General features: G+C 68.3%; 100 protein-coding genes, 2 tRNA genes and 4 pseudogenes (1 of these 106 cut by a window edge). 67 read left to right on the forward strand and 39 right to left on the reverse strand.

The genetic code is table 11. The features are described from left to right. The first annotated feature begins 44 nt into the window (after positions 1 to 44). Both ACVW19_RS16465 and ACVW19_RS16470 read left to right on the forward strand, forming a co-directional pair. Entirely contained in the window at positions 45 to 623 is a 579-nt protein-coding gene (locus ACVW19_RS16465; RefSeq protein WP_457460124.1) for a DinB family protein, read from the forward strand. Between the two features lie 472 nt (positions 624 to 1,095). Continuing rightward, positions 1,096 to 2,364, forward strand: coding sequence for a VanZ family protein (locus tag ACVW19_RS16470; RefSeq protein WP_457460125.1), 1,269 nt, complete (start codon positions 1,096 to 1,098; stop codon positions 2,362 to 2,364). 516 nt (positions 2,365 to 2,880) lie between these two features. Here ACVW19_RS16470 and ACVW19_RS16475 read toward each other — a convergent pair. After that, on the reverse strand, positions 2,881 to 4,086 hold the full coding sequence (locus ACVW19_RS16475) for an IS110 family RNA-guided transposase (RefSeq protein WP_457464638.1): 1,206 nt from the start codon (positions 4,084 to 4,086) through the stop codon (positions 2,881 to 2,883). A gap of 639 nt (positions 4,087 to 4,725) precedes the next feature. Continuing rightward, positions 4,726 to 5,160 carry a hypothetical protein gene (locus tag ACVW19_RS16480; protein ID WP_457460126.1) on the reverse strand — a complete coding sequence of 145 codons (435 nt, stop codon included), beginning with the start codon at positions 5,158 to 5,160 and terminating at the stop codon, positions 4,726 to 4,728. 542 nt (positions 5,161 to 5,702) lie between these two features. On the opposite strand from ACVW19_RS16480, the gene ACVW19_RS16485 reads away from it, so the two are divergent. Next, complete coding sequence (locus ACVW19_RS16485; RefSeq protein ID WP_457460127.1) at positions 5,703 to 6,632, forward strand: ice-binding family protein; 930 nt, start codon at positions 5,703 to 5,705, stop codon at positions 6,630 to 6,632. 365 nt (positions 6,633 to 6,997) lie between these two features. Here the strand turns inward: ACVW19_RS16485 and ACVW19_RS16490 are convergent. Both ACVW19_RS16490 and ACVW19_RS16495 read right to left on the reverse strand, forming a co-directional pair. Then, positions 6,998 to 7,423: pseudogene (locus tag ACVW19_RS16490) on the reverse strand (tyrosine-type recombinase/integrase); the annotation flags it as partial. Positions 7,424 to 7,459: 36 nt separating this feature from the next. Continuing rightward, positions 7,460 to 7,636 (reverse strand): annotated as a pseudogene (locus ACVW19_RS16495) (IS256 family transposase); the annotation flags it as partial. An 11-nt stretch (positions 7,637 to 7,647) separates the two neighbouring features. Between ACVW19_RS16495 and ACVW19_RS16500 the strand changes: the two are divergent. Next, positions 7,648 to 7,812, forward strand: a pseudogene (locus ACVW19_RS16500) (alpha/beta fold hydrolase); the annotation flags it as partial. On the opposite strand, the gene ACVW19_RS16505 reads toward ACVW19_RS16500, so the two are convergent. Continuing rightward, positions 7,788 to 7,919, reverse strand: a complete 132-nt coding sequence (locus ACVW19_RS16505) for a hypothetical protein (RefSeq protein ID WP_457460128.1) — start codon at positions 7,917 to 7,919, stop codon at positions 7,788 to 7,790. The pseudogene ACVW19_RS16500 and the gene ACVW19_RS16505 sit on opposite strands and share 25 nt — an antisense overlap. A gap of 485 nt (positions 7,920 to 8,404) precedes the next feature. Between ACVW19_RS16505 and ACVW19_RS16510 the strand changes: the two genes are divergently transcribed. The 4 genes from ACVW19_RS16510 (at position 8,405) to ACVW19_RS16525 (ending at position 14,217) form a co-directional block, all read left to right on the forward strand. Next, complete coding sequence (locus tag ACVW19_RS16510) at positions 8,405 to 8,923, forward strand: hypothetical protein (RefSeq protein WP_457460129.1); 519 nt, start codon at positions 8,405 to 8,407, stop codon at positions 8,921 to 8,923. Between the two features lie 33 nt (positions 8,924 to 8,956). Then, the gene (locus ACVW19_RS16515; RefSeq protein WP_457460130.1) at positions 8,957 to 9,322 is read left to right on the forward strand and encodes a hypothetical protein; all 366 of its coding nucleotides are present in this window, start codon (positions 8,957 to 8,959) and stop codon (positions 9,320 to 9,322) included. A gap of 810 nt (positions 9,323 to 10,132) precedes the next feature. Further along, complete coding sequence (locus ACVW19_RS16520; protein WP_457460131.1) at positions 10,133 to 12,427, forward strand: nSTAND3 domain-containing NTPase; 2,295 nt, start codon at positions 10,133 to 10,135, stop codon at positions 12,425 to 12,427. A gap of 392 nt (positions 12,428 to 12,819) precedes the next feature. Beyond that, positions 12,820 to 14,217: an ApeA N-terminal domain 1-containing protein gene (locus ACVW19_RS16525; RefSeq protein ID WP_457460132.1), complete on the forward strand. Its 1,398-nt coding sequence runs from the start codon at positions 12,820 to 12,822 to the stop codon at positions 14,215 to 14,217. Between the two features lie 5 nt (positions 14,218 to 14,222). On the opposite strand, the gene ACVW19_RS16530 is transcribed toward ACVW19_RS16525, so the two are convergent. Together ACVW19_RS16530 and ACVW19_RS16535 are read right to left on the reverse strand one after the other, a co-directional pair. Continuing rightward, positions 14,223 to 14,753 carry a GNAT family N-acetyltransferase gene (locus ACVW19_RS16530; protein WP_457460133.1) on the reverse strand — a complete coding sequence of 177 codons (531 nt, stop codon included), beginning with the start codon at positions 14,751 to 14,753 and terminating at the stop codon, positions 14,223 to 14,225. Continuing rightward, positions 14,750 to 15,532, reverse strand: a complete 783-nt coding sequence (locus ACVW19_RS16535; RefSeq protein WP_457460134.1) for a GntR family transcriptional regulator — start codon at positions 15,530 to 15,532, stop codon at positions 14,750 to 14,752. The genes ACVW19_RS16530 and ACVW19_RS16535 overlap by 4 nt, the downstream gene beginning before the upstream one ends. Before the next feature lie 596 nt (positions 15,533 to 16,128). On the opposite strand from ACVW19_RS16535, the gene ACVW19_RS16540 reads away from it, so the two are divergent. From ACVW19_RS16540 to ACVW19_RS16570, 7 genes are all read left to right on the forward strand, one after another. Further along, entirely contained in the window at positions 16,129 to 16,398 is a 270-nt protein-coding gene (locus ACVW19_RS16540) for a DUF6284 family protein (RefSeq protein ID WP_457460135.1), read from the forward strand. Next, positions 16,395 to 16,676, forward strand: coding sequence for a DUF6303 family protein (locus ACVW19_RS16545; protein WP_457460136.1), 282 nt, complete (start codon positions 16,395 to 16,397; stop codon positions 16,674 to 16,676). Before ACVW19_RS16540 ends, ACVW19_RS16545 begins: the two co-directional genes overlap by 4 nt. Beyond that, entirely contained in the window at positions 16,673 to 17,533 is an 861-nt protein-coding gene (locus ACVW19_RS16550) for a protein spdB (protein WP_457460137.1), read from the forward strand. The genes ACVW19_RS16545 and ACVW19_RS16550 overlap by 4 nt, the downstream gene beginning before the upstream one ends. Next, positions 17,533 to 17,892, forward strand: a complete 360-nt coding sequence (locus ACVW19_RS16555; RefSeq protein WP_457460138.1) for an RRQRL motif-containing zinc-binding protein — start codon at positions 17,533 to 17,535, stop codon at positions 17,890 to 17,892. Before ACVW19_RS16550 ends, ACVW19_RS16555 begins: the two co-directional genes overlap by 1 nt. Beyond that, positions 17,879 to 18,196, forward strand: coding sequence for a hypothetical protein (locus tag ACVW19_RS16560; protein WP_457460139.1), 318 nt, complete (start codon positions 17,879 to 17,881; stop codon positions 18,194 to 18,196). The genes ACVW19_RS16555 and ACVW19_RS16560 overlap by 14 nt, the downstream gene beginning before the upstream one ends. Positions 18,197 to 18,298: 102 nt before the next feature. Beyond that, a complete protein-coding gene (locus tag ACVW19_RS16565; RefSeq protein ID WP_457460140.1) occupies positions 18,299 to 20,413 on the forward strand; it encodes an ATP-binding protein in 2,115 nt (704 codons plus the stop codon). A gap of 206 nt (positions 20,414 to 20,619) precedes the next feature. Further along, a complete protein-coding gene (locus ACVW19_RS16570) occupies positions 20,620 to 21,087 on the forward strand; it encodes a hypothetical protein (RefSeq protein WP_457460141.1) in 468 nt (155 codons plus the stop codon). Here the strand turns inward: ACVW19_RS16570 and ACVW19_RS16575 are convergent. Then, positions 21,084 to 21,395 (reverse strand): hypothetical protein, encoded by a 312-nt coding sequence (locus ACVW19_RS16575; protein WP_457460142.1) that lies wholly within the window; start codon positions 21,393 to 21,395, stop codon positions 21,084 to 21,086. The two genes, ACVW19_RS16570 and ACVW19_RS16575, sit on opposite strands and share 4 nt — an antisense overlap. 205 nt (positions 21,396 to 21,600) lie before the next feature. Between ACVW19_RS16575 and ACVW19_RS16580 the strand changes: the two genes are divergently transcribed. The 5 genes from ACVW19_RS16580 (at position 21,601) to ACVW19_RS16600 (ending at position 26,729) form a co-directional block, all read left to right on the forward strand. After that, positions 21,601 to 22,335 (forward strand): DNA methylase, encoded by a 735-nt coding sequence (locus ACVW19_RS16580; protein ID WP_457460143.1) that lies wholly within the window; start codon positions 21,601 to 21,603, stop codon positions 22,333 to 22,335. Beyond that, the gene (locus ACVW19_RS16585) at positions 22,332 to 23,186 is read left to right on the forward strand and encodes a bifunctional DNA primase/polymerase (RefSeq protein ID WP_457460144.1); all 855 of its coding nucleotides are present in this window, start codon (positions 22,332 to 22,334) and stop codon (positions 23,184 to 23,186) included. Before ACVW19_RS16580 ends, ACVW19_RS16585 begins: the two co-directional genes overlap by 4 nt. A 2-nt stretch (positions 23,187 to 23,188) precedes the next feature. Then, positions 23,189 to 24,667, forward strand: a complete 1,479-nt coding sequence (locus ACVW19_RS16590) for an ATP-binding protein (protein ID WP_457460145.1) — start codon at positions 23,189 to 23,191, stop codon at positions 24,665 to 24,667. A gap of 447 nt (positions 24,668 to 25,114) precedes the next feature. After that, on the forward strand, positions 25,115 to 25,300 hold the full coding sequence (locus tag ACVW19_RS16595; RefSeq protein ID WP_366813641.1) for a helix-turn-helix transcriptional regulator: 186 nt from the start codon (positions 25,115 to 25,117) through the stop codon (positions 25,298 to 25,300). 61 nt (positions 25,301 to 25,361) lie between these two features. After that, complete coding sequence (locus ACVW19_RS16600; protein ID WP_457460146.1) at positions 25,362 to 26,729, forward strand: tyrosine-type recombinase/integrase; 1,368 nt, start codon at positions 25,362 to 25,364, stop codon at positions 26,727 to 26,729. Between the two features lie 135 nt (positions 26,730 to 26,864). Here the strand turns inward: ACVW19_RS16600 and ACVW19_RS16605 are convergent. Beyond that, positions 26,865 to 26,951 (reverse strand) — tRNA-Ser (locus ACVW19_RS16605). A 64-nt stretch (positions 26,952 to 27,015) separates the two neighbouring features. Further along, positions 27,016 to 28,548: a S1C family serine protease gene (locus ACVW19_RS16610; RefSeq protein WP_457460147.1), complete on the reverse strand. Its 1,533-nt coding sequence runs from the start codon at positions 28,546 to 28,548 to the stop codon at positions 27,016 to 27,018. A 319-nt stretch (positions 28,549 to 28,867) separates the two neighbouring features. Here ACVW19_RS16610 and ACVW19_RS16615 point away from each other — a divergent pair, with 319 nt between their 5' ends. From ACVW19_RS16615 to ACVW19_RS16625, 3 genes are all read left to right on the forward strand, one after another. Then, positions 28,868 to 29,695, forward strand: coding sequence for a glycerophosphodiester phosphodiesterase (locus ACVW19_RS16615; protein WP_457460148.1), 828 nt, complete (start codon positions 28,868 to 28,870; stop codon positions 29,693 to 29,695). Between the two features lie 187 nt (positions 29,696 to 29,882). Beyond that, positions 29,883 to 30,521 (forward strand): ATP-binding protein, encoded by a 639-nt coding sequence (locus ACVW19_RS16620; RefSeq protein ID WP_457460149.1) that lies wholly within the window; start codon positions 29,883 to 29,885, stop codon positions 30,519 to 30,521. Positions 30,522 to 30,724: 203 nt separating this feature from the next. Then, a complete protein-coding gene (locus ACVW19_RS16625; protein WP_457460150.1) occupies positions 30,725 to 31,690 on the forward strand; it encodes a DUF5926 family protein in 966 nt (321 codons plus the stop codon). A 480-nt stretch (positions 31,691 to 32,170) separates the two neighbouring features. On the opposite strand, the gene ACVW19_RS16630 is transcribed toward ACVW19_RS16625, so the two are convergent. After that, positions 32,171 to 32,836 carry a bifunctional DNA primase/polymerase gene (locus tag ACVW19_RS16630; protein ID WP_457460151.1) on the reverse strand — a complete coding sequence of 222 codons (666 nt, stop codon included), beginning with the start codon at positions 32,834 to 32,836 and terminating at the stop codon, positions 32,171 to 32,173. A gap of 638 nt (positions 32,837 to 33,474) precedes the next feature. On the opposite strand from ACVW19_RS16630, the gene ACVW19_RS16635 reads away from it, so the two are divergent. Together ACVW19_RS16635 and ACVW19_RS16640 are read left to right on the forward strand one after the other, a co-directional pair. Further along, the gene (locus ACVW19_RS16635; protein WP_457460152.1) at positions 33,475 to 34,953 is read left to right on the forward strand and encodes a PP2C family protein-serine/threonine phosphatase; all 1,479 of its coding nucleotides are present in this window, start codon (positions 33,475 to 33,477) and stop codon (positions 34,951 to 34,953) included. A 168-nt stretch (positions 34,954 to 35,121) separates the two neighbouring features. After that, a complete protein-coding gene (locus ACVW19_RS16640) occupies positions 35,122 to 36,633 on the forward strand; it encodes an aminopeptidase P family protein (RefSeq protein ID WP_457460153.1) in 1,512 nt (503 codons plus the stop codon). Positions 36,634 to 36,720: 87 nt separating this feature from the next. On the opposite strand, the gene ACVW19_RS16645 is transcribed toward ACVW19_RS16640, so the two are convergent. Beyond that, positions 36,721 to 37,185 (reverse strand): ATP-binding protein, encoded by a 465-nt coding sequence (locus tag ACVW19_RS16645; RefSeq protein ID WP_457460154.1) that lies wholly within the window; start codon positions 37,183 to 37,185, stop codon positions 36,721 to 36,723. A gap of 220 nt (positions 37,186 to 37,405) precedes the next feature. Here ACVW19_RS16645 and ACVW19_RS16650 point away from each other — a divergent pair, with 220 nt between their 5' ends. The 9 genes from ACVW19_RS16650 (at position 37,406) to ACVW19_RS16690 (ending at position 47,627) form a co-directional block, all read left to right on the forward strand. Continuing rightward, positions 37,406 to 38,233: a hypothetical protein gene (locus ACVW19_RS16650; RefSeq protein WP_457460155.1), complete on the forward strand. Its 828-nt coding sequence runs from the start codon at positions 37,406 to 37,408 to the stop codon at positions 38,231 to 38,233. A gap of 309 nt (positions 38,234 to 38,542) precedes the next feature. Next, on the forward strand, positions 38,543 to 39,301 hold the full coding sequence (locus tag ACVW19_RS16655; protein WP_457460156.1) for a YcnI family copper-binding membrane protein: 759 nt from the start codon (positions 38,543 to 38,545) through the stop codon (positions 39,299 to 39,301). 90 nt (positions 39,302 to 39,391) lie between these two features. Further along, the gene (locus ACVW19_RS16660) at positions 39,392 to 40,048 is read left to right on the forward strand and encodes an SCO family protein (RefSeq protein WP_457460157.1); all 657 of its coding nucleotides are present in this window, start codon (positions 39,392 to 39,394) and stop codon (positions 40,046 to 40,048) included. Continuing rightward, positions 40,045 to 40,503: a copper chaperone PCu(A)C gene (locus ACVW19_RS16665; protein ID WP_457460158.1), complete on the forward strand. Its 459-nt coding sequence runs from the start codon at positions 40,045 to 40,047 to the stop codon at positions 40,501 to 40,503. Before ACVW19_RS16660 ends, ACVW19_RS16665 begins: the two co-directional genes overlap by 4 nt. Positions 40,504 to 40,516: 13 nt before the next feature. Next, positions 40,517 to 42,634, forward strand: a complete 2,118-nt coding sequence (locus ACVW19_RS16670; protein WP_457460159.1) for a copper resistance CopC/CopD family protein — start codon at positions 40,517 to 40,519, stop codon at positions 42,632 to 42,634. Positions 42,635 to 42,640: 6 nt separating this feature from the next. Beyond that, complete coding sequence (efeB, locus tag ACVW19_RS16675) at positions 42,641 to 43,933, forward strand: iron uptake transporter deferrochelatase/peroxidase subunit (RefSeq protein ID WP_457460160.1); 1,293 nt, start codon at positions 42,641 to 42,643, stop codon at positions 43,931 to 43,933. A gap of 70 nt (positions 43,934 to 44,003) precedes the next feature. Next, complete coding sequence (pheA, locus tag ACVW19_RS16680; protein WP_457460161.1) at positions 44,004 to 44,936, forward strand: prephenate dehydratase; 933 nt, start codon at positions 44,004 to 44,006, stop codon at positions 44,934 to 44,936. A 613-nt stretch (positions 44,937 to 45,549) separates the two neighbouring features. Beyond that, positions 45,550 to 46,827, forward strand: coding sequence for a serine--tRNA ligase (serS, locus tag ACVW19_RS16685; protein ID WP_457460162.1), 1,278 nt, complete (start codon positions 45,550 to 45,552; stop codon positions 46,825 to 46,827). Further along, on the forward strand, positions 46,824 to 47,627 hold the full coding sequence (locus ACVW19_RS16690) for an HAD family hydrolase (protein ID WP_457460163.1): 804 nt from the start codon (positions 46,824 to 46,826) through the stop codon (positions 47,625 to 47,627). Before serS ends, ACVW19_RS16690 begins: the two co-directional genes overlap by 4 nt. A 56-nt stretch (positions 47,628 to 47,683) precedes the next feature. Here ACVW19_RS16690 and ACVW19_RS16695 read toward each other — a convergent pair. The 5 genes from ACVW19_RS16695 to ACVW19_RS16715 form a co-directional block, all read right to left on the reverse strand. Beyond that, positions 47,684 to 47,773: transfer RNA gene (locus ACVW19_RS16695), tRNA-OTHER, on the reverse strand. Positions 47,774 to 48,077: 304 nt separating this feature from the next. Continuing rightward, positions 48,078 to 48,797: an ABC transporter permease subunit gene (locus ACVW19_RS16700; protein WP_457460164.1), complete on the reverse strand. Its 720-nt coding sequence runs from the start codon at positions 48,795 to 48,797 to the stop codon at positions 48,078 to 48,080. A gap of 13 nt (positions 48,798 to 48,810) precedes the next feature. Then, positions 48,811 to 49,722, reverse strand: coding sequence for an ABC transporter ATP-binding protein (locus ACVW19_RS16705; protein WP_279335041.1), 912 nt, complete (start codon positions 49,720 to 49,722; stop codon positions 48,811 to 48,813). Further along, positions 49,719 to 50,636 carry an ABC transporter permease gene (locus ACVW19_RS16710; protein ID WP_457460165.1) on the reverse strand — a complete coding sequence of 306 codons (918 nt, stop codon included), beginning with the start codon at positions 50,634 to 50,636 and terminating at the stop codon, positions 49,719 to 49,721. The genes ACVW19_RS16705 and ACVW19_RS16710 overlap by 4 nt, the downstream gene beginning before the upstream one ends. Beyond that, positions 50,626 to 51,621, reverse strand: a complete 996-nt coding sequence (locus ACVW19_RS16715; protein ID WP_457464640.1) for an ABC transporter ATP-binding protein — start codon at positions 51,619 to 51,621, stop codon at positions 50,626 to 50,628. The genes ACVW19_RS16710 and ACVW19_RS16715 overlap by 11 nt, the downstream gene beginning before the upstream one ends. A gap of 301 nt (positions 51,622 to 51,922) precedes the next feature. Between ACVW19_RS16715 and ACVW19_RS16720 the strand changes: the two genes are divergently transcribed. The 5 genes from ACVW19_RS16720 (at position 51,923) to ACVW19_RS16740 (ending at position 56,193) form a co-directional block, all read left to right on the forward strand. Further along, positions 51,923 to 52,471 (forward strand): RNA 2'-phosphotransferase, encoded by a 549-nt coding sequence (locus ACVW19_RS16720; RefSeq protein WP_457460166.1) that lies wholly within the window; start codon positions 51,923 to 51,925, stop codon positions 52,469 to 52,471. Positions 52,472 to 52,554: 83 nt separating this feature from the next. Beyond that, complete coding sequence (locus ACVW19_RS16725) at positions 52,555 to 53,025, forward strand: hypothetical protein (protein WP_457460167.1); 471 nt, start codon at positions 52,555 to 52,557, stop codon at positions 53,023 to 53,025. A gap of 335 nt (positions 53,026 to 53,360) precedes the next feature. Continuing rightward, entirely contained in the window at positions 53,361 to 54,233 is an 873-nt protein-coding gene (locus tag ACVW19_RS16730) for a DUF72 domain-containing protein (protein WP_457460168.1), read from the forward strand. 10 nt (positions 54,234 to 54,243) lie between these two features. After that, positions 54,244 to 55,140, forward strand: a complete 897-nt coding sequence (locus ACVW19_RS16735) for an LLM class flavin-dependent oxidoreductase (protein ID WP_457460169.1) — start codon at positions 54,244 to 54,246, stop codon at positions 55,138 to 55,140. 144 nt (positions 55,141 to 55,284) lie between these two features. Beyond that, positions 55,285 to 56,193, forward strand: a complete 909-nt coding sequence (locus ACVW19_RS16740) for an HAD family hydrolase (RefSeq protein WP_457460170.1) — start codon at positions 55,285 to 55,287, stop codon at positions 56,191 to 56,193. A gap of 14 nt (positions 56,194 to 56,207) precedes the next feature. Here the strand turns inward: ACVW19_RS16740 and ACVW19_RS16745 are convergent, their stop codons facing one another. From ACVW19_RS16745 to hisC, 5 genes are all read right to left on the reverse strand, one after another. Further along, entirely contained in the window at positions 56,208 to 57,266 is a 1,059-nt protein-coding gene (locus ACVW19_RS16745) for a peptidoglycan DD-metalloendopeptidase family protein (RefSeq protein WP_457460171.1), read from the reverse strand. A gap of 179 nt (positions 57,267 to 57,445) precedes the next feature. After that, positions 57,446 to 60,988: a thiol reductant ABC exporter subunit CydD gene (gene cydD / locus ACVW19_RS16750; protein WP_457460172.1), complete on the reverse strand. Its 3,543-nt coding sequence runs from the start codon at positions 60,986 to 60,988 to the stop codon at positions 57,446 to 57,448. A gap of 12 nt (positions 60,989 to 61,000) precedes the next feature. Next, positions 61,001 to 62,005 carry a cytochrome d ubiquinol oxidase subunit II gene (gene cydB / locus ACVW19_RS16755; RefSeq protein ID WP_457460173.1) on the reverse strand — a complete coding sequence of 335 codons (1,005 nt, stop codon included), beginning with the start codon at positions 62,003 to 62,005 and terminating at the stop codon, positions 61,001 to 61,003. An 18-nt stretch (positions 62,006 to 62,023) separates the two neighbouring features. After that, positions 62,024 to 63,529 (reverse strand): cytochrome ubiquinol oxidase subunit I, encoded by a 1,506-nt coding sequence (locus tag ACVW19_RS16760; protein WP_457460174.1) that lies wholly within the window; start codon positions 63,527 to 63,529, stop codon positions 62,024 to 62,026. Positions 63,530 to 63,846: 317 nt separating this feature from the next. Further along, positions 63,847 to 64,926, reverse strand: a complete 1,080-nt coding sequence (gene hisC / locus ACVW19_RS16765; protein WP_457460175.1) for a histidinol-phosphate transaminase — start codon at positions 64,924 to 64,926, stop codon at positions 63,847 to 63,849. 474 nt (positions 64,927 to 65,400) lie between these two features. Between hisC and ACVW19_RS16770 the strand changes: the two genes are divergently transcribed. From ACVW19_RS16770 to ACVW19_RS16780, 3 genes are all read left to right on the forward strand, one after another. Continuing rightward, entirely contained in the window at positions 65,401 to 66,507 is a 1,107-nt protein-coding gene (locus tag ACVW19_RS16770) for a LacI family DNA-binding transcriptional regulator (protein WP_279335030.1), read from the forward strand. A 449-nt stretch (positions 66,508 to 66,956) separates the two neighbouring features. After that, positions 66,957 to 68,051 carry a metallophosphoesterase gene (locus tag ACVW19_RS16775; protein ID WP_457464641.1) on the forward strand — a complete coding sequence of 365 codons (1,095 nt, stop codon included), beginning with the start codon at positions 66,957 to 66,959 and terminating at the stop codon, positions 68,049 to 68,051. A 183-nt stretch (positions 68,052 to 68,234) separates the two neighbouring features. Beyond that, positions 68,235 to 69,104, forward strand: a complete 870-nt coding sequence (locus ACVW19_RS16780; protein ID WP_457460176.1) for a hypothetical protein — start codon at positions 68,235 to 68,237, stop codon at positions 69,102 to 69,104. A gap of 161 nt (positions 69,105 to 69,265) precedes the next feature. Here the strand turns inward: ACVW19_RS16780 and ACVW19_RS16785 are convergent, their stop codons facing one another. Further along, a complete protein-coding gene (locus ACVW19_RS16785; protein ID WP_457460177.1) occupies positions 69,266 to 70,741 on the reverse strand; it encodes a VWA domain-containing protein in 1,476 nt (491 codons plus the stop codon). Positions 70,742 to 70,824: 83 nt separating this feature from the next. Continuing rightward, positions 70,825 to 72,640: pseudogene (gene thiC, locus ACVW19_RS16790) on the reverse strand (phosphomethylpyrimidine synthase ThiC). Positions 72,641 to 72,895: 255 nt separating this feature from the next. Here thiC and ACVW19_RS16795 point away from each other — a divergent pair. Beyond that, positions 72,896 to 74,557: a YibE/F family protein gene (locus ACVW19_RS16795; RefSeq protein WP_457460178.1), complete on the forward strand. Its 1,662-nt coding sequence runs from the start codon at positions 72,896 to 72,898 to the stop codon at positions 74,555 to 74,557. A gap of 176 nt (positions 74,558 to 74,733) precedes the next feature. On the opposite strand, the gene ACVW19_RS16800 is transcribed toward ACVW19_RS16795, so the two are convergent. The 4 genes from ACVW19_RS16800 to ACVW19_RS16815 all read right to left on the reverse strand — a co-directional run bounded on the left by ACVW19_RS16800 (position 74,734) and on the right by ACVW19_RS16815 (position 76,974). Continuing rightward, positions 74,734 to 75,168 (reverse strand): SsgA family sporulation/cell division regulator, encoded by a 435-nt coding sequence (locus ACVW19_RS16800; RefSeq protein ID WP_406726579.1) that lies wholly within the window; start codon positions 75,166 to 75,168, stop codon positions 74,734 to 74,736. 98 nt (positions 75,169 to 75,266) lie between these two features. After that, complete coding sequence (locus tag ACVW19_RS16805; protein ID WP_457464643.1) at positions 75,267 to 75,992, reverse strand: IclR family transcriptional regulator domain-containing protein; 726 nt, start codon at positions 75,990 to 75,992, stop codon at positions 75,267 to 75,269. A 302-nt stretch (positions 75,993 to 76,294) separates the two neighbouring features. Beyond that, a complete protein-coding gene (locus ACVW19_RS16810; protein WP_279335024.1) occupies positions 76,295 to 76,507 on the reverse strand; it encodes a DUF5326 family protein in 213 nt (70 codons plus the stop codon). Positions 76,508 to 76,656: 149 nt separating this feature from the next. After that, positions 76,657 to 76,974, reverse strand: coding sequence for a cupin domain-containing protein (locus ACVW19_RS16815; RefSeq protein WP_363038994.1), 318 nt, complete (start codon positions 76,972 to 76,974; stop codon positions 76,657 to 76,659). Positions 76,975 to 77,032: 58 nt separating this feature from the next. On the opposite strand from ACVW19_RS16815, the gene ACVW19_RS16820 reads away from it, so the two are divergent. The 6 genes from ACVW19_RS16820 to ACVW19_RS16845 all read left to right on the forward strand — a co-directional run bounded on the left by ACVW19_RS16820 (position 77,033) and on the right by ACVW19_RS16845 (position 81,741). Further along, positions 77,033 to 77,410: a phage holin family protein gene (locus ACVW19_RS16820; RefSeq protein WP_457460179.1), complete on the forward strand. Its 378-nt coding sequence runs from the start codon at positions 77,033 to 77,035 to the stop codon at positions 77,408 to 77,410. Positions 77,411 to 77,415: 5 nt separating this feature from the next. Continuing rightward, positions 77,416 to 77,907 carry a low molecular weight protein-tyrosine-phosphatase gene (locus tag ACVW19_RS16825; protein ID WP_457460180.1) on the forward strand — a complete coding sequence of 164 codons (492 nt, stop codon included), beginning with the start codon at positions 77,416 to 77,418 and terminating at the stop codon, positions 77,905 to 77,907. After that, the gene (locus tag ACVW19_RS16830; RefSeq protein ID WP_457460181.1) at positions 77,904 to 79,076 is read left to right on the forward strand and encodes a cystathionine gamma-lyase; all 1,173 of its coding nucleotides are present in this window, start codon (positions 77,904 to 77,906) and stop codon (positions 79,074 to 79,076) included. Before ACVW19_RS16825 ends, ACVW19_RS16830 begins: the two co-directional genes overlap by 4 nt. A gap of 223 nt (positions 79,077 to 79,299) precedes the next feature. Beyond that, positions 79,300 to 80,205, forward strand: coding sequence for a LysR family transcriptional regulator (locus ACVW19_RS16835; protein WP_457460182.1), 906 nt, complete (start codon positions 79,300 to 79,302; stop codon positions 80,203 to 80,205). An 87-nt stretch (positions 80,206 to 80,292) separates the two neighbouring features. Then, positions 80,293 to 80,775 (forward strand): NUDIX domain-containing protein, encoded by a 483-nt coding sequence (locus tag ACVW19_RS16840; protein WP_109376553.1) that lies wholly within the window; start codon positions 80,293 to 80,295, stop codon positions 80,773 to 80,775. Between the two features lie 96 nt (positions 80,776 to 80,871). Then, positions 80,872 to 81,741, forward strand: coding sequence for a GNAT family N-acetyltransferase (locus tag ACVW19_RS16845; RefSeq protein WP_457460183.1), 870 nt, complete (start codon positions 80,872 to 80,874; stop codon positions 81,739 to 81,741). Positions 81,742 to 81,810: 69 nt separating this feature from the next. Here the strand turns inward: ACVW19_RS16845 and ACVW19_RS16850 are convergent, their stop codons facing one another. After that, positions 81,811 to 82,233: a GlcG/HbpS family heme-binding protein gene (locus ACVW19_RS16850; RefSeq protein ID WP_457460184.1), complete on the reverse strand. Its 423-nt coding sequence runs from the start codon at positions 82,231 to 82,233 to the stop codon at positions 81,811 to 81,813. Between the two features lie 150 nt (positions 82,234 to 82,383). Beyond that, entirely contained in the window at positions 82,384 to 83,595 is a 1,212-nt protein-coding gene (locus tag ACVW19_RS16855; protein ID WP_457460185.1) for an MFS transporter, read from the reverse strand. A gap of 142 nt (positions 83,596 to 83,737) precedes the next feature. Between ACVW19_RS16855 and ACVW19_RS16860 the strand changes: the two genes are divergently transcribed. Both ACVW19_RS16860 and ACVW19_RS16865 read left to right on the forward strand, forming a co-directional pair. Then, positions 83,738 to 84,208 (forward strand): MarR family winged helix-turn-helix transcriptional regulator, encoded by a 471-nt coding sequence (locus tag ACVW19_RS16860; RefSeq protein ID WP_457460186.1) that lies wholly within the window; start codon positions 83,738 to 83,740, stop codon positions 84,206 to 84,208. A 38-nt stretch (positions 84,209 to 84,246) separates the two neighbouring features. Further along, entirely contained in the window at positions 84,247 to 84,699 is a 453-nt protein-coding gene (locus ACVW19_RS16865) for an N-acetyltransferase family protein (RefSeq protein WP_457460187.1), read from the forward strand. A 64-nt stretch (positions 84,700 to 84,763) separates the two neighbouring features. Here the strand turns inward: ACVW19_RS16865 and ACVW19_RS16870 are convergent, their stop codons facing one another. Next, on the reverse strand, positions 84,764 to 86,149 hold the full coding sequence (locus ACVW19_RS16870; protein WP_457460188.1) for a serine hydrolase domain-containing protein: 1,386 nt from the start codon (positions 86,147 to 86,149) through the stop codon (positions 84,764 to 84,766). Between the two features lie 290 nt (positions 86,150 to 86,439). Between ACVW19_RS16870 and ACVW19_RS16875 the strand changes: the two genes are divergently transcribed. Continuing rightward, entirely contained in the window at positions 86,440 to 87,006 is a 567-nt protein-coding gene (locus ACVW19_RS16875; RefSeq protein ID WP_457460189.1) for a dihydrofolate reductase family protein, read from the forward strand. A 268-nt stretch (positions 87,007 to 87,274) separates the two neighbouring features. Here ACVW19_RS16875 and dnaB read toward each other — a convergent pair whose 3' ends face one another. After that, on the reverse strand, positions 87,275 to 88,753 hold the full coding sequence (gene dnaB, locus ACVW19_RS16880) for a replicative DNA helicase (protein ID WP_457460190.1): 1,479 nt from the start codon (positions 88,751 to 88,753) through the stop codon (positions 87,275 to 87,277). Between the two features lie 458 nt (positions 88,754 to 89,211). Between dnaB and ACVW19_RS16885 the strand changes: the two genes are divergently transcribed. Next, positions 89,212 to 90,549 carry an MATE family efflux transporter gene (locus tag ACVW19_RS16885; RefSeq protein ID WP_457460191.1) on the forward strand — a complete coding sequence of 446 codons (1,338 nt, stop codon included), beginning with the start codon at positions 89,212 to 89,214 and terminating at the stop codon, positions 90,547 to 90,549. A gap of 97 nt (positions 90,550 to 90,646) precedes the next feature. Here the strand turns inward: ACVW19_RS16885 and rplI are convergent, their stop codons facing one another. The 4 genes from rplI to rpsF all read right to left on the reverse strand — a co-directional run bounded on the left by rplI (position 90,647) and on the right by rpsF (position 92,346). Next, a complete protein-coding gene (rplI, locus tag ACVW19_RS16890; protein ID WP_457460192.1) occupies positions 90,647 to 91,093 on the reverse strand; it encodes a 50S ribosomal protein L9 in 447 nt (148 codons plus the stop codon). Between the two features lie 18 nt (positions 91,094 to 91,111). Next, a complete protein-coding gene (rpsR, locus tag ACVW19_RS16895) occupies positions 91,112 to 91,348 on the reverse strand; it encodes a 30S ribosomal protein S18 (RefSeq protein WP_003949403.1) in 237 nt (78 codons plus the stop codon). 42 nt (positions 91,349 to 91,390) lie between these two features. After that, positions 91,391 to 91,978, reverse strand: coding sequence for a single-stranded DNA-binding protein (locus tag ACVW19_RS16900; RefSeq protein WP_457460193.1), 588 nt, complete (start codon positions 91,976 to 91,978; stop codon positions 91,391 to 91,393). A 77-nt stretch (positions 91,979 to 92,055) separates the two neighbouring features. Continuing rightward, a complete protein-coding gene (gene rpsF, locus ACVW19_RS16905; protein WP_062188887.1) occupies positions 92,056 to 92,346 on the reverse strand; it encodes a 30S ribosomal protein S6 in 291 nt (96 codons plus the stop codon). Between the two features lie 317 nt (positions 92,347 to 92,663). Between rpsF and ACVW19_RS16910 the strand changes: the two genes are divergently transcribed. The 3 genes from ACVW19_RS16910 to ACVW19_RS16920 all read left to right on the forward strand — a co-directional run bounded on the left by ACVW19_RS16910 (position 92,664) and on the right by ACVW19_RS16920 (position 95,379). After that, the gene (locus ACVW19_RS16910) at positions 92,664 to 92,978 is read left to right on the forward strand and encodes a hypothetical protein (RefSeq protein WP_457460194.1); all 315 of its coding nucleotides are present in this window, start codon (positions 92,664 to 92,666) and stop codon (positions 92,976 to 92,978) included. A 164-nt stretch (positions 92,979 to 93,142) separates the two neighbouring features. Continuing rightward, positions 93,143 to 94,264 carry a lipid II:glycine glycyltransferase FemX gene (locus tag ACVW19_RS16915; protein WP_457460195.1) on the forward strand — a complete coding sequence of 374 codons (1,122 nt, stop codon included), beginning with the start codon at positions 93,143 to 93,145 and terminating at the stop codon, positions 94,262 to 94,264. Positions 94,265 to 94,347: 83 nt separating this feature from the next. Further along, complete coding sequence (locus tag ACVW19_RS16920) at positions 94,348 to 95,379, forward strand: alanine racemase (RefSeq protein ID WP_363039023.1); 1,032 nt, start codon at positions 94,348 to 94,350, stop codon at positions 95,377 to 95,379. Positions 95,380 to 95,517: 138 nt separating this feature from the next. On the opposite strand, the gene ACVW19_RS16925 is transcribed toward ACVW19_RS16920, so the two are convergent. Both ACVW19_RS16925 and ACVW19_RS16930 read right to left on the reverse strand, forming a co-directional pair. Continuing rightward, entirely contained in the window at positions 95,518 to 97,026 is a 1,509-nt protein-coding gene (locus ACVW19_RS16925; RefSeq protein WP_457460196.1) for a glycosyltransferase family 87 protein, read from the reverse strand. Positions 97,027 to 97,123: 97 nt separating this feature from the next. Beyond that, a complete protein-coding gene (locus ACVW19_RS16930) occupies positions 97,124 to 99,832 on the reverse strand; it encodes a transglycosylase domain-containing protein (RefSeq protein WP_457460197.1) in 2,709 nt (902 codons plus the stop codon). Between the two features lie 399 nt (positions 99,833 to 100,231). On the opposite strand from ACVW19_RS16930, the gene ACVW19_RS16935 reads away from it, so the two are divergent. From ACVW19_RS16935 to ACVW19_RS16950, 4 genes are all read left to right on the forward strand, one after another. After that, the gene (locus tag ACVW19_RS16935) at positions 100,232 to 100,915 is read left to right on the forward strand and encodes a helix-turn-helix transcriptional regulator (RefSeq protein ID WP_457460198.1); all 684 of its coding nucleotides are present in this window, start codon (positions 100,232 to 100,234) and stop codon (positions 100,913 to 100,915) included. A 43-nt stretch (positions 100,916 to 100,958) separates the two neighbouring features. Further along, entirely contained in the window at positions 100,959 to 102,041 is a 1,083-nt protein-coding gene (locus tag ACVW19_RS16940) for an inositol-3-phosphate synthase (RefSeq protein WP_457460199.1), read from the forward strand. Between the two features lie 78 nt (positions 102,042 to 102,119). Then, positions 102,120 to 103,382 (forward strand): MFS transporter, encoded by a 1,263-nt coding sequence (locus ACVW19_RS16945; protein ID WP_457460200.1) that lies wholly within the window; start codon positions 102,120 to 102,122, stop codon positions 103,380 to 103,382. Between the two features lie 123 nt (positions 103,383 to 103,505). After that, on the forward strand, positions 103,506 to 103,997 hold the full coding sequence (locus ACVW19_RS16950) for an LppU/SCO3897 family protein (RefSeq protein WP_457460201.1): 492 nt from the start codon (positions 103,506 to 103,508) through the stop codon (positions 103,995 to 103,997). A 112-nt stretch (positions 103,998 to 104,109) separates the two neighbouring features. On the opposite strand, the gene ACVW19_RS16955 is transcribed toward ACVW19_RS16950, so the two are convergent. Further along, the gene (locus ACVW19_RS16955; protein ID WP_457460202.1) at positions 104,110 to 105,576 is read right to left on the reverse strand and encodes a CCA tRNA nucleotidyltransferase; all 1,467 of its coding nucleotides are present in this window, start codon (positions 105,574 to 105,576) and stop codon (positions 104,110 to 104,112) included. A gap of 254 nt (positions 105,577 to 105,830) precedes the next feature. Here ACVW19_RS16955 and ACVW19_RS16960 point away from each other — a divergent pair, with 254 nt between their 5' ends. From ACVW19_RS16960 to trxA, 7 genes are all read left to right on the forward strand, one after another. Beyond that, complete coding sequence (locus ACVW19_RS16960; protein WP_457460203.1) at positions 105,831 to 108,218, forward strand: DUF6049 family protein; 2,388 nt, start codon at positions 105,831 to 105,833, stop codon at positions 108,216 to 108,218. A 45-nt stretch (positions 108,219 to 108,263) separates the two neighbouring features. Beyond that, complete coding sequence (murJ, locus tag ACVW19_RS16965; RefSeq protein ID WP_457460204.1) at positions 108,264 to 110,561, forward strand: murein biosynthesis integral membrane protein MurJ; 2,298 nt, start codon at positions 108,264 to 108,266, stop codon at positions 110,559 to 110,561. 140 nt (positions 110,562 to 110,701) lie between these two features. Then, on the forward strand, positions 110,702 to 112,420 hold the full coding sequence (locus ACVW19_RS16970; RefSeq protein WP_457460205.1) for a protein kinase family protein: 1,719 nt from the start codon (positions 110,702 to 110,704) through the stop codon (positions 112,418 to 112,420). Positions 112,421 to 112,449: 29 nt separating this feature from the next. Further along, on the forward strand, positions 112,450 to 113,175 hold the full coding sequence (sigM, locus tag ACVW19_RS16975; RefSeq protein WP_457460206.1) for an RNA polymerase sigma factor SigM: 726 nt from the start codon (positions 112,450 to 112,452) through the stop codon (positions 113,173 to 113,175). Then, complete coding sequence (locus ACVW19_RS16980) at positions 113,172 to 114,086, forward strand: anti-sigma factor family protein (protein ID WP_457460207.1); 915 nt, start codon at positions 113,172 to 113,174, stop codon at positions 114,084 to 114,086. Before sigM ends, ACVW19_RS16980 begins: the two co-directional genes overlap by 4 nt. 200 nt (positions 114,087 to 114,286) lie before the next feature. After that, positions 114,287 to 115,255 carry a thioredoxin-disulfide reductase gene (trxB, locus tag ACVW19_RS16985; protein WP_457460208.1) on the forward strand — a complete coding sequence of 323 codons (969 nt, stop codon included), beginning with the start codon at positions 114,287 to 114,289 and terminating at the stop codon, positions 115,253 to 115,255. A gap of 41 nt (positions 115,256 to 115,296) precedes the next feature. Beyond that, positions 115,297 to 115,343, forward strand: the beginning of a protein-coding gene (gene trxA / locus ACVW19_RS16990) for a thioredoxin (protein ID WP_109376577.1). The gene runs 286 nt beyond the window's last position; the window shows 47 of its 333 coding nt (coding positions 1-47); the start codon lies at positions 115,297 to 115,299; its stop codon lies beyond the right edge, outside the window.

Raw genomic sequence — 115,343 nt, forward strand, 5'->3', positions numbered from 1 at the left:
AGGAGATCCGACCGTACGCCCCGCACACACCTGGAAAACCCCGAATGAGCGCCCCGACCCCCGACCCGGCCTCCACGCCCCCCGCAACCCCCACTGCCCCCACCCCCCTCTCCCGAACAGAACTCCTGCGCTGGCAGTTCGAACTGACCTGGTCCCTGTTCGCGTACCACCTGGAGCGGCTGGAGCCGGACGACTTCCTGTGGGAGCCCACCGCCCACTGCTGGACGATGCACCGTGCCGCCGACGGCACCTGGACCCCCGACTGGGCGGAGACCGAGCCCGACCCCGTGCCCGTCCCGACCATCGCCTGGGTCAGCTGGCACATCGGCTGGTGGTGGAGCGTGACCCTGGACCATGCGCACGGGCGTCGGCCCCGGGAGCGGACCGAGATCACCTGGCCCGGAGAGGGACCGGCGACCGTCCAGTGGCTGCGCGACCTGCGAACGGAATGGCTCGCGACGCTGGACGGCCTCACCGACGCCGACCTGGACGCCACGGCACCGTTCCCCTGGCCGTCCGACCCGGCGTACACCGTGGCCCACATGGCCGCCTGGGTGAACACCGAACTCCTGAAGAACGCCACGGAAATCGGCCAACTCCGCCTCCTGCGAGCGGCGTCATGACCCCCGGCCTGCCCGGCTGTTCTCACTGCTCAGCGTGCGGAGGAGGTAGGATTTGAACCCACGGCGACATCGCTGCCACGACGGTTTTCAAGAGCCTCAAGGGAACAGTACGAAACCCCTGGTAACGGCGGGCTCCAGAGCCGGAAAGGGGTTGCCCGGCCCACACATGGCCCATGGCGTCACTTCTTACGGGGAGCCATCTGCTCTGGCGTCGCCACGCAGCGGAAGCCGGTGTCGTCGTCATGCATCATGTCCCCGCTCTACTCCCTGTCGTCCGGGCAGACGAAGTCCCATAGCTTCGGCGGAAACCCCTTCCTCAGCTCATGCCGTTCCACCGGAGGTATCGATGTTGCGGGGCAGGGCTACTTCTGGACTCCTTCGCTGGACCCGTGCTGATGCACGTATAAAAAGCCGGGGCACCTAAGATGCCCCGGCTTATTTTTATTTCGCCCGCAGGTGAGGGTAGTACATCATGATTGAAGCATCGATCCGGGCCGTGGCTGACCTCATCCCGGTCTTTGTGGTGGCGTCGGTAATCGTTGCCCTACCCGTGGTGCTGTTGGCGCGGGCCAAGAAATGTCCAGTGACGGCAACCACCTTGTTCTCGGTGTCACTGCTGGGGGTCCTGGCCGTGACGCTCCTTCCAGGCGGGATGGGTGATGCGGGTAACGAAATCGCCTGTTACATCGGCCCCTCCCTGAGAGGCGTTCTGTCCACCACCCCAGGACAACTGAACGTGCTGCTGTTTGTCCCAGTTTGCTTCTTCGGGGTGTGCTCCTTCCGCCGGCCGATCGCCGTACTGACGGGCGGTGTGCTCCTGACGGGAAGCGTCGAGATGCTCCAGGCGCTCCTTCCGCTCGGTCGATCGTGCAGCTATTCCGACCTGTCGGCAAACGCTCTGGGCGCATTTGCTGGTGTGCTGTGCGGCCTGGGTTGGTCGTCGCTCAGGCGGCATCGCCCCCTGTTCACTCGACGTGACGCCTGGAACAGCGCACGCCTGTTCGGAATAGGTGGAGCAGTAATTTCCACTGTCTTCATGTTCGGGATCACACCCGTCCATGGCGGTGCCGAAGCTGTCGGGGCCACGAGCGAACAGGAAAAGTGGGCTCGAAGCGTTGCGAATCAGGTTTACGGTGAACAAACCAAGGTGATCCAGGTACAGCAAAGAGAGCCAATTCCCGGCTTCCCCGGGAAGGTCGACGTCACAACCGACAAGGGCAACCTTTCCCTCCTGTGGCCCGATCGAAAAATTCAAAGCGCATTGTCCGTGGACAACCAGGATGACGGAGGAACCCTGACCCCGGACCAAGCGAAGCAGGCCGCTGAGGAGTTCGCCGACAAGTGGTACCCAGAAGAAATCAAGGGCAGCAGGTCGACCTTTGATCCCCTCGCCAAGGGAAAAGCCCCATACGTCCTCAGCTACCGGCGTTATACAGACGACATCATGATGCCCATGCGTCTCGACGTCACAGTCACCTCGTCGGGTCGGATCATGGGAGTGAACGCTCGACTCGTAGAGGATCCGAAGCTTCCGGAGGCAAAGCTTGACCGGGCCGCCGCAGAGAAGCATGCGGAAGAACTGACTCGTCTCAAGGCAGGCAGTCCCGTGTTCCTCATCGCCCAAGAGGTCTATGACGAGTGGCGGCCTGTCTGGGTCGTCAACATGGTTCGTGACGGCGAGAAAGAGGCTCAGGGCACGGCCATCTACCTTGACGCAGTGTCAGGCAAGCCGGTTCAGTGACAGGACTGACAGGACCCAACAGGTCCGCTTCTGGACCGCTGGCGGTCCACGCCTGGTCCACGCACACTGATCCACACCGCGGCAGCGCCGGATCAAGGTGAGACACCTTCCGTGTAGTTGGGGTGCCCCTCACTGAGGGACACCCCATCTGACCGGCACGTCTCTGACCTGCGGAGGCGGTGGGATTCGAACCCCCGGTGACGTTCTCACGTCACTACGGTTTTCAAGATCTCTCGACGATCATGCGGGGCGATCGCTCCCCCACAGGTCAGACGGGTGCGATCACTTCGGCGGAGCCGTCGTCATCGTCGTCGTGCCCGCTACGTGCCCCTTCGAGGCTCATCGGACGTCGACCGGCGCTACCGGCCCGATCCGGGGAAAGTAGTACGTGGATGCACCAAACCTTCTCCCTTGGTGGACCTCTCCCCCGCGCCCCTCCCGCTGGTTCGGGGGGGGCCTCTGTGGGTTTCGTCAACCCTGCCGTGCCGGGTGTGAGGTGATTGGCCGGTGTGGGGTTCATGCGGCGAGGGCGGTGGTCCTGGGCTCGCGGGGTTCGTAGAGGGTGCCGTCGCGGAGCATGGCGAACAGGACGCTGATGCGCTGGCGGGCGAGGCGCAGGAGGGCCTGGGTGTGGGTCTTGCCGCGGGCTCGCTGGCGGTCGTAGTAGGTGCGCGAGACGGGATCGGCGTTCATGCAGGCGAAGGCGGACAGGAACATGGCCCGTTTGAGCTGCCGGTTTCCGCCTCGGGGTGCGTGTTCGCCGTGGATCGAGGTCCCGGATTGCCTGGTGGTGGGGGCGAGGCCGGCGTAGGAGGCGAGGTGGGCGGCGGTGGGGAAGCCGGTGCCGTCGCCGACGGTGACCAGCAGCACTGCGGCGGTCCTGACGCCGACGCCGGGCATCGACGTCAGGACCGGGGAAAGAGGGTGGGCCTCCAGCAGGGCGTTGATCTGGGCCTCCAGGGCCCGTCGCTGTTCGTGGACGGCTCCCAGCGAGCGGGCCAGGGACGGGATGACGATGTCGAGGGTGCCGGTCCCGGGCACGACGACGGTCTGCTCGTCGCGGGCGGTAAAGACGTCGTCGATCAGCCGCGGGGCCTTGGGCCGGATCACCTCGACCAGCCTGCGGCGGCCGGCTTTGCGCAGCGCGGCCGGGGACCCGTAGCGCTCCAGGAGCCAGGTGACGGCCTGGTGGTCGAGGCGGGGGCCCAGGACCCGCTCCAGGCTGGGGTGGAACTGGGTGAGCAGGCCGCGTATCCGGTTGGACGTGCGGGTGGCCTCGGCCGCGAGGTCCTGGTCGAAGCCGACGAGCACGGTCAGCTCGGCGGTGATCTCGTCGGTCAGTTCCAGCGAGCGCAGGGTGTGCGGCATGGTGCGGGCCGCGTCCGCGATGACCGCGGCGTCCCTCGCGTCGGTCTTGGCCTCGCCCGGGTGGAGGTCGGCGATCCGGCGCATCGCCAGTCCGGGCAGGTAGGCGACCCGGCAGCCGGCGTCCCGGGCGACCGTCAGGGGCAGGACGCCGATGGAGGCGGGCTGGTCCACGATCACCAGCACGGTGCCGAACTTCGCGGTCAGTTTGTCGAAGACCGCTCGCAGTTTCGGCTCACTGTTGGGCATGGCCTTGTCGAAGACCTTCTTGCCGGCCGGGGTGAGCCCGTGCCCGTGGTGGGTGCTCTTGCCGACGTCCATGCCGAGGAAGACGCCCACGTTGCCGGTGTCGAACATCGCGCCCTTCCAAGGGAGTTGACTCTGCCTGGCCTCGGCTTCGGTGTCGTACGCGCGCATCCACGTCATGCAGACCTGCCGCCCGCGAGCTGTCCGGCATTGCGCCGGACCGGACGGTGGCCGGACCTCTCATCAGCGTCTGTGACGGCACCTCCCGGGCCCGGTGACACCACCCCCCCAGGTCATCGGTTCGACAGGGGGACACAGTCATGCCGGGCCCGGAGGCCAGCGGCCCTCTTGCAGGACCGCGAAAAACATAACGGGGGACGCCCGTCCGAGTGATGCGGCCGTGGTCCGGGCGGCCAAATGGCCCCGCACACACCTCCCTCATCACCTTCTGATCCGTAGCTCTAAACAGATCGGCCAGGAGAGGGAACAGAGGCTCCGGTTAATGCGACAACGCGCACAGTCGCGCGCACGCATAGACGCCTCGACATGGCCTCTCGCACGGCCTTACCACCCGCTGCGCGAGCGCGCCTGCAGAGAACCGCACGATGTCGCTCGGAGCATTCGGGTGATAAGCGTAAAAGTATGCGTCGAAAGGGGAAGCATGAGACCGCCAAGCCTTCGTCGAGCCAATCGGCGTCCACCCACGTCAAGGAGACAGAAATGCGTCGAATTGCCAGCGTGCTGATCGCATCAGCGGCTCTTGTCGCTGCCCTCGGCTCCCCGGCCATCGCCGACGACCATAGAGTCCTCGGCCTGATTCCCGTTAAAGCGGACAACGCTTACCTCCTGAACAACACTCACGTTCTGGAGAACGCTAACGTTGAGCTCCTGAACCAGCGTTGACAGGTCGGTGCCCCCGGCTTCGTCGGGGGCACCCCAGCATCGCAGCTTGCCTCCGTCGCGCTTACCGGCGTTCAGGACCACCCCATTGGCCGGGATGCACTGCCCGTTTGGTTCGAGGGCGTGCAGATGACCCAGCGACTGGGCCATCTGCACGGCGGTCCTTTGGCTGGTTGGACGGCTGAAGGACACGACGAACAGTGGCAATGGAGCGCGATCTTCGCCGGGGTCGCCGTCATCGCGGGCCGGGCAGCCCTCTGCCTTCCAGCAGCACGGCTCGGCCATGTCCTGACTGTTGGATCAGCCGCGTTCCGATCACAATCAGATTCTCACCCACCAGGTAAGTGCGGACTGCCGTTAGGCCCTCTTCACGGATTACGAGATCGCGAAGGAGCTTTGCCTCCGCGGCGGCCCGCACTGACGCCCGCCCGGAGTAGACCAGTCAGCGCCATCCGGCCCATTGAGCATTTTTATGCATCGGCGCGACCGGTTAGCCAATTCCAGTGAAGAATCTCGAATTAACCGTAAATCGATCCCTTCCGCGAATAATATGCCGTCGTCAGGACTTTCAGTCAGACACCACCCACTCATAGGAGTTGGCTCCCCCGATGACGCTGAATATCCTTGGTGCATCACGGCGCACCTTGTCGCTTTGGATCGCAGCGGTAGCAACCGCCGTGATCGCCGCTGCCGTGATCGCGCTGTCACCGACACGCGCAAGTGCCGTTGCCACGGCTGTACCTCTGGGCACGGCAGCAGATTTCGGAGTACTGGCTGGTTCAACAGTCACCAACACCGGCCCGACGACGGTCGAGCGTAGCGTCGGGGTGAGTCCGGGTACCGCGGTCGTGGGGTTCCCGCCCGGCGCAGTGCTGCCGCCCGGCACCATCCACGCTGCTGACGCCGTCGCTCTCCAGGCTCAGAACGATCTGACCACGGCGTACAACCAGGCCGCCGGGCAGGCAGCGGACGTCACGTACACCGGAGACCCTGTGGAGCTCGGTGGCCAGACGCTGACTCCGGGTGTCTACAAGGTGCCCGTCAGCGCCCAGATCACCGGCACCCTCACCCTGAACGGCCAGGGCAACCCCAATGCCGTCTGGGTGTTCCAGGTCGGTTCGTCGCTGACGACGGCAAGCGCCAGTCGGGTACTTTTCACCAATGGCGCCAACCCGTGCAATGTGTACTGGCAGATCGGCAGCTCAGCCACTCTCGGTACCAACTCCACGTTCGTGGGCAACATCCTGGCTTTGACCTCGATCACTGCCACCACGGGGACGACCGTCAACGGCCGGCTGCTGGCCCGCAACGGCGCCGTGACGCTGGACTCCAACACGATCTTCCAGGGTGAGTGCGGGACCGCTCCGACCGGCACGGCGACCCCGACCGGCACGGCGACCCCGACCGGCACGGCCACTCCGACCGGCACGGCGACCCCGACCGGCACGGCCACTCCGACCGGCACGGCGACCCCGACCGGCACGGCGACCCCGACCGGCACGGCCACTCCGACCGGCACGGCGACCCCGACCGGCACGGCCACTCCGACCGGCACGGCGACCCCGACCGGCACGGCCACTCCGACCGGCACGGCGACCCCCACGGACGGCGGCGACCACGGCGGCAAGAAGCCCGGTGAGCACGACCACCACGACGGCAAGAAGCCCGGTGAGCACGACCACCACGACGGCAAGAAGCCCGGTGAGCACGACCACCACGAGCACAGCCACGATGACAAGGACAAGTGGCCGTGGTAGTGAGTTCACAGCAGAAAATGGTGTCAGTCCGATGTGTCGGCCCGGTTATTGATCGCTGATGCCACGCGGGACGGGATCGAGCCGCTGATTCCGGCTGATCTGATCCCTGCATTCAGGCTTCTCAGTACCGACCACCATCTGGTCCACGCCTGGTCCACACACACTGATCCACAACGCGACAGAGCCGGATCAGGATGAGACAAGCCTCATGCAGAAGGGGTGCCCCTCAGTGAGGGGCACCCCTTCTGACCAGCACGTCTATGACCTGCGGAGGCGGTGGGATTCGAACCCATGGTGACGCCTTCACGTCACTACGGTCTTCAAGATCTCCCGACGATCATGTGGAGTGATTGCTCCCTCGCAGGTCAGACGGAGGCGAGCACTCCGGCGGAGCCGTCGTCTTCGTCGTCGTGCCCACTACGTGCCCCGGGCTGGTCATCGTGCCCGCTGAGCCACGAGTCGGCCGCTTCGGCCACCTGGTCGTCACGACCAGCGACCGGCCGGGCGTAGTGCCGCGTTGCGACACTCGCGTTCGAGTGGCCAAGGCGGTGAGCGGCGGTCATCACGCCGTACCGATCGGCGACCCACGTCCCGTGCGAAGCGCGGAGATCGTGCGGGGTCACGTCGGTCAGCCCGGCCGCCGACACTGCGGGGTCGAAGTACGCCTTGCGCCACTGGTTGTAGCGCAGCGGCTTGCCGCCAGGCGTGGTGAACAGAAGCGCATCATCCCCGCCGAGCAGGGTCTCCAGGTGCCGGCCGAGTCGCTTCGCGAGCGCAGGGCCGACCGGGTGTGTCAACTTAACGGCTGATCTTGGTTGTTGAGTTGGTCAGTGGCCGGTGGGGGTCAGTCGGCCCTCGAAGGCGACCTGGAAAGCGTTCAAGGGCGCCTTCCAGCGCATGGTCCACCGCCTGCGGCCCTTGCCGGTCGGGTCCAGGCTCGTCAGCGCCATGTAGACGCACTTGAGCGCCGCGGCCTCGTTCGGGAAGTGCCCGCGGGCCGGGACAACCCCTTGGGCTGCTGCACGGCCTGGCCGGTCACACGGGTGAACGGGACGTACTGGCACGGCGTTTGAGTTCCAGATATCGGGGCGTCGCGGTCGACCAGCGCGGGCACGGCGCCAGCGAGCGCCACCCACAGGACGTCTCCCGCGCAGCCTACGTCGCCGACGTCATCGCCGTGTCCAGTATCTGCCGGTGGCAGTACGTCTCCGGTTGCCCGCCGCGGCCGCGCATCCAGCCCGGCACCGGCAGCAACGGGCGGACGACGGCCCCTTCCTCGTCCGTCATATCGGTCGGGTACCGGCGCTCACGCATCGAATTGTCGGCGGCGTTCCCGAACCGGTGAGCCAGGCAGTCACACTCCCGGGTGGCCGCGGTGGGCTGCCCGGGCATCGGCACGGAAGGCTGCGGCACCAGGGCCTCATGCTGCTCGGTGATCAGACACCAACGGGCTGTTCAGGAGGCCCTGCTCGTACGCGCTGAGCACCCGCGACCACCCAGTCGAGACTCCCGTTCGATCGGCAAACCTCAAAATCGGTACGACAACAGCTACTACGACAACATCCACTAAGCCTGCATTTTCGATCAGATGCCCGATCGGGGCGCGAGGTTCCGGCCGACTTCCATGATCCTTTTCATGTGTGGTCTCTCTTCCCCCACCCTCTCTGGGATGTGAGGGTCTGGTGCGTCACCCCCTCCATGACCTGGGGGTGACACACCACAGGATCGCCTCCCTGACCTGGAGGCGAGGTAACGACCACAGGGGATTCAACGTGCGTAAGACCACGCGCCGCATATCGCTGGCCGGAATTGCCGCCGTCACCAGCGCGGCCCTGCTCGCCACCGTGGCTCCCAACGCCATGGCTGCCGACAGCACTCGGGGGGAGGCCACCGCTGTGGCCGTAGCGGCTGAGTCGCAGGCTCCGGCACTCACCCCGGAGCAGCGCCAGTTCATCGAGGACGAGATGGGCCCGGAGGCTCTCGCCGAGATCCAGAAAGCCATGAGCCAAAACCCCTCCGGCGGCGTCCAAACCCGCGCGTTCCCGATCGCCGCGGCTGCCATCGGCGCTGCCGCATGGTGTGCCAAGGGTGCTCTGGCCAGCATCCCGACCTCGGTGCTCAGCGACATCGCGGCGGGCAAGGCATCCAGCAAGAAGACCTATGTCAGGAACGCCGTCATCGGCTGCCTCGGTGGCGAGATCGGCGGCGTCGTCTGGAAGTTCCTCCCGGGCTGGGTCAAGAACAAGGCCATCAACATGGTGATCGCCTTCATCATCAAGTACGTCCGTTAGGATCGCCCGGCACGACGAGCTCATGGGGTAAGCATGGCCTACATGTTCATTTTCGGCTGCTTCCTTCTGCTGGGCGTAGCCAGTGCGCTGGCGGCCCGCGTTGGGTACCGGGGCAATGTCTGCGACAGGTCCATCGGGTACGAGGTCCCTGCAGAAGTGAAGTCCGACCCCGTCCTGCGGAAGCGGGCGAACGGCCTGGTGACGTTCTGGTGCACCGGGGCCGCAGTACTCAGCTTCGCTCCGCTGGTCCCGATCGGGAGCGTCATCTTGAGTGACGGCGGTAAGTCGGTCTCCACCTGGGGGCTTGTGGTCTTCGCGCTTTATGGCCTGGCCGTGGTGATCGTGGGGGCCTACCCATTCGAGAAAATCAAGCAGCTCGGCACATCCGCCGAGCGCTGAACAACGATGCCCCCAAGGCCGGACCCGGTCTTGGGGGCATCCCCCTGCCACGCAAGTTCCGTCGCGACGAGCTCACCCAGCGGCAGCGGGCAGCTCGCTGAGCTGGGCATGAAGCTGACCCGCTCATTCTCTCCGGGTTGTGGTCCACGCCCGGTCCACACGCATTGATCCACAACGCGACAACCCCGGATCAAGGTGAGACAACCTCGATGCGGAAAGGGTGCCCCTTGGTGAGGGACACCCTTTCTGACCAGCACATCTATGACCTGCGCGGAGGCGGTGGGATTTGAACCCACGGTGACATCGCTGCCACGACGGTTTTCAAGACCGGCCGGATCAGCACGGCCCAATGCGGCTTGACCTGCGCAAGCATCCCCTCATTGGGCGCCGCCTACGCCAGGTTGGCCAGAGGTTGGCCGCGCCACCCCTGGGTTGGCGCGTCGAACCCCCGCCAGCAGCCATCCCTGGCAGGGGCACGACCTCTTTGCCCCCACAGCTTTCCAACTGTCCGCATGAGCGTACGGGGGCGTCCGTTGGGGTTCATGGGACAGGTCAGACGGGGGCGTGTACGGAGGTGAACAGTGGCGGCTGTCAGCGCACCAGACAAAGACCAGGACAACGATCGGCTCAGAGCCGAGTCCCTCGATCGCTACACGTGAGGTCGACGCACACGTACGCGCTCCGGATCCTTGGCGGGTTGTCATAGTCGTCCCGGGCAGGCTCCATGGTCATTGCCCGTGATGCGCTGAACGGGAGACGTGCGGATGGTTTCGGGCTGATACTGGAACTCTCGCTGCGAGGGGGGGACCGTTGGAAACGTTCGAGTTGAGCCGGTTGACAGACTTCGACTTCGAAGCGGTCTGTAAAGACGTCTTCCAGGAAGAGTTTGGGGTTCGGCTCGAAATCTTCGCCTCGGGTGCCGACGGTGGCGTAGATCTACGTCATATCTACCCCGACGGCTCGTCGTTAATAATTCAGTGCAAGCATTGGCACAGGTCTACCCGCGCCAAACTAGTGGAGCACGTCACCAAGGTTGAGGCCGCCAAGGTTGCGCGCCTTAACCCTGCGAGGTACATATTGGCCACCTCTCTAACGCTCACCAGGGGTGCCAAAGATAAGCTTTTCACCGCCCTGCAGCCATACGTGAAATCTCCGGACGACATTTACGGAAAGGACGAAATAGATGCTCTACTGCGCAAGCATGAACTTGTTGTACGGAGGCACCTGCGTCTATGGCTAACGAGTGCATCCGTTTTGAACTCACTGCTCGTCAAGAACATCGTCACTCGGTCCCAAGCGCTGGTTGGAGAGCTAGAACAAACGCTTCTCACCTATGCTGATAATCCAAGCTATTCCCGAGCCCTAGAGATTCTAGAGGAAAAGCGAGTCTGCGTGATCGCAGGCATACCAGGGATCGGCAAGACGACCCTCGCTCATATCTTGTGTGCGCAGTATCTCAGCGATGGATATGAGCTAGTCGAAATCTCAGAAGATGTGGAGGAGGCGAATAAAATTTGGGACGATGAGGTAAGGCAAGTCTATTATTATGATGATTTTTTGGGTCAGACAACGCTCGATGAAAAGCTCGGAAAAAACGAGGACAGCCGCCTGCTGTCGTTCATGAAGAGGGTTGCACGCGATCCTCGCAAGAGGTTCATCCTTACCACGCGCGAATACATTCTGGCTCAGGCGAAACAGCGGTATGAGAGGCTTGACAGGCATTCATTTGACGCGCAGATGTGTGTTCTTGATCTAGTGGACTACACTTTTCAGTGCCGCGCATCTATTCTGTACAACCACGTCTATAATTCTCCACTGCCTGCCAGCGTCAAGGCGTCGTTTGCTTCTCCAGCTGTGTACCGGCCCATCATTGAGCATCGCAACTTCAATCCTCGTATCGTGGCGGCAACACTGGCGGAGGCGGAGTTGCTGTCTGACGAGCCCGACCATGCGCCCAGCGATATCCTCGCGAATCTGGAAGATCCCCAACGCCTCTGGGATCACATTGTGACCCACCAGCTCAGCGACACTGACGTAAAGTTACTAAAGGTCGTATTTTCATTCCTCTCCAACGTTCGCTTCAAGGACTTGCAAGGTCTGTGGGGAGAGTATGGGGAGTCGCAACGAGACCTCAAGAAAACGCTGAGCATCCTAGACGGCACCATGTTGAAAACTTTGGAGCTGGATTGGGAAATCTATGTAGGCTTCCATAACCCATCAGTGCGCGACTATTTCGTAAATCTGATTCAATCCGACGTGACAGAGCTGGTCTCGTTGATGGGTCTCGTTAGATATTTTGAGCAATTCGAGACTCTGTGGTTGCAGTTCCCGGCCCGAGGTGGTGGGTCGATGCTGACAACTTTTAAAGAGTGTAGACGCGAGTTGGAAGATGCTGCGACCATCGCGTTTCGCGCCATTCCGTTTGGCCCCCACAGCCGTCGAGGCGGGCCCGTAATCGACTTTGCCCGCAGGGCTTGGTTCTACCTAGAGGCAGGGCGAGATGTTGGCTCTGCAGTAATTCGCGGTATGGGACTTGAGGCGGTCGCTGAAGATAAGGAAAGCATGAATGCAATGAACGGAATAGTGGACTACAATGCATTGCTCCAAATTCTCGCCGAGGATGAAACGCCGGAAGGCCGTAAAGCTTTCGCTGACGCCGTTACCACGGCTATCAAATGGGCTTTGGCAGACGTCAGCAGTTGGTATTTGATCAACGACGCTGAGCGCGTATTGGATATTGCCCGGGAATATGCTCCCGGAGCGGAAGTGGAGGATGCCCTAGAGTCGCTTGCATCAGTGCGCTACGAATACGCTAAAAGTGCGATCAGTGACTGGTCGCAGACGTTCGAGGAACCTACCCTTCCAGCGGATGAGATGAAGGAAATTATCGACTATTACAGCGCCATCGAGGATGCGCCTCATTTCGATGGTTTCGAGACGGCGGAAGAGCGCGTAAATGGGATCGACTGGGATCACCTGTCGGTTTTTAGAGGCAGTCGATCGGAACAGGCGCATAGGCAAACTTCGGTGGCAGTGCGGGAAGTCGAACACATGATGCAAACGCTGCGAGACGTGAGTGGTTCGGACAGGGACATAAGGGGTTGATAGCTGAGTTTCAGGAGCGCCACTACACGACTACCGAGACCTGATGCGTCGAGAGCTGCCCGCGAACGACTGAGGTCGGTGGAGCGGCTTGGGCTGAAGTTCTGAACAGCGACCGGCGCTTTGGGCCGGCTGACGCTCTGGGTAGACGCTATCTGATCCGTAGGCGGGTGCACCGCCCTCCGCTGAGGGCGACCACTGGTGACAAGCTCCCTCACCCACCGATCGGGAGGACGCCCGCATGCGTGGTTGTGCACCACTGTTGATGTCACCCGCTGATGTCAGCTAGGCGGCTGAGGTTCACCTCGTTCGTCCTTCGAACGCGACTTTGCAGGAACTTAGGACAGAAACGGGTCGACGGGACTAGCCTCTCTCCCAAATCCATGGAGGAACCAATGGCCCTAAAGAAGCTTACATTCGGAGATTCTCTCGCGGGACTACTCATCGATCACGTCGACGACACGCCCTATGTTGTGGCCACCCTCACCTACGACACAGAGCGAGGTGTTCGACTCGAGGTTCCCTATATCCACCATTCAGACACCGAGCAATTCAGAAACGCAGAGAGATGGTTTGAAACGGCAACGCCACCCGAGAACCTCACGTTCACGACCAAAGGCGGGGTGATTTCTCTATTCGGCTGCCGATACTCGGGGCACACCATGCACTTCGGCGGGCAGGGGTACGCGGCTGGGTACATCACCCCTCAGGAAGTAGTACTAGACTTCCGTGAAGGAGATCCCGGCTCGAATCTCGCCGTCTCAGAACTTCAATCTGAACTCGACGGCCTCGCAGAATGGACCCGTTTCCGAGCCATTAGGCACGAGATTGAATCAAACGCAGAAGGACGCACTCAGAGGGTATCGGTAATCGCCGAGAGCGTGGAAAGTCTTACCTGGCCTCAGGGCGACGCAGAAATGAACTTGAGCACAAACTGGTCTACCGCGGCAGAAGGGTCTGGGTTTCATCTGTCAGAATGGGTGGCGCTTAAGAGTCAGTTCGCCACCCCTCGACCCGTAGACAAACATCTCACGGAGCAACGGAAGGTGGCAGCGCTCCTCAAACTCAATTTCGGACGTCCTATCCATTTTCGCCGCCACCAAGTCCGAGACGACCTGTTTCCGGATCGCACTATGAACGGGCCTCGCGAAGGGAAATCCTTCCAGGAGTACATCAGTCGACGCACATTTGGAGACTTCCCGCAACCTCTACCGGGCAAGAAGGACCTCAGGCAGCCCATCTTCTATCTCGCCCAGATAGGGAGCGCGGGATTGACCAGGTGGAGCGACATGTATGAGGAATGGAGGCGGTTCATTCATCCCGCCGTAAGCGTGCTCAGCCGTCCTCGCACCGTACTTGAGGACGTCGTGGTGAACGCCTCAATGAGCATCGAGGCGGCTGGCAATCTAATTGGCCGAGTTGACGGGGAAGAGGCCACCTACAAGAGGAACGGACACCCCTCTACAGCCACCCATTCATTCCGTGTCATCGCGAAAGTCGGGCTAGATTTCCAGGGAGTAGCCGAGTCAACTGTAGGCGTAGCCCGCGCAATGGCTAACAACTACAACACAATCAAACACTACGACCGCGGTGAATTTCCAGATCCCGCTGAAACCTATTTCATCAGCAAGGTGGCAATGACTTCGGTGCGTCTTTTGGCGACAACCATCGTAGACCCTAGCGGAAATCTCGTCGATCTATACAAGTCGAGCGGCCGATTCAGCGACGTCAAGGACGACATCAAGCGAACTCGGCTACAAGTTAATGATGATGGAATTTTCGTGAAAGTCTAGGCTAGCTAGTTTAGCTTTCCGCTGTGTGTGGACTCAAATCCGGTAGAGCGCTGAAAGAGCGCTCCAGACCTGCGGTGTGGAAGGTTCACGATACGTATGAGAGTAAAACCCGAATTCTCGTAGTAGCAGTGCAGCCCCACGTTGTCCTTCCAAGCGTCCAAGCGCAACCACCGCTTACCCTGTGAGGCAGCACGACTCACAGCCCAGTCCAGCAGCCGGCCACCTACCCCACCGCCCGCCGAGTCACGGCTGACGGCCATGCGGTGAACGTAAAGAGCCTCGCCCGGATTATCGTCCGGGGTCCAGAACTCAGGGTCAGCGAAGTCGTCCACTTGAATGGTCGCGATAGGCTGCCCGTCCTTGAACGCGATGAAGCACACACCCTGCTCCAAGGCGGCCATAATGCGATCGCGGTGCGGCGGGTACTGCCATTGATCGATACCGCGCGAGGCGAGCCAAGAGGACGCCCCGCGCAGCAACGTTTCCACGGCGCCAAGTTCATCAGGGCGCCCCGGGCGGATGAACATGTCTGTCATGCGTCCTCGTTCGGCACTTCGCGTTGCCGCTCATAGGAGATCACGTGCCGGTCGCCAGGAAGCACGGTGACCGCGACCCGCACAGGCTGACCTTCGGCCGTGTATCCGGTGACGACGTGGACACCGACCGGCGTGCCGGGGCCGAGGTCCAGCCGGTGCACCTGCTCCGGCGTGGGCATCCGAACGTAGAGCTCATCCAGTGCCCGCACCTGCCTGTAACCGAGTTCGGCAAGTACCTCGTTGGCGCCACGGCCGATATCCTCAGGGCGCATGATCTCCGAATCCCGCACGATCGCGAGCGGGAAGTAGCTGTCGTTGATGTTGAACGGCTCGCCGTCGAGATAGCGCACTCGCTTCCGGACGGCGACCAGTTCGCCCGACTCAAGACGAAGCCGTTTGGCTACGTCCTCGGGCGGCTCCACGATGGCCACCTCGATTTCCTGTCGCGGCTCGCGCCCCTCAGCCGAGTACTCGGTCATGAAGGCGTCCATCTCTGGCGAGTGTGGCCGCTTCCGGAACTCCGCTTGAGGACGGAACACCATCGGCCGGCGACGCCGAACGAAATGCCCCTGAGGGCGGGCTGAGACGACTAGCCCCTCGTTCACGAGCTGTGCGAGCGCCTTGCGCACGGTCTCCCGCGACACGCTGTACTGATCGCGCATCTCCGCTTCCGTCGGAAGCTTCGCATCGGGTGCGAGGTCCCCGGACGTGATCTGCTCCCGCAGCTCGTCCGCAATCTGCTGGTACATCGGGTTACGCCCGATTCGGGTCACTGCCATGCCTCCCATAGAAGCCGCAGGCTGACTGCATTGTCCAGTCAATGCGGCCAATGCCCTTGCGATCGGTCGACCGCTCTGTCAACATCCTGACTGTAGCCATTGTACGGACAATGGCTACAGCGCTTCGGGCATTCCTGTGCTTTCTCGCAGGGTGCGCGGAGCGAAGGGGCCCGGGACAGAGCGGGCCGAGGGACCCGGACCCCTGGTCAACCGGAGGGCTCAGACCGAAAGGTCACGTCTCCATATGCCTGAAACGGGAGCCCGTGTTCCCGAAGGAGACCTGTTCGCATCCGCTTCCACCCACCCACGGGGGCCGCGTGCGCAATCAACGAAGAACTTGGGTGCCCCGCCGCAACGGACCGGCCGGCAGGCGCCAGTGCAACAGCCCGGTCCGTCCTCGTTCGCAGCACTGACGCTGCGGCCGACTGCCTCTTCCGTCCGTCCGGCCCAAACAGCGTGGGCGTACGGGCGGGAGCGCGGGGAGTCGGGCCGGTTTGACCGGCCGAGTCCACCGATCCCACCAACGGCGAGCGGCTCCCGGGGTGCCACCCGGGAGCCGCGACGGGCCGTTCCACCGCTGAGAGGAACACGACCCAATGGACCACATCGTCACTGTTCAGGACGCCGTTACCGCGTTCGCCGACTTCATGGAGCCGACGAACGCGGAGCTGGACGCGATCGAGCGGGAGATGCCCGTCATCCTGGCGGACGTCGAGCTGCTGGACGCGCACATCGTCACGCTGGACCGCACGCCGACCGAGCTGGACGCCCGCCGCATCCGCCGGGCCCGCCGCCGCGCGCTCGCCGCACGGGTCGCGCTGCTCAACCGCACCGCCGGCGCGAGCCTGCCCGGGGGTGCGGCGTGAAGACGCTGACCGCGCAGATGGCGAGCGACGGCAGCGCGTGGCGCCTGTACGTCGTGCTGTACGGCGAGAGCCAGTGGCCCACCGTCCGGTGGGAGCGGTCCGGGCCGGTGCCCACCGTGGCGGAGCGCCGGCGCACGCTGGCCGGACTCGGCTACGAGGTGGCGCCGGGCGCTCAGTGGTCCTGGACGGAGGACAGCCGGGACCCCGACGATGACTCCACCCCGGTCCTGCTGATCGCCGCCGTCACGGTGCGCGGTCGGGACGGGAGTGCCTCATGAGTGCCAAGACCGTCCTGCCGGCCGTCGCGATGACGGCCGTGTCCATGGTGCTCACTCTGGCCGTGGTGGTGATGTGGCTGGGCACGGCGATGCCGTGGCCGGTCGCCCTGGTCGTCGGTCTCGGCATCGACGGCGGATGGCTGGCCACCCTCGCCTATGAACGCCGACTCGCCGCGCAGGGCGACCACAACCGCGCGGTGACCGCCGTCGGCTGGTCCTTCGGCATCCTCGCCACCGCCGTCCTGGTCGCGCACGCGCTGACCGCCGAGCACTCCGCCGGCGCGTGGCTGGCCGTGGCCTGGCTGCCCATCGCGGCCAAGGCCCTGTGGCTGGTGCACGGGCTGTGGGAGCGCACCGCGCTCACCCCGGTCGCGCTGGACGCGATCCGCGGGATTCAGCAGGAGGCGCGCGACGAGGCGGCCGTGGCCCGCGCCCGGCTGCGGGCGGAAGCGGCCACCGAGGAGACCCGGTTGACGGCCGTGACGGAGGCCGGGGCGCGCGTCGCCCGCGTCCAGACACGGACCGCGCAGACGCTGTCTTCCGCGTGGTCGGCGCTGGAGACGGCCCGCGCCGGCGAGGAGACCGGCAGGGCGCTGACCAGCGTGACGGCCCGCGTCACGCCCGGGGTCACGCCCCGCTGGGATCTGCCCGTGTGGGGGCCGTCGGAGCCGCTGGCGGCCCGCTCGCTGGAGGCCGCGCCGGCGCTCACCGATGAGGCGCTGGACGTCGTCGTGGACGAGATCCGCACCAGCGAGACCCCGGCTCTTTCGTATCGGGAGATGGCTGCCCGGTTCCGCGCGGCCGGTCACTCCGCCTCCGAGGTCCGGTTGCGGGCCGCGTGGAAGCGGGTCGCGTGATGGGGGCACTGCCGGTGTTCCGGTGGCGTCTGGCCCCGGACGGCTACGCCACCCGCCGACAACTCCGCGCCCAAGGGCTGCGGCCCGGTGGTCAGGAGGTGGCGGCGCAGCTCGAACGCCCCCGCCGTCGGCGGGGGCCGCTGGTCGCCCACCTGTACCGCGTCGACCTGGCCGTGCCGGTCCGGCCGATGACCCCGGCCCGGCGGGCGGCGCTGGCCAAGGCCAGCGCCGCCCGCCGCACGTGTCCCGCCTGCCGGCGTGATGCCGGCTACGTCATCCCCGCCGCGCTGGGCACGTGCGTGCCCTGCGCCGATGCCGACCCGCACGGGTCCGATGGGAGCACCCATGAGCAGTGCTGACCTGCGTCGTCTGGACCGTGAGATCAGGCAGACGGCCAAGAAGCTGGAGGCCGTGCGGCGGGGTGAGTTGTGGCCGCTGAACGGCCGCGAGCGCCGCGCCATGACCCGCGCCGTCGCAGGCGGCGCCTACCGCACCCTGCGGGGCCGCGGCGCCGGCCGCGCCGAGGAGCGGATCGAGTCCACCGGCAACGCCGCCGAGATGCGGCTGACGGCGGAACTGTCCGCCCTGCACGCCGAGCGGCAGCGGCTCCTCACCGAGGCCGCCCGGACCAAGGCCAAGCGGAAGTCGTCCGGCTGGTTCTGACCAGCCATCACGCCGGGGTGGCCGCCTCCCTGCACGGACCCGGCCACCCCGGCTCACTCCCTTACTCCCGCCCCGAACGGGGCAGTCAGGAGCCCTTCCAGCATGTCTGAGAACGTCGTCCACCTCCACAAGCCCACCGACCCCCCGACCCCGGGCACCGCCCCCACCGTCCTCACCGTCGTCCCCGACGCGCCGCCCGCCCGGCCGGTGCCGCTGTGGGTGCGCTCCGGACGCGCGGTGAAGACCGCCGTCACGCACGAGACGACCCGGGCGACCGTCCGCGCCGTGGCCCGGCACAGCCTCTACACCCTCAACGGCGGCCGGATCGTGGCCCGCCGCACCTGGGACGGCCGCACCGGCGCCCGGTACGAGCGGATGATCCGGGCGGCGGAAGCCGCCGGGAACCTGGAAGCGGCCGAGGAGTGGGAAGAGCGGTTGCAGCGCTTCCGCGCCGCCCGCCACCACCGCCGCATGGACCTGCTCCACTCCCCGGTCGACGCGGCCAAGGGCGTGGCCGTCGGCGCCGGCATGAGCATCGGCGTGCTGGTCGCCCTCGGCGTCGTGATGGCCCTCAACACCGGCCACGTCGGCGACGTCATCACCCCGCTGTCGGCGACCGTCGACTTCATCGCCCTGCTGATCCGGATCGTGCAGGTCGTCTGGGGTCCGGCACTCACGATCGGCCCGTTCCTCGCGCTGCTCGCCCTGTGGTCGGTCGGCCGCAAGCAGCACGCCGCCCCCGCCTGGGCCCTCCCGGCGAACGTCCGGTCGGGCGAGGGGGAGCCGATCACGCCGTCCATCGTGGTCAAGGCCCTGCGCGACCTCGGAGTCCCCGCCCTGGCCCGCGCCATCAAGGAGATGGGCGACGCCGGCGCGAGCATGCTCGGCCCGATCACCATCGCCGGATGCGGCGTAGAGGTCGACGTCACCCTGCCCTCCGGGGTGTCGACCAACGAGGTGCAGAACAAGCGCCGCAAGCTCGCCGAGAACCTCACGAGGCACGAACACGAGGTGTTCATCACCATCCCCCAGGCGGCCCGCACGGTGCGGCTGTGGGTGGCCGACTCCGGGGCGCTGGACGAGCCGATCGGCCCGTCCCCGCTGGCCGTCGACGAGTCGCTGACCGCCGACTACGCCAAGGGCAAGGCCCCCTGGGGCCAGGACCTGCGCGGGGATGCCGCCGCGCTGTCCCTGTACCAGCGCCACCTGCTGATCACGGGGTTGTCGAACCAGGGCAAGACGGCCGCGCTGCGCGCGCTCGCCCTGTGGCTCGCCCTCGATCGCTCCGTGGAATTCCGGATCGCGGACCTCAAGGGCGCCGGCGACTGGGCCATGTATGACGGGCTCGCCACCGTCCTGATCCAGGGCCCGACCGATGACCACGTGATCGAGGCGACCGAGATGCTCGAAGGCGGTGTCTCGGAGATGGAACGCCGTCTGACCGCGCCGCCCGGCACGACGTTTCCGCCGCTGATCCTGCTGGTCGATGAGGCGCAGGTGGCGTTCATGTGCCCGCTGGTCGACGCCGACAAGCGGCCCTATGGCGGGTCCAAGGCCACGTCGCGGTACTTCATGGCCGCCCGCAAGATTCACAACCAGGGCCGGGCGGTCAACGTGCTGCTGTGGCAGGGCACCCAGGACCCCACCGACCAGAACCTGCCCAAGCTGGTCCGCGAGGGCGCCCACACCCGCGCCTCCCTCGCGCTGGGCACCGAGTCGCAGGCCCGCATGGCGCTGGGGGACAAGGCCGTCGACGGCGGGGCCGCGCCGAACCTGCTGCGCCCGGGGCTGGACAAGGGCACGGTCGTGGTCGCCTCGGACGGGATCGCCATCCCGGCCAGCCAGGCGTCGATCACGGTGCGCACGCACTACATCGACACCGACACCGCCACCGAGATCGCCGAGCGCGCGAAGCGGCTGCGCGACGGGGTGACCACCCTGCACGTGATCGAGCGGGGCGAGGAGCGCGACCCGCTCGCCGACATCGCCGCCGTGTTCGGCGAAGCGCTGCGCCTGGTCACGCAGGACGTACTCAAGCGGCTCGCCGCGCTCAACGAGGACGCCTACGGCCGGTGGACGTTCACCGACCTGCGCCGCGTGCTGTACGGCACCGGGGCCGAGCCGTACAAGTCCGACGGCCGCATGGTCGTCGCCCGCGACCGCGTCGCCCGCGCCCTCGCCCACCGCGACACCGGCGGTTCCGCTTCCGCCGACTGACGGCAGGGAACCGACCCCGGGGGGACCAGGGAGGCAGGGAGAACTCCCTGACCGCCTCCCTGACCCGCCTCCCTGGCCCTGACCAGCACAAATGATCGTTCAGGGAGTCAGGGAGGCACGCAGGCCAGACCCCCGAACACCCCTCCCCAGCGCCCCCGGCAGGGGGTGTCTCCGCCTCCCTGGCCAACTACCGGAAGGGATTCCGCATGTACCCCGACCACACCCACGGCGTGCCCGCACAGCGGGCCGTGGAAGTCCACCGGCCCACCCCGCTCCCGCCCGCCGTCCCCGTCCCGGCGCCGGTCGTGCCGGTGCAGCCGGGCAGCGTGCCGGCGGTGGCGAGCATCGTCCTGCCGGACGGCCGCGTGGTGACCGGCTACGCCATCGAGTCGGCCCGCCCCGAACCGGTCGCGGCCCCGCCGGCCGTCTCCCGCACCGCGGTGAACGTCGCCCTCGGGGGCGTCGGCTTCCTCGCGGTGTGCGGCGGGCTGCTGCTGCTCACCTCGTTCATCGCCGCGCTCACCGCGTTCGTCACCCAGCTCATCATTCTGGCCGCCGTCGTCTTCGGCGGCTGGATCGCCGCCCAGGTGCTCGGTCCGAGCGGCCACCGCGACGGCGGCACCACGGTGAACATCCGCAAGGCCGTGTTCAAACGCAACCACTTCCACGGCTAGGGCATGCGGCTGCCCTGTCGCTTACCACCCGCGCGCTGGCTCACCCCCATCAGGATGATGCCGGTCAGCAGAAGCCCGTTGCCGAACAGGGCCCACTGTCGGATGCCGATGTCGCTGATCAGCAGCCCGAAGACCATCTGCCAGCACAGGCCGAAGCCAGCCACCAACTGACCCCAGCCGTAGAGGCGAACGCGGTGAACCCGACGCCGGTTCCAGGGGAGCACCCAGCCACGCGTAATCCCCGCTACGCCCGAGGCGGCGAAGAGCAACGCCAGCAGAACACCAGGTATGGCGATGTAGAGATGCATGGTCCCTCCCTGCGCGCCCGACCCACGCCGGACGTCGCCGTGATCATGACACCCGCCGCACGCCGCGTCCACGCGCTTCCGTAGCCCACGGCCCCCCTGATCGGCCGGACAGTCCCAGCTACGCCAAGGGCGGCCCCCACTCCGCCAAGAACCGGGGCCGCCCTTGTCCACCTGCCATCCAACTGACCTGTGGAGGTCTCCCAGCATGACCCAACCCGCCACCATCCGGCGAGTGCGCGGCCACCGGCCCCGCCTACTGGATCTCTTCTGCTGCGCCGGCGGTGCGGCCGTGGGCTACGCCCGCGCCGGCTTCGCCGTCGACGGCTGCGACATCGCCCACCGACCCAACTACCCCTTCCCCCGCCACCGGGGCGACGCCCTCGCCTACCTCGCCCACCTGATCGCCACCGGTGAGATCCGCCGGTACGCGTTCGTGCACGCCTCCCCGCCCTGCCAGCACGGCTGCGCGCTGACCGTGGGCACGAACGCCTCGCAGGGCTGGGGCCGCGCGCACGTCGACCTCGTGGCGCCCACCCGTGAACTGCTGGACGCCACCGGCCTGCCGTACGTCATCGAGCAGCCCAACGGCCGCGCGCAGATCCGCAAGGACCTCACCCTGTGCGGCGAGATGTTCGGCCTCGGAGTCATCCGGCACCGCAACTTCGAGGCCGGCGGCTGGACCATCGAGCAGCCCGCCCACCGCCCGCACCGGGGCCGGGTGCGCGGCTACCGGCACGGCCAGTACTTCGACGGCCCGTACGTGGCCGCCTACGGCAACGGCGGCGGCAAACCGTCGATTCCGGAGCTGCAAGCCGCGATGGGCATCGACTGGACCGACGTGCGCGAGGAACTCACCGAGGCCATCCCCCCGGCCTACACCGAGCACATCGGCCGCGCCTACCTCGCCACCCTCACCCCCACGCTGGAGGTGGCCGCATGAGCACGCTGCCCGAACCCCTGCGGACCGCGCTGGAACTGGCCGCCACCGGTGTACCGGTGCTGCCCCTCCGCGCAGGGAAGGCGCCGTTCGGCAACTGCCACCGGTGCGCGCAGAACGCGTGCGGCGGCCGGCCGAACATGAGGCACGCCGGGCCCTGCCGGTGCCCCGGTGTCTGCCACGCCTGGGCCGCCGCCACCACCGACCCGCACGTCCTCGCCTCCCCGGCCTGGACGGCCGCATGGCGCCGCGCCGTCTGTGTCGCCTACCACCCCGGCGGCGCCGGGCTGACCGTGGTGGACCTGGACGACGCGGCGGCCGTCGCCTGGGCCCGCGCGACCCTGCCCGCCACCCGGGCCGTGGAGACGACGCGCGGTGAGCACTGGATCTACCGGGGCGCCATGACGTCGCACAACGCGGTCCGTCCCGGCGTCGACATCAAGTCGACCATGTCCTACGCCCGGTGGCTGGGTCCCGGCACCGGCACGATGGCCGCCCTGCCCGATGCCGTGCGCGCGCTGGCCGTCAAGGAGCCTGCCACGGTTCGTTCGGCTCCTGCGGGTCCTGCGGGCGTCGTGCCCGCGGGGGTCGGGGACGGGGAGTGCCGGCACCGCACGCCCGCCTACCTGGACCGGGGCATCGCCATGGCGGAGCAGCGCATCACCGAGGCCCGCAGCGCGGTCCACGCAACCGTGTACCGGACGTTCCTGGCCGTGCTGTCCACGCACGGCCGATGCGGCTGCCTCACCGACGTCCACGTCGCCCGGCTGTTCACCGCCGCGCAGAGCAAGGGCGAGACGGTCCGGCACTGCACGGACGCGTGGACCAACGCCCGCACCCGGTTGGGGATGTGACCATGTCCGACGACGACAAGACCCCCGCCCGCGAGGTCATCACCGACTACGCGCAGGCGCACTTCCGGTACTTCCGCACCGCCGACGGCACCGTGTACGCACAGAAGAACGGCCACCCGGTGGCCCGTCCGATCCGCTCCCAGGGCACCACGGGAAGCCACCGGCAGGAACTCATGGTCGGACTGTTCAGGGACGGCATCGGCGTGTTCAACGGCACCGCGATGAAGGAAGCGCTCGACCTGATCGAAGCGTTGGCGCTGACCGAGGACGTGCAGCCCGTGCACATCCGCGTTGCCCCCGGGTACGACGGGGCCACCTGGCTGGACCTGGGACGGGCCGACGGGCAGTCCGTGCGTATCCACCCCACCGGATGGGACATCCGCACCCCCGACCCGCAGGAAGTCTGCTGGCGGCGCACCCAGCTCACGGGGGAGCTGCCCTTGCCGGTCAAGGACACCGACGGCAAGGGCATCGATCTGCTGATGCGGCTGTGCAACTTCGCCACCGCCGAGACCGAGTGCCTGGCCATCGCGTGGCTCATCGGCTGTTTGGGTCCGGCCGTGCCCGTCCCGGCCCCGTTCCTCACCGGACCGCAGGGTGCGGGGAAGTCCACCGGCGGACGGATGCTCGTGCGGATCATCGAGGGCATGAGCGGCGACCTGCGCCGCGCCCCGAAGGACGAGGAGAACCTGATCACGGCGGTGGCGGCCGGTTGGGTCACCGCCCTGGACAACCTCTCCCACATGACCCCGGAGTTGTCCGACGCGATGTGTTGCATCGTCACCGGCGCCGAGAACGTCAAACGCGCGCTGTTCACCGACGGGGACGTCTTCCGCGTCGGCTACCGCCGGCCCCTGCTGCTGACCGGCATCGACGTCGGCGTGATCCGGCCCGACCTGGCGGAACGGCTGCTGCCCCTGCGGCTGGAACGTCCCCGGGTGCGGCGCACCGAGGCGGAACTGTGGTCCGACTTCGCCGAGGTGCTGCCCGTCATCCTCGGCTCGCTCCTGGACCTCACCGTGCAGGTGCGGGCAGCGGAGGCGGACATCCCGACGGACCTGCGCATGGCCGACTTCGCGCACCTGTGCGCGCAGCTCGACGCGGCCACAGGTCTGGGGGCGCTGGCCGCCTACCGGGCCAGCCTGGACGACCTCAACGACGACGTCATCGAGGGCGACCTGTTGGCGCAGACCGTGCTCAAGCATGCCGCCGGCATCGACCCGGGCACCGAGCAGCGGATGACGTCGGCCGAGTGGCTGCACTGCCTCACGGGCCTCTACGCGGGCGAGGACTTTCGTCCCCTGCCCAAGGGGTGGCCGACCACGGGCAAGGTGCTCTCCGACCGGCTCAAGCGTCTACAGCCCACCCTCGCGGCCCGGGGCGTCCTCATCGACTGGGGGCGTACCAAGACATCCCGCTACATCGAGATCGCGCGGCCGGCCGCCGCGCCGTCCCCGCACGAGCAGGAGGCGGCCTTCTGACCGTGCGGCACCACGACCGCACAAGCAAGAGGAGCACCCGGCCACGCGTGCTCCTCTTGCTGTTCGGCGGCGGCGCCGCCCTGCCAGGGTCGCGCCGCGCAGCGGCTCCCTCTTCGCGCTCTGAGCCGCGCACCACAACAGACACCACCCCCTCTTTGTCCGAAGTAGGAAGCGCTGCGTCACCTGCGTCACCCGCACCCCGAAAACGGCCGGTGACCTGCCGAAAGACGGGTGACGCAGACGGCCGATTCCTGCGTCATCCTGCGTCACCTGCGTCACCCGATGACGCAGGTCTGTGTCACCGGTGACGTACCCCCACCGTGCTGCGTCACCGCGAACCCGCAGGTCAGAGCGGCGAATGACGCAGGTGACGCAGGTGACGCAGAAATTCCCACCTCGGACACACGCACCCCGATCCGAGACCAGCCCAAGCGAGGAGTAGCAACGATGGCTCGCCCCAAGATGCTCAAGCTCCCCGAAGTCCTCGAAGAGATCGAGATGAGCCGCGCTGCCTTCTACCGCATGCGCGCCCGTGGCAAGGCACCGAAGCTCATCAAGTTGCCCAACGGGCAGATCCGTTGCCGTCGCAGCGACCTGGACGCGTGGTGGGCCGAGCACGAGATGTGCGCCTGACCCACTACCGACCCAAGGGGGCCCCGCCGCCTGGCGGGGCCCCTTCTCGTGAAGGAGAGCAATGCACAGCTACGACGTGCGCATCCGGAAGCGTCCGAGCAAGGCCGCACCGTTCCAACTGCGGTGGCAGGTGGACGGCAAGGAGTACCAGGAGAAGTTCGCCACCAAAACGCTCGCCGACGCGCGCCGCGCGGAGCTGCTGACGGCGACACGCAAGGGCGAGCCGTTCGACACAGAAACCGGTCTGCCCGTCTCCGAGGTGCGCGAGCGGAACCGCACGAACTGGTATGCCCATGCTCGCGCGCACGCCGCCCGGAAGTGGCCGACGGCAGCAGCAAAGCACCGCGCGAGCATCGCGGAGAGCCTGACCATCGCCACGATGGCGCTCTGCCCCACGGGGAAGGGCCGTCCGGCGGATGACCTCTTGCGCAGGGCGCTCTACCAGTGGGGCTTCAACGCGGGACGCCATGACCAGGAACCACCGGAAGCAGAGGCCAAGGCGTTGGCGTGGGTGGAACGCAACGCGCCGGCCGTGGTCGACCTGGACAGTGCCCAGCGCGTGCGCACGGTGTTGGAGCACCTGGCCAAGCGGCAGGACGGCAAGCCGGCCGCAGCCAACACCTTCCGGCGCCGCCGCGCGGTGCTGAGCAACTGCCTGCGGCTCGCTGTTGAACACGAGCTGTTGCCCGGCAACCCACTGCACCGCGTTCACTGGGAGACGCCCAAGGCGGTGGAAGAGCTGGACGTGCGGAGCGTCGCCACGCCAGCGCAGGCACGGGCCCTGTTGGACGCCGTCCGCGCGCAGGGTTCCCGTGGGGCCCACTTGGTCGCGTTCTTCGCGTGCATCTACTACGCGGCGTTGCGGCCCGAGGAGGTGTCCATGCTCAGCGCCGATCAATGCGACCTCCCACCGGACGGGTGGGGGCGTCTCATGCTCGCCGGCGCACGCCCACAGGTTGGGTCGGCGTGGACGGACGACGGCAAGCCGTACGAGGAACGGCAACTGAAGCACCGGGCCCGCCGTGCGGTCCGCCCGGTGCCCATCCCGCCTGTGCTGGTCGGCATCCTGCGGGATCACCTCGAAGCGTCCGGGACCACGGCCGACGGCCGACTGTTCAGCGCCGTGCGCGGTGGTCCGGTCCGGTCGCAGGAGTACGGCGCCGTCTGGAAGGAGGCCCGCCGGAAGGCGCTCACGCCCGCGCAGGTCGCCTCTCCGCTGGCCGTCATCCCGTACGACCTGCGGCACGCGTGCGTGTCGTTCTGGCTCCGCTCCGGGGTGAGCCTGGCCGAGACGGCCCGCCGCGCGGGACAGAGCGTCGCGGTCCTCCAGCGCTACTACGCCAAGGTGCTGGACGGCGAGGAGGACAGGATGAACGCCCTGATCGAGCAGGGTCTAGCGGAGCACGAGGGTGGGGCCGAGGAGGCCTGATTCCTGGCCGCAGGTTGGCCGCACGCGCTGGTCAGAGGTGGGATACCGGCGATTCAGGGTGAGACAAGGTGCACGCAGAGAGGGTGCCCCGGTGGACGGGACACCCTCTCTGACCTGCAATGTCTATGACCTGCGCGGAGGCGGTGGGATTTGAACCCACGGTGACATCGCTGCCACGACGGTTTTCAAGACCGTTCCCTTAGGCCGCTCGGGCACACCTCCCCGCGCCGGCCGGGTGATCGGCGGCGCGGGACAAGGGTAACGGGTCGGTGCGGGCGGGGTGAGGTCAGCTGTCGCCGATGCGGGAACCCAGGGTGAGTTCCGTGGTCTGCTCCTTGCCGCCGCGTTCGTAGGTGAGCGTGACCTTGTCGCCCGGCTTGTGGGTCCAGATCTCACCGATCAGGGTCGGGCCGGAGTCGATGACGCGGTCGTCGAGCTTGGTGATGACGTCACCGGGGCGCAGGCCGGCCTGGTCGGCGGGGCCGCCGGGGTCGACCGCCTCGGAGCCGCCGGCACCCTGCTCGGTGATCTTCGCGCCGTTCGTCCCCTCCTCCAGGGAGACCGAGGCGCCGATCTTGGCGTACACCGGCTTGCCCGTCTTGATCAGTTCCTGGGCGACGTACTTGGCCTGGTTGATCGGGATGGCGAAGCCCAGGCCGATGGAGCCGGCCTGTCCGGTGCCGAAGCCGCCGTTGCTGGTCGACTGGATCGCGGAGTTGATGCCGATGACGTTGCCCTGCGCGTCCAGCAGCGGCCCGCCGGAGTTGCCCGGGTTGATCGAGGCGTCGGTCTGCAGGGCGCTCATGTACGAGGCCTGGCTGCCGGCGCCGTCGCTGGAGGCCACCGGACGGTTCTTCGCGCTGATGATTCCGGTCGTCACCGTGTTGGACAGGCCGAAGGGCGCGCCGATGGCGATCGTCGAGTCGCCGACGGCGACCTCGTCGGAGTTGCCCAGCGTGAGGGGTTTCAGGTTCGAGGGGGCGTTCTTCAGCTTGATGACCGCGACGTCGTAGCCCTGGGCGTGGCCGACCACCTCGGCGTCGTACTTCTTTCCGTCCGGGAAGGTCGCCGCGACCTTGCCGCCCTCGACGGCTTCCGCCACCACGTGGTTGTTGGTGACGATGTGCCCCTGGGTGTCGAACACGAATCCCGTGCCGGTGCCGCCCTCGCCGCTGCTGCCCTGGGCCTCGATGGTGACCGTGCTCGGCAGCGCCTTGGCGGCCACTGCGGCGACCGTGCCCGGGTCGCGCTTGACGTTCCCGCCGCTGGTGGACGAGGAGACCGTCGTCGAGCCGCCGTCGTTGTTCTTGGCCAGCGTGTATCCGAGACCGCCGCCCAGGCCACCCGCGACCAGCGCGGCCACCAGGACCGCGGCGGCCAGGCGACCGCGCTTGCCGCCGCCGTTCTTCGGCGCGGGCTGCTGGTACGTGCCCCAGCCTCCCGCGCCGTGACCGGCACCGCCGTCGTACGACGGGGTGCCCGGGGGCGGGGGCCAGGACGGGTCGGGAGCGGAAGAGGTGCCCGCCGGGGCTCCCGAAGGGGCTCCGGACGGAGGGCCGACGGGTGCCTGTCCCCGGGCGCCGTGGCCTCCGTATCCGGCGTGATCACCGTATCCGGGGTGTTCCGGCGTGCCGTGGCCCTGTGCCGTCCCCGGAGCGGTCGGCGGGACCGGGGGCATGGGGGTCGTCGGGCCGGCCCCCTCCGGAGCCGGGCGCTCCTGATGCGCCGGAGCTGCGGGAGCATCCACCGGTGTGGGCGGTACGGACGGGGCCGGGGGTACCGATGCGCCCTCGTTTGTGCCCTCGTTCTCGGTGCTCACAGCTCTCTCTCCTCGATCCACGGCTGTTGTTCTCGGTCACACTCGGTCTCGCCCGTTCACGCTCATTCACGCTCGTTCACGCATGTCGACGAGTCCGGCGCGCTTCAGCTGTGCGTGTCTCTTTGTATGACGTCAGCTTTTCCCATGGGCCGTCAGGGCACCATAAGCCGTTCCTGTGGGTGCGAGACCATTCTTCATATAGGGCATTACTCACTAAGGGTGCACCATCGCGATGCCTCCGATCAGACGACCGCAGCGTCCGCGCCATCGACGCCTGGACGACCGCACACGTACCCCCGTGCGGTGGCACCATGACGCGGTGACCCCTGCACGTCAGCGCCCGACCCAAGTCGTCGCCCACCGCGGAGCCTCCGAGGACGCTCCCGAGCACACCCTGGCCGCTTACCGCAAGGCGATCGCGGACGGCGCGGACGCGCTCGAATGCGATGTACGCCTGACCGCCGACGGTCATCTGGTCTGCGTCCACGACCGCCGCGTCAACCGTACGTCCAACGGCCGCGGTGCGGTTTCGGCGCTGGAGCTCTCCGATCTGTCCGCCCTGGACTTCGGCTCCTGGAAGACCCGCCACCCGCTCGGGGGGCGCGTGGAGGAGCCCGACTGGGTGCACCGGCCGGAGGACAGGGAGGCGACCTCCGTCCTCACCCTGGAAAGACTGCTCGAGCTCGTCGTCGACGCCGACCGCCGGGTGGAGCTGGCGATCGAGACCAAGCACCCCACGCGGTGGGCGGGACAGGTGGAGGAGCGGCTGCTGCTCCTGCTGAAGCGGTTCGGCCTGGATGCCCCCGGCGCCGCCGAGGAGTCCCCGGTACGCGTGATGAGCTTCTCCGCGCGGTCGCTGCACCGCGTGCGCGCCGCCTCGCCGACACTGCCGACGGTCTACCTCCAGCAGTTCGTCTCGCCCCGCCTGCGCGACGGACGGCTGCCGGAGGGCGTGGCCATCGCGGGCCCCTCGATCCGGATCGTGCGCAGCCACCCCGCGTACATCGAGCGACTGAAACAGTCCGGCCACCAGGTGCACGTGTGGACCGTGAACGACCCGGAGGACGTGGACGCCTGTGTCGGCCTCGGAGTGAACGCCATCATCACCAACCGTCCCCGCGCGGTGCTCGACCGGCTCGGCCGCTGATCCGTGCAGACCGCCCGGCTCCCGGCTCCCGGAGCCTGCGGGGTTCGTGTGGCTCATGTGGTTCGTGCAGGGCTCTTGACCGGGCGTCCCTCCCGGCGCATCCTCGCATCTCGGCCACATCGACGAGATCCAGCCACCTGGTCACAGGGAGTGCTCCGGCGCATTCGATGCGTGCTCGATCGTTCAAGTGCGTCACCGCACACGGATTGGCCGGTTTCCGGTTCAGGCCCGTGGGGCATTCACACCGTGGCGTGGGGCGAAGGAGGTCTCGGGGGTGGCGTTGGTGGTGGCACAGGAAGTGCCCACGTCGTCGAGCATGGCCGTTCCCCATGGCCCTGCGGGCGTGGGGAAGGCGAGGCGCCGTATGCGCCTGCAATTGCGTGACGGCGGAGTGGCGGACACGGTCATCGACGATGCCGTACTGATCCTTTCCGAATTGCTGAGCAATGCGTGCAGACATGGCCGGCCCCTGGGCGGTGCCCTGGCCGGAGACGGCGCCGTCCGTGCGGCCTGGCATGTGCACCCCTGCGGCCGGCTGGTCGTGGAGGTGACCGACGGCGGCGGCCCGACCCGCCCGGCGCCGGCCACCCCGTCGGTCACGGCGCACGGCGGCCGGGGGCTGAACATCATCACGGCGCTGGCCGACGACTGGGGCGTACGCGACGAGGTACCCGGCGAGGTCACGGTATGGGTCGTCGTCCACGACGACGTGCACGACCCGGACGCCGGGCACCGGCGCGACGACTTCGCCACACGGGTGACGGCCCCCGCGGTGTCCGAGATGGCAGGGCTGGAGTTCGCGGAAGCCTTCGACACCTTCGACTGACCGCGCAGCCGTGCGGTGATCCCGTGGTCTCCCCGGCCACCCGCGCGGTTCTGCGCACGTCGGGCGGCCCCGGCCCCGCACGGCTCACGCATCACGGCCCGCTGTCCGCAGGCGGCACGTCGTCCACAGGGTCCCGTCGGTCGCGTCGTGAACGGCTAGGCTCCCGCCCGTACGAGACGAGCCGTAACCGGGAGACACCCACGATGGCCAAGAAGCGCCCCCAGACGAAGGCCAAGCGCCCCCAGCTCACAGAGGGAGAGATCCCGGTCGTCGGCGCCCGTGAGCCCTGCCCCTGTGGCAGCGGCCGCCGCTACAAGGCCTGCCACGGCCGTGCCGCCGCGCACGCCGTGACCGAGCTGGTACACCGTCCGTTCGAGGGCCTGCCGGGCGAGTGCGACTGGGTGGCACTGCGCGAGCTGGTGCCTGCGGCCACCGTCGAGCTGCCGCTCAAGGGCGGCCTGCCCGAGGGTGTCCCGTCGGTCACCCTGGCCACGGTGCTGCCGATGGCCTGGCCCGCGCTGCGCCGTGACGACGGCTCGGTCCTCCTCGGCCTGCAGAACGACACGTCGTCCGGGGACATCAGCCGCGACCTCGCCGACACCCTCCAGCGCGCGCTCGCCGCCGACCCGGGCACCCCGGTGCAGGCCCGCCGCGCTCCGGCCGAGGGGCCCCGCCTGCAGGATCTGCTGGACCTCGAGGGCGCGTTCGAGCCGGTGGTGCACAGCGGCTTCGAGTTCTGGGTCCCCGACCCGGAGAACGCCACGCCGGACGTGACCGCCTCCCTGGAGCGGGCCAACGCGGCGGCCCTCCCGACCGTCAAGCTCTCGGGCGTGGACGCCGCCTACTGGTGCGAGACGCCGGAGAAGAACCATCTGCGGTGGGTCATGCCACACCCCGAGGAGCAGCTTCTGGACGCCTTGGCGCGACTGCACGCGGCGGGCCGGTCCTCCCTCGGCGAGGGCACCCGTCTCGTGGGCTCCTTCCGTGCTCACGGGCTCACGGTCCCGGTCTGGGACCTGCCCAGCGGGGTCGGCGCCGAGGATGTGGAGAAGCCGGCGGCCGAGTTCGCCGAGCGTCTCGCCGCCGCCCTGGCCACCGAGGCTCCGCTCACCGCCGACGAGCGCCGCGCACGCGGTGGGCTGACCAACCGGCAGGTCACCCTCAGCTGAGGCACGCCGAGAGGCGTGTCGGCACAGGCATGGGCCCCGGTCGTGCCGGCTGACCGGGGCCCATGCCCGTCCCGCAGGAATTACCGGCTTCCTTCACAACTTCCGGCGTGGACAAGCCAGTCAGTGACCGGAAAAGCTGAGTTCGAATTTGCTAACAGCCGATCTCTTGTTACCGTTCCAGTAGCCCGGTTGCTGGTGCATCCCCCGTCGCCAGCAACCGGGTCTTTGCGTGACCGCCGTCACTGACAGAGCGCAGTCACATGTCAACCGGCCGTTTCCGCCGGTGAGTTGCTCTCGGTGGGACGCTTCCGTCGGCGGCAGAGCGACCCCGCGGATGGTCACCGCGTCGACGTGGGCGAGGGCGGGGACGAGGGCGAACGGACTCCTCCAGGGCCCCCGGCGCAGGCCCGATGTGACGATGCGGCCCCGGGAGGCACGCGCTTCAGCGGATGCCGGGCACGGCTCGCGCGCCGACGGCCGCTACAGCTCGGGCGCGCTCACACCCGTACGGGTGAGGGCCTCGACCACGGCGTCCACCACGGCCTCGACATCGGGCACCCACGGCGAGGCGGAGCCGGGCAGTGGCGCACGCTCCCAGCGGACACCACCCCGTCCGGTACCGGACGGGGGCAGGGCGAGGTAGCCACCCTCACCGTGGAAGCGGAGGGAGCCGGGTACGAAGTCCTTGGCGTGGAGCAACTCGCCCAGTTGTTCCAGGGAGTACGGCTTGACCAGGATCGACCAGCGGTCCGGTGCGGCGACGACCGGGCCGAGCCGCATGCCGAGGCGGTCGAGGGCGCCCAGGGCGCGGGCGGCCGGCACCGCGGGCAGGGAGACCGCGCAGGGCGCCCTGCCCCCGGTGGCCAGGATGACGGGCGCCGTGGGCCGGTTGCCCCACCACCAGCGCACCATGCGCGCGTCGGTGGTCGCGGCGAGCAGGCCGGGGTCGAAGGGATGAGCGCCCGGCACTGTGCATTCGGGGTCGGGGCAGCCGCAGCGGGACAGGCCCTGCGGATCCGCCGCCACACCCGGGAGTACCGGCCACCGCCAGTCCGAGGCGAAGGTCAGGGCCGCTTCGATCAGTTCGGGCCCGCTGTCGCCACCCTGGGACAGGAGCCTGCGTCGCCTTCCGAGGATCTCGCGCATGAGCGCTCGTTCCTTTCCGTTGCACGCCTGGCAACACCGTGGTCCACGTCACAACATGAGTCGATCACTGCACTGTGCGTACCTACTGTGCGTACCTGTTGGCGCATCACACCCCCGCACCGGGCAAGGGGAGCCCCTATGGGCCGAAGCCGAGCAAGGGCTGCCTCCACGGCCGTACCACCCATACCGCGTCGAGCAGAAGCACGGGGATGGCGTGGGGTGGCGGAGTCTGGCGTTTACTGTCGCGCTTGTTTCTTTCCGCCTCCGCCACGGGAGGATGGGGCACGGTCGTCGGTGGTTAAGACGCCCGGGTCCGTCACCAGGTTCCGGGTGATTCCCAACCACCCCTGGCCTTCACCGAGTACGTACCCATCACGACCGCTGTGACGCTCCGTCGAGCAAGCCCAGTCGACCGCAATCAGCCTCCCCCTGAAGCAGTTTCAAGCCAAGTTCGCTTTTCGGCAAGATGTCGGGAGTGAGTTCCCTTCAGACCCACGGACACCAGGAATCCCAGCAGGACAATGCTGGACATCTCCTCACGAGTACGTGTACATGTGGAGACACTGCCGGCGACGCAGAATGACATGGGGGTTTGCGATGCTTTTGAGCAGTAGGTACCGGCCGGAAAGCCGGACGCCATGAACGCCCCTCATCCTCCGAAAGTGGCCGGAATCGATTCAACGGTCCCCGCACCCGCGCACACTGTCGCGTCCGTTGCCACGGGTACCTCCCCGGCCGCCCCGGCAAACCCCCAGAGCGCCCCGGGCGCGCTGCTCCAGGACCGTCTCGCGGGATGGGTCTCCGACCTCACCACCCTCCACGAACTGACCGAACGCCTGGCCCGTACGCGCGCCCTCGACGAAGCACTCCAGGAAATGCTGCGCGCCGGCGCCGCCCTGGTGGGCGCCCGGCGCGGTCTCGTCGCCCTGGAACCCGCCGACGGTCTCGGTCCGGACAACATGATCGGCCTCGGCCTGGCCCGCGCGGACCTCGGTCACATCGAGACCGTCCCGCGCAGTTCCCTGCCGTACGGCAGGATCCTGGACGGACTGCCCGGCGCCGACGACGGCATCGCCGAGCCCGACCTGCTCGCCGAGAAGGGGCTCGACCCCAGGCACCGCGAGGTCGCCGCCCGCCTCGGCTACGCCGCCAGCTACACCCTGCCCCTCACGCCGGAGACGCCGGAGACCTCGCAGCTCCCGGACGCCCCGCGTACCGCGGGGCCCGGGCTGCGGCTGGGCGCGGCGGTGTGGCTCTACGACGAACCGGCCGAGCCGTCGGACCGGCAGCGCCACCTCGTCGGTCTGTACGCCCGGTACGCCGCCGAGCATCTCGCCCGCCTGCTGGAACTCGAGCGCACGCGCGCGTCCATGGCCACCATGTCCGAGGAACTGCTCCCCTCGCGCCTGCCCCGGATCCCCGGCGTCCAGCTCGCCGCCCGGCACCGCACCTCCGCGCACGGCGGCGGCGACTGGTACGACGCGCTGCCGCTGCCGGACGCCGCCCTCGGCCTCGCTGTGGGGTCCGTCACCGGGGCGGGACCCAGCGCGGTCGCCGCGATGGGCCGGCTACGGGCGTCCCTGCGCGCGTACGCCGTGATGGAGGGCGAGGATCCGGTTGCCGTCCTGTCCGACCTGGAACTGCTGCTGAGACTCACCGAACCGGCCCGGTCGGCCACCGCCCTGTTCGGCTACTGCGAACCCGCGCTGCGCAAGATCACGCTGGCCGGTGCCGGGCACAGCCCGCCGCTGCTGATCGGCGAGCGCCGCACCGAGTTCGTGGAGACGTCCGTCTCGGCTCCCCTGGGCATGCTCGCCTGCTGGGAGGCACCGAGTGTGGAGGTGCACCCGGAACCGGGCGAGACGGTTCTGCTCTACACCGACGGGCTGCTGCACCGCACCGGCGACCCCACCGACCGTGCCTTCGCACGGCTGCACGCGGCGGCGGCAGGGGTGCCGCAGGCGCTGCGCCGCGACCCCGGTGCGATCGCCGACCACATCCTGCGCACCGTGCTGCCCGAGGGTGCGGCCGCGTCGAAAGCGACGGACCCGACGGCTCCGACGGCCGCTACGGACTTTGCGGAGGACGTCGTCCTGCTGGCCGCGCGGTTCGAATAGCGGTTCCAAAGCGCCCGGCAACCGGTCCGGGACGTCATTCTCCGCATGCCCTCGGTAACGGGCCCTTCCGCTCTGCGACTGTTTCGCCGACGACCGTACGATGGTGGTGGTCCCCCCTGCTCGGACGAAGCCGCAAGCTCGGGGGAGTCCAGAGCCTTACCAAGGAGGATGACCGCTGTGGCAGAAGAGCTCCCGACCGCGTTCGACCAGGCTGCTGACGCGGCAGCCCCGGAAACCGCGGAAGGCCCGGAGACTGCCGAGGAAGCGCCCGTCAAGCAGCGCAAGAACGGCCTCTACCCCGGCGTGTCCGACGAGCTGGCCGAGAACATGAAGAGCGGCTGGGCCGACACCGAGCTGCGCGACCTGGAGCCGATCCCCCAGGCCGCCGAGACGGCCGCCCGCCGCGCCACGCTGTCCGCCCGCTTCCCGGGTGAGCGCCTGGTCGTCCCCGCGGGCAACCTGAAGACGCGGTCCAACGACACCGAGTACGCCTTCCGCGCGTCGGTCGAGTACGCCTACCTCACCGGCAACCAGACCGAGGACGGCGTCCTCGTCATGGAGCCGACGGACGACGGCCACAAGGGGACGATCTACCTTCTGCCGCGCTCGAACCGCGAGAACGGCGAGTTCTGGCTGGACGGCCAGGGTGAACTGTGGGTCGGCCGCCGCCATTCCCTCACCGAGGCCGAGCAGCTGTACGGCCTCCCCGCATCCGACGTCCGCGAGCTGGCCGGCGCGCTGCGCGAGGCCACCGGCCCCGTACGGGTCGTGCGCGGGTACGACGCCGGGATCGAGGCGGCGCTGACCGACAAGGTCACCGCCGAGCGCGACGAGGAGCTGCGCGTCTTCCTCTCCGAGGCACGGCTGGTCAAGGACGCCTTCGAGATCGGTGAGCTGCAGAAGGCCGTCGATTCCACCGCACGCGGCTTCGAGGACGTCGTGAAGGTCCTCGACAAGGCCGAGGCCACCAGCGAGCGCTACATCGAGGGCACGTTCTTCCTGCGTGCGCGGGTGGAGGGCAACGACGTCGGCTACGGCTCCATCTGCGCCGCCGGCCCGCACGCCACCACCCTGCACTGGGTGCGCAACGACGGCCCGGTCCGCTCCGGCGACCTGCTGCTGCTCGACGCGGGCGTGGAGACGCACACCTACTACACCGCCGACGTCACCCGCACGCTGCCGGTCAACGGCCGCTACAGCGAGCTGCAGAAGAAGATCTACGACGCCGTGTACGACGCCCAGGAGGCCGGTATCGCGGCGGTCAAGCCGGGCGCCAAGTACCGGGACTTCCACGACGCCGCGCAGCGGGTGCTGGCCGAGCGGCTCGTCGAGTGGGGTCTGGTCGAGGGGCCGGTCGAGCGGGTGCTGGAGCTGGGTCTGCAGCGCCGCTGGACGCTGCACGGCACCGGGCACATGCTCGGCATGGACGTCCACGACTGCGCGGCCGCGCGCACCGAGACCTACGTCGACGGCACGCTGGAACCGGGCATGGTGCTCACGGTCGAGCCGGGCCTGTACTTCCAGGCCGACGACCTGACCGTGCCCGAGGAGTACCGGGGCATCGGCGTCCGTATCGAGGACGACATCCTGGTCACCGAGGACGGCAACCGGAACCTGTCCGCCGCGCTGCCCAGGCGGTCGGACGATGTCGAGGCATGGATGGCCGCCCTCAAGGGCTGACGCACGCGGGTCGGCCGGGTACCACTCGTGGTACCCGGCCGACCCGCGTTCAGGGGCGCGAGCGTGTTCGGAGGTCCGGTGGTGCGGTCAGACCGCCATCAGCGGCGCGTCCTTCCGCCATTTGAGGATCTTGTCGAAGCTCACCACGGCACCGTCCAGCCCCGGTTTGTTGCCGATGTGGACGTGGTCGGCGAGCTCCTGGATGAGGCAGAGGCCGCGGCCGTGTTCCGCGTCAAACGGCGCGGGGCGGGCCGACGGGCGTGCGCGGCCGCCGGTTCCGGCGGGAAAGCCGGGTCCCGCGTCGGCGACCTCGATGCGGCACTTCTCGCCGTCGAGGTAGGCGGTCACCCGGTACGCCCCCGAGGAACCGCCCCGGACGGCGTCCCCACCGTGCTCGACGGCGTTCGCGCAGGCCTCGCTGAGGGCCACGGAGAGGTCGTAGGAAATGTCGGGGTCGACACCCGCGGTCTCCATGGCGCCGATCAGCAGACGCCGGGCGAGCGGCACGCTCGCAGCGTCGCGCCGCAGATGGAGTGACCACCAGATGCTCATGCTCCAGCCTCCCGGCCGCGGCTCGACATACCGTTACGTATTGCCCTGCGTACTCGGTTGTAAGCGTGCAGCTGACGTGATAACCCCCATATGGCGGGTGCGTCGCGGAGCCGAACGGTGTATGTGGGACGACTGGTGACAGAGGTGATCTTCCGGTTATGCCGCATCTTGCGGACCTGCCGTACGGCGGCGGCGGGGCCAGTGCGATGATGAGCCCGCCATGACTGCCCCCCACCTGCGCACGACGCGCTCCGGACACGGGCTCCGGACCCTGCGGGCCGCGGTGTTCGCCGCGGTCTGTGTCGTGCTGGCCGGGGCAGGTCACACGCTCGCCTCCCACGCCGCCGTTCCCCTGTGGACGCTGGGCGCAGGATTCCTCGGGACGGTCGCGGTCGCGGCGCCACTCGCCGGACGCGTCCGTTCACTGCCGGGGATCGCGGCCATGCTGGCGGCCGGTCAGGCCGTACTGCACATCGTGTTCGGCATCGGCCAGCACGGCGCGGCGGCCCCCGCGGACGCGGCGGCCGCCCTTTCCGACGCCTCGCTGATCGAGCAGGCCGCACGACTGGTGTGCGGCACCACCGCGGCGGCCATCAGTCCCGCGCAGGCGCAGCGCATCCTCATCGACGCGCGGGTCCACCCCGGCTCGACCGGCGGCACCCAGGCGCACGCCCAGGGGGACACGCTGTCCTCGGCCGCGGTGGACTCCTCGGTGCCGGCCCTGCTGCCGACCCTGCCGATGCTGCTCGCGCACGTCCTCGTGGCGCTCGCCACGGGCTGGCTGCTGCGCCGCGGTGACCTGGCGTTGCTGCGGCTGGCCGAACTGTCGGCACACGGCGTCGCCGAAGGTGCCCTCGTACGGTCGCTGCGCGCGGCGCTCACTCTGGTGCTCGCCCTGCGCGCGGGTTTCCCGGGGACTCCGCAGGTCGCCCCGTGTCCGGTGCGCACCGCACCGCCCGCGCCGCCCGTACCCCGTACCGCCGCACTCCAGCACACGGTGATCCGCCGAGGCCCGCCGGCCGGTACCGCACTCGCCCTCGCCGCCTGACGCGACCGGGCCACACTCCGCCACCGCCGGACAACCGGAGGAGGAGAGGGGCGCCGGCGTGCGGCACGCGCGTGTGCGTCCGTTTCCCCGCGATTTCCCGCGTACGACGAGCCGTCGGCGACCGAACCGTCGCGGACAGCGGTCGGTGACCCAGGCGTCACGGCCCCACGGTCCACGACCGGCGGCCTGACGACAGAGCCGTCACCGGCACAGGTGCTCACCGCCACAGGTGCTCACCTGCACAGGTGCTCGCCCGTACGCGTATCCCTCACCGTCAGCGAAACCCAACTGAAGCGGAGTGCTTCTGCCATGAAGGCTTCCCGTATCGCCGCCGCCGGCGCCGTCGCCGGTGTCGCCGTCCTCACCCTGTCCGCCCCCGCCTTCGCGCACGTCAGCGTGCAGCCCGAGGGCGAGGCCGCCAAGGGCGGTTACGCGGTGGTGAACTTCAAGGTCCCCAACGAGCGTGACAACGCGTCGACGACCAAGCTCGAGGTGACCTTCCCGACCGACCACCCGCTGGCCTCCGTGATGCCGCAGCCGGTCGACGGCTGGGACGTCAAGGTCACCAAGTCCAAGCTGGACAAGCCGCTGGAGATGCACGGCAAGAAGATCGACGAGGCCGTCACCAAGGTCACCTGGACCGCCGACGACGACGGCATCGAGCCGGGCTTCTTCCAGAAGTTCCCGGTGTCCGTCGGCACCCTGCCGGAGGACGCCGACGAACTGGTCTTCAAGGCGCTGCAGACGTACTCCAACAAGGAGGTCGTCCGCTGGATCGAGGTGCCTCAGGAGGGCAAGGACGAGCCCGACTACCCGGCTCCCGTCCTCGCCCTGTCCGAGGCCTCCGCCGACGGCCACTCGCACGGTGCGTCGGACGACGACACGAAGTCCGCCGGGGACGCCAAGTCCGCCGGGGACACCGAGAAGGCAGCCGCGGAAACCACCGCGGCCGCCGACTCCGCCGGCACCGACACCACCGCCCGCGTCCTGGGCATCGTCGGCATCGTCGTCGGCGCCGCAGGCGTCGCCTACGGCGTGCTCGCCGGGCGTCGGCGCACCTCCGCCTGACCCCTCCCCGCTGGACGGCGCGCACCGGGGTCACCCACGGCCCCGTGGAGCCCCGGTGCGCGCCGGAGAACTCACATCCTGGAAACCATCATGCGCAAGAAGACCTTCACGGCGGCCGCCCTGCTCGCCGCCGCCACCCTGACTCTCTCCGCCTGCGGCAGCGGCGACGGCGACGGCGGCAAGCCCGTCGCCGTGGTCTCCGAGGAGGCCGGCACGGAGAAGGCGGCCACGGTCCTCGACAAGCCGTTCGAGAAGCCGGACCTCGTCCTCACCGACACACAGGGCAAGGAGTACGACTTCCGCGAGGAGACCGCCGGCAAGCCCACGCTGATCTACTTCGGCTACACGCACTGCCCCGACGTCTGCCCGCTGACCATGAACAACCTCGCGGTGGCCAAGAAGCAGCTGCCCCAGGACCAGCAGGACGAGCTGCGGATCGTGTTCGTCACCACCGACCCCGAGCGGGACACCTCCGCCGCACTCGGCAAGTGGCTCAAGGGCATCGACGACCAGGTCGTCGGCCTGACCGGCGACTTCGACACGATCCAGGCCGGCGCCCGCACCCTCGGCATCTCGATCAACGCACCGCGCAAGGACGACAAGGGCCAGGTCGTCTCCGACCACGGCACCCAGGTCATCGCCTTCTCCCCGAAGACCGACGGCGGCTACCTCCTGTACGGCGAGGACGCCACCGTCGAGGACTACACCAAGGACCTCCCCCGCATCATCGAGGGTGAGAGCCCGTGAGGCGTCGTCTCGCGCTCGCCGCGGTGGCCGTCGCCGGGGCACTGACCCTGGCCGGCTGCGGCGGCTCGGACTCCGGCAGCGACACGGCCGAACTGTCCGTCGGCTCCGCGTACATCCCGCAGCCGGTGTCGGACCTGGCGGCCGGCTTCCTCGTCATCAGCAACAAGGGCGGTGCGGACGACCGGCTGACCTCGGTCAGCAGTGACATCGCCGACCGCGTCACCGTGCACGAGACCGTCGAAGGGTCCATGCGGGAGGTCGACGGACTCGACATCCCGGCCCGCGGCAGCCTCGTGCTCGAGAGCGGCGGCAACCACCTGATGTTCGAACAGCTGAAGCGGAAGCCGAAGCAGGGTCAGAAGGTCTCCGTCGAGCTGCGTTTCGCCCATTCCGACCCCGTCACGGTCGAGATACCGGTGAAGTCGGCCACCTACACCCCGAAGCACGGACACTGAGGGAGACACCCCCGTGACCCAGACCATCGCCCCCCGCGTCCGGATTCTGCTGCTGCTGTTGCTGGCCGTCACCGGCGCGCTCCTCGCCGGGGCCGCTCCCGCGTCCGCGCACGCCGCGCTGACCGGCAGCGATCCCCGGCAGGGGACGGTGGTCGACAAGGCCCCCACCCAGGTCTCGCTCACCTTCTCCGAACCGATCGCGGTGAGCGACGACTCCCTGCGCGTGCTCGACCCCAAGGGCAAGCGGGCCGACAAGGGCGACCCCGCCAACCCGAGCGGCACGACGTACACCGTGCAACTGCTCAGCGGACTGCCCGACGGCACCTACACCGTCACCTACCAGGTGGTGTCCGCGGACAGCCATCCCGTCGCCGGCGCCTTCACCTTCTCCATCGGCGCCCCCTCCGAGACCTCCGTCCAGGCCTCCACCCAGGCGTCCGACGACGGGCTGGTGGGCTGGCTGTACGGCTTCGGGCGGTACATGTCGTACGCCGGGTTCGTGGTCATGACCGGTGGGGCCGCGTTCGTGCTGGCCTGCTGGCGGCCCGGCGCCGGTGTACGGGCTGTGCAGCGACTGGTCGTCTCCGGGTGGCTCACCCTCACCGCGGCCACCCTCGCGCTGCTGCTCCTGCGCGGCTCCTACACGCGCTCCGGCAAGGTCGGCGACATCTTCGACATGTCGCTGCTCGGGGAGGTGCTGCAGACCAAGACCGGCGCGGCACTGGTGTCGCGGCTGCTGCTGCTCGCCGCGGCGGCGCTGTTCATCGCGGTGCTCTTCGGGGCCGCCCAGGACCAGCGGGACGACACGGAGAAGCGGGACCTGACCTTCGGGCTCGCGGTCGGGGGGACGGTCGTGGCGGCCGGGCTCGCCGCCAGCTGGGCCATGTCCGAGCACGCCTCCCAGGGACTCCAGCCCGGCATCGCGATGCCGGTCGACATCGTCCATCTGCTGGCCGTCGCCGCTTGGCTCGGCGGACTCACCGCCCTGCTCGTCGCGCTCTACCGGGCACCCGCCGAGACCGCCGTCGACGCGGCCGCCGTCCAGCGGTTCTCGCGGCTCGCGTTCGGCAGCGTGGTCGCCCTGGTCGTCACCGGGATCTACCAGAGCTGGCGGCAGCTCGGTTCCTGGTCGGCGTTGACCGACACCCGGTACGGGCAGTTGCTGCTCGCCAAGATCGCGCTCGCGGTGGTCATGGTCGGGCTGGCGTACTTCTCACGGCGGTGGACGGCACGACTCGTCGGGACTGGCGGGCCGGCAGTCCGCCGGGAGACGGCCGAGACGGAACCCGTGGCTGCCGTGTCCACTGCGAAGACCGACGCCGGGAAGACCGGTACTGAGACGGCCGGTGCCCGGGAAGCCGGGACCGGGACGGAGAAGGCCGGGACCGAAGTCACGGCCCACACCGACACCGACACCGACACCGACACCGACACCGACACCGACGTGGAACGGGCGACGGCCGCGGTCGGCACGGGACTGGCCGAGGTCCGGACGGCGGAAGCGTCCGGCACCGGGGCGAAGGCCGGTGAGGACTCCGCGCGGGCCGCTCAGCTCGCCCGGCAGCGGGCAGCCGTGGAGACCGCCCGGCAGAAGCGGCTGCGGGACGCCGACCCGAACCGCTTCGGGCTGCGTCGCTCGGTGCTCGCCGAGGCCGGTGTCGCCGTCGTCCTGCTCGCGATCACCACCGTGCTGACGCAGACCGAGCCGGGGCGTACGGAGCAGGAGGCCAGGGCGGCCTCCTCGTCCTCCGCCCCGTCGTCGCCCTCGTCCTCGTCCGCCCAGGGCACCGGCGCGGTGACCCTGAACATGCCGTTCGACACCGGCGGCAAGGAGGGCGAGGGCGTCGTCACGATCGACCTGAACCCCGCGCGCGTGGGCGGCAACGACATGCACATCTATGTGGAGCGAACCGACGGCGAGACCCTCGACGTCCCCGAACTGAAGGTCGCCTTCACCCTCTCCGCCAAGGACATCGGGCCGCTGCCCGTCGTGCCCGACCGCGTCGCCGCCGGGCACTGGTCGGCGAGTGGCGTGCAGATCCCCATGGCGGGCGACTGGACGGTCGAGGTGACCGTGCGGACCTCCGACATCGACCAGGTGACCGTCTCCAAGAACGCGCAGATCGGCTGAACCACCATGACTGACCAGTCCACTCCGGAGGCCCGCATCCCCGCGGCGCCGGAACCCCGGGAAGGAGTCTCCGTACCGGCCGACCGGAAGGGCGTCTCCCGCCGCCGTCTGCTCGGCACCGCCGGGGCCACCGGGCTCGTGCTCGGCACGGCGGGCAGCGCCGTGGGCTACGCCGCCGCGCCCTCCGGGGCGACTCCACTGGCCTCGGTGGGCGAGGGCAAGGCGATGTTTCACGGGAAACATCAGCCCGGCATCACCCAGGGGCTCCCGGCCCGCGGCCATCTCGTCGCCTTCGACCTGGCGCCGGGCGCCGGGCGCAAGGAGGCCGCTGCCCTGCTGCGCCGCTGGTCGGAGACGGCCCGGCGGCTGATGGCGGGCGAGCCGAGTGCCGACGGCGACACCGATGTGGCCCGCGACGCCGGTCCTTCCTCGCTGACCGTCACCTTCGGCTTCGGCCACAGCTTCTTCGAACGCACCGGTATGGAGAAACAGCGTCCGGTGGCCCTGGACCCGCTGCCCGACTTCTCCTCCGACCACCTGGACAAGGCACGCAGCAACGGCGACCTGTGGGTGCAGATCGGCGCCCATGACGCCCTCGTCGCCTTCCACGCACTGCGCGCCGTGCAGAAGGACGCCGGTTCGGCGGCCCGGGTCCGCTGGCAGATGAACGGCTTCAACCGCACACCGGGTGCCACCGCCCGGCCCATGACCGCCCGCAACCTGATGGGCCAGGTCGACGGCACCCGCAATCCGAAGCCGGCCGACCCGGACTTCGACCAGCGGATCTTCGTACCGGAGAACGGCGAGCCCGCATGGATGGCGAACGGCTCCTACGCCGTCGTACGGCGCATCCGCATGCTTCTCGACGACTGGGAGAAACTCGCGGTCAAGGAGCAGGAGGCCGTCATCGGGCGCCGCAAGTCCGACGGGGCACCGTTGTCCGGAGGCACCGAGACGTCCGAGATGGACCTGGAGAAGACGGACTCCGGAGGCAATCTGGTGGTCCCCATCAACGCCCACGCCCGGATCACCCGCCCCGACCAGAACGGCGGCGCGGCAATGCTCCGGCGCCCGCTCTCGTACCACGACGGCATGGACGCGGACGGCGTGCCCGACGCGGGTCTGCTGTTCATCTGCTGGCAGGCCGACCCGCTGCGAGGCTTCGTACCGGTACAGCGCAAGCTGGACCGGGGGGACGCGCTGACGCCGTACCTCCGGCACGAGGCGAGCGGACTGTTCGCGGTGCCGGGCGGCGCGGCGGAGGGTGAGTATGTGGGACAGCGGTTGCTGGAGGGGTGAAAGTCGCCTCGTGCCACTCCTGGAAGCACAGACGAAGGTGCGGTCGGCGTGGGCCCATTAGGGTGAGGCCATGCCAGCGAGCTATGCGTATCTCGGCCCCGAGGGCACCTTCACCGAGGTGGCCCTGCGCACCCTTCCGGAGGCGGCCACCCGGGAGCTGATCCCGTATGTGTCCGTGCAGTCCGCGCTCGACGCGGTACGCGCCGGTGAGGCCGAGGCCGCGTTCGTCCCCATCGAGAACTCCGTCGAGGGCGGCATCACCACCACCCTCGACGAACTGGTCGCGGGCACCCCGCTGATGATCTACCGCGAGGTGCTGCTGTCGATCACCTTCGCGCTGCTCGTCCGCCCCGGCACCAAGCTGTCGGACATCAAGACGGTCACCGCCCACCCTGCCGCCCAGCCGCAGGTGCGCAACTGGCTGAAGCAGCACCTCCCGGACGCCGCCTGGGAATCGGCCGCCTCCAACGCGGACGGGGCCCGTCTGGTGCAGGAGGGCCGGTACGACGCGGCTTTCGCCGGCGAGTTCGCGGCGGCCCGGTACGGGCTGGAGGCCCTGGAGACCGGAATCCATGACGCGGAGAACGCCCAGACCCGCTTCGTGCTGGTCGGACGCCCGGCCCGGCCCGCCGCACGCACTGGTGCGGACAAGACCTCCATCGTGCTGTGGCAGCGCGACGACCACCCCGGCGGCCTGCGCGATCTGCTGGGCGAGTTCGCCACACGGGGCGTCAACCTGATGCTGCTCCAGTCCCGGCCCACCGGTGCCGGTATCGGCAATTACTGTTTCTGCATCGACGCCGAGGGTCATATCTCGGACCGCAGGGTGGCCGAGACGTTGACGGGACTCAAGCGGATCTGTCTTCAGGTGCGCTTCCTCGGTTCGTACCCGCGTGCGGATGTGCAGCCGACGGAGGTACGGGATCCGCTGCCCGGGACATCGGACGCCGAGTTCGTGTCCGCGGCGGACTGGGTGGCGCGATGCCAGGACGGCCGGTTCTGAGGGGCCCCAGCCAGGGTGGGGCCGGTCCTACCTGCTGATTTTCGTTATCCACAGAAGTTATCCACAGGTCCGCTTCTCGACCTGGGGACAAGTCGACAGCATTGCCCCGTTCGGTCGACAAATCTCCCCAGTGTCCATGATTGCATTCACACACCCATGGATCGCCCTTCGTCCACTCTTTCCCTTTCGGCAACCCTTTGAGGCGACCCATCCCTCCTCGAAAGTGGAGGTAAGGGGAGTTCGCACCGGGAATCCCCCCTCCGGTCACGCGTTTCGGAGTGATCGATTCCGATGTCCACAGATTTTCCTCACACCCTGTGGATAACTTTCGAAAGGCTGTGGGCGCCTGTGGACAACCAGGCCTCAGGTCCCGTTTCCCGCAAGGAATTCCAGTCAACGGGCCTCCTGTGCGACGGACTCTTTCCGGGGATCAACCCCCTCGCATTGACCACCCGGGGCACCTTCCGGCGGCCGCCCGTCGATCATCCCGTCGCCCCCGTCGACCACATCGAGTTCGGGGACATATTGCGCACACCCCCCATAACGGAATGTCATCGATCCCCTCGGAATAGTGAGTCGTGGGCTGTCACCGCGCACCGGTAGCCTTGACCGCGTGATTGACCTTCGCCTGCTCCGTGAGGACCCCGACCGTGTGCGCGCTTCGCAGCGCGCCCGTGGAGAGGACGTCGCGCTCGTCGACTCCCTCCTGTCCGCCGACGAACGGCGGAGGTCGTCCGGCGTCCGCTTCGACGAGCTGCGCGCCGAGCAGAAGGCGCTCGGCAAGCTCATCCCCAAGGCGACCGGCGACGAGAAGGCCGAGCTGCTGAAGAAGGCCGGCACACTCGCCGCCGACGTCAAGGCGGCCGACGCCGAGCGGGACGCGGCAGCGGCCGAGACCCAGGAGCTCCTGGGCCGGCTGAGCAATCTCGTCCACCCCGACGTCCCCGTCGGCGGTGAGGAGGACTTCGTCACGCTGGAGACGCACGGCACCGCCCGCGACTTCAGCGCCGAGGGCTTCGAGCCCAAGGACCACCTGGAGCTCGGTCAGCTCCTCGGCGCCATCGACGTCGAGCGCGGCGCCAAGGTCTCCGGCTCGCGCTTCTACTTCCTGACCGGCGTCGGCGCCCTGCTCGAGCTGGCGCTGGTGAACGCCGCGATCGCCCAGGCCACCGCGGCCGGCTTCACACCGATGCTGACCCCGGCCCTGGTCCGTCCCCAGTCCATGGCGGGCACCGGCTTCCTCGGTCAGGCGGCCCAGGACGTCTACCACCTCGAGAAGGACGACCTCTACCTGGTCGGCACGTCCGAGGTACCGCTCGCCGCGTACCACATGGACGAGATCATCGACGCCGACCGGCTGCCGCTGCGCTACGCGGGCTTCTCGCCCTGCTTCCGCCGCGAGGCCGGCTCGCACGGCAAGGACACCCGCGGCATCTTCCGCGTGCACCAGTTCGACAAGGTCGAGATGTTCTCCTACGTCACTCCCGAGGAGTCGCAGGCGGAGCACCAGCGACTGTTGGAGTGGGAGAAGCAGTGGCTGACGTCGCTGGAGCTGCCGTTCCGTGTGATCGACGTCGCCTCGGGCGACCTGGGCTCCTCGGCCTCGCGGAAGTACGACTGCGAGGCGTGGATCCCGACGCAGGGCAAGTACCGCGAGCTGACCTCGACCTCGGACTGCACCGAGTACCAGTCCCGCCGGCTCCAGATCCGGGTGCGTGACGGCAAGACGGTGCGTCCGCTGGCCACGCTCAACGGCACCCTGTGCGCCGTGCCGCGCACCATCGTGGCGATCCTGGAGAACCACCAGCAGGCGGACGGCTCGGTGCGGGTGCCCGAGGTGCTGCGTCCGTACCTGGGTGGTCGGGAACTCCTGGAGCCGGTCGCCAAGTGAGTACGCCGTTCCCCTATCAGCTCATCGCCACAGACCTCGACGGCACGCTGCTGCGGGACGACCACTCGGTCTCCCGCCGCACCCGTGACGCGCTCGCCGCGGCCACCGCGGCGGGCGCCGCCCACATCGTCGTCACCGGGCGCGCGGTCCCCTGGACCCGGCCCATCCTCGACGACCTCGGCTACCAGGGGCTCGCCGTCTGCGGCCAGGGTGCCCAGGTGTACGACGCGGGAGCGCACCGGCTGCTCACCTCGGTGACGCTGGACCGGCAGTTGGCCGCCGTGGCGCTGGCCAAGATCGAGGCGGAGGTCGGCCCGCTGCACCTGGCCGGGAGCCGAGCCGGGCTGGACGGCGAGGTGCTGGTGGGCCCCGGCTACGAAGTGCAGAGCCCGCTGCCCGCGATTCCGTTCACGGACGCGTCGGACCTGTGGGCGGCGCCGCTGAACAAGGTGTACATCCAGCACCCGACCCTCACCGACGACGAACTCGTCGATGCGGCCACCCGCACCGCGGGCGGCTTCGTCACCGTCACCATGGCGGGCGAGGGCATCGTCGAACTGCTCCCTCTCGGCCTGTCCAAGGCCACCGGGCTGTCCCTGGCCGCTCGTCGGCTGGGGGTGAAGGCCACGGGGACGATCGCGTTCGGCGACATGCCGAACGACATCCCGATGTTCGCCTGGGCCACGCAGGGCGTCGCCATGGCCAACGCCCACCAGGATCTGCGGGCGGTGGCCGACGAGGTGACGTCCTCCAACGAGGAGGACGGAATCGCGGTGGTGGTGGAGCGGTTGCTGAACTGAGGCCCGGCGTTCGGCGTTCGGCGTTCGGCGTTCGGCGTTCGGCGTTCGGCGTTCGGCGGAGGATGCACGGATCGAACGTGCGCGGGCTTTCCAGGCCCGACCATGGCTTGAACCAAGCCAGTGCCTTACCACTCGGCCAATCCTCCGGGTGGGCGGCCCACGCGACGATGTGCGCGTGCTCGAAGCGGCCGCCCCGGGCAGGTCCCCGTGCGGGACGGACTCGACGGAGCGGTAGGGACTACTCCGGAATCCGCCGTGGGCTGCCCTGACGGGAGCCGGACGTACTGCCGTGCATGGACATCGCCCCGCTCCTCTCCCAGCAGACGGCGCCGGACCTTCCCGGCGATGCGGCCACCACCACTCTGCCCTCCGGGAGAGTCCGGCGCCACCGAATTCGAACGCGGCGGGCGGCGCCTGCCCGGCCGCCGCCCGCCGCTCTGTCGAAAACCCTCACTCCTCGCCTGCGAGCGTGAGCGTGCGCAGCTTCTGACCGGCGTACCAGGTGGCCAGCACGGTGACGACGACCAGCAGGATCGTCGCGGTCGTCAGGCCGACGTCCGAGGTGACCAGGTCACCGCCGGCGACCTTCTGGGCCACCGCCAGCGACCACTGCTGGACGCTCAGCGTGCGGGCACCGGGCACCAGGGAACCGAACAGGGCCTCCCAGACCAGCGCGTAGACCAGACCGAACACCACCGCGTGCCGGGAGACCGTGCCGAGCAGCAGGAAGAGCGCCGCGTACGCGATGGAGGCGACCAGCGCGGCCACCGTGTAGGCGACGGCGATCTGCTGGCCGTTGCCGTTCAGGATGAAGCCCGCGACCAGGGTGGGCACCGCCGAGAAGACCATCGTCACGGCGATCGCCACGATCAGCTTGGTGTAGATGATCGTGGGCCGCTTGACCGGCTTGGACAGCAGGTAGACCACCGAGCCGTCGTCGATCTCGGGACCGATCGCACCGGTACCCGCGATGACACCGATGATCGGCACCATCGTGGCGAGCGCCAGCCCGCCGAGGATGTCGGCGGCGGTCTGGTCGTCGGCACCGGCGAGGACGCGCACCGCCAGGGAGATCGCGATCAGCAGCAGCGGCAGGGCGCCCAGGATGAGGGCCCGGCGACGGCCGAGCAGGGCCCGGTAGGTGAGCCGGGCGACTGTGGGGTCGTACATGGTGTTCGGCCTCCTACGCCGCGACGAGATACGAGAAGACGGACTCGAGGGACTCGTCGGACGGCGAGACCGTGAGCAGGCGGATGCCGTGTTCCTTCGCGACCCTGGGCAGCAGGGACGTGAAGCGGCCGAAGTCGACGGCCTGGATCCGTAGCACGCCCTCGCCGTGGTCGACCTCGATGCCGGACGTGGACGGGTCCGCGATCAGCGCGGCCGCGAGGGCGCGGTCGTCACTGGAGCGCACCAGGTAACGGTGCGGGCGGTCCGTCATCAGCCGGCGGATCTTGCGGAAGTCACCGCTGGCCGCGTGCCGGCCGGCGACGACGACCTCGATGTGCCAGGCGAGCTGCTCGACCTCCTCGAGGATGTGGGAGGAGAACAGCACGGTGCGGCCCTCGTCGCCCATACGCCGCAGCAGGTCCATCAGCTGCATGCGCTGGCGCGGGTCCATTCCGTTGAACGGCTCGTCCAGCAGGAGCAGGGACGGCTCGTGGACCAGCGCGGAGGCCATCTTCACGCGCTGCCGCATGCCCTTGGAGTACGTGGCGATCTTGCGGTCCTGCGCGTACTCCATCTCGACCGTCGCCAGTGCCCGCTGGGCCTCCTTGGCGCCCAGTCCGTGCAGTTCGGCGTTGGCGAGGACGAACTCGCGGCCGGTGAGGAAGTCGTACATCGCCTCGCGCTCGGGGACGATGCCGATGTGCCGGTAGATCTTCTCGTTGCGCCACACCGCCTGTCCGTCGAGGGTGACGGTGCCGGTGGAGGGGGCGAGGAAGCCGGCCATCATGTTGATGAGGGTGGACTTTCCGGCGCCGTTGGGGCCGAGCAGGCCGGTGACGCCGGGACCGACGGTCATGGTGATGTCGTTGACGGCGACCACGTTGCCGAACCAGCGGGAGACATGGTCGATGGAGAGCGTGGTCACAGGCCCACCTTCCGGTAGCGGCGCGTCAGGAGGCCGTAGCAGGCCGCGATCAGGCCGAGGGTGAAGAGGACGTACACCACGCCCTCGCCGTTCGTCGGTCCCACTCCGCCCGGGAAGGTGGAGCTCGCGCCGAGGAAAGCGGACTGCACCCCGTCGATGAGAGTGACCGGTGAGAACAGCCCGATCCAGGCGATCGCCCCGGAACTGCCCTGGAACTCGGCGATCGCCTGGAGGGTGGAGACCGCCCCGTAGGAAATGGTCAGGACGGCGATCACGGCGGCGATGCCGAAGCCGCGGCGCGGGGTGACCGCGGCGATGACCAGACCGATACCGCCGAAGAGCAGCGAGAGCAGTGCCACGGAGACGAGTCCCTGTGCGAACCCCTTGGTCTGGTCGGCGAAGTCGAGTTCGGCCAGCAGCGCGCCCACATAGAGCACCAGCAGGGGAGCGGCGGTGAGGATGAACAGGGCGGTGGACAGGGCCGCGAACTTGGCGCGCACGTAGTCGGCGGTCTCGATGGGCCGCGAGAAGTACAGCGGCACGGTCTTGAAGCGCAGGTCGCGCGAGACGGACTGGGGCGCCTGCGAGGCGACGTACAGGCTGATGACGGCCTGCATGATGATCGCGTAGCGCGTGTAGTCGACGGGCAGTTCCTTCGCCTTGGTGGCGACCGCGACGGCGACCATGATGGCGGCGGGCACGCACATGACCACGAACAGCAGCATCGGCAGCACCTTGGACTTCACCGAGCGGCCGAGGCCGTAGGAGCCGCGCAGGGACTGCGAGAACAGGGAGAGCCTGGCGTAGGAGCGGCCGAGGCGGGGGCCGTCGTAGGAGCGGTAACCGATGTTGTGGATGCGGGTCTGGTCACCCGATGCCGGTGCGGGTGTCCCCAGGGGCTGCTCAACCGCCATGGCCGACCGCCTCCTTCCGCTGCGTGCCGTTGCCGGTGTCGGGGCCGGCCACGGTGTCGGTGTCGTTCTTGAAGACCTCGGAGATGTGGTGGCGGCGCTGTTCCATACGCACCAGGCCGAGCCCGAGGTCGGCGATCACGTCCCGCACCAGGTCGTAGGTCTCCTCGCCCTGCGCCGTGAGCAGGAGGATGTGGCCGGCGCCCGGCAGTCCGCTGCCGTCCTGGACGGTCACTCCGCGCGCGTGGAGCGCCTCACGCACCGCGCGGGTGCCGTCCGGGTGCTCGTCGGTGTCGGTGACCTCGATCGCGAGGGTCGTCGTGATCTGGGTGAAGTCCGTGGTGGAGCTGGAGCGCAGCAGCTTGCCGCCGTCGACGACGACCACGTGGTCGCAGGTGCGCTCGAGTTCACCCAGCAGGTGGGAGGTGACCAGGACCGAGATGCCGAAGTCGGTGTGGATCCGGCGGATCAGGCCGAGCATCTCGTCGCGTCCGACGGGGTCGAGACCGTTGGTCGGTTCGTCCAGGAAGACCAGTTCCGGGTCGTGCACCAGGGCCTGTGCGAGCTTCACACGCTGCTTCATGCCGGTGGAGTAGCCGCCCATGGGGCGGTAGCGCTCCTCGTACAGGCCGACATGGCGCAGGGTGTCCGCGGTGCGCTCCCGCGCGGCGGTGGGCGGCAGGCCGGACATGCGGGCCATGTGGACGACGAACTCGGTGGCCGAGACGTCCGGCGGCAGGCAGTCGTGCTCCGGCATGTAGCCCACCCGCTCGCGGATGGCGGCGCCCTTGGTCGCGACGTCGAGGCCGAGCACTTCGGCGCGGCCCTCCGTGGCGGGGGACAGACCCAGAAGGATCTTGATCAGTGTGGACTTGCCGGCTCCGTTGGCTCCGACGAGTCCGGTCACACCGGGCCCGACATCCATGGAGAGCCGGTCAAGCGCGGTCACCCTGGGGAACCGCTTGCTCAGGCTTTCGGTCGCGATCACAGTCACGTCCCCGACGTTAGTGGCCCGCGCCACGTGAGTCGTCAGACCGGAGAGCCGTCTTCGAGTCCCCCTGGAGTCGTACGGGCCCGTAGGGGGCCCTCCGCCGGGGAGTGGTGCGGGACACGGGCAGTGCGCCGGGCCGCCCGGGTGAGGCCGCCCTTCTGAACCGGCTGGTGCAACTCCGAAGCGGTTATCCACAGGGAAACCCAATTCCGCTGTGGATAACCACACTTGACTGTGGATCAAACATCCTGGGCAAAATTGATCGCGTGATGCGCATCTCTCCCGGCAGACTGGCTGGGTGGATGAAAGACGCACCGTGAAGGTGTCGAAGTACCTCGCCAGGCATCTGCGCCATACGCCCGAGGAGATCGGGCTCGCCCTCGACGAGGCCGGCTGGGTCGAGATCGACGCGCTGATCGCTGCGGCGACCGCACACGGTTTCCGGTTCACCCGGGCAGAACTGGAACACGTGGTCGCCGCCAACGACAAACAGCGCTTCGCGATCGAGGGCACCCGGATCCGCGCCAGCCAGGGTCACAGCGTCGAGGTCGACCTGGGACTGCCGTCGGTCGTCCCACCGCCTTACCTCTTCCACGGCACCGTCGGCCGCCACCTGGCCGCCATCCGCGCCGAGGGTCTTCTGCCCATGGACCGGCACGACGTGCACCTCTCCGCCGACCGTGCGACGGCGGCCCGCGTCGGCGCCCGCAGGGGCCGCCCGGTGGTCCTCTCCGTGGACTCGGCGGCCATGCACCGCGACGGCCACGTCTTCCGGGTGAGCGCGAACGGCGTATGGCTGACCGCCGCCGTGCCCGCTCGGTATCTGCGGTTCTCCGAAAGCCACTGAAACGGCGGTTCCCCCGGCCCCCCGCCACCGCGAGTTCCGCATGGGCGGCGCTGCCGTGCTCTCCCGACGGCCGGCCACGCCGCATGATCAGCGGTATGGACCATCTGCCCACCACCGAGGCCGCCGTCACCGCCCTTCGGACGCTCGCCGAGAGGTACGAGCGCGAGATCGAGGTCACCCATGACATAGGCGCCGACCAGACGTCACGCCGCACCGCGGCGGGCGTGGGAGTCACCACCGACCCGGACGGCTTCCTCCCTCATGAGGCCTACGTCGAGTTAGGCGGCCTGCCCGGGGTCAGTGTGCGGCTCTGTCCCGAGGACGACGCGCTGATCGACGTGGAGGGCGTGGAGTGCCCCGACATCCCCCGCGACGAGGCCCCGGCCTTCCTCCGCTCCGTCTTCGGCGGCCTCGCCCACGTCAGAGGGCGGCGCTTCCCGCCGGGTCACTTTCTGATGGTGCCGCTGCCCGGGGACCGGACGCACAAGGACTTCATCCCGAGGACCGTTCTCACACCCTGGCTGAGCGCGCGTGCAGTGATCGTTTCGCGCTGATCGTTTCACGTGAAACACCAGGGTGCTCAGAGCCGGGCAGGCTCCGGTCTCGTAGGCATGAGTCTGTGTCTGAGCGCCGTGTCCCTTCCGTGTCACCGCTGGTTCGACCCCAAGGAAATCCCTGCGTGGGGCATGGCGCGGGGCGAGGTCAGGTGTCGTAACGAGCGTGGACGCCGACGGACTCGCCCACGCCCTGGAGGAACGGCAAGGCCCGCCAGCCGGCAGCTCCGGCGGAACCGCCGGAGCCCGTCACGGACCGCCGGGGCCCGCTGCGGCCCGCAACGGGCCCCACGTGCCGGACGAATCCGTCACCGCGTCCGGGGAAGACGGGCGGGATGGGAGAGATCCGGGTCGGAACCTGCTCGTGGACGGACAAGGCTCTGGTGTCCAGCGGCTGGTATCCGGCGGGCCACCGCGACGCGGAGGGCAGACTGCGGCACTACGCCACACAGTTCCGGGTGGCAGAGGTGGACTCCGCCTATTACGGGCTGCCCAGCGCCCGTAACAGCCTTCTGTGGACCGACCGCACCCCTGAGGGCTTTCGGTTCGACGTGAAGGCGTTCTCCCTGCTCACCGGACATCCGACACGGCCCGAAGCACTGCCCGCCGAACTGCGGCCGGCTCTCGCACAGCAGCGGGGGCGGGCGGGCATCGATCCCGGGCTGCTCGACGACGTGTGGGATCGGTACAGCGCGGCCCTCGAACCACTGCGCGCGTCCGGCCGTCTGGGGACGCTGGTTTTCCAGTTCCCGCACCGGCTCGTACCGGGAAGGCCGGCGGTGGAATTCCTGCGCCGGTGCCGTGAGCGTGCTGCGGGATGGCCGATGGCCGTGGAGTTCCGACACCCCGGCTGGTGGCGCGAGGAACAGGTCGATGCGACGACCGCCCTGCTGACGGAGCTGGACACGGCCGCCGTGGCCGTGGACATGGTGCAGACGCTTCCCACTTCCGTACCACCGGTCGTACGGGTCACCACCCCGGAACTCGCCCTGGTGCGCTTCCACGGTCGCAACAGCGCGTGGGGGACCGGAACCAAGGAAGAGAGGTTCCGCCACTCGTACACGCCCGAAGAACTCTCCGAGTGGACACCGCGCGTCCGTGAGATGGCCGAGCAGGCTCGGGAGGTCCACGTCCTGTTCAACAACTGCTGCGGTGACGCCGCAGTCCGTGCCGCGCAGTCGATGCGACACCTGCTCGGTCTCTCGTAGGGTCGTCCCCATGCGACTGAGTACTGTGATCCTGCCGATCGACCGCTGGCACGAGGGGGGCCGCGACAAGTGGCGGCGTGCCGAGGAGCTGGGCTTCCACGCCGCCTACACCTACGACCACCTGTCCTGGCGGACCTTCCGGGACGGCCCCTGGTTCGGCGCGGTCCCCACGCTCACCGCCGCTGCGGCGGCCACCGAACGGCTCCGGCTCGGCACGCTCGTCACCTCGCCGAACTTCCGGCACCCGGTGACCCTCGCCAAGGAGCTGATCTCCCTCGACGACATCTCCGGCGGGCGCGTCACCCTCGGTATCGGCGCGGGCGGAACCGGTTTCGACGCCACCGCGCTCGGCCAGGAGCCGTGGACACCGCGCGAGCGGGCCGACCGCTTCGCGGAGTTCGTTCCACTGCTCGACCGGCTGCTCACCGAGGAGTCCGTGTCGTACCAGGGCGACTTCTACGCGGCGCACGAGGCCCGCGGCATCCCGGGTTGTGTGCAGCGGCCCCGGTTGCCGTTCGCCGTGGCCGCCACCGGACCGCGCGGGCTGCGGCTCGCCGCACGGCACGGGCAGGCGTGGGTGACCACGGGTGACCCGAAGCTGTACGAGAACGGCACGCCCGAACAGTCGGTTCACGCCATTCGCGGTCAGGTGGAGAAGCTGGCCGACGCCTGCGCCGAGCGCGGGCGGGACGTGGCCGAACTGGACAAGATCCTGCTCACGGGATTCACCCCGGACCGGGGCCGTCCGCTGGAGTCCCTGGACGCGTTCGTCGACTTCGCGGGCCGCCACACGGAGCTGGGATTCACCGAGATCGTGCTCCACTGGCCCATCCCGGACTCGGACTTCGCGGCGGACCGGAAGATCTTCGAGCGGATCGCCATGGAGGCGCCGGCGCAGCTGTCCTGAGCAGGAGCCCGACCGGGCGGGACGATGCCCGTGCCCCCACGGCAACCGCTTCATCGAGGGCTCCGGGGAACGTCGAAGAGCGGTAACCACTCACATGTGCGGAGTGCCGCACGGTCGTGCGGGCGCATACGGGACAATGACCGGGTGACCTCAGCGATCCGACAGCCCGCGACCCCGGGCTCTCCCCAGTTCTCGACCTCGCTCGAGCAGGAAGACAGCCCCGTCACCCCACCGCGGCTCATCGCCACCGACCTCGACGGCACCCTGCTGCGCGACGACAAATCGGTGTCCCCCCGCACGGTCGCCGCACTGGCCGCCGCCGAGGAGGCGGGCATCGAGGTTTTCTTCGTCACCGGCCGCCCGGCCCGCTGGATGGACGTCGTCAGCGAACATGTCCACGGCCACGGGCTCGCCATCTGCGGCAACGGAGCCGCCGTCGTCGACCTGCACAGCGGTCCCGGCGCCCACCGTTTCGTGAAGGTGCGGGAGCTCGCCCGGCAGAACGCGCTGGACGCGGTGCGGCTGCTGCGCGACGCCGTACCGGGCACCGTGTACGCCGTCGAGCAGACCTACGGCTTCAACCAGGAGCCGGCGTACCCGAAGCTGCACATGGAGGTCCCGGACCTCCTGGCCCCGGCCGAGGAGCTGCTGGCTCCGGACGCCCCCGCCGGCGGCGAACCGGTGCTCAAGATCCTCGCCCACCATCCCGAACTCGACCCCGACGCCTTCCTCACCCTGGCACGGCTGGCCGTCGGCACCCGTGCAAATGTCACCCGCTCCAGCCCGAGCGCCCTGCTGGAGATCAGCGGTCCCGACGTGTCCAAGGCGAGCACACTCGCCCTGTGCTGCGCCGAGCGCGGAATCTCGCACGAGCAGGTCGTGGCGTTCGGGGACATGCCCAACGACATCGAGATGCTCACCTGGGCGGGTCGTTCCTATGCGATGAGCAATGCCCACCCGGACGTCCTCGCCGCCGCCTCGGGACAGACGGTCGCCAACAACGAGGACGGCGTGGCCGTGGTGATCGAACAGCTGCTTGCGGAACATTCCTGAGCACCGGGGCTCGCTCAGAGAGTCAGGCCTCGTTGTGCGAGCCACGACACCGGGTCCACCGCCGAGCCCATCTCCGGCGTGACCCGCACCTCGAAATGCAGATGCGGTCCGGTGGAGTTGCCGCTGGTCCCGGACTGGCCGATCCACTGCCCGGGCGAGACACGGTCACCCTGGTCGACGGCGACGGCGGCCAGGTGGGCGTACTGCGTGTAGTAGCCGCCCGTGTGCTGGACCACGATCTCGATACCGAAGGCCCCTCCGCAGGACACCTTCACCACCCTGCCCGCGCCCACGGACCGCACCGGCGTGCCGATCGGCACCGCGAAGTCCTGCCCGGTGTGCCGGTTCGCCCAGAGTGTGCCGCCACTCCCGTAGGACGCGGACAGCACATAGGTCTCCACCGGTGACACCCAGGAATCGGTGAACCGGAACTCCGGCTGGTCGAGCCGCACCGCACCTCGGCAGGAGCCGGCCGTGACCGAGGCGTCCGCCTGCCCCTGCAGCTGCCACCGCGCCGTCTCGAGTTTCTGCTCGATGCCGTTCTTCAGGTCGGCGAGTTCCTTGTTCCGCTTTTCCAGCGCTTTCCACGCCCCCGCCGCCTTCGCCTCGTCACGGGCGACCCGTGCCTCGACCCGCGCGTTCTTCTCGATCGCGTGGTCGAGGGCCACATGTGCCTTCCACAGGGCTCGCTGACCTCGCATCATCTCCTCTGGGTCGTCCGCGAGGAGGATGTGCGCGGTCAGCGGCACCCCACCACCGGTGCGGTACTGGGACCGCGCGATCCGGCCCAGAGCCTCGCGCAGGACAGCGGACTCCTCCCGCTCCCGGTCGAGCAGCTTCTCCAGCCGCTGTGCCTCGGCCCGCTGCCGGTCGGCCTCGCGCCTGCCCGCCTCGTACTTCAGGGTCGCCGCGGCCGCTTCCTCGTAAAGCCGCACCACCTGTGTGCTGATGCCGGATTCCAGGCCGTGGCCGGGGGCCTGGGGCACGTCACCGTCGGTGGGCCGGGCGGCGAGCACGGCGAGCGCGCACAGCGGCACGGCGACGAGCAACGGATGACGGCGGGTGAGGCGCATGACAGCGATCCTTGCGCCGCTCGGGCACCCGGTCCTGTTCATGTCGTACGCCTGGGGGAGCGTGCGACCCGGATGGACCAGTGATACCGCCGAAAAGGGGCCCATCCGGTCGGGGTTGACGCGCTGTCACGCGTGTCCCCCGTGGTCACGCTTGTGGCGTCCCGGACTCCGCGTCCCTGTCAGTTCACCACCGCCAGCCGGTCCGACTCGGCTTCCCGCCGCAGCATCCGCCGCAACGGCCCGGCCACAGCTGCCAGTTCCTCGTATGCTCCGCGCTGCACCACGCGTCCCTCATCCAGCACGATCACCTCGTCCACCGCCGCCAGTCCGGCCAGCCGGTGGGTGATGAGCAGTGTCGTGCGGCCCTCGGTGGCGGCCAGCAGATCGGCGGTGAGCGCGTCCGCGGTCGGCAGGTCGAGGTGCTCCGCGGGCTCGTCCAGCACCAGCACGGGGAAGTCCGCGAGCAACGCCCTGGCCAGCGCCAGGCGTTGCCGCTGGCCCCCGGAGAGCCGTGCCCCGTGCTCGCCGACGAAGGTGTCCAGGCCGTCGGGCAGGCTGTCGGCCCACTCCAGCAGCCTGGCACGGGCGAGCGCGTCGCGCAGTTCGCCCTCGGTGGCGTCCCGCTTCGCGAGCAGCAGATTCTCGCGCACCGAGCTGTCGAAGAGGTGGGCGTCCTGCGCACACAGTCCGACCAGCCGCCGCACGTCGTCGCCGTCCAGGGCGTACGCGTCCACACCGGCCAGTGTGTACGAGCCCGCCCCCGGGTCCAGGAACCGCAACAGCACCTGTGCGAGCGTCGTCTTGCCGGAGCCGGACGGGCCGACCACCGCGATCCTGCGGCCCTGCTCCAACATCAGGTCCAGCCCGGCGAGCGCGTCCCGTTCCTGCCCGGCGTGCCGGGCCTCAAGCCCCCTGACCACGAGCGGGAACGGCGACGCGGGCGCCTGCCGAGGCCGTTCTGGCTCCTTTACGGGCACCGGAGCGTCCAGGACCTCGTACACGCGCTCGGCGCTCTTGCTCACTCGCTGACGGTGCTGCATGGCGAGCGGCAGTCCGAGTACGGCCTCGAAGGCCGCCAGCGGGGTGAGGACGACAACGGCCAGCGCCACGCCGTCCAGCCGGCCGGCGGCCACCGCCTGCACGCCGACGAGAGCCGCGGCCGTGACGGTCAGACCCGAGATCAGTGCGGTGAGTCCGTCTCCGAGGGCGGTGGCGGTGGCCGCGCGCGAGACGATCCGGGTGAGCACTCCGTCGGCCCGTCGTGTCTCTGCGGTCCGCGTGGGCAGGGCGCCCGCGACCGTCAGCTCCGCGGTTCCGGTGAGCAGGTCGGTGACGCGGGTCGCGAGCACTCCGCGGGCGGGCGCCAGTCGACGCTCCGCCCGTCGGGCCACGGCGCCCGTGATCGCCGGTACACCGGCTCCCGCCGCGAGCAGTCCGGCCGCGAGCACGGCTCCGGCCTCGGGGAGCAGCCAGGCCGTGAAGCCGACGGACAGAGCCGAGACCACCACCGCCGCACCCGCCGGAAGCAGCCAGCGCAGCCAGTAGTCCTGCAGTTCGTCCACGTCGGCGACCAACCGGGAGAGCAGATCGCCCCGGCGTGCCCCTCGCAGTCCGGCAGGTGCCAGCCGCTCCAGCCGTCGGTACACGGCGACCCTGGTGTCGGCCAGCATCCTCAGCACCGCGTCGTGCGACACGAGTCGCTCGGCGTACCGGAACACGGCCCGTGCGATGCCGAAGGCCCGCGTCGCCGTCACGGCGATCATCAGATAGAGCACGGGCGGCTGCTGCGAGGCCCGGGAGATGAGGTATCCGGACGTCGCCATGAGGCCCACGGCGCTGCCCAGCGCGATGCTGCCGAGCACCAGCGCGAATGTGAGCCGCCCTCGTCGGGCACCGGACAGCGCGCGGACGCGGGCCAGCACTCCGCGCGCGCCGGTCTCCGCGGCAGCCTCTGCCGGGGCACCCTCCGGTCCGGACCGCGCCGAACCTTCGGCGGAGGCGGGAGCGGCACCGGGGGCGCGTTCGGCGAGCGGAGGCTCCCGGTCGACGCCGACGTGGTCCGCCGGCCCGGGCCGTGCACGGTCACCGGGAGCGGGTTCCGTCACGCGCACCACGCGGTCCGCCAACGCCAGCAGGGCCGGCCGGTGTGCCACCAGCAGCACGGTCCGACCGGCCGCCAGCCGCCGTACCGCTGCCACTACCTCGGCCTCGGTGGCCCCGTCCAGCGCGGCCGTCGGCTCGTCGAGCAGCAGCACGGGCCGGTCCGCGAGGAAGGCGCGGGCCAGCGCGAGCCGTTGCCGCTGTCCTGCGGACAGTCCCGCCCCGTCCTCCCCCAGCGCGGTGTCGGCGCCCTCGGGCAGCGCGTCCACGAATTCCAGGGCGCCCGCGTCCCGCAGGGCGCGGCGAACGGCGTCGTCATCCGCGTCGGGCCGGGCCAGACGTACGTTCTCGGCGATCGTCCCGGCGTACAGGTGCGGTCGCTGCGGCACCCAGGCCACCCGGCTGTGCCACTGCGCCGGATCGACACCGGCGAGATCGGCTCCCCCGATCCGCACCCGTCCCTCGGTCGGCCGCACGAAGCCCAGCAACACGTTCAGCAACGTCGACTTGCCGGCCCCGCTCGGCCCGACGAGCGCGACCGTCTCCCCTGGCTCGACGGAGAAGGACACGTTCGACAACGCGTCCGCCGACCGTCCGGGATAGCGGACGGTCACGCTCTCGAAGGACAGGGCATCCGACGGCACCGCACCGGTCCCCGGCGTCGGCACGGGTGTTTCCAGGACCGAGAAGATCTCCTCGGCGGCGGCCAGCCCCTCCGCCGCGGCGTGGTACTGCGTACCGACCTGGCGCAGCGGCAGATACGCCTCGGGCGCGAGGATCAGGATGACCAGGCCGGTGTACAGGTCCATCTCGCCGTACACGAGCCGCATGCCGGTCGTCACGGCGACCAGCGCCACCGAGAGGGTGGCGAGAAGTTCCAGCGCGAAGGAGGAGATGAAGGCGATCCGCAGGGTCCGCATGGTCGCCCGGCGGTATTCGGCGGTGATCCGTCGGATCGACTCCGCCTGTGCCTTGGCCCGCCCGAACACCTTCAGCGTGGGCAGCCCGGCGACGACGTCCAGGAAGTGACCGGACAGCCGGGACAGCAGCTCCCACTGCCGGTCCATCCGGGACTGGGTGACCCAGCCGATCAGCGTCATGAAGACCGGGATGAGCGGCAGTGTGACGACGATGATCGCCGCCGAGACCCAGTCCTCGGTGACGATCCGCGCCAGCACCGCCACCGGAACGACCACAGCGAGCCCCAGCTGGGGCAGATAGCGCGAGAAGTAACCGTCGAGGGCGTCCACCCCGCGGGTCGCCAGGGCCACCAGCGAACCGGTCCGCTGCCCGGTCAGCCATCCCGGGCCGAGCGCCGTGGCCCGCTCCAGCAGTCGGCCCCGCAGCTCCGACTTGACCGCCGCGCTCGCCCGGTGTGCGGCCAGCTCGGTGAGCCAGCCGACCAGGGCGCGGCCGACCGCGACACAGGCCAGGAGCATCACGGGAGTGCCGAGTTCGGCCAGGTCCAGGCCGTGTTGGAAGGCGCCCACCACCACCTCGGCAATGAGCATGGCCTGAGCGATCACCAGCCCCGCGCCGACGGCGCCCAGGGTGACGACCGCCACCAGGAAGAGTCGCGTGGCACGGGCGTAACGGAGCAGTCGCGGGTCGATTGGTTTCACGTGAAACACACCTCAGTGCACGGGATCGGCGATGTGCTGGGTGCCGATCCGCTTGCGGAAGACCCAGTACGTCCAGCCCTGGTAGAGCATGACGAACGGCGTGGCGATCACCGCGAGCCAGGTCATGATCTTCAGGGTGTAGGGGCCGGAGGAGGCGTTGGTGACGGTGAGGCTCCAGTCCGCGTTCAGCGTGGACGGCATGACGTTCGGGAAGAGCGTCAGGAAGAGCATCGCCACGGCGGCCACGATGGTGACGCCGGACAGGGTGAACGACCATCCCTCGCGCCCCGCCCGGTTCGCCACCAGGGCGCCGACCAGTGCGGCGACCGTGACCACCAGCGCGACCAGACTCGCGCCGTCACCACCGTCGGCCTGCGTCCACAGCAGGAAGACCAGTGCCAGTACGGCCGTGACCAGCCCCACGCGCTGCGCCAGCTGCCGAGCCCGGCCCCGGATCTCACCGACGGTCTTGAGCGACGCGAACACCGCACCGTGGAAGGTGAAGAGCGTCAGCGTGACCAGGCCGCCCAGCAGGGCATACGGGTTGAGCAGATCCAAAACGCTGCCCACGTACTCGAACTCGGAGTCGATCTTCACTCCGCGCACGATGTTTCCGAACGCCACGCCCCACAGGAACGCGGGAATGAGCGAGGTCCAGAAGATCGCCGTCTCCCAGTTGCGCTGCCAGTGCTCCTCCGGCCGCTTCGCCCGGTACTCGAAGGCGACACCCCGGACGATCAGGCAGATCAGGATGACCAGCAGCGGCAGGTAGAAACCGGAGAATAGTGTGGCGTACCACTCGGGGAAGGCGGCGAAGGTTGCGCCGCCGGCCGTGAGCAGCCACACCTCGTTGCCGTCCCAGACGGGCCCGATGGTGTTGATCAGCACCCGCTTCTCGGTACGGTCACGGGCGAGCAGCCGGGTGAGGATCCCGATCCCGAAGTCGAAGCCCTCCAGGAAGAAGTAGCCGATCCACAGGACGGCGATCAGTACGAACCAGACGTTGTGCAGTTCCATGACTGTGGCTCCCTCGGCCTAGTACGAGAAGGCCATCGGCTTGTCGGCGTCACGGGGATCGCCGCCGATCTTCGTGGGCGGGTTGAGGTCGGCCTCGGTCAGCTCGGGCGGGCCTGCCTTGACGTACTTGGCGAGCAGCTTGACCTCGATGACGGCCAGGGCGGCGTAGAGCAGGGTGAAGACACTCATCGAGGTGATGACCTCGGCCTGGGACACCCCGGGTGAGACCGCGTGCCGGGTCTGCAGCACGCCGTAGACGACCCAGGGCTGCCGGCCCATCTCGGTGAAGATCCATCCCCAGGCGTTGGCGATCAGCGGGAACGCCATCGTCCAGAGCGCCAGGCGCCAGTACAGCCGGGTGAGCCGCGTCCCAAGCGGCTTCTTCAGCAGCACCAGATGCGGGACCTCGTCCTCACCGGTGCGCAGGGCGGCCGGCAGCAGGAACCTCTTCCGCGTGAGCCAGAGCCCCAGCAGGGCGAGCGAGAAGGACGCCATGCCGAAGCCGATCATCCATCGGAAGCTCCAGTAGGCGACGGGGACGATGGGCCGGTAGTCACCGGGCCCGAACTCCTCCTGCAGGGCCTCATTGGTGTCGTTGATTCCGGGCACATGCGACTCGAAGTCGCCGTGGGCGAGGAAGGACAGCAGCCCGGGGATCTCCAGCGCGACCTTGTTGTGTCCCTTGTCGACGTCTCCGTACGCGAACACGGAGAACGGTGCCGGGCCCTCGCCGTCCCACAGCGCCTCCGCGGCGGCCATCTTCATCGGTTGCTGCTCGTACATGACCTTGCCGAGGGTGTCCCCGCTGACCGCGGTGAGCAGCCCGCCGACCGCCATGGTGACCAGGCCGAGCCGGAGCGACGTCCGCATCACGGGGATGTGCTTCTTGCGCATCAGGTGGAAGGCCGCGATGCCCACCATGAAGGCGCCGCCCGTCAGGAAGGCCGCCGCGAAGCTGTGGAAGACCTGGTTGAGCGTGGTGTTCTGGGTGAGCACCAACCAGAAGTCGGTGAGCTCGGCGCGGCCCTTCTCCTCGTTGATCCGGTAGCCGACCGGGTGCTGCATCCAGGAGTTGGCCGCGAGGATGAACCAGGCGGACAGCAGGGTGCCGAGCGAAACCATCCAGATGCAGGCCAGGTGGATCTTCTTGGGCAGCTTGTCCCAGCCGAAGATCCACAAGCCGATGAAGGTGGACTCGAAGAAGAAGGCGAGCAAGGCCTCGAAGGCGAGCGGGGCGCCGAAGACGTCACCGACGAACCGCGAGTAGTCGGACCAGTTCATGCCGAACTGGAACTCCTGCACGATGCCGGTGACCACGCCCATCGCGATGTTGATCAGGAAGAGTTTGCCCCAGAACTTCGTCGCCCTGAGGTACTTCTCCTTCTCGGTGCGCACCCAGGCGGTCTGCAGCCCGGCGGTGAGGGCGGCCAGCGAGATCGTCAGAGGAACGAAGAGGAAGTGGTAGACGGTGGTGATGCCGAACTGCCATCGCGCCAGGGTCTCCGGCGCCAGAGCCAGGTCCACGTCGTCGCTCCTTACATCGCTGTGTCACAGCGGCCGCTTGATCCCGTTCGCCCCCCACATCTCGGAAGAAACAGGATGCGCTTGTGAACGCGTTCACATTCACAAGCAATTATGGCCTACTGCTTCCCGCATCCGGAAGGGGGGTCCCCCTGTGACGTCAACCCCTTGGGGATCGCTTTGGGGAGACAGGACGCGACAGGGAGGCGGCATGGAGGCGACACGCTGCCAGGGGGAGGAACACCGACAGCCGGCCGACGGCTGAACCGTCGGCCGGCTGCTACGGCTGCGAGACTGAGGCGGCCCGAGGCCCCGGGCGGCTACAGCTCCTTGCGGAAGGCCTCCGTCACCTTCAGGAAGATGTCGTTGGCCTCGGTCTCGCCGACCGTCACCCGCGCCCCCTCCCCAGGGAACGGCCTGACGACCACGCCCGCCTGCTCGCACGCCTGTGCGAACGCCGCCGTGCGCTCCCCCAGCCGCAGCCACACGAAGTTGGCCTGGCTCTCTGGCACCTTCCAGCCCTGAACACGCAGCGCGTCCATGACCCGGTTGCGCTCACACACCAGCGAACCGACCCGGCCGATGAGCTCGTCCTCGGCACGCAGCGAGGCGATCGCCGCATCCTGTGCGAGCTGGCTCACACCGAACGGCACCGCCGTCTTGCGCAGCGCCGCGGCCACCGGCTCATGGGCGATCGCGAAACCCACGCGCAGCCCGGCCAGCCCATAGGCCTTGGAGAAGGTCCGCAGCACACAGACATTGGGCCGCTCCCGGTAGATCTCCACGCCGTCCGGCACCTCGGGGTCACGGATGAACTCACGGTAGGCCTCGTCGAGCACCACCAGGACATCGCGGGGCACCCGGTCGAGGAAGCGCTCCAGTTCGGCCCGCCGGACCACCGTGCCGGTCGGGTTGTTGGGGTTGCAGACGAAGATGAGCCGGGTCCGGTCGGTGACCGCCTCGGCCATCGCGTCGAGATCGTGCACATCGCCCGGGGTCAGGGGCACCTGCACGGGGGTGGCACCGCTGATCCTGGTGATGATCGGGTACGCCTCGAACGAGCGCCAGCCATAGATCACCTCGTCGCCGGGGCCCGAGGTGGCCTGCAGCAGTTGCTGGGCGATGCCGACCGAGCCGGTACCGGTGGCCAGGTGGGAGACCGGGACGGCGAAGCGCTCGGCCAACTCCGCCATCAGAGCCGTGCAGGCCATGTCGGGGTAGCGGTTGAACGAGGACGCCGCGGAGGCGATGGCCTCCATCACCCCCGGCAGCGGTGGGTACGGGTTCTCGTTGGAGGACAGTTTGTAGGCCACCGGACCACCGGCCGCCGCCGGCTTGCCCGGTTTGTACGTAGGGATACCCTCCAGCTCGGCGCGCAGCTTGGGGCTCGTCTCGCTCACCGCAGTCCTCCTCCGAAGACCGGCGGCCCATGACCGCCGCCGACATCCAATACTGCTCACCTTATGAGGATTCGACGCGGCGGAGTAGAGACGCCGCTGCGTGGAGGCGCTGCAGCGTGTGCGCGTACAGCAGCAGAAGTCGCCTCCGTATCATCTGCCCCTTCAGCAACAGGGGCATCACCGTGTGAAGGCGCACAAAGGGCGTCCGAGCCGGGGGCGCGCCGCACATATATCTACGCGCCGGTGGCTTGCGCCGTGGCGCGCGTCCCCCGTGCAGGTGAGTTGAGACCTCTTCGCAACATCGCCCCCTCGACAGGCCCGCATGCGCCGAGACGTCAGGTCTTGGCATTGGAATGTTCAACGTTCTTGCTTTGCAAGGAACTTACCCTTTAATGATCATGCAGAAACGTGCCTGTCAACGCATGCATATGCGTCCGCCCTACCCCACCGCATGAGCCCTACTATCGGCTCGCCATGACAGCAGCAGGGAAGCACCAGGTGAGCCGCGCGGAAACCTCACGCCGAGGCAGCAAGCCGGGTCGAGCGGGCATCAGGGACGTGGCCGCCGCCGCCGGAGTCTCCATCACGACCGTCTCCGATGCCCTCAACGGCAAGGGCAGGCTCCCGGACGCCACCCGGCGCCACGTCCGCGAGGTCGCCGACAGACTGGGCTACCGGCCCTCGGCCGCCGCCCGCACGCTCCGTACCGGCAAGTCGGGACTCATCGGCCTGACCGTGACGACATACGGGGAAGAACCTTTCACCTTCACCGAGTTCGCGTACTTCGCCGAGATGGCGCGTGCCGCCACCTCCGCAGCGCTCGCCCGCGGCTACGCCCTCGTGATCCTCCCCGCGACCTCCCGACACGACGTGTGGTCCAACGTCGCTCTGGACGGCACGGTCGTCATCGATCCCTCGGACCAGGATCCGGTCGTCAGTGAACTGGTCCGGCAGGGTTTACCGGTCGTCTCCGACGGCCGCCCGGCCGGTTCGCTCCCGGTCACGGCTTGGGTGGACAACGACCACGAGGCCGCAGTACTCGGCATCCTCGACCACCTGGCCGCCGCGGGCGCCCGCCGTATCGGCCTGCTGACCGGGACCACGACCGACACCTACACCCACCTGTCGACCACCGCGTATCTGCACTGGTGTGAGCGCGTCGGCCAGGACCCGGTGTACGAGTCCTATCCGGCACACGATCCGTGTGCCGGCGCCGTCGCCGCCGACCGGCTGCTCGCCCGCCCCGACCGTCCCGACGCCGTCTACGGTCTGTTCGATCCCAACGGCACCGATCTGCTCGCCGCCGCGCGCCGCTACGGCCTGCGCGTCCCGGACGACCTGCTGCTGGTCTGCTGCAGCGAGTCCACCGTCTACGCCAACACCGAGCCGCCCGTCACCACACTCTCGCTCAAACCACGACGCATCGGCACGGCTGTGGTCCAGTTGCTCATCGACGCCATCGAAGGAGTCGATCCGGAACACACGGTGGCGCAGGTGATACCCACCGAACTGATCGTGCGCACCTCGTCGCAGCGCCGGCCCCCGCGCACGACGGTCAGCCCGCCGCGGTCGCCGGCCTGACCGGCAGAAAACCCGCGGGTCCCCGGAAACGCGGGTCCCCGGAAAACCGGGAAGGACGATTGGGCCCGGCTCCGGAGGAGTGAGGCAGCGGCTCCCCGGGAGCCGCTGCTTTCCGTGGGGATGAGGCGACGTCGCAGCCCTTGCGCTCCTCCACCGCTCCGTCGCTCCTCGAAGTTTCCTCCAGCCCGTCTCCGGCCTCTCCGGGAAACCGAAGTGGACCGGCTGCCCGAAGACGGACGCATGCGGTCCCAGGAGGAGCAGGCGCGGCCGGGTGGCCTCACGGCGGGCGAAGACCTGACCAAATAGGGCGAAAGCCGCGACGATCCGGCGTCTTGCTCCGATTCACCACCCCTGGGTCATCACATGGCACGATCCGCGTTCCTATGATGGGCCCACGACACCGCGGGCCGCTGCGACCAGGCAGTCCGACGCGGTGCAGTTGCGGCTTGATGGTGGAGGGGTCGATGACTCAGGGGGCCGGTCAGGGACCCGGGGTGGAGCGCACACCGACGGTGCGCGACTTCCGGGTGCCCGCGTACATCCACGAGACCGGTCCGTACGCCCACAGCATGCACCCCGGTGACGCGGCGGCCCCGCCGACCTCGGAGAGCCTCCCGGAGGGATACACACCCACGCGTCGGGACCTCCCGGTCATCAATCGGGGTGACACTGTGCAGGTGATCGTCGACCCCGCGTCCGTCTCCGCCCCACAGCCCCCCACCGGGCCCGGCCCGCTGTACGTGGTCGGTGACGTCCACGGGTACCTCGACGAGCTGGTCGCCGCCCTCCAGGAGCAGGGCCTCATCGACTCCGCGGGCCAGTGGTGCGCCGGCCCCGCACGGCTGTGGTTCCTCGGCGACTTCACCGACCGGGGACCGGACGGCATCGGCGTCATCGATCTCGTGATGCGGCTGTCCGCCGAGGCCGCCGCGGCCGGCGGCTACTGCAAGGCCCTGATGGGCAATCACGAACTGCTGCTGCTCGGCGCCAAGCGGTTCGGCGACACCCCCGTCAACTCCGGCGCGGGCACCGCCACCTTCCAGGCGGCCTGGCTCCTCAACGGCGGGCAGAAAGCCGACATGGACCGGCTCCAGGACCACCATTTGCAGTGGATGGCCCGCCTGGACGCCGTCGAGGCCGTCGACGACCATCTCCTGCTGCATTCCGACACCACCGCCTACCTCGACTACGGCCGCTCCATCGAAGAGGTCAACGACACCGTCCGCGAGACGATCACCCGCAACGACGCCGACGAGGTCTGGGACCTGTTCCGCAAGTTCACCAAGCGGTTCTCCTTCCGTGACGAGGGCGGCGCCGAAGCGGTGCGCTCCCTGCTGAATACGTACGGTGGTACCCGGGTCGTTCACGGCCACAGCCCCATTCCGTACCTGCTGGGCGAAGTCGGCTCCGAGGACGGCGGGGACGACAGCGGTCCCGTCGTCGAGGGTCCGCACGTCTACGCCGAGGGACTGGCCATCGCGATGGACGGCGGCGTGACGATGGCCGGAAAACTGCTGGTCCAGAAGCTGCCACTCGCCAAGTGAACGGGCACCGGGCCGGGCGTCGCCGGCCCGGGACCGCACCGGACAGCGGCCAATTTCGGTAAACCCCCTGTCACGGCGCACCGTCAGCGCTCTACCATCGGCTTATCCGTAGCAGGCTCCCCTCCGTTTCTGCCCAACGGCTCGTCAGCATGCCGAGCCACAAGCCCTACGGAGCATCGGGGGATGCACATGAACAGCGTTCCGCAGCACCTGTTGGCCGAGGACCGCCAGGAATACGAGCGGATTCTCGATGAGGTGCTGCGCTCCGCACCACACCGCCCGGAACTGACCTCTGTCGGTCAGCGGCTCAACTCCGAACAACTGCGCACCATGGCGCTCAACGCCACCGCGATCATCACGGCGGCCGCGGCGACCGAGTACCAGCACTACATCAAGGTCCGCGAGGAACTGCGACGGCCACCGGCGTCGGCCACCCCGGCCGTGCGCGAGTCGGGCTCCTCCGAACCTGAACCCGGCGCAGCGGGGCTCGCCGCCGCCATGGGGGAGGTCGCCGAGACCGCCGGCGCGGGTGCGGTCGCCGTCATCGCCGTTCTGGCACCCGTCCTGGCCGGAACGGCGGCCGCGATATTCCTGCTCGTCGGCTACATCCTGCGCATGCTCGACCCCAGCGCGGCCTTCGCCCGGACCATGCTCACCACGGGCTGGACGTTCGGCGCCGTGACCGCGGTCGCCATCCTGGTCGCCGCCGTGGGCCTGCTCCTCACCGCGCTGCGCAACAAGCCCTCGGCCCGGAGCGGGCCGTACCTGGAAGTCGACAAGGAGTTGGCCCTGGCCAGGGATGCCTGGCACGAGGCACTGCTGGAGCGGGGGATCGTACCGTTCCTGCGAGACGCTCTCACCGATCCCGGCACGGCGGCCGCACTGCGCTACGCGGCGCCGTCCGAACCGACCAGCCGTATCCCGAACCTCGGCTACCACCGGCCGGGATTCACCAGCCCCGGCCAAGGCCCGACCCGCGGCCCGCGGCCGAGCTACTCGAGTCCGGACTACAGCAGCCCGGACTTCGGGGGGCCGGAACACCAGCCTGAGTAGTCGAACGGCCGAAGTACCGGTTCGAGTCCGGAGCCGTCGGCCGGCGCGCCCTCACCGGCGGAGCCCTCTCGAGAGGCTCCGTGACGGGGGGGCGTGTGCCGGGTGCCCGGGTCAGGTCACGCCCGGGTCAGGTCATACCCCTGGTCAGGTCATGCCCCTGGTCATAGAATGCCCGCCCGGCTCGCAGCTGTGATCCACAGCGGGAACTCGGACAGCAGACGGTCGTACAACTCCGGGTCCGGCAGGGTGCTGATGTCGTCGACGGCGAAGAACCCGACGTTGTCGACGCGGCGTCCGGGCAGCGTGTCGAATCGTTCCAGCACGCCGTAGTTCGACCGTCCGAGCCCCACGAACTGCCAGAAGACGGGTTCCTCCACCGCTTCGCGGAGCTCACGCTCGATCTCGGCGTTCCGGTAGACCCCGCCGTCGGAGAAGAACAGCACGAGCGTCGGGGCCGCCGCGGGATTGTTCCCGACGAACGAGCGGACCTCGGCGATGACCTTCTGTTCCTCGTTCTGGATGCCGACCTCCCGCATGTCGACCTGGCTCGGGTCCAGGCCCTTCTTCCGCCCGCGCCGGAAGAGGCTCATCTCCCCCACCCGCACGTGCAACCGGAGCCAGTCGGGCAGCTCGCCCAGCCGCAGGTCCGGCAGCCGTGCCGGATGCGAGGCGAATGTCCAGGCCTGCATCTCACCGTCGTCGTCCAACTGTGCGGCGACCGCGGCCATGCGCTCGACGACGTCCGCCACGACTCCCTTGGAGTACTGGGGTGCCATGGAGCCGGAGGCGTCCAGCACGAGGACGACGCGCGCGGTGATCTCGGCGGCCCCGTGCTTGCGCAGACTGACGGCCACCTGCTCCTTGCGCAGCGACAGCCGCTTGCGCATGTCCACGGGCAGCCGCTCCTCTCCCTTGGTGAGGCGCGGAGCGGCCGGTGGAACGGCCGGATCCGGAGGCGCCGGAGCGGGAGGCACCGGAGCGGGAGGCACCGGAGCAGGAGGCACCGGAGCGGGAGGCACCGGAGCAGGAGGCACTGGAGCGGAAGCGGCAGGCATGACGGGGGACGCGACGACCGGAGACACGGCGACGGGGGCCGCCGGGGGAGCGTCGTCCACGGTGATACCGAAGTCAGTGGCCAGCCCCGCAAGCCCGGAGGCGTAACCCTGGCCCACCGCGCGGAACTTCCACTTCCCCTGGCGCCGGTACAGCTCGCCACCGATGAACGCGGTCTCCGTGTCGGCCACCATGTCGAACCGGGCGATTTCGGTCTCCGCCCCGGCGTCGATCAACCTGAGCACCAGCCCCGGGACCTGGCCGAAGGTCCCGCCGTCGGACGACGCGCACAGCGCGATCCGCTCGACGGCCGGTTCCAGCAGGCGCAGGTCGACCTCGACCGTGTCGGTCGCGGCACCGACGGCGTTCCGTTTTCCCAGATGTGTCACAGCGTCGGAGGCGTGCCGCGGCTGGTTGTAGAAGACGAAGTCGCCGTCGTCCCGCACCCGTCCGGCCGCCGTGAGCAGGAGAGCCGACGCGTCGATGTCGGGCACACCGGCCTTGGCGGTCCAAGCAAGCTCGACGCGCACCACCGGCGCATCGACGGGAAGGTTGGACCCCTTGCTCATTGATTGCGCTGTCATGGCATACAGTCTGCCGATCCGTCCCCATGAGCGGCGAGAGGGGCGGGCCCGAACGACCCGTCCCTCTCGCCCGTTCAGTCAGTTCAGTCCGTCAGCGGCAGGTACACGCGGTTGCCCGCCTCCGCGAACTCCTTCGACTTCTGCAGCATCCCCTCGGCGATCTCCTCGGCCGAGGCGCCTTCCGGCGAGGCACCGCCGAACCGCTCCGTGATGCTCTGGCTGATCTTCATGGAACAGAACTTCGGCCCGCACATCGAGCAGAAGTGTGCGGTCTTGGGCGGGCTCTGCCGGAAGGGTCTCGTCGTGGAACTCCCGTGCCGTGTCCGGGTCGAGGGCGAGGTTGAACTGGTCCTCCCAACGGAACTCGAAGCGCGCGTCGGACAACGCGTCGTCCCACTCCTGCGCACCCGGATGTCCCTTGGCCAGGTCGGCGGCATGGGCGGCGATCTTGTAGGTGATGACACCGGTCTTGACGTCATCACGGTTGGGCAGGCCGAGATGCTCCTTGGGGGTGACGTAACAGAGCATGGCGGTGCCCCACCAGGCGATCATCGCGGCACCGATACCGGAGGTGATGTGGTCGTACGCGGGCGCGACGTCCGTCGTCAGCGGGCCGAGCGTATAGAACGGGGCTTCATCGCAGATCTCCTGCTGAAGGTCGATGTTCTCCTTGATCTTGTGCATCGGGACATGTCCCGGACCCTCGATCATGGTCTGCACATTCAAACGCTTCGCGATCCGGTTGAGTTCCCCGAGTGTGCGCAACTCAGCGAACTGGGCCTGGTCGTTGGCGTCCGCGATCGACCCCGGCCGGAGCCCGTCGCCAAGCGAGTACGTGACGTCGTACGTCGCGAGGATCTCGCAGAGTTCCTCGAAGTTCTCGTACAGGAACGACTCCTTGTGGTGCGCCAGACACCACGCCGCCATGATCGAACCACCGCGCGAGACGATGCCCGTCTTGCGGTTGGCGGTCAGCGGCACATACGCCAGCCGTACGCCCGCATGAACCGTCATGTAGTCCACGCCCTGCTCGGCCTGCTCGACGACCGTGTCCTTGTAGATCTCCCAGGTCAGCTCCTCTGCCCTGCCGTCGACCTTCTCCAGCGCCTGGTAGAGCGGCACGGTGCCGATGGGAACGGGGGAGTTGCGCAGCACCCACTCCCGGGTGGTGTGGATATTGCGGCCGGTGGACAGGTCCATGACCGTGTCGGCGCCCCAGCGGGTCGCCCAGGTCATCTTCTCCACCTCCTCCTCGATGGAGGAGGTCACCGCGGAGTTCCCGATGTTGGCGTTGACCTTCACCAGGAACCGCTTGCCGATGATCATCGGCTCGATCTCCGGATGGTTGACGTTGGCGGGCAGCACCGCGCGGCCTGCCGCGATCTCCTCACGCACGACCTCCGGCGACACGTTCTCCCGGATGGCCACGTACTCCATCTCGGGCGTGATCTCGCCGCGTCGTGCGTACGCCAGCTGCGTGACCGCCTCACCCGCGCGGCCGCGGCGCGGCTGACGGGGCCGGCCCGGGAACACCGCGTCGAGGTTGCGCAGGCCGCCGCGCGGCGAGGTGTGCTTGATTCCGTCGTCCTCGGGACGGACGGGACGGCCCGCGTACTCCTCGGTGTCGCCGCGCGCGATGATCCAGTCCTCCCGCAGCGGTGCCAGCCCCCTGCGTACATCGGTGTCGACCAGGGGGTCGGTGTACGGGCCCGATGTGTCGTACAGCGTGACCGACTGGCCGTTGGTGAGGTGCACCTGACGGACCGGCACCCGTAGATCGGGGCGCGTGCCCTCGACGTACGCCTTGTGCCAGCCGATGGACTTCCCGGCCTCCTTCTGCTCCGACGTCTCCGTCGGGTTCTGCGTGGAGGCAGGCGTGCGTGCGTCCTTGTTGGTCATGAGACCTACTCCCTACGCCGGCATTACCCGGTAACAGGTTCAGCGGTCGACGCAGCGGTTTCCGTCGTTCGGCGTTCCGTGGGGAACATCACTCGGACAGCAGTGATGTTTCATGTGAAACGTCGTTGGGACGGAGGTCAGCGCCCTCTCAGCCCGGTGCTCCGAGCTCCCGCGTGTACAAAAGGTGCCCACACGCTAGCGTCAATTCTGGCGCGGTGACCAGAGGGCCCTCGTTGTTCTTGCGATGATCGGGCGGTGACCTCGACGCAACATCCCCCGTACCCACCGCCCGAACCACCCCTCGGCTCCGGCGCTCGAAACGGCGACAGCCGTGGCAGAGAGCCCGTAGCCGGCAACGACATGGGCCGTGGGGACGGCCAAGGAGACGCCCCCGGTTCCGGAGACTGGTTCGGGCGCGGGCCCGTCACCGGCCACCCGAGCCAGGAGCAGGGGCGGCGGGGGCAGGGGGCGGGACAAACGCGGGGTCAAGGTCACGGCCGGGGCCCGGAGCCGGACGGCGGCCACCCCGACCGTGGCCCGGACGGGGGCCACAGCGGCCCCCCTCCGAGCGGCGACGGACACGATCACGGCCCGGACTCCGGCGGCGGGCACGGCCACTCGCACGGGCACAGCCACAGTCACGGCCCCGCCGCCCCCGTCTCGAAGCACCTGCGCAAGGTCATCGCGGCGGTCCTCATCCCGTTCACCGCGGCGGTGCTGATCGGCCTCGTCGTGCTGTGGCCGGGCGGTGCGCCGGGGCACGAGCGCACCGGCGTCGGTTTCGACCGGCAGACGCAGCAGGCCACGGTCACCAAGGTGGTCGAGGTGAGCTGTTCCTCCGTCAACGCTTCCGGAGGCGTCCCGACCGGTGACACCTCGACGGCCGAGGGCTCTTCCGCCCAACAGCAGGCGGACGGCACGTGCAAGAGAGCGACGATCCGGGTCGACAGCGGCACGGACCAGGGCCGCACGTTCACCGAGATCGTGCAGCCGGACCAGTCCCGTCAGCTGAGCGAGGGTCAGGAGGTCGTGGTCGCCTACGAACCTTCCGCTCCGAAGGACCTGCAGTACTCGGTCGCCGATGTGAACCGGCGCCTCCCCATGGCCCTGCTCGCCGGTATCTTCGCGATCGCCGTCGTGGCCGTCGGGCGGCTGCGCGGTGCGATGGCACTGATCGCGCTGGCGGTCAGCTTCCTGGTGCTGAACTTCTTCATCCTGCCCGCCATTCTGCAGGGATCGAACCCACTGGTCGTGGCGGTGGTGGGGGCGAGCGCCATCATGCTGCAAGCCCTGTATCTCTGTCACGGGCTGTCGGCGCGCACATCCGTGGCGGTGCTCGGCACCCTGGTCTCGCTGCTGCTGATCGGCATTCTGGGCTCGGTCTTCATCGACTGGGCCGCGCTGACCGGCAACACCGACGACAACACCGGACTGATCCACGGCCTGTACCCCGACATCGACATGAGCGGTCTGTTGCTGGCCGGCGTCATCATCGGATCGCTCGGTGTGCTCGACGATGTGACGGTCACCCAGACATCGTCTGTCTGGGAACTGCACGAGGCCAACCCGTCGATGGGCTGGCGGGGGCTGTACCGCGCGGGCATCCGCATCGGCCGCGATCACATCGCGTCCGTGGTCAACACTCTCGTTCTCGCCTACGCGGGCGCCGCGTTGCCGTTGCTGCTGCTGTTCTCCATCGCACAGAGCAGTGTGGGAACGGTCGCCAACAGCGAGCTGGTAGCGGAGGAGATCGTGCGTACGCTGGTCGGCTCGATCGGCCTGGTGGCCGCGGTGCCGGTCACCACGGCTCTGGCCGCCCTGGTGGTCTCGGCCGACCGTACGGCGGCGCAGACACCCGGGGAGAGCGTCCGGGCGGCTCCGGCGCGGGGCGGGAGGGGCAGGCGCCGGAAGCGGTGACCCCGTCACGGTGCGGCGCCGGAGAGCCTGCCGCCGACACATGACCGGCCGCGGCCCGACCCCCGGGCGCCCGGCCCACCGGAGCGGCTCGCCCACCGGTGCAAAAGCGTTCCTGCACCAATGTGACGGAACACGGTGAACGGTTCCGCCACCGGCTGTCCGAGTAGCGGAACCCTTTACCCGGCGCTCTGCTCCGCCAGAATGCGGTCCAGCGCGTCGTCGAGATGGGCGTCGAAGTCGGCGAGCGCTCCCTCCTGGCCCAGTGGCACCAGCTTGTCGGTGCGGTCGAGAAAGGCCACGAGCGGCGCCGTCGACGAACGGAACAGCGCGTGGTCGCCACCGACCTGAAGCCGGATCAACACCTCGCCCAGCGCGTCGGGCTCGACCGGTGACACCCGCACGTCGCCCTCGCCGCACGGCCTGCCGACGCCGTCGATCAGCAGCTCACGGCCGAACGCCCAGGTCACAGGCGCGTCACCGGGAAGATGGAAGGTCAGCCGCACGGCGTAGGGATCACAGGTGTCATAGCGAAGCTCCACCGGGATGCGGAAGGACAACTCCTCCGACACGAGAAAGCTCATCATGACCTCTGCCTGTACGGACTCGCGCATCGCCTACCCCGTCATTAGCTGCGGACCAGCCGGGAATGGACCCCTGACACTGGGTGAATCTTGCTCAACGTACACGGTGAATCACAAGGAGTAAGTTTTCAGATGGTGATAGAGAGCCCCAATGGCCCGAGCAGGCGGCCCACTTCCGTCTGCAGTTGCTGCGCGGCCGGGAGCAGCCGGTGGGCCTGATGCGCGGGCAGGGAGATGGCGATCGTCGCAGCCGTGGTACCGGCCGTGATCGGGATGGCCGCACACACCGTGCCCAGGGCGTACTCCTGGCGCTCGATCACCGGTTCCATGCGCCGGGTCCGCTCCAGGCGCCGGAGAAGACCGTGCCCGTCGCGCACGGTGTACGGCGTGACGGGCTGCACGGGGAAGCGGTCGAGGTGGTCGCGGCGGGCGGCCTCGCCGAGCTGGGACAGCAGACACTGTCCGATGGCGTGTGCGTGGCCGGTCTCCCGGAAGTCCGCCCATTCCTGGACCGCGGGATTGCCGGGAGTGTCGGAGACGCACACGAGGTCGATCTCGCCCTCGCGGTACACCGCGTAGTACACGGGAGCCCCGATCGCGTCACGCCACCGCGCGAGCGCGTCGACGACCGTGCTGCGACGTTTCTGCGGGGCCCCGCTGCTGCTCAGCCGCTCGGCTGCGGCGCCAAGGAAGAACAGCCCTTTGTCACGGCGCAGATAGCCCTCGTACACAAGGGTGCGCAGCAGGTGGTACGTCGTGGGAAGGGCCAGCCCGGTCTCGCGGGCCAACTGTTTGGCCGGGGCTCCGTACTCATGTCCGGCGACGGATTCGAGCAGACGCATCGCGCGCTGCACGGAGCCGATGAGAGTGGCTGGGGGCGCCGGTTCGGAGACTGCCCGCGCATGGGGCTGGCAGGGAACGGCGGGCAGATGTGCGGTGACGGTGTCAGCCGTGGCCAAGGGTCACTCCCGAAGCGAGGGGGCAGCCCGTGCGGGGGAACACGGGTGGGGGTGTACGCCGCTCGCGGGGATTGCCCCCGCATGGCGCTCCGGACTCTAACCGTCTGTCACCGCACGCGGACGGTCCGTCCGGGAAACTTCCCCCGCCCGAGGGAACCGGTGTCGCCCGTTACCGCTTCACCGGCTCCCCATGGGGCTCACCAGTCGCCGCGCGACGACGAACTCGACGTGAACTTCCGTACGACGTAGATGAGTCCGCCGACCAGAGCGGCGAACACCAACACCTTGAAGAGCAGCCCGATCACGAAGCCCACCACGCTCGCTATCAGCCCCCCGAACACGACCAGGGCGATGACCGGCACCGCGATCCACTTCACCCACCACGGCAGTCCCGTGAAGATCTCTCGCATCGCCTTCGTCCTTACCTCTCCGCCCGTCTCGTGCCGGGTCGCGTGAATGATGTCCTGCACTCGATGCTAGGTCGCCAGGAGCCCCACCGGGAGCCTCGGATCCCTTGTCCTCCCCTGACCGGTCCCCTAGGGAACCCCGAAACCGCGGCTCAGCTCTCGGGGGGAGAGAACACCACCAGGACCCTCAGGTCCTCACTGATGTGATGGAACTTGTGCGCGACACCCGCCGGCACGTACACCACGCTGCCGCGTGCCACCTGCGTGGTCTCCATGCCGACGGTGATCGCCGCCCTGCCGCTGACGACGAAGTACACCTCGTCCTGGTTGTGCGGCTGCTGCGGATCCTGCCCGCCCGCGTCCAGGGCGTACAGGCCGACCGACATGTTCCGCTCCCGCAGGAACTGAAGGTATGCGCCCTCGTTGGCGGCGCGTTCGGCCTCCAGTTCGTCCAGCCGGAATGCCTTCATAGCCTGTCCGCCCCTGCCTCACTGCTCATGTCCGGTCCTGTCTGCCACGATCAGACACATGAAGAATTTCGTAGTCAAGACGATCGCCAACGCCGCCGCCCTCGCGGTGGCGGTGTGGTTGGTCGACAAGATCACCCTCACAGGTGACAGCACGGGCAAGGAGATCGGCACCCTCATACTCGTCGCGTTGATCTTCGGCGTGGTGAACTTCCTGGTCAAGCCGATCGTGCAGCTCTTGAGTCTCCCGTTGCTCATCCTGACGCTCGGGTTGTTCACACTGGTGGTGAACGCGCTGATGCTGCTGCTCACCTCCTGGCTGGCCGACCAGTTCGACCTGAGCTTCCATGTGGAGGGCTTCTGGACGGCCGTGCTGGGCGGTCTGATCATCTCGGTCGTCTCCTGGGCCCTCAACGTCGTTCTGCCCGACGGGGACTGAGCACCATGACGTACCGCGTCTGTTTCGTCTGCACCGGCAATATCTGCCGCTCCCCGATGGCCGAGTCAGTCTTCCGCGCGCGTGTCGTGGAGGCCGGCCTCCACGACACGGTCGAGGTGGACAGCGCCGGCACTCACGGCTGGCACGAGGGCGACGGCGCCGATCCCCGCGCGGTGGCCGTCCTGGAGGAGAACGGCTACGCCGCGGGCCACACGGCCCGGCGGTTCGACCCGTCGTGGTTCACCCGTCTCGATCTCGTCGTCGCGCTCGACACGGGCCACCTCGGAGCACTGCGCCGCCTGGCACCCACCCCACAGGACGCGGACAAGGTGCGCCTGTTGCGCTCGTACGACCCCGAGGCGGGCGACGATCTCGACGTACCGGACCCGTACTACGGAAGTGCGGACGGCTTCGTCGCATGTCTTGAGATGGTGGAGGCGGCGAGTACCGGGCTGCTCACCGCGGTACGCGAGCAGACGGAAGGACGAGCGGCATGAGCGATTCCACGACGGACGGCGGCTACGGGACGGACTCGAGGGGGACCTTCCCCGGTGACGGCACACGCGCGGTGCGGGCCGGACTGCCCGAGCCGGTCAAGTACGAACCGACCCTGCCCGGCCCCGTCTTCGCCGCCCATTTCCACCTGCCCGGCGACCCCACCGGCCCCTACACCTACGGCCGGGATGAGAACCCCACCTGGACGCTGCTGGAGCAGGCCATCGGAGAGCTGGAGGCACCGGGGCAGGACGACGCCGAGACCCTGGTGTTCGCCTCGGGCATGGCCGCGATCTCCTCGGTGCTCTTCTCGCAGCTGCGCACCGGTGACACGGTCGTCCTGCCGAACGACGGCTATCAGGCACTGCCCCTGGTGCGCACCCAGCTGGAGGCGTACGGCATCGAGGTGCGTACCGCACCGACCGGCGGCGACGCCCAGCTCGACGTCCTCGACGGCGCGCGGCTGCTGTGGATCGAGACGCCGTCGAACCCCGGGCTCGACGTGTGCGACGTGCGGCGACTCGCAGAAGCAGCACACGCGCGCGGCGCACTGGTCGCCGTCGACAACACTCTCGCGACACCGCTCGGCCAGCGCCCGCTGGAGCTCGGTGCCGACTTCGCCGTGGCCAGCGGAACCAAACAGCTCACCGGCCACGGGGACATCCTCCTGGGGTACGTCGCCGGCCGCGACGCCGAGGCGATGGCCGCCGTGCGCCGCTGGCGCAAGATCGTCGGTGCCATCCCTGGCCCCATGGAGGCATGGCTCGCGCACCGCTCGATCGCCACACTCCAGTTGCGGGTCGACCGGCAGAACGCCACCGCGCTGACGCTCGCCCAGGCCCTGCGGGAACGGCCCGAGGTGACGGGGCTGCGCTATCCGGGGCTGCCGGACGATCCCTCGCACAAGATCGCTTCGCAGCAGATGCGGCGCTTCGGGTGTGTGGTGTCCTTCACGCTGCCCACGCGGACACACGCGGACCGTTTCCTCGACGCACTGCGGCTCGTGGAGGTCGCGACCAGCTTCGGCGGCGTGCGGTCCACGGCCGAGCGACGCGGTCGCTGGGGCGGGGACGCGGTTCCGGAGGGCTTCGTCCGTTTCTCCGTCGGCGCCGAGGATCCGGCCGACCTGGTGGCGGACGTGCTGCACGCACTGGACGAAGCGGCCGCCTGACTGGTCCGTCCGGGCAGGTGACAGGCGTCCCGCTCCGGACGACGGACGGTCCGAGCCTCCCCCCTCGTGGCTCGGACCGTCCTCGGTTCTGCGCGCGAAGAACCTCGCGACCAAGGCTAGTTGACTCAGTGTCAGTGTCCAATCACCGTAGCGACAGCGACCTATCGACATATTTATAGTTGGACCTGGGTGGCAACGGGGCCGACGAAGAGGAGGGTGTGTTGTGGACCTGGCCTTGTTGCGGACCTTCGTGACCGTGCACCGAGCCGGCTCCTTCACCCGGGCCGCCGCCCTGCTCGGTCTCTCCCAGCCGGCCGTGACCTCACAGATACGGACCCTGGAGCGGCAGCTGGGTCGGCCCCTGTTCCTGCGGCAGGCCCGCGGTGTGACACCGACGACCATCGGAGACGAACTCGCTCACAAAGCAGCGCCGCATCTCGACGCTCTGGCGGAGATCACCGAGACCGGACTCGAAGAGGAATCCTCCTCGCGGACATTACACCTGGCAGGGCCTCTCGAATTCACTGCTGAGCGGGCGGTGCCCGCGCTCACTGCGCTGACCCGCGAGAACGGCCACAGCTTCGCCTTACGCACCTCTTTCGGGACCGCCGAGGAGACACTGGAAGGGCTGGCCGCGGGGCGGCATGATCTGGCCATCAGCACGGTCCGGCCGCGTGGCACGCTGCTCTCGGCGACCCCGCTCTGCGACGAGGAGCACGTCCTGGTCGCCGCGCCCCGCTGGGCTCGGCAAGCCGGCTCCGACAGGCTCCACCGCACCGGGGGGTCCGCGCTGGAACAGATCCCGGTGATCGAGGTGCACGAATCACTGACCTTCGTCTCCCGCTACTGGGCCTCTGTCTTCGATTCCCGCCCTGCCTCCCCGGGCACCGTCATCGTTCCGGATCTACGCGCGGTGCTGGCTTGCGTTGCCGCGGGTGCCGGGCTGGCCGTACTGCCCCGGTACCTGTGTACGGCCGCACTCGAACGCGGAGAGGTGATCGCGCTGCACGAGCCCGCCGTACCACCGCTGCGCACCTACTTCCTGGTGGTCCGGAACGGCACGCTGGCAATGCCGCATGTCGCGCGCGCTCATGAGTGGTTGCAGCAGACAGCCACCGACTGGTGCTGATCCTTCGGCCGCGCGGATCATCCGGGAAAACCGGCCGGTGGCGTGTTGCGATGTTTCACGTGGAACAAGCTGGGCCACATTTCCCCCATGACCGTCCGCCCCGTGGTCAAGCGCACCGCCCGTGCCGTCCTGCTGGACGGTGACCACTTGATCCTGATCAAGCGAACCAAGCCCGGCGTGGATCCCTACTGGGTCACCCCCGGTGGAGGAGTCGAGCCGGAGGACCCGACCGTCGTCGACGCTCTGCACCGAGAGGTGTACGAGGAACTCGGCGCCAAGATCACCGACGTGGTGCCCTGCTTCGTCGACACGGTGGAGCACATCGGCGAGGACGGTGGCGCCACCGGTGTGAAGGTGCAGCATTTCTTCGTTTGCCGTCTGGAGTCCATGGACCCGTCGTTGCGACACGGCCCGGAGGTCGACGAGCCCACCGGCGAGTACCAGATCGTCCGCGTGCCGTTCACCCGCGTGGGCATCGCCTCCGTCCATCTCGTCCCGTTGTCACTACGGCACTACCTGGACGGCAACATCGAGGGCGTACGTGCCATGCATGCTCCCGACCTGGGATGACGCACGGGCACACTCGGAAGGCACCGGCTCGCAGGCTTCCCGGAGATCTCGGAAACAGGTGGACACCAACAGCCTCTGTCGGACAGCCTGGCCTGCGTGTCGACACCCTCCCTTGCTTCTCTGCCCATCCGTCGCCTCACCCTCCGTGATCTCTCGGCCTGCGCCGACCTGTCCGAGGATCGCGGGTGGCCGCGTGAGGAGCACAAGTGGGGGCTCCTTCTCTCCGCCGGGAAGGGCTATGGGATCGACGATCCCGCCGGCGGTCTGGGCACCGCCTGTGTCGTCACCGAGTACGGCCCTCATGAGCACCCCGCGCTCGGGGCCATCGGTATGGTTCTGGTCGCCGAACGGCATGCCCGCCAGGGCATCGGACGCCGCCTGATGCGCCACATCATGTCGGCGATGAGCGCCACGCCCCTGACGCTGCACGCGACACCGAACGGCCTCCCCCTCTACGAAGAACTCGGCTTCAAGGCCATCGGCCGGGCGGAGATGCTCCGCGGGCACTTCGTACCGAACGGGGCAGAGGTGCCAGGAGCCTTCACCCGCACCGCCACCGCCGCGGACCTGCCCGCCCTCCTCCAACTCGACGAGGAGGTGTTCGGGGCGGACCGTACGCACATCGTCACCCGGCTGCCCTCGTTCGCCGATCAGGTGCGCGTGGCCGAGGAGAACGGCCGGATCATCGGTTACGCGGCCGCGTGGCCCAATATGGACACCCATGTCGTGGGCCCGCTGATCGCCCGCGACACCCCTACAGCCATGGCACTCCTCGCTTCTCTCGCCGCTCACACCGACCGGCCGCTGCGGACGGACATCGATGTGCGGCATGGAGAGTTGCTGGCCTGGGCGAAGGACCATGGTCTGGCGTCCATCACCTTCAACACGGTCATGACGTACGGGATCACGGAAATGCCCGGGGACTGGACCCGAAGGTTCGCCCCCGTGACGGTCGCGGCCGGCTGAAGTCTCCGGACACGACGACGCCGGTTCCCGAAGGTTTCGGGAACCGGCGTGCTTTGTGGGGGCCGCCCGTCAGACGAGGGTCTCCACTGCAGCCGTGGCGAAGGAGTGATCCTGCTCCGGCGCACCGCCGCCGACGCCGACCGCGCCGATCAGACGGCCGCCGCGCCGGACGGGCACACCACCGGCGATGAACAGCAGCGGTCGGTCCAGTGCGGTGGGCAGGGTGTGGAAGAGCCCTCCCGGCTGCACGGCCTCGACGAGGTCCGCGGTGGGCGCGTCCAACTGAAGCGCGGTGTACGCCTTGCGGGTGCTGGTCTCACCGGAGATCAGCACGGCGCGGTCGTCCCGCCGGAAAGCGAGCAGATGCCCTCCTGCGTCCAGGACGGTCACGCTGACCGTGACCCCGGCGGCCTCGGCAGCCTGGTGTGCGGCCGTGACCAGGGCTTCGGCGTCGGCGGTGGTGAGCGGGGCGACAGCGGTGGTGGTGCTCATGAGCAAGTACTCCTTGGTGTACGGGCGATGCCGGGTTGTAGCGGTGACGTCGGTGGTGGTGACGTCGGTGGTCGTGGTGAGGAAGTCGGCCGGTGGCGGCCGGAGACGGGGGTGAGGACGGCCCCGGGCTCGTTCCCACCGGCGTTCAGATCAGTGGGGGACCGAGGTCGGCCGCTGTCCGGTGGGCGCCGATCCTGCGACCCGGGCGTTGGAGGCCTTGTCCCGGTGGTCGAGAGCGGCGGACACGAAGGCCAGCACCAGGGCACCCGCCGCAAGGACGGCGCCGACCCAGTTGGGAGCGGTGTAACCGAGCCCCGCCGCGATCACGAGACCACCGAGCCACGCGGCCAGGGCGTTGCCGAGGTTGAAGGCGCCGATGTTCATGGCCGAGGCCAGGGTGGGGGCTCCGTGAGCCTGGTCGAGAACCCGCTTCTGCAGGGGCGGAACGGTGGCGAAGCCCAGGGCGCCGATCAGGACGATCGTGACGGCCGCCAGGATCTTGTGGTGCGCGGTCAGGGTGAAAAGCGCCAGAACGACGGCGAGAGCGCCCAGGGACACGTACAGCATGGGCATCAGGGCGCGATCCGCGTACTTGCCGCCGATGAGATTGCCCCCGACCATGCCGAGGCCGAAGAGGACCAGCAGCCAGGTGACGGATCCGTCGGCGAAGCCGGCGACGTGCGTCATCATCGGCGCGATGTAGGTGATGGCCGCGAAGACACCGCCGAAGCCCAGTACTGTCATCGCCATGGCCAGCAGGACCTGGACGTTCTTGAACGCGGCCAGTTCATGACGCAGCCGTACGCTCTCCGGCCGGGGAAGGTCGGGAACGAGCTTGGCGATGCCGACCAGACCGACGGCACCGAGCGCGGCGACGATCCCGAACGTGACGCGCCAGCCGGCGGACTGGCCGACGAGAGTGCCCAGAGGAACACCGACGACATTGGCGACGGTCAGTCCGGTGAACATCATGGCGATGGCTCCGGCCTTCTTGTCGGGGGCGACCAGGTCGGCCGCGACCACGGAGCCGATACCGAAGAAGGCACCGTGGGCCAGCGAGGCAATCACCCGCCCGAGCAGCATGACGCCGAAAACGGGAGCCAGAGCCGAGAGCAGGTTGCCGGCGATGAACAGGCCCATCAGCAGCATCAGCATCCGCTTGCGGGAGACCTTGGTACCGAACACGGTCATCAGCGGGGCACCGAACACGACACCCAGGGCGTAACCGGTCACCAGATGACCGGCGGTGGGGATGGAGACACCGAAGTCACCTGCGACCTCGGGCAGCAAACCCATGATCACGAACTCCGTCGTTCCGATCCCGAAGGCCCCGATCGCGAGGGCAAGGAGCGCGAGAGGCATGAGGGAAACTGACCTTTCAACTGGTTGCGCATGCGCTTTACAGGCAAGGACAATAGTTGCACACGCGGCTTACTTGCAAGCGCCGTCTATTTCGGTCTTGCTCTACCCTGGCCTCAGCAGCTCCTGAACGGAGGGAACGCCCATGACCGCCACGGACCCCGCACTGACCGCCCTCACTCAGGGCTGGTGCGCGCTCTCGCTGTTGCACGGGAGAATCGAGGCCCATATCGAGCGGGCCCTCCAGGCCAAGCACGACCTGAGCGTGCGGGAGTACTCACTGCTGGACGTCCTGAGCCGACAGCACGACGGCGTCGGGGGGCATCTCCAGATGAAGCAGGTGGCCGACGCGGTCGTACTCAGCCAGAGCGCCACCACTCGCCTGGTCACCCGGCTCGAGAACCGCGGCCTGCTGGAGCGCTACCTGTGCCCCACGGACCGGCGCGGCATCTACACCAACGTCACGCAGGCCGGTCTCCTGCTTCTGGAGAAAGCGCGGCCGACCAATGACTCCGCGCTGCGCGAGGCTCTCGACTCGGCGGCGAAGAACCCCGATCTGGCCCCGTTGGTCCGCGCAGTGGAGACACTGAAGACATCAGTATCGATACCTGCATGAGGCAACCGCCTCGGCGCATGTCTGCGTAGGGTGCGGCCATGGGAGATCTTGAGATACGCCCCGCAGCCACCGGCGACATCCCGGCGATCGTCGACATGCTCGCGGACGACCCCTTGGGTGCACAGCGTGAGTCGCCGGACGACCATCGCCCTTACCTGGCTGCTCTGGAGCGGCTCAGCTCCGATCCGAACCAGCATCTGGTCGTCGCGGTCCGCCAGGGCCGTGTCGTCGGCACGCTCCAACTCACGATCGTCCCCGGGCTGTCCCGGCGCGGTTCCACGAGGTCGATCATCGAAGGCGTCCGCATCCACACCGACGAGCGCGGCAGCGGCCTCGGGACCCGGCTCATCGAGTGGGCCATCGATGAGTCCCGCCACCAGGGCTGCCAGTTGGTCCAGCTGACCTCCGACAACACCCGCACCGACGCCCACCGCTTCTACGAGCGGCTCGGCTTCTCGGCTTCCCACGTGGGTTTCAAACTCGCACTGTGAAGGCGGACAAGGAGCCTGTTCCACGTGAAACAGGCTCCTTGCACAAGCTTCCGCGCAACCGGGCCTATCCGACCCCCCGCCATCCCTCGGGATCCACTCCGCCCGGTACAAAAGCTTCCTCGTCATACGGCCGGCGGCTGAACACGAAGGACCCGAGGTCCAGATGGCTCACCGATCCGTCCGGCCGCCGTACGGGCTTCAGGAGTTCTCCGGCGTAGTAGCCCTCCAGTCCTGTCCAGGTGCCGTCGCCGTTCGATCGGAAACTCGAGCGACGGCCCTTACCGGACAGCGGTTCCAGCGACACCAGTCCGTCGGCCGACAGCCGCAGGGCGAAGCCGAGCGTCCCCCAGTACCACTGCCCCACCAACTCCAGCACAGCGGAGTCCGCCTCCCGCAACGGCCTCCAGGGCGCGGGGATACGGGGTTCCGCCTCGGCGACGATCCGAACGAGATCGGCGGCGACCGGGAACAGCAGCGGTCCGGACGTGCAGTTGGCCAGGACCACCGCGGCTACGTCGTCCTCCACGCTCATCACAAGACAGGCGAGGAAGCCCGGCAGTGATCCGGTGTGCCCGATGAGGGCCCGCCCGTCCCGGTGACGCACCTCCGTTCCCAGGCCGTACGCATAGCCACTCGCCACATCCGCCGCCTCCGCCGGTGCCGCCGGCCTCCTCATCTCTCGCAACGACCCGATATCCAGCACCCGCTCGTCACCATGAGCCAGAAACGCGGCAAAGAGCGCCAAATCGTTTGTGGTGGACCAGAGTTGCCCTGCGGGCGCCATCCGTCCGAGGTCCTCGGCGGGCTCACGCTGCATCACGTCCGCCCACGGATGCACCGCCCAGCCATCCGCATACGGCGCCTGCGGGCGCACACCTGTCCGATGCAGGCTCAAGGGCTCGAGCACTTCACGTCGGAGAACGGCCTCCCACGAAGCACCGCGCACCTTCTCCACGAGCGCGCCGAGCAGCGCGTATCCGGGGTTCGAGTAGTGGAACCGCCTGCCGACCGGGTGCACCAGGGGGTGCTCGCCCAGTACGTCGGCGAGGTCGGGCCTCAAGGAGCCAGGAGTGCGCTCCCACCAGGGACCCGGCGTCTCAGCCGCCAGACCACCGGTGTGCGCGAGCAGTTCGGCGATGGTCGCCTCCCCGGCGCCCGTACCCGGCAGGTACTTCTCCAACGGCTCGCCGAGGTCGATCGCCCCCTCGTCACGCAGCCGGAGCACCAGAACGGCGGTGAAGGTCTTGGTGAGGGAACCGATCCGATACTGCGTGTCCCCGTCCGGCGCGTTCCCCTCCAACGACGTCCGCGCACCCGTCCACACCGCTTCCCCGTCCCGCACCACGGTCGCAACCAGAGACGGGGCCCGCTCTTCGGCCTGGGCGACGGCGATCCGGCGCAACAACGCCCGACGCGTGCCGGCCAGCAGCTCTTCCTGATGTGTCGTCATGCCCTCAGTTCAGCAGGAATCTGTAGGGTCTCGCTGCTCGTGACATGTCGATCTTGCGTGACCTGGGCGTTCTTGGCTGTCTCACGGCCTTGTCACCCTTGATCAGTCTCAGATCCGTGGCATTTCCTCGCGAGGGCGAGGTCGAGATCAGACGGCTTGCCCGTGTCGGCCGAATACACCACGCTGAGCCCCGAGCACGAGGACCACCGGCGAGCCCAGATCGCGCACCGATGAGTTTCCCGCGCCGCGCTGGTCTATACGCCGGACACCCACGGACGGAAGGCTGGGCCATGCGGAAACTGATCTACGGCATGAACCTGACCCTGGACGGCTACATCGCCGCGGCCGGCGACGACATCGGCTGGAGCGGACCGCCGAGCCACGAGCTGTTCCAGTGGTGGCTCGACCACGAACAGGCGAGTGGCCTGTCGCTGTACGGGCGCAAGCTATGGGAGACGATGAGCTCCTACTGGCCGACCGGCGACCAGCAGCCCAACGCCACCCCGGCAGAGATCGAGTTCGCGCGGAACTGGCGGGACACGCCGAAGGTGGTGTTCTCCTCGACGATCGACAAGGTCGACTGGAACACCCGCCTGGTCACCGGTGACGCGATCGCCGAGATCAACCGGCTCAAGGCCGAGGACGGCGGCCCAATGAACATCGGCGGCGCAACGCTCGCCGGGGCGGCCATGCGCGCCGGGCTGATCGACGAGTACGTGATCGCCGCCCATCCGGTCCTGGTGGGCGGCGGCACGCCGTTCTTCACCGCGCTGGACAGCTGGGTGAACCTGAACCTGGTGAAGACGCGGACGTTTCCCGGCGGCGTGGTCCTGACCAGGTACGAGACGAGGCGCTGAACAGCTTTCCGCTGTCTCACGGCTTGGATGGGTGTTTCCTCTCACCGTCGCGGCGATCTCCCCCACCGCACACCCCAAGCCCACGAGCGATGCCCCGTGAGCCCACGGTGTCAGCGGGCTTCTACCAGGGCACCAGCATCAGAGCCCAATCACCCATACGAGTGGGCGGCTTGACCTGCCAGTCTCAGATTCGTGTCAGATATGCCATCGCTTGGCCATCGCTCATGAGATTTGGCCACGAAATCTGAGAACCTACAACAGAATCCGATCAGGTCTGTGCCATGTCCACGAAGCGCGAGTAATGCCCCTGGAAGGCGACCGTGATCGTCGCCGTCGGGCCGTTTCGGTGCTTGGCCACGATCAGGTCGGCCTCACCCGCACGCGGGGACTCCTTCTCGTACGCGTCCTCACGGTGCAACAGGATGACCATGTCGGCGTCCTGCTCGATGGAACCGGACTCTCGCAGGTCGGAGACCATCGGCTTCTTGTCGGTGCGCTGCTCGGGGCCACGGTTGAGCTGAGAGAGCGCGATGACCGGTAGTTCCAGTTCCTTGGCGAGCAGTTTGAGGTTGCGGGACATGTCCGAAACCTCTTGCTGGCGGCTCTCCGCTCGCTTGGAACCGCCGGACTGCATCAGCTGGAGGTAGTCGATGACGACCAGTCTCAGGTCGTTGCGCTGCTTCAGCCGACGGCACTTGGCACGGATCTCCATCATCGACAGGTTCGGGGAGTCGTCGATGTAGAGCGGCGCCGCCGATACGTCCGGCATCCGGCGTGCCAGGCGGGTCCAGTCCTCGTCGGTCATCGTGCCGGACCGCATGTGGTGCAGGGCGACCCGGGCCTCGGCGGACAGCAGGCGCATCGCGATCTCATTGCGCCCCATCTCGAGCGAGAAGACGACACTCGGCAGGTTGTGCCTGATCGACGCCGCGCGGGCGAAGTCCAGCGCGAGCGTCGACTTGCCCATAGCGGGACGCGCGGCGATGACGATCATCTGCCCGGGATGCAGCCCATTGGTGAGCGAGTCGAAGTCCGTGAACCCCGTGGGTACACCGGTCATCTCACCGCTGCGTGAGCCGATCGCCTCGATCTCGTCGAGCGCGCCCTCCATGATGTCGCCGAGCGGCAGGTAGTCCTCACTCGTGCGCTGTTCGGTGACGGCGTAGATCTCGGCCTGCGCGCGGTTGACGATCTCGTCGACGTCATCGTCGGCCGCGTATCCCATCTGGGTGATGCGGGTACCGGCTTCGACCAGGCGGCGCAGCACGGCGCGCTCGTGCACGATCTCCGCGTAGTACGCCGCGTTGGCCGCCGTGGGCACCGTCTGGACGAGGGTGTGCAGATACGAGGCCCCGCCGACCTTGTTGATCTCACCGCGTTTGGTCAGCTCCGCGGCGATCGTGATGGGGTCGGCCGGCTCGCCCTTCGCATATACGTCGAGAATGGCCGTGTAGACGGTTTCGTGAGCCGGTTTGTAGAAATCGTGGCCCTTGAGGATCTCGACGACATCCGCGATGGCGTCCTTGGACAGCAGCATGCCGCCCAGAACGGACTGCTCGGCCTCCAGGTCCTGCGGTGGCACCCGTTCGAACGCGGCGCCTCCGCCGTCCCACGCTCCGGAGTCCTGGCCGCGGTTGTGCTGGTCCTCGCGGCCCCTGCCTCCGTCGTCACGGCGGCGGGAGGCAGGCAGACGATCACTGGGGCCGCTGTCGGCCCACGGGTCGTCCAAGGGCTCGGAAATGCTCACCGAGCCACCTCCTCCCGTCCGCCGAGCGGACCTAGCCGTGGCCCTCTTTCTACGGCACGGCGCTGACAAATAGGACACCCGACTCCGGTTGTCGCGCGCCGGATTTGCGGCCATTTGGAAACCGGCGGACGGAGCAGGCGCCGGACCACCGTAGGCCCGTCTGCACCGTCAGCCAATCTGGTTATCCACAGGCCCTGTGGATGACCGGGCCAATGCTGTGGAGAAGTCCGCCAAACCTGTGCACGACCCGGTGGACAGCCCTGTGAACAAGAACCCCCTGGCGCTGCAACGAGCACGCTGACCTGGGGTTTCATAGTCCACTGCCTGTGTAGAAGAAAAACTTTCCCAGACGGGCCAAGATCCCTTCGATCGCTGTGCGCATGCACACACCCTGCGCCATCAAGTAAGGGGCTACAGTGCTTTGCATCTCTTACCTGTGGACGATTAGATTGGTGCACATGACACAGGCCCCCGCGCGCCCACACGCCGTCCGACGGCAGCACGACCGCGAGATCGTCATGCTGGCCGTCCCGGCTTTCGGCGCACTTGTCGCCGAGCCCCTTTTCGTCCTGGCCGACAGCGCCATCGTCGGCCATCTCGGTACCGCACAGCTTGCCGGTCTCGGCATCGCGTCGGCCCTTCTGGTGACCGCCGTGAGCGTCTTTGTCTTCCTGGCCTACGCCACCACCGCCGCCGTCGCCCGGCGCGTCGGCGCCGGCGATCTCCCTGCCGCCATCCGCCAGGGCATGGACGGAATCTGGCTCGCCCTGTTCCTCGGTGCCGCCGTCATCGCTGTCGTCCTGCCCACGGCACCGGCCTTGGTGGACCTCTTCGGCGCCTCGGACACAGCGGCCCCCTATGCGATCACCTATCTGCGTATCTCCGCCCTCGGCATACCGGCCATGCTGATCGTGCTCGCCGCGACCGGTGTTCTGCGCGGACTGCAGGACACAAAGACGCCTCTCTACGTCGCCGTGGCCGGATTCGTCGCCAACGGCATCCTCAACGTCGGGCTGGTCTATGGCGCCGGCCTCGGTATCGCGGGCTCCGCCTGGGGCACGGTCATCGCCCAGTGCGGCATGGCCGTCGTCTATCTGATCGTGGTGCTCAGAGGGGCACGCCGACACGGCGCCTCACTGCGCCCGGACATCGCGGGGATCAGGGCTTCCGCCCAGGCCGGCGCACCGCTGCTGGTGCGCACTCTCTCGCTCAGGGCCATCCTCATGATCACGACCGCCGTCGCCGCCCGACTCGGCGACTCCGACATCGCGGCTCACCAGATCATCCTCTCCCTGTGGAGTCTGCTCGCCTTCGCACTGGACGCCATCGCGATCGCCGGGCAGGCCATCATCGGCCGCTATCTGGGAGCCGGCGACGCACAGGGCGCCCGTGAGGTATGCCGTCGCATGGTGGAGTGGGGCATCGGCATCGGAGTCGTTCTCGGCGTGCTCGTGATGCTCTCCAGGCCGATTTTCCTGCCCCTGTTCACCAGTGATTCCACGGTCACCGACGCGGCACTGCCCGCTCTGGCGCTCGTCGCCCTGTCCCAGCCGATCTCCGGCATCGTCTTCGTTCTGGACGGAGTGCTGATGGGCGCGGGCGACGGGCCGTACCTGGCCTGGGCAATGCTGATCACCCTGGCGGTCTTCACCCCGGTCGCCCTGCTGGTTCCCGTGTTCGGGGGTGGTCTCACCGCGCTCTGGGGCACGATGACGCTCATGATGACCATTCGGTTGCTGACCTTGTGGGTCCGTACCCGTTCGGGCCAGTGGGTCGTCACCGGCGCCACACGCTGACACGTTTCCCACGGAACACGATGTTTCACGGGAAACGACGGTGGGGGCCGCGCCCCGAAGGGTGCGGCCCCCACCTCGCTGCTTCATCGAGCAGTACTTACTCCGAGACGATCTCGATGTCGACCTTGGCGGCGACCTCGGGGTGCAGACGCACGTACGTCTCGTGGGTGCCCAGGGTCTTGATCGGGGTGCCCAGCTCGATGCGGCGCTTGTCGACCTGAGGACCGCCGGAAGCCTTGATCGCGGAAGCGACGTCGGCCGGGGTGACGGAACCGAAGAGACGACCGGCGTTGCCGGAGCGGACCGCGAGGCGGACCTTGACGCCCTCGAGCTGGGCCTTCACCTGGTTGGCCTGCTCGATGGTCTGGATCTCGTGGATCTTGCGAGCACGACGGATCTGCTCGACGTCCTTCTCGCCACCCTTGGTCCAGCGGATCGCGAGCTTCCGCGGAACCAGGTAGTTGCGAGCGTAACCGTCCTTGACGTCGACGACGTCGCCCGCGGCACCGAGGCCGGAGACCTCGTGGGTGAGGATGATCTTCATGAGTCGGTCACCCTTCCCTTATCGCGCGGTGGAGGTGTAGGGCAGCAGCGCCATCTCACGGCTGTTCTTGACGGCCGTGGCGACGTCACGCTGGTGCTGCGTGCAGTTGCCGGTCACGCGGCGGGCACGGATCTTGCCGCGGTCGGAAATGAACTTCCGCAGCATGTTCGTGTCCTTGTAGTCCACGTACGTGACCTTGTCCTTGCAGAATGCGCAGACCTTCTTCTTCGGCTTGCGCACAGGCGGCTTCGCCATGATGTATCTCCTGTGTGATCAAGAAGTGTGGGTACGGCCCGCCTAGAAGGGGGGCTCGTCCGAGTAGCCGCCACCGCCGCCGGAGCCTCCGCCCCAGCCGCCGCCACCCTGGCCGCCACCGCCCTGGTTGCCACCGGCGGGAGCGCCACCGGTCGCCCAGGGATCGTCGGCCGGGGCGTTGCCGCCCTGCTGACCGCCACCGGGGCCTCCGCCCCAGCCGCCGCCCTGCTGACCGCCTCCGCCGTAACCACCCTGCCCACCGCGGCCGGTGGTCTTGGTGATCTTGGCCGTGGCGTTGCGCAGGCTGGCGCCGACTTCCTCGACGTCCAGTTCGTAGACCGTGCGCTTGACGCCCTCACGGTCCTCGTAGGACCGCTGCTTCAGCCGGCCCTGCACGACGACGCGCATGCCTCGCTGGAGCGACTCGGCGACGTTCTCCGCCGCCTGACGCCAGACCGAGCAGGTCAGGAACAGGCTCTCGCCGTCCTTCCACTCGTTCGTCTGGCGGTCGAAGGTGCGGGGAGTCGACGCGACACGGAACTTCGCGACGGCCGCACCGGACGGGGTGAAGCGCAGCTCGGGGTCATCGACAAGGTTGCCGACGACCGTGATGACGGTCTCGCCTGCCATGGGGGAACCTCTCGGCGGGTTTGCTGCTGGCTGCTGGTACTGCTACTCGGATCCCGAGGTCGACTGAGCGGAAACGCTCAGTGGTTCTCGGGGCGGAGGACCTTGGTCCGGAGGACCGACTCGTTCAGGTTCATCTGGCGGTCGAGCTCCTTGACGACCGCAGGCTCGGCCTGCAGGTCGATGACCGAGTAGATGCCCTCGGGCTTCTTCTTGATCTCGTACGAGAGACGACGACGGCCCCAGGTGTCGACCTTCTCGACCTTTCCGCCGCCGTCACGGACGACAGAAAGGAAGTTCTCGATCAGCGGGGAGACAGCACGCTCCTCGAGATCGGGGTCGAGGATGACCATCACCTCGTAGTGACGCATGTGGAACCCACCTCCTTTGGACTCAGCGGCCACGGTCGTTCCGTGGCAGGAGGGTCGTGATGCGTTGCGCAACGATGCCTGTCAGTAAAACAGCCGCCACTGACAATCGATGTCGGGCGGCGGTTTCCCCAGGCCGGCCGGGGCGGACCGTGGTCCTGCCCTGATCCTGACTGGATCTGTCCGGACAGACACCGGTGCAGACGGTACACAGTACCCGCACAGTGGCTTCCGGTTGAAATCCGGCCCGGAAGCCCGTCAGTCTGTACACATCGGGTGTGTACGGCGCTACGATGCGCCGCCTTTCGCAGGAGGTGCCCATGGCACAGGCATTGCGACCCAACACCGCCGGAGGCCTTTTCGCCACGGACGGAAAGTCCCACCCACTCCAGGACACCCTGCTCGCGGTGACCCTGGTGCTGGGCATCACATCCTTCATCACAGCGATGTTCAACCACCTGCATCTGATCAGCTCCTGGACCGGCCTGGTGGGAATTCTCACCGGCGCGTACGGCCAGTGGGTCTCGCAGACGACACGGGGGCGCTTCGGCCTCATCGTGGGCCTGGGCGCATCGGCCGTCGGCTTCTTCCTGGGCATGGCCCACGGAGGCCTCTTCGGCGGGCTCATCGACTGACTCCGGGCACCCCTGCCTGAATAACCGTGGAGCGCCCCGGCCGACGACCGGCCGGGGCGAAGGTCCGTGCGCCCAACCGGGTCGGCCCCAGGGCGCAGTAGGCTTCGCGCGAGAGCCGGAGCCCCTGATCCCATGGGGACACACCAGCCCGAGGAGCGCCCCGAATGACCCTGACCCTGAGGACCATCAGCCGAGAGCAGCATCTGGCGTACATCCAGAGCCTGCCGTCGGCGAGTCACATGCAGGTCCCGGCCTGGTCGGACGTCAAGGCGGAATGGCGCTCGGAGAACCTCGGTTGGTTCGACGACCGGACCGGTGAGATGGTCGGCGCCGGCCTCGTCCTCTACCGGCAACTGCCCAAGATCAAGCGCTACCTGGCCTATCTGCCCGAGGGCCCGGTCATCAACTGGTTCGCGCCAAATCTTCAGGAGTGGATCGAGCCGATGCTCGCGCACCTGAAGCAGCAGGGCGCGTTCTCGGTGAAGATGGGCCCGCCGGTGGTCATCCGGCGCTGGGAGGCGGTGACCATCAAGAAGGGGATCCAGGACCCGGACGTGAAGCGTCTGCGCGACCTGGAAGCCGACTTCATCGAGCCCCGTGCCTTCGAGGTCGCCGACAAGCTGCGCCGCATGGGATGGCAGCAGGGCGAGGACGGCGGGGCCGGCTTCGGCGACGTCCAGCCCCGCTACGTCTACCAGGTGCCGCTGGCGAACCGGTCCCTGGAAGAGGTCCACAAGAACTTCAACCAGTTGTGGCGCCGCAACATCAAGAAGGCCGAGAAGGCCGGCGTCGAAGTCGTCCAGGGCGGCTACGACGACCTGCCCGAGTGGCAGCGGCTGTACGAGATCACCGCCGTGCGCGACCGTTTCCGGCCGCGTCCGCTGTCGTACTTCCAGCGCATGTGGACCGCCCTCAACGCCGAGGACCCCAACCGCATGCGGCTGTACTTCGCCCGGCACAACGGCGTGAACCTGTCGGCGGCCACGATGCTGATCGTCGGCGGCCACGTCTGGTACTCCTACGGCGCCTCCGACAACATCGGCCGTGAGGTCCGGCCCTCGAACGCGATGCAGTGGCGGATGCTGCGCGACGCCTACGCGCTCGGCGCCACCGTCTACGACCTGCGCGGCATCTCCGACTCGCTGGACGAGACGGATCACCTCTTCGGCCTGATCCAGTTCAAGGTGGGAACCGGCGGCCAGGCCGCCGAGTACCTCGGCGAGTGGGACTTCCCGCTGAACAAGCTGCTCCACAAGGCGCTCGATATGTACATGTCGCGCCGTTGATCCCGTCCCCGTCGCACTGCTCGATCCATCAGTTCCCCTCCCTCTGATACACCGCAGCCACCAGAAAGGTTCCAGGTCCGGCCATGGCGCTCACGCTCTACGTCGACACCGCGCGCTGGCGGGCGCACCACAAGCACGTACAGCAGCAGTTCCCGGGGCTCGTCCCGGTCTGCAAGGGCAACGGCTACGGCTTCGGGCACGAGCGGCTGGCCGAGGAGGCCACCCGGCTGGGCTCGGACGTCCTCGCCGTCGGCACGACGTACGAGGCCGCCCGGATCAAGGACTGGTTCGGCGGCGACCTGCTGGTGCTGACGCCGTACCGGCGCGGCGAGGAACCCGTCCCGCTGCCCGACCGGGTGATCCGCTCGGTTTCGTCGGTCGACGGTGTGTACGGTCTGGTCGGCGCCCGGGTAGTCATCGAGGTGATGTCCTCGATGAAGCGGCACGGCGTCAGCGAGCAGGATCTGCCCCAGCTGCACTCCGCCATAGAGAATGTCCGGCTGGAAGGCTTCGCCATCCACCTGCCGCTGGACCGCACCGACGGATCGGACGCCGTCGAGGAGGTCATCGGCTGGATGGACCGTCTGCGGGCCGCCCGCCTCCCCCTGCACACGATGTTCGTCAGTCATCTCAAGGCCGAGGAACTGGTCCGGCTGCAGCAGCAGTTCCCGCAGACCCGTTTCCGCGCCCGTATCGGTACACGGCTGTGGCTGGGGGACCACGAGGCCACCGAGTACCGCGGTGCCGTCCTGGATGTCACGCGCATCGCCAAGGGGGAGAGGTTCGGCTACCGCCAGCAGAAGGCCGCGTCCGACGGCTTCCTGGTGGTCGTGGCGGGCGGCACGTCGCACGGGGTGGGTCTGGAGGCCCCCAAGGCTCTGCACGGTGTCATGCCACGCGCCAAGGGCGTTGCCCGCGCCGGACTCGCCACGGTGAACCGGAACCTCTCTCCGTTCGTCTGGGGCGGCAAGCAGCGCTGGTTCGCCGAGCCGCCGCACATGCAGGTGTCGATCCTCTTCGTGCCCGCGGAGGCACCGGAACCTCAGGTCGGCGAGGAACTGGTGGCCCATCTGCGGCACACCACCACTCAGTTCGACCGAATGCTCGACCGCTGAGCGGCGGCGTGGGGACGAGGAGCGCAGAACGCGGGAGAAGCGTCTGAGCAGCGAGAAAGGCCGTGCACGGTAATCCCGTGCACGGCCTTTCTCATGCCTCTCGCCTGTCTCCAGGTCGACTGCCCGCCAGCCGTTCGCTCAGAGTGAACCGCTGGTGGCGCCTGCCCCGCCCCACTTGACCCGTGGCCCGTCGAAGTGTGCGACATGCCGTGCGGGGCGGGCGGCGGGACCGAGCACGAAGACGTCCTCGGCTCGGTCGAGCACCCCTCCCGAAGGATCGTCGTCACCGGAGCGGCGCACCGGGTCCCGCTCGGGCAGCAGGATGTCGCGCACGATCATGACGCACAGATAGAGCGTCCCGAGCAGATGCAGGCCGATGGCCCAGTGGTAGCCGTCGGCGGGCAGTCCCTTGTGGTCGTCTCCGCTGGTCGTGTACGCGAGGTACATCCAGATGCCGAGGAAGTAGGCCACCTCGCAGGCCTGCCAGATCAGGAAGTCCCGCCACTTCGGCCGGGCCAGGGCGGCCAAGGGCACCAACCACAGGACGTACTGGGGTGAGTAGACCTTGTTGGTGAGGATGAACGCCGCGACGACCAGGAAGGCGAGCTGCGCGAAGCGCGGTCGGCGGGGAGCCATGAGGGCGAGTGCGGCGATACCCACGCAGCACAGCAACATCAGCGCTGTGGCGAGTGTGTTCACGGTGTCGGTGCTCAGCGGGTCGGACGAGTTGTGGGTGATGATCAACCAGAAGGAGCCGAAATCGATGCCCCGTTCCTGGCTGAACGTGTAGAACTTCGACCAGCCGTCAAAGGCGAAGAACATCACCGGCCCGTTCACCACGGCCCAGGCGACGACCGCACCGCCCAAGGCGGTTCCGTACTCCCGCCAGCGGCCGGCGCGCCAGCACAGCACCAGCAGCGGCCCCAGGAGAAGCACGGGGTAGAGCTTGGCGGCCGTGGCAAGGCCCAGAAGGACTCCGAAGGCAAGGGGGCGGCCACGCGACCACATGAGCATCGCTGCGGCCGTCAGGGCGACCGCCAGAAGGTCCCAGTTGATCGTCGCGGTCAGGGCGAAGGCGGGCGCCAGAGCGACCAGGAGACCGTCCCAAGGTCGCCGGGCGTGCGTGCGGGTCACACAGACGGCGATGACGGCCGCGCACACCATGAGCATCCCGGCGTTGACGATCCAGTACCACTGCTCCTGGTCCTGGATGCTGCCGCTGCCGGGCGTGAGCCAGGAGGCGACTTCCATGAACACACCGGTCAGCACCGGGTATTCGAGGTACTGCATATCACCGGGGAGCTGGTCGAAGTACGGCACGAGACCGTCGGCGAAGCCCCGCCCCTGGTAGAGGTGCGGGATGTCCGAGTAGCACGCGTGCGTGTACTGGGAACCGGCGCCGAAGAACCACGCGCCGTTGTAGCAGGGTGCCTTCTGTACCAGGCCGAGGGTGAACAAACCGATCGCCACGAGCACGATCACCCGGACCGGACTCCACCAGGACGCCCCTAGGAGGGCATGCCGCCCCAGCGGACCACCGATCAGCTCGCTGCCGGCCTTGGCGACCTTGTCCTCCCGGGTCGGTTCCACCGGCTCCGGCTCGCGGACGCTCGCTTGCGTCGATTCTCCACTGGGCATGCCGCACATCCTGCCGTACGTGCCACGCTACGCCGAGGGCCGCCGCACCCGTGGGGTACGGCGGCCCTTGTTTCACGTGAAACACCCAAGTCGGGCAAGCGGGCGGTTACCCGGCCGGGCCTCCGAAGAGACCGCCGTTGTTTCCGCCGCCGTTTCCGCCGCCGTTTCCGTTGCCGCGGTTGTTGCCTTCTTCTTCCGATTCCGAGGCCGACGGTGAGCTGGTCACCCCGCCGTCCGTCCCGCCGGCGTCCGCTCCACCCGGTCCGGTACCACCCGTGTCGTCCTCCTCCTCACAGTTGAAGCGGAACGGCCCACAGGTATTGGTCTCACTCGGCGTGGGGGTGCTGGGCTCCGGCTCCGGCTCGGAAGTCGACGGAGACGGCGACGGAGTCTCCTCCTCGGACTCGCTGGGCGAGGGGGTGGGGGTCGGCGACGGAGTGTCGTTGACGATCTCGCCGATGGGCTTCGGCGTCGGGAAGGGCACCGACTTCTGGCCCTTCAGCGCGTCCTCCATGTAGTCCGCCCAGATCTCGGACGGGAACGAGGCGCCGTGGATCTTCTGCTGGCCGCCCGTGCCGAACATCTTCAGGAACTCGCGATTCTTGATGGTCTCGTCGTCGGGGTACCGGAACATGCTGATCGCGGTGGACAGTTGCGGGGTGTAGCCGACGAACCAGGCGGACTTGTTGCCGTCCGTGGTACCGGTCTTGCCGGCCACCTCACGGCCCTCGAGCTGGGCGTTGGAGCCGGTTCCCTCCTCGACGACGGTCTTCAGGACGTCCGTGACGTTGTCCGCGACCAGAGAGGTGAACGCCCGCTCGGTCTTGGTCTTGTGCGTGTAGACCGTTCCGTCCTTGCTGCTCGTCACCTTCTTGACGGAGAACGGCTCGCGCTGCTCGCCACTGGCCGCGAAGGTGGCGTACGAACCCGCCATCCGGATCGCGCTGGGGCTGGAGGTACCGAGGGAGAACGACGGGTAGTTCGTTCCGGCGAGGCTGCCCTCCAGAAGCCCGGACAGCATCGCGGATTCCTTCACCTTGTCCAGGCCGACATCCACGCCGAGCTGGACGAAGGAGGAGTTCACCGACTCCCGCATCGCCTCACGGAGATCGATCTTGTACTCGGGCGCAGTGCCGTGCGTCTCGTCGCCGTCATTGACCTGCTCCCACTGCTCGCCCTTCTCGTTCTGCCAGATCGACCCGTCGTACTCCTTGATCTTGAGCCTGTTCTTTCCGCTGTACAGGCTCTTCTCGGACACCTTCGTCCGCTCGTCCTGGGCCTGTACCGGGTCCCCGTCGGGGTTTCGGACACCCCACTGCATGGCGGCCGCCAGCACGTACGGCTTGAACGTCGAGCCGACCTGGGCGCCGGTCGAGTCAGCGTTGTTGGTGAAGTGCTTGGTCGCGTCGGTACCGCCGTAGATGGCCACGATCGCGCCGGTCGCCGGGTCCACCGTGGCTCCGCCGAACTGGACGTGGGTGTCCGTCTCGGGGCGCTCCTCGGGCTTGATGTTCTTCTTGTAGACCTTCTTGACCGACTCCTCGAGTGCCTCGACCTTCTTCTTGTCGAAGGTCGTGTAGATCGAGTAGCCGCCCTGCTCCAGCTTGTTGGCGGTGATACCGGTTTCGTCGCTGTTGTTGATGATGTACGCCTTGGCGAGGTCCACGAGGTAACCGATCTGCCCGCTCAGCGCGGTGTTCGACCGGGGGTTCTGCACCTCGGGCAGCTTGGTGTACTTGGCCCTGGTCTCGGGATCCAGGTGGCCGTACTCGACCATCTTTTCCAGCGTGTCCTGCATCTGGAGCAGGGCACGCTTCTTGTTCGCCGCAGGGGCGGCGTTGACCGGGTCGATGGAGCTGGCACCGGCCGGGTCGTAGTAGGTGGCTCCCTTGAGGACCGCCGCCAGGAAGGCGCACTCGCCCTCGTTGAGTTTAGAGGCCTTCTTGTCGAAGTATGCCTGGGCCGCGGCCTGGATCCCGTAGGCCCCACGTCCGTAGTACGCCGAGTTCAGGTAGCCCTCGAGGATCTCGTTCTTGTTCTTGGTGGTGCCCACCTTGACCGAGACGAAGATCTCCGTGACCTTGCGGGAGATGGTCTGCGACTGGTCGTCCAGCATGGCGTTCTTGACGTACTGCTGGGTGATCGTGGAGCCACCCTGCGTATTGCCGCCCCTGGCCATGTTGAACACGGCGCGGGCGATGCCCTTGGGGTCGATGCCGCTGTCCTCGTAGAACGTCTTGTTCTCCTGGGAGATGACCGCGTACCGCATCGCCTTGGGAATCTCTTCGAGCTTGATGATCTGGCGGTTGCGCTCACCACCCGTGGCGACCATCTGTGAGCCGTCGGACCAGTAGTAGACGTTGTTCTGCGCCTTCGCGGTCTTGGCCTCGTCAGGAACGGTCACCATCGCGTACCCGATCCCCGCGGCAGCGACCATGCTGCCGAAGAACGCGATGCACAGACCGGTGACGAGCCTCCAGGACGGCATCCAGCGGCGCCAGCCGTACTTGTCGTGACGCGGATAGTCGACGATCCGCTTCTTGTCTGGAGGTGCCGCCCGGCCCCGGCCGGGCCCGGTGGAACCGGCCCGGCGACCCCCGCCTCTCTGTGCCGCGCGTCGCGCTTCGGCGCGGCTTCCATAACTGTGGCCCTCACCACCCGAGTCGCGGGAGTCCGACTCATAGGAATCGGACGGAGACCCGGTGGCGCCGCGCGGCGCCGCGCGGCGGCCGGAGGACGAGCCTGACTGGCCGCGTCGGGCCGCGGCACGTCCGCCACCCTGCGGCTGCGGTGGTTTGCGACGGTGCTCGCTCATCGAACGACTACTCCTCGGGCAGGCGCGTCTCGCGCGCCTGGAAACGGCAGCTGGTTTCCGGTCCCCCCGAAGTACGGATGCGGTGGGTTCCGCATTCATCCCGTACTGCACCGGGGACGAGGACGCCCCCAGGCGTCACTCGGTTCCCGGTGTGTTGTGCATGGCGCACAGACTACGCATCGCCAAAACCTGCCGAGCGCAGAAGTTCGGCTCAAATCAGGCAACTTACTCGGATTGAATCGGTGATGTGATCCCGTTCACCCCCCTCCCCCTTGTCCCAGCCAGACCACCGTTCTATCGTCGTGATGTATCGAGTCGATACATCAGCTCGGCATAAAGACGGCGCTGAGCCAGACACTGAGGCCGTCACGGCACGACCGCGGCAGAGAGGAGGCGACGATGAGCCGGCGTTCCGGGATCCTCGAGTTCGCCGTACTCGGCCTGCTCCGCGAGTCTCCGATGCACGGCTATGAGCTGCGCAAACGACTCAATACGTCACTGGGTGTGTTCCGTGCCTTCAGCTACGGGACGCTCTACCCCTGCCTCAAGACGCTGGTCGCCAACGGCTGGTTGATCGAGGAACCGGGGAACACCACAGAGGACGCCCTCGCCGCTCCCCTCACGGGCCGTCGCGCCAAGATCGTCTACCGGTTGACGGCCGACGGTAAGGAGCACTTCGAACAGTTGCTCTCCCAGACGGGCCCCGACGCGTACGAGGACGAGACCTTCGCCGCACGGTTCGCCTTCTTCGGGCAGACGTCACGCGACGTACGCATGCGTGTGCTGGAAGGCCGCCGCAGCCGGCTGGAGGAGCGCCTGGAGAAAATGCAGGTCGCGCTGGCCCGGACCCGGGAGCGTCTCGACGACTACACGCTCGAGCTCCAGCGTCACGGGATGGAGTCCGTGGAGCGGGAAGTGCGCTGGCTGAACGAGCTCATCGAGAGCGAGCGGGCCGGGCGAGACCTCAAGGGTCCCGCCTCCGGGGCGACCCCTCGACAGGACACCACATCTGGAACGTCGGGCGACCTGCCCCGGTCCGGGGACCACCCCCGGCCGGATTCGCCCGACGACACCGCCACGTGAGTCCCCCTCAGGGCCTCACTCGTATACACAGGGAGCAACCGGAATGGGTTCGGTTCGCGTAGCCATCGTCGGCGTGGGCAACTGTGCCGCATCGCTGGTGCAGGGAGTCGAGTACTACAAGGACGCCGACCCGGCGTCCAAGGTGCCGGGCCTGATGCACGTCCAGTTCGGCGACTACCACGTCCGCGACGTCGAGTTCGTCGCCGCTTTCGACGTGGACGCCAAGAAGGTCGGCCTCGACCTCGCTGACGCCATCGGCGCCTCCGAGAACAACACCATCAAGATCTGCGACGTCCCCAGCACCGGTGTGACGGTCCAGCGCGGTCACACCCTCGACGGTCTCGGCAAGTACTACCAGGCCACCATCGAGGAGTCCGCGGAGGAGCCGGTCGACGTCATCCAGGTCCTCAAGGACAAGCAGGTCGACGTCCTGGTCTGCTATCTGCCCGTCGGCTCCGAGGACGCGGCGAAGTTCTACGCCCAGTGCGCCATCGACGCCAAGGTCGCCTTCGTCAACGCCCTCCCGGTGTTCATCGCCGGCACCAAGGAGTGGGCGGACAAGTTCACCGAGGCCGGTGTGCCGATCGTCGGTGACGACATCAAGTCCCAGGTCGGCGCCACCATCACGCACCGCGTCATGGCGAAGCTGTTCGAGGACCGCGGCGTCGTCCTGGACCGCACGATGCAGCTGAACGTCGGCGGCAACATGGACTTCAAGAACATGCTCGAGCGCGAGCGCCTGGAGTCCAAGAAGATCTCCAAGACGCAGGCCGTCACCTCCCAGATCCCCGACCGGGACCTCGGCGAGAACAACGTGCACATCGGCCCGTCCGACTACGTCGCCTGGCTGGACGACCGCAAGTGGGCCTACGTGCGTCTCGAGGGCCGTGCCTTCGGCGATGTCCCGCTGAACCTGGAGTACAAGCTCGAGGTCTGGGACTCCCCGAACTCCGCGGGTGTCATCATCGACGCCCTGCGCGCCGCGAAGATCGCCAAGGACCGCGGCATCGGCGGCCCGATCCTGTCGGCTTCGTCGTACTTCATGAAGTCTCCTCCGGTGCAGTACTTCGACGACGACGCCCGCGCCAAGGTCGAGAAGTTCATCCAGGGCGAGGTCGAGCGCTAGAACCTCCCCACTGTGGGCAGTTGAGGGTCCCCGGGTCGTGTGACCCGGGGACCCTCCCCGTATGTGAGGCTGTGGCCCATGGCCGTCGTCCGTGACCTGCGCGTCCTGCTGCGTTTCCAGGGCTTCAGACGCCTGCTCGCCGTCCGGCTGCTCTCGCAGGGCGCCGACGGCGTCTACCAGGTCGCCCTCGCCGCCTACGTGGTCTTCTCACCGGAGAAACAGACGTCCGCCGCGGCCGTCGCCTCCGCAATGGCGGTCCTGCTGCTCCCCTACTCCCTGGTCGGCCCCTTCGCCGGTGTCCTGCTGGACCGCTGGCGCCGCCGTCAGGTCTTTCTGTACGGCAACCTGCTGCGCGCGCTGATGGCCTCGGTGACCGCCGTCCTGATCCTCGGCCAGGTCCCGGACTGGCTTCTTTACGTATCGGCCCTGTGTGTCACCGCCGTCAACCGCTTCGTCCTCGCCGGCCTGTCCGCCGCCCTGCCGCGCGTGGTGGACTCCGAACGGCTGGTCGTCGCCAATTCCCTCTCACCGACGGCCGGCACGCTCGCAGCGACCGCGGGCGGCGGTCTGGCCTTCGTCGTACGCCTGGTCGTCGCCGACTCCGACGCCGCCGTGGTGCTCGTGGGCGCGACGCTGTACCTGTGCGCGGCCCTGGCGTCGCTGCGCATCGCCAGGGAGCTGCTCGGTCCTGACCGGGCGCTGCTACATCCACGGCTCGCCACGGCGCTCACCGGCACCGCTCGCGATCTGGTGGCAGGCCTGCGCCACCTTGCCGCGTCCCCGCGCAGGGAGGCAGCCTGGGCACTCACCGCGATGTCCCTGATGCGGTTCTGCTACGGCGCCATACTCGTCATGCTGCTGATGCTGTGCCGGTACGCCCTGACCGACACCACGGACGAGGGACTCGCCCTTCTGGGACTGGCGTTGGGTGTGTCCGGCGCCGGCTTCTTCGTCGCGGCCGTCGTGACTCCCTGGGCCGCGGGGCGGTTCGGGCCCGGCCGCTGGATCATGCTGTGCGCGGCGGCCGCCGCGGTCCTGGAACCCGCGCTCGGACTGCCCTTCGCCGCCGGCCCCCTGCTGATCGGGGCATTCGTCCTGGGGCTGACCACCCAGGGCGCGAAGATCGCCACGGACACCATCGTCCAGTCCTCCGTCGAGGACGGTTTCCGAGGCCGGATCTTTGCCCTCTACGACGTCCTGTTCAACGTGGCTTTCGTCGGTGCCGCCGCAGTGGCTGCCCTGATGCTGCCACCGGACGGTCGATCGGTCCCACTGGTGGTAACGATCGCCGTTATCTACGGAGCAGTAGCTGTGGCTATCGGCCGTTTTGAGCGCCAGTAAGTGTCACATCAATGCCACAGAGCTCCAGCACGGCGTGGCGTTGTCAGTGGCAGCCGATAGCTTACGTGCGTCTTATCAACGCGCTTTTCGCGCCACGCACTCACGTTCCAGGGGGACCCCCAAGTGACCACTCCGCCGCCTCAGGGCAACCCGTTCGCCCAGGGTCAGCAGCAGCCCTACGGCCAGCCCCAGGGCCAGGCTCCGCACTCGCCCCAGGGCGGCTTCCCCCAGCAGGCCGGTCAGCCTGGCTTCCCCACGCAGGGCACCCCGGTCCCCCCGCCGGCTCCCGCCGGGCGCTTCAACAAGAAGCTGCTGCGCATCGTCGGCTTCATCGCCATCGCGGTCCTCATAGCCGTGGGCAAGTGGTTCTTCGGCCAGACGGACGCAGAGACCACGTCTGTGGGCAGCTGCATGCACAACGAGGGCACACAGGTAAGCCCGGACCTCAAGACGGTCGACTGCTCTTCAAGCGATGCTCAGTACAAGGTCGTCGAAAAGTTCGACAACACCAGCGACGACAGCAAGTGCGAGGCCGTCGAGGAAGCGACGATCTCGTACTACCAGACGGGCAGCAGCAGCCACAACGTGGTCCTCTGCCTCAAGGAAGTGAAGTAACACCTCCACTCAGGCCACGTGGGGGGGGCGGTGTTTCACGTGAAACACCGCCCCCCCACGCATGCCAACGGGGGCTATGTTTCACGTGAAACGCAACCCCCGTTCCACGCTCTCAGCCCTGCTGCTCGGCCCACCACTCCCTGAGGGCCGCCACCGCCGCGTCATGCTCCATCGGGCCGTTCTCCAAACGAAGCTCCAGCATGTGCTTGTACGCCTGGCCGACCGCCGGCCCGGGCTTGACGCCGAGGATCTCCATGATCTGGTTACCGTCGAGGTCCGGGCGGATGGAGTCCAGTTCCTCCTGCTCCTGGAGCTTGGCAATGCGTTCCTCCAGGCCGTCGTACGCACGGGACAGCGCGGCTGCCCTGCGGCGGTTGCGTGTCGTGCAGTCCGAGCGGGTCAGCTTGTGCAGCCGACCCAGCAGCGGCCCCGCGTCCCGGACGTAGCGACGGACGGCGGAGTCCGTCCACTCTCCCGTGCCGTAGCCGTGGAAACGCAGATGAAGCTCGACCAGACGCGAGACGTCCTTCACCAGTTCGTTGGAGTACTTGAGGGCCGTCATGCGCTTCTTCGTCATCTTCGCCCCCACCACCTCATGATGATGGAACGAGACCCGGCCGTCGCCCTCGAAACGGCGCGTGCGCGGCTTGCCGATGTCATGCAGCAGAGCCGCAAGGCGCAGTGTCAGGTCGGGGCCGGTGTCCTCCAGCGCCATCGCCTGCTCCAGGACGATCAGCGTGTGCTCATAGACGTCCTTGTGCCGGTGGTGCTCATCCCTCTCCAGACGCAGAGCCGGTAGTTCAGGCAGCACGTGGTCGGCGAGCCCGGTGTCGACGAGCAGTGTCAGCCCCTTGCGGGGGTGAGCAGACAGGACCAGCTTGTTCAGCTCGTCCCGGACCCGTTCGGCCGAGACGATATCGATGCGTCCGGCCATCTCCCGCAGGGCCGTGATCACCTCGGGAGCCAGCTCGAAATCGAGCTGGGCGGCAAAGCGCGCGGCTCGCAACATCCGCAGCGGATCGTCCGAGAAGGATGCCTCAGGGGTGCCCGGCGTGCGCAGCACACGGGCCGCGAGATCGTCCAGGCCGCCGTGCGGGTCGATGAACTCCTTCGCGGGAAGCGCGAGAGCCATCGCGTTCACCGTGAAGTCACGGCGGACGAGGTCCTCCTCGATGGAGTCGCCGTACGCCACCTCCGGCTTGCGTGACGTGCGGTCGTACGCCTCCGAGCGGTAAGTCGTCACCTCGATCTGAAAGCTTCGATCAACGTCTCCGACGCGGACATCCTTCTGGGCTCCGACGGTGCCGAAGGCGATCCCCACCTCCCAGACTGCGTCCGCCCACGGGCGGACGATCTTCAGAACGTCCTGCGGACGGGCGTCGGTCGTGAAGTCGAGGTCATTGCCGAGCCGGCCGAGCAGAGCGTCCCGGACCGAACCGCCGACCAGGGCGAGTGAGAACCCGGCCTCCCGGAAGCGGCGGGCGAGGTCGTCGGCGACAGGGGCGACCCGCAGCAGTTCGTTGACCGCTTGGTCCTGCACCTGGCTCAGGGCACTGGTTTGTTCGTTGGCGTTCGGCACAACAGAAAAGGGTACGTGGCTCGGGCGGCCGGAGGCTCCCCCCGGGTCAGGCACGGTCACCTCCGGCGAAACCCGCACAAGGCCTGCACCCGAGGCACGGGACGCGCTCCCCTTATACAGCCACATAGAGGGCAGGGCGGCGCTCTCCCCGATCTTGTGGACCGGTCCGCGGCACTCAGCCCCTCCGCTCATCGTTACCATGCGTGGACGTACATTCCGACGACCACTGACGATGACAAGGGACGGGCGAGCGCGTGGCCGAGGCGGCAGACTTCCAGGGGACGAGTGCCTCACCTGCCCGCCGCTGGCTGCGGCGCACCGGAACCCTGTTCGCCGGAGCGCCCCTGCTGGCCGGCCTGCTCCAGTTGCCCGCCGCGTCTCCGGCGGCCGCCACCGCGCAGAGCATCCGGCAGGCTCCCTCCGGTGCGGGCTCGGTCTCCGTCTCCGTGAACTCGCTCACCCCGAGCACCCCCACCGAGGGAGACACCGTCACCGTGTCCGGCACGGTGACCAACAAGGGCGGGAAAACGGTCACCGACGCCCACGTCGGTCTGCGTGTGGGCCCCCTGCTGAGCACCCGCTCCGGGATCGAGACCGTCGCCAGGAACAGTGACGACGTCCAGGGCGCCGTCGGCCCGGAGATCGACGACAAGTACTCCCAGGAGTTCGAACGCCTCGCTCCTGGCGTCTCGCAGCCCTTCAGTATCTCCGTGCCGACGGACGAGCTGAGCCTCGGAAAGAACGGCGTCTACCAGCTGGCGGTGGCCCTCTCCGGGCAGACCTCCACCCAGCCGTGGGAACAGACCCTCGGTGTCCGGCACACGTTCCTGCCATGGCAGCCCGAGGAAGCCGACAAAAAGACGAGAACGACGTTTCTGTGGCCGCTGATCTCCACGGTCCACACAACGGCGGAGACCGGTTCGGACGAACAGCAGACCCCGGTCCTCCGCGACGACGACCTGGCCAAGGAGATCTCCCCGGGCGGCCGTCTGGACCGGATGGTGGCACTGGGCAAGGACCTCGATGTCACCTGGGTGGTCGATCCGGACCTGCTGGCGTCCGTCGACGCGATGACCGAGAGCTACAAAGTCCGAAGTGAGGGTGACACCACCACGGCGGGCCGTCATCAGGCTGTCGCCAAGAGATGGCTCGCCCAGGTGCAGAGCGCGGTGGCGGACAACGAGGTCGTCGCGTTGCCCTTCGGCGATCCGGATCTTGCCTCCCTCGCCCACAACGGCACGTCGGTCACCGGCTCCCTGAGTCATCTCAAGGAGGCCACGGATGTCGTCGTCAACACAGTGGAGCCAATACTCCACGTGAAACCGACCACCGACTTCGCCTGGCCTGTCAACGGCGCGGTGGACCCCTCCATCGTCAAGGTCGCCACGTCCGCCGGTGCCGACAAGGTGATCGCCCGCAGCGACAGCTTCCGAGAGACCGGTGACCTGTCGTACACGCCTTCAGCCGCACGCCCCATCGGGGGCGGCACCACGGCGGTGGTCGCGGACGCCCGGTTGTCCACCCTGTTCCAGGGCGATATGACCAAGGCCTCCACGTCCACGTCCACGGTGCAGCGGTTCCTGGCACAGAGCCTGACGCTCAACCTCCAGACCGGTCGGCAGCGCAGCGTCGTCGTGGCCCCGCAGCGCACCCCCTCCGCGAGCCAGGCCCAGACGATGGCCGAGGTGCTGAAGGCCGTCCAGGACGGAAACTGGTCGGAGCCCCAGGACCTCACCGCCGCCGCGAAGGCGAAGCCGGACCCCGCCGCCACCACCGAGGTTCCCTCGGCCTCCTCGTATCCCTCCTCGCTGCGCAAGCAGGAGCTGCCGCAGTCGGCGTTCGAGCAGATCGCGAGGACACAGGACAAGCTCGACAAGTTCCAGGTGATCCTCTCCGACCCGTCCCGGGTGGTGACCCCGTTCGGCCGGGCCCTGAACCGGGGCATGTCCGTTTCATGGCGCGGCCGGATCGCCGAGGCGGCCACCTACCGCAGCGGGGTCGAGGCGTACCTCGACGGACTTCTCGACCAGGTGAAGCTGATCGAGAAGTCGGAGACAAAACTGTCCGGCCGTAGTGCCACGATCCCCGTGACCGTCCAGAACAACCTGGTACAGGGCGTCGAGCACCTGACGCTGCGGCTCACCTCGACCAACCCGACCCGCCTCGAGATCAGGGGGGCCGCCTACGAGGAGCAGCCGGTCACCGTCTCGGGTGGTCACAGCCAGTCGGTGAAATTCACCACGTCCGCCAACGCCAACGGCCGGGCAACGGTGATCGCCCAGTTGTACACGCAGGACGGCCAGAAGTACGGCGAGCCGGTCACCTTCGACGTCAAGGTCACCGAGATCACCGCCACGGTGATGCTGGTCATCGGCGGCGGTGTCCTGTTGCTCGTCCTTGCCGGCTTCAGGATGTACACCCAGCGCAAGCGTGCCGCGGCCCGCGAGGTCCAGGCGGAGAAGCGCGCGCCGGACGGGGGCACCGAAGGTCCGCAGAACCCGGACACCCCCGCGGTACGTCTCACCAAGGAGCAGGAGGACGGTTCGGAAACGGACGCCCCGGAGCAGCCGAGTGACCCGGCGTCGGACACCGCACCGGAAAGCGCAGACCCGTCCGATACGGGTGAGAGAGTGGACCGTTGAGGATGTCGTGGCCGGGTGGGCCAGGGACGATGAGGTGGGGTAACCATGAACGCGCCGTACGACGGTGACCGCGGCCATGCCGCGGGCAACTCGGGCCATCCCGAGTCGGACCCGCACGAGGGTCCGCCGCCCGGGCACGACCAGGCTCCGCAGCCGCCCGCTGATACGTATCTCCAGGACGCCTACGACCAGGACCCCTACCGCGCGAAGGACATCGCCGCCCAGGACCCGGTCGCGGAAGCCCTGTACGACCGCGCGGCTCACCCCCCGCCCCCGCCGGGCGCGTACACCCCTCAGCAGCCGCTGTACGGGCAGCCTCCCCAGTCTCCCCACGCGCCCGACCCACGGGTATGGGCCCAGGCCCCGGCGCCGGAACCTGACGCTCCGACCCAATACCTCCCGTACGGGGATGATCCACGCACAACGCAGTTCGTGGGCGTGGACGACCTGGTCGGCCGGGCCGGAGACCAGCGCCGTGAGCCGGACGCCTTCGCCCACCTGTTCCGCGATCAGCAGCAGGACGGCGGCTACGCCGAACAGCACGGCGGTGCTCACCCCGACCACCAGCCGGTGGCCGGCCGACAGTCCCCCGAATCGGTTCCGGTACCCGCCCCGGCCTCCGCGGCACCCGGCCACTACGCGGGAGCCACACCACCGCCTGCCGCCGAGGCTCCCGCGCCGGAACCGGCTCCCACACCGCCCACGAAGAAGGGCGGCCGGGCCGGAGGTCTGCTGAAGTCCAGCGCCGTGATGGCGGCGGGCACGATGGTGTCCCGCCTCACGGGATTCATCCGCTCCGCGTTGATCGTCTCGGCGCTCGGCCTGGGCCTCCTCGGTGACTCGTTCCAGGTCGCGTACCAGCTGCCGACCATGATCTACATCCTCACCGTCGGCGGCGGCCTCAACTCCGTCTTCGTCCCGCAGCTCGTCCGCGCCATGAAGGAGGACGACGACGGCGGCGACGCATACGCCAACCGGCTGCTGACCCTCGTCATGGTGGCCCTGGCCGTGCTCACCTCCGTGGCATGGCTCGCCGCGCCACTCCTCGTGCGTGCGCTGTCCAACCCGGTCGCCTCCGACCCCGCGGCCAACGAGGTCGCCGTCACCTTCACGCGCTACTTCCTGCCCTCGATCTTCTTCATGGGCGTGCACGTGGTGATGGGGCAGATCCTCAATGCGCGCGAGAGGTTCGGCGCGATGATGTGGACCCCGGTCCTCAACAACATCGTCATCATCGTGACGCTCGGTACGTTCATCTACGTCTACGGCACCGCCGAAGCCTCCCAGATGACGGTCACGAGCATCCCGCCGGAAGGCCGGCGCCTCCTCGGAATCGGTGTCCTGCTCGGCCTCGTCGTGCAGGCCCTGGCCATGATCCCGTACCTGCGCGAGACCGGGTTCCGCATCCGTCTGCGCTTCGACTGGAAGGGTCACGGACTGGGCAAGGCGGCGATGCTCGCCAAGTGGACCATCCTGTTCGTGCTCGCCAACCAGGCGGGCGCGCTGGTCGTGACCCAGCTGTCCACAGCGGCCGGCCTGAACTCCGATGTCCAGGGCACCGGCTTCGCCGCCTACGCCAATGCCCAGCTGATCTGGGGCCTACCTCAAGCCATCATCACCGTCTCCTTGATGGCCGCCCTGCTACCCCGCATCTCCCGCTCGGCTGCGGAGGAGGACGGCGGCGCCGTCCGGGACGACATCTCCCAGGGCCTGCGCACCACAGCCGTCGCGATCGTGCCGGTCGCCTTCGGTTTCATCTCGCTCGGCATCCCGATGTGCACGCTGATGTTCGGCTCCTCGGGTATCAGTGCAGCGACCAACATGGGGTACATGCTGATGGCCTTCGGCCTCGGTCTGATCCCCTACTCCGTGCAGTACGTCGTCCTGCGCGCCTTCTACGCCTACGAGGACACCCGAACCCCCTTCTACAACACGGTCATCGTGGCCGTGGTCAACGCGATCGCCTCGGTCGTCTGCTTCTTCGTTCTCCCGGCCCGCTGGGCCGTGGTCGGCATGGCCGCCTCGTACGGCCTTGCCTACGTGACCGGCGTCGGTGTCGCCTGGCGCCGGCTGCGCAAGCGGCTGGGCGGAGACCTGGACGGCGCCCGGGTACTGCGGACGTACGCCCGGCTGTGCATCGCCTCGGTTCCGGCCGCGCTGCTCAGCGGTGCGGTCTGCTACGGCATCGGGCGCAGTCTCGGTCAGGGCGCCGGAGCGTCGTTCGCCGCGCTGCTGGCCGGTGGGGCCGTCCTGTTCGGCGTCTTCTTCGTCGCCGCCCGCCGGATGCGCATCGCGGAGGTCAACTCGCTGGTCGGTATGGTCCGCGGACGCCTGGGACGCTGAGTCACGGGTAACCGCACAACCATCGTCAGCCCTTGTGTGTCGTGCATAGCGGCAGACTGTGGGCACAATTGGTTTTGGCGTCGGACGGCGCGCGAGGGCGGTCAGCCGGCGCGCAATGGATGGGGAGGCAGGGAACGACGGTGGCGGAACGGAGCACAGCTGCCGTCGACGTGGCAGACAACAGCGGCGAGCAGCCGCTGACCGCGCAGGCGGACCAGTCCACGGCCGACGGGGTGGTCAAGAACCGGGAGCAGGACACGGACAGCGACGCGGCACAGGAGAACACCGGGCCCGACGGTTCCGGGACGACGTCGCCGCTCGAACTGCACAGCGGTCACAAGCTCGCCAGACGCTACCGTCTCGAAGAGTGCGTCACCCGTCTGGACGGATTCAGCAGTTGGCGTGCCGTGGACGAAAAGCTCCGCCGCGCCGTCGGTGTGCACATTCTGCCCGCGGACCACTCCCGTGCCCGCTCCGTCCTGGCTTCGGCCCGCTCCTCCGCCCTGCTGGGCGACCCTCGCTTCGTTCAGGTCCTGGACGCCGTCGAGGAGAACGACATCGTCTACGTCGTACACGAATGGCTCCCCGACGCCACCGAGTTGACCACGCTCCTGGCGAACGGCCCGCTCGAGGTGTACGACGCCTACCAGATGACCAGTCAGATCTCCTCCGCCATGGCCGCGGCCCACCGCGAGGGACTCGCCCATCTGCGGCTGAACCCCAATGCGGTCCTGCGCACCTCGACGGGCCAATGGCGCATTCGGGGTCTCGCCGTGAACGCGGCGCTGCGCGGCATCGAATCCGACACCCCTCAGCGCACCGACACCGAATCCATCGGTGCCCTGCTGTACGCGGCACTCACCCAACGCTGGCCGTACGAGAGCGACGCATACGGCCTGTCAGGACTGCCGAAGGACATCGGTCTGATCCCGCCCGACCAGGTGCGGGCCGGTGTGCACCGCGGCCTGTCCGAACTCGCCATGCGCGCACTGGCCAACGACGGCGCCACCGCCTCCCGCCATGAGTCCCCGTGCACCACGCCGGAGGAACTGGTGAAGGCAATCGGCGAGATGCCCCGCATCCGCCCGCCGGAGCCTGCCTTCACCACCCCGCCGGACTACCAGCGCACGACGTACCAGCAGGGCTCCTACGGACGCCCGGCGCCCCATCCGGGCATCACCCAACCGGTGCCGACCCCGCCGCCCCCGTTGCAGAGCCGCACGGGCAAGGCGCTGAAGTGGGCCGTGTCAGCGCTGCTGATCGCCGCGCTCGGTCTGGGCAGCTGGCAGCTCGCGGACGCCCTCATCGGCCAGGGCGGCAGCGCGGACGACACCAACAAGACACAGACGACGGACGGCAACGACAAGAGTCCCCAGAAACCCAAGCCAGCCAAGCCACTCACGATTCAGGGCGCTCAGGAGTACGTCGCGACGGGCGCGGCCCAGGCCCCCGGTGACGTGGACAAGACGTACGACAACGACCACTCGACCTACTGGCGGACCAAGTATTACAACGACGGCCCGACGCTCGCGCCCTACAAACCCGGAGTGGGCATCGTCTACGACCTCGGCTCGGCCAAGGAGATCTCGACGGCGTCAATAGGACTCCGGTACACCGGTGACCACACGGCGGTGCACCTCTACGCCACGGACTCGCTGACGCCTTCGACCGGGATCGACGGCATGAAGAAGATCGGGTCCGCCACGACCAGCGGTAAATCGCTGGACGTGAAGGCGTCGGACTCGGTGAAGACGCAGTACGTACTGTTGTGGATCACGGCCGTCCCGAACGCGCCCGCCGACGGTTACAGCAGCGCCGGCTACAAGCAGGCCATCACCGACCTGAAGTTCACCGGCTGACGTCTCACCGAGCGAGGGGAGGGGGTCCGATGCCGGACGGCACCACGCACCACGACGCAAGCGATCAGGACCTCCTTGCCCACCATGTGGAGGGTGATCCCGAAGCCTTCGGCGAGCTGGTACGCCGTCACCGGGACCGGTTGTGGGCGGTGGCCCTGCGGACGCTGGGGGATCGCGAGGAGGCCGCTGACGCGGTTCAGGACGCTCTTGTCTCCGCTTATCGGGCCGCCCACACCTTCCGAGGTCAGTCGGCCGTCACGACATGGCTGCACCGGATCACGGTGAACGCGTGCTTGGACCGTGCGCGCAAGGCTGCATCCCGGAAGACCTCCCCTGTCGACGACACGGAGCGCCTGGAGCAGCTGCTGGAGCCCCATGAGTCCGCCTCGGCTCCCGCGGAACGCAACGACCTGCACCGTCAGCTCATAGCGGCCATGGGAACTCTCCCACCCGATCAGCGGGCGGCTCTCGTACTGGTGGACATGCAGGGCTACCCCGTCGCGGAGGCCGCCCGCATCCTCGATGTGCCCACCGGCACGGTGAAGAGCCGCTGCGCCCGAGGCAGAGCCAGACTCCTGCCCCTTCTGCAACACCTACGACCGAACGGGAGCGGTGACAGCAGGAAGCAGGATGGGGAACGGAACCGGACGCAGGGGGCATCCGTCCCACCCGCAGCGGGACCGCACCGAGCGGACCCGCCGGGTACAGGGCCGAGTGACCCAGCGGCAGTGAAGGGCGGAGGTGGGAAAGCGTGACATCGACAACAGGCATGACGGAACACCCGGACGTCGCGGAGATCTCCGACCTCATCGAGGGACTCCTGCCACCCGCTCGAACCGCCGCTGTGCGCCGACACCTGGACGAGTGCGACCTCTGCGCAGACGTCCATGCCTCTCTGGAGGAGATCCGGGGACTGCTTGGCAGGATGCCGGGTCCACCACGTATGCCCACCGAGGTGGCAAGCCGTATCGATGCCGCGCTCACCGTAGAAGCGCTGCTGCATGCCAGGGCGCCGGGCTCCGAGAACGTCGCAGAGCCGGCTGACGTCTCCCCTCCCCATCCCGATGAGGACCGCGCGCATGTTTCACGTGAAACATCGACGCCGACGGACCGCCCCGCGGGGCGCCCACGCTCTTCCACGACCGGTCCAGGTCGCAAGGACCGTATGCAACGCGGCCGCCGTAAAGCCGCTGTGCTGGGGACCGTTTTCACTGTTGCGGCTCTGGGGGTCGGCACGCTGTTCCTGACGTCCCAGAACGACGAAACGGGCCCGGGCGGCGTTCAGCAGACGGCCTCGGACACATTCTCCGAGAGTGAGCTGGGGAAGCAGGTCTCTGATCTCCTCGCGCAGAACCAGCGGAAGGGCAAATTCTCTCGCAAGCCGCAGACCTTGGAAATGGAGTCGGAGGCCGAAGCCGCCAGCCCCAGGGTTTTCCAGCAATCCACGGTCCCGGCATGCGTCCGCGAGGGAATCGGCCGCAATGACGCCGCGCTCGCCACAGAGCAGGGCATCTACAAGGGGAGAAAAGCTCTCCTGGTGGTGCTTCCCAACCTCTCCGACGACACCCGTGTGACCGCCTACATCGTCGATGCCACCTGCGTCGGCAACCCGTCCTCGGCTACCACGGCGAAGGTTCTGCTGAAGAACTCCTACACCCGTGGCTGACAGTCGACGCTTCGTCTCCTTCCTGGGTGGTATCTCGTACGGTGCGCGCCTGCCAGCCCGGGAACCACGTCCGTCAGCTCCATCGGTGCGCTCAGGCACAGCGGGAATGCTCGCCCCTTAGGATCCGTTGGGTGAGGTGAGAGTTCCGACAGAAGCTCCCACCGGTCGGATGACACAGACCAGAGACGAGGAAACAAGCTGTGAGCGACGTCCGTAACGTGATCATCATCGGTTCGGGGCCGGCCGGCTACACGGCAGCCCTCTACACCGCCCGTGCGTCGCTGAAGCCCCTGGTGTTCGAGGGCGCCGTCACCGCCGGTGGTGCGCTGATGAACACCACCGATGTCGAAAACTTCCCCGGCTTCCAGGACGGCATCATGGGCCCCGAGCTCATGGACAACATGCGCGCCCAGGCAGAGCGCTTCGGGGCAGAGCTCATTCCGGACGACGTGGTCGCCGTCGACCTGACCGGAGAGATCAAGACCGTCACGGACACCGCAGGAACGGTCCACAAGGCGAAGGCCGTCATCGTCGCCACTGGCTCGCAGCACCGCAAGCTTGGCCTGCCGAACGAGGATGCCCTCGCCGGCCGTGGTGTCTCGTGGTGTGCCACGTGTGACGGCTTCTTCTTCAAGGACCAGGACATCGCCGTCATCGGCGGCGGCGACACCGCAATGGAGGAGGCCACTTTCCTCTCACGGTTCGCCAAGTCCGTCACGGTCGTCCACCGCCGCGACACCCTGAGGGCCTCGAAGGCGATGCAGGAGCGTGCCATCGCCGACCCGAAGATCTCGTTCGTCTGGGACAGCGAGGTCGCAGAGGTCCAGGGCGACCAGAAGCTCTCGGGTCTGAAGCTGCGGAACGTCAAGACCGGCGAACTCTCGGACCTGGCGGTGACCGGCCTGTTCATCGCGATCGGGCACGACCCTCGCACGGAGCTCTTCAAGAGCCAGTTGGAGCTGGACGGAGAGGGTTACCTGAAGGTCGATGCGCCTTCGACGCGTACGAACCTCACCGGAGTGTTCGGTGCCGGTGATGTGGTCGACCACACCTACCGCCAGGCGATCACCGCGGCCGGTACGGGCTGTGCCGCCGCCCTCGACGCCGAGAGGTTCCTTGCCGCTCTCGCGGACGGGGAGCAGGCCGAGCCCGAGAAGACCTCTGTCTGACCTCCCCCCTCACCACGCACCAACCAGTTAAGGAGCCCGCCGTGGCCGGCACCCTGAAGAATGTGACTGACGACTCCTTCGACCAGGA

Source organism: Streptomyces sp. TE5632, assembly GCF_054061295.1.

Bases quoted from the DNA above. Each gene is read 5' to 3' on its own strand.
- ACVW19_RS16830 (WP_457460181.1), top strand. From the start codon at position 77,904: ATGAGCGATTCCACGACGGACGGCGGCTACGGGACGGACTCGAGGGGG.
- ACVW19_RS16595 (WP_366813641.1), top strand. From the start codon at position 25,115: ATGGCTCGCCCCAAGATGCTCAAGCTCCCCGAAGTCCTCGAAGAGATC.
- ACVW19_RS16700 (WP_457460164.1), bottom strand. From the start codon at position 48,797: ATGTACGACCCCACAGTCGCCCGGCTCACCTACCGGGCCCTGCTCGGC.
- ACVW19_RS16530 (WP_457460133.1), bottom strand. From the start codon at position 14,753: ATGACAGACATGTTCATCCGCCCGGGGCGCCCTGATGAACTTGGCGCC.
- ACVW19_RS16570 (WP_457460141.1), top strand. From the start codon at position 20,620: ATGTACCCCGACCACACCCACGGCGTGCCCGCACAGCGGGCCGTGGAA.
- ACVW19_RS16865 (WP_457460187.1), top strand. From the start codon at position 84,247: ATGGGAGATCTTGAGATACGCCCCGCAGCCACCGGCGACATCCCGGCG.
- ACVW19_RS16555 (WP_457460138.1), top strand. From the start codon at position 17,533: ATGGGGGCACTGCCGGTGTTCCGGTGGCGTCTGGCCCCGGACGGCTAC.
- ACVW19_RS16725 (WP_457460167.1), top strand. From the start codon at position 52,555: ATGATCAGCGGTATGGACCATCTGCCCACCACCGAGGCCGCCGTCACC.
- ACVW19_RS16575 (WP_457460142.1), bottom strand. From the start codon at position 21,395: ATGCATCTCTACATCGCCATACCTGGTGTTCTGCTGGCGTTGCTCTTC.
- ACVW19_RS16745 (WP_457460171.1), bottom strand. From the start codon at position 57,266: ATGCGCCTCACCCGCCGTCATCCGTTGCTCGTCGCCGTGCCGCTGTGC.
- ACVW19_RS16925 (WP_457460196.1), bottom strand. From the start codon at position 97,026: ATGTGCGGCATGCCCAGTGGAGAATCGACGCAAGCGAGCGTCCGCGAG.
- ACVW19_RS16900 (WP_457460193.1), bottom strand. From the start codon at position 91,978: ATGGCAGGCGAGACCGTCATCACGGTCGTCGGCAACCTTGTCGATGAC.
- ACVW19_RS16885 (WP_457460191.1), top strand. From the start codon at position 89,212: ATGACACAGGCCCCCGCGCGCCCACACGCCGTCCGACGGCAGCACGAC.
- ACVW19_RS16600 (WP_457460146.1), top strand. From the start codon at position 25,362: ATGCACAGCTACGACGTGCGCATCCGGAAGCGTCCGAGCAAGGCCGCA.
- ACVW19_RS16815 (WP_363038994.1), bottom strand. From the start codon at position 76,974: ATGAAGGCATTCCGGCTGGACGAACTGGAGGCCGAACGCGCCGCCAAC.
- ACVW19_RS16735 (WP_457460169.1), top strand. From the start codon at position 54,244: ATGCGACTGAGTACTGTGATCCTGCCGATCGACCGCTGGCACGAGGGG.
- ACVW19_RS16710 (WP_457460165.1), bottom strand. From the start codon at position 50,636: ATGGCGGTTGAGCAGCCCCTGGGGACACCCGCACCGGCATCGGGTGAC.
- ACVW19_RS16540 (WP_457460135.1), top strand. From the start codon at position 16,129: ATGGACCACATCGTCACTGTTCAGGACGCCGTTACCGCGTTCGCCGAC.
- ACVW19_RS16525 (WP_457460132.1), top strand. From the start codon at position 12,820: ATGGCCCTAAAGAAGCTTACATTCGGAGATTCTCTCGCGGGACTACTC.
- ACVW19_RS16660 (WP_457460157.1), top strand. From the start codon at position 39,392: ATGCGCAAGAAGACCTTCACGGCGGCCGCCCTGCTCGCCGCCGCCACC.
- rpsR (WP_003949403.1), bottom strand. From the start codon at position 91,348: ATGGCGAAGCCGCCTGTGCGCAAGCCGAAGAAGAAGGTCTGCGCATTC.
- murJ (WP_457460204.1), top strand. From the start codon at position 108,264: ATGAACGCGCCGTACGACGGTGACCGCGGCCATGCCGCGGGCAACTCG.
- ACVW19_RS16730 (WP_457460168.1), top strand. From the start codon at position 53,361: ATGGGAGAGATCCGGGTCGGAACCTGCTCGTGGACGGACAAGGCTCTG.
- ACVW19_RS16580 (WP_457460143.1), top strand. From the start codon at position 21,601: ATGACCCAACCCGCCACCATCCGGCGAGTGCGCGGCCACCGGCCCCGC.
- ACVW19_RS16825 (WP_457460180.1), top strand. From the start codon at position 77,416: ATGACGTACCGCGTCTGTTTCGTCTGCACCGGCAATATCTGCCGCTCC.
- ACVW19_RS16785 (WP_457460177.1), bottom strand. From the start codon at position 70,741: ATGACAGCGCAATCAATGAGCAAGGGGTCCAACCTTCCCGTCGATGCG.
- ACVW19_RS16650 (WP_457460155.1), top strand. From the start codon at position 37,406: ATGACTGCCCCCCACCTGCGCACGACGCGCTCCGGACACGGGCTCCGG.
- ACVW19_RS16465 (WP_457460124.1), top strand. From the start codon at position 45: ATGAGCGCCCCGACCCCCGACCCGGCCTCCACGCCCCCCGCAACCCCC.
- pheA (WP_457460161.1), top strand. From the start codon at position 44,004: ATGCCAGCGAGCTATGCGTATCTCGGCCCCGAGGGCACCTTCACCGAG.
- ACVW19_RS16810 (WP_279335024.1), bottom strand. From the start codon at position 76,507: ATGCGAGAGATCTTCACGGGACTGCCGTGGTGGGTGAAGTGGATCGCG.
- efeB (WP_457460160.1), top strand. From the start codon at position 42,641: ATGACTGACCAGTCCACTCCGGAGGCCCGCATCCCCGCGGCGCCGGAA.
- ACVW19_RS16840 (WP_109376553.1), top strand. From the start codon at position 80,293: ATGACCGTCCGCCCCGTGGTCAAGCGCACCGCCCGTGCCGTCCTGCTG.
- ACVW19_RS16505 (WP_457460128.1), bottom strand. From the start codon at position 7,919: ATGACGGACGAGGAAGGGGCCGTCGTCCGCCCGTTGCTGCCGGTGCCG.
- rplI (WP_457460192.1), bottom strand. From the start codon at position 91,093: ATGAAGATCATCCTCACCCACGAGGTCTCCGGCCTCGGTGCCGCGGGC.
- ACVW19_RS16535 (WP_457460134.1), bottom strand. From the start codon at position 15,532: ATGGCAGTGACCCGAATCGGGCGTAACCCGATGTACCAGCAGATTGCG.
- ACVW19_RS16550 (WP_457460137.1), top strand. From the start codon at position 16,673: ATGAGTGCCAAGACCGTCCTGCCGGCCGTCGCGATGACGGCCGTGTCC.
- ACVW19_RS16770 (WP_279335030.1), top strand. From the start codon at position 65,401: ATGACAGCAGCAGGGAAGCACCAGGTGAGCCGCGCGGAAACCTCACGC.
- ACVW19_RS16630 (WP_457460151.1), bottom strand. From the start codon at position 32,836: ATGCGCGAGATCCTCGGAAGGCGACGCAGGCTCCTGTCCCAGGGTGGC.
- ACVW19_RS16640 (WP_457460153.1), top strand. From the start codon at position 35,122: ATGACCGCTGTGGCAGAAGAGCTCCCGACCGCGTTCGACCAGGCTGCT.
- ACVW19_RS16910 (WP_457460194.1), top strand. From the start codon at position 92,664: ATGGCACAGGCATTGCGACCCAACACCGCCGGAGGCCTTTTCGCCACG.
- ACVW19_RS16875 (WP_457460189.1), top strand. From the start codon at position 86,440: ATGCGGAAACTGATCTACGGCATGAACCTGACCCTGGACGGCTACATC.
- ACVW19_RS16585 (WP_457460144.1), top strand. From the start codon at position 22,332: ATGAGCACGCTGCCCGAACCCCTGCGGACCGCGCTGGAACTGGCCGCC.
- ACVW19_RS16940 (WP_457460199.1), top strand. From the start codon at position 100,959: ATGGGTTCGGTTCGCGTAGCCATCGTCGGCGTGGGCAACTGTGCCGCA.
- ACVW19_RS16820 (WP_457460179.1), top strand. From the start codon at position 77,033: ATGAAGAATTTCGTAGTCAAGACGATCGCCAACGCCGCCGCCCTCGCG.
- ACVW19_RS16775 (WP_457464641.1), top strand. From the start codon at position 66,957: ATGGTGGAGGGGTCGATGACTCAGGGGGCCGGTCAGGGACCCGGGGTG.
- ACVW19_RS16480 (WP_457460126.1), bottom strand. From the start codon at position 5,160: ATGGCCGAGCCGTGCTGCTGGAAGGCAGAGGGCTGCCCGGCCCGCGAT.
- ACVW19_RS16470 (WP_457460125.1), top strand. From the start codon at position 1,096: ATGATTGAAGCATCGATCCGGGCCGTGGCTGACCTCATCCCGGTCTTT.
- ACVW19_RS16930 (WP_457460197.1), bottom strand. From the start codon at position 99,832: ATGAGCGAGCACCGTCGCAAACCACCGCAGCCGCAGGGTGGCGGACGT.
- ACVW19_RS16800 (WP_406726579.1), bottom strand. From the start codon at position 75,168: ATGCGCGAGTCCGTACAGGCAGAGGTCATGATGAGCTTTCTCGTGTCG.
- ACVW19_RS16915 (WP_457460195.1), top strand. From the start codon at position 93,143: ATGACCCTGACCCTGAGGACCATCAGCCGAGAGCAGCATCTGGCGTAC.
- ACVW19_RS16780 (WP_457460176.1), top strand. From the start codon at position 68,235: ATGCACATGAACAGCGTTCCGCAGCACCTGTTGGCCGAGGACCGCCAG.
- sigM (WP_457460206.1), top strand. From the start codon at position 112,450: ATGCCGGACGGCACCACGCACCACGACGCAAGCGATCAGGACCTCCTT.
- ACVW19_RS16860 (WP_457460186.1), top strand. From the start codon at position 83,738: ATGACCGCCACGGACCCCGCACTGACCGCCCTCACTCAGGGCTGGTGC.
- ACVW19_RS16565 (WP_457460140.1), top strand. From the start codon at position 18,299: ATGTCTGAGAACGTCGTCCACCTCCACAAGCCCACCGACCCCCCGACC.
- ACVW19_RS16590 (WP_457460145.1), top strand. From the start codon at position 23,189: ATGTCCGACGACGACAAGACCCCCGCCCGCGAGGTCATCACCGACTAC.
- ACVW19_RS16870 (WP_457460188.1), bottom strand. From the start codon at position 86,149: ATGACGACACATCAGGAAGAGCTGCTGGCCGGCACGCGTCGGGCGTTG.
- ACVW19_RS16515 (WP_457460130.1), top strand. From the start codon at position 8,957: ATGGCCTACATGTTCATTTTCGGCTGCTTCCTTCTGCTGGGCGTAGCC.
- ACVW19_RS16850 (WP_457460184.1), bottom strand. From the start codon at position 82,233: ATGAGCACCACCACCGCTGTCGCCCCGCTCACCACCGCCGACGCCGAA.
- ACVW19_RS16560 (WP_457460139.1), top strand. From the start codon at position 17,879: ATGAGCAGTGCTGACCTGCGTCGTCTGGACCGTGAGATCAGGCAGACG.
- ACVW19_RS16655 (WP_457460156.1), top strand. From the start codon at position 38,543: ATGAAGGCTTCCCGTATCGCCGCCGCCGGCGCCGTCGCCGGTGTCGCC.
- ACVW19_RS16935 (WP_457460198.1), top strand. From the start codon at position 100,232: ATGAGCCGGCGTTCCGGGATCCTCGAGTTCGCCGTACTCGGCCTGCTC.
- ACVW19_RS16855 (WP_457460185.1), bottom strand. From the start codon at position 83,595: ATGCCTCTCGCGCTCCTTGCCCTCGCGATCGGGGCCTTCGGGATCGGA.
- ACVW19_RS16920 (WP_363039023.1), top strand. From the start codon at position 94,348: ATGGCGCTCACGCTCTACGTCGACACCGCGCGCTGGCGGGCGCACCAC.
- ACVW19_RS16945 (WP_457460200.1), top strand. From the start codon at position 102,120: ATGGCCGTCGTCCGTGACCTGCGCGTCCTGCTGCGTTTCCAGGGCTTC.
- ACVW19_RS16475 (WP_457464638.1), bottom strand. From the start codon at position 4,086: ATGTTCGACACCGGCAACGTGGGCGTCTTCCTCGGCATGGACGTCGGC.
- cydB (WP_457460173.1), bottom strand. From the start codon at position 62,005: ATGGAACTGCACAACGTCTGGTTCGTACTGATCGCCGTCCTGTGGATC.
- rpsF (WP_062188887.1), bottom strand. From the start codon at position 92,346: ATGCGTCACTACGAGGTGATGGTCATCCTCGACCCCGATCTCGAGGAG.
- ACVW19_RS16625 (WP_457460150.1), top strand. From the start codon at position 30,725: ATGGCCAAGAAGCGCCCCCAGACGAAGGCCAAGCGCCCCCAGCTCACA.
- ACVW19_RS16635 (WP_457460152.1), top strand. From the start codon at position 33,475: ATGAACGCCCCTCATCCTCCGAAAGTGGCCGGAATCGATTCAACGGTC.
- ACVW19_RS16645 (WP_457460154.1), bottom strand. From the start codon at position 37,185: ATGAGCATCTGGTGGTCACTCCATCTGCGGCGCGACGCTGCGAGCGTG.